Here is a 111,467-nt window from a genome sequence, read left to right as displayed (position 1 = left end):
GAGCACGATGGCGACGACGCCCCCGCCGTCGGCGCTGCGGGCGAGCGTGGCGGCGGTGACGTAGCGGGTCAGCCCCCATCTCGGACGCGCGGCGGAGGTGTCGTCGGTCATCGCGTCAGTTCTGGAGGCCGAGGTCTGCGACGAGTTTCGCTACGTCCTGGCGCTCTTCGGTGCTGAGACCGAGGATCGGGCGAGGCAGGCTGCTCCTGGTGACGAGCCCGAGATGCTCGGCGATCGCGGCCGTGACGCGCAGGCTGCCGTGCTTCGCGAAGGCATCCCAGAGTGGCTGGTGGCGGTTGGATGCTGCGCGCGCGGCGTCGACGTCGCCGGCCAAGGCGGGCCGCGCGATGGCTGTCGCGAGCTGCGGGAGGGTGCCGCCGATCACCGAGTACCAGACGTCGCAACCCGCGCTGAGGCCGGTCTGCGCAGCGCTATCCCCTGAGATGCCGATGGTGACCTGCGCTGGGACGCGGGCTCGGATCGCGTCGACGCGTGCGGCAGCGCTGGCAGGGTCGGCCGGGATCGCGGGAATCTTGATCGATGCCACGTTCGGGAGTTCCGCGATGCGCCCGTACAGCTCGTCCGAGAACGAGAAATGGGTGGTGCCCGGGTTGTCGTAGACGACCAGCGGAACGGAAAGGTCAGCCGTGACGTCCTCGTACAGGCCGAAGACGTCATCCTCGGTGTGCTTCTGGTAGGTCAGCGGGGCGAGCAGCACGCCAGCGGCACCCGCATCCTGCGCGTCCTCGGCGAGGGCCCGCACCTGAGACGTGCGCAGCGCCCCGATGCCGACGATGACCGGCACCGGTCCCGCTGCGGCAATCGCCGCCTCGGCGACCTGCCGACGCTCACTCCGATCCAGGTAGGCGTAGGAGCCCGTCGACCCGAGCGCCGTGACCGAGTCGGCGTTCGCCTCGACGAGTCTGGCGACGAGTCCCTCGAACGCGGCGAGATCGATGACGTCGTCGCGAAGCGGTGTCAGGGGAAATGCGCTGAGCCCGGTGAACATGGTCACGTCCTGTCGTTGGTGGTGTGCGGGGCGCCTCCCGTGTTCGAGCCGACGCCCGGTTCGAACACGGTGAGGGTGAATCTGGCGGGCGTCCGGCCCGAGTTGGCGTAGCTGTGGGGAGCATCGCCGACGAACGTGATCGCGTCACCCGGTCCGAGGGTTGCCCGCTCGGAGCCCGTCGTGAAGGTGACCTCCCCGGCATGGACCTGCGCCAGCTCGCGGGTGCCGATGGCGTGCGCTTCGCTCTCGTGGCGCTCGCCGACCTCCATGGTCCACTCCCAGAGCTCGACCACGTTCGGCGCCTTCGTCGTGGAGAGCAGGACCCCGCTGCCGCCCCGCTGGCCTCTCCAGAGCGCCGCGCCTTCCCCGGCGGGTGTGACCTTCAACGCGACCGCCGCATCTGGTTGCTCGACGAGCGCGGCGAGCTCGACTCCGAGTGTGTCGCTGAGGCGCAGCAGCGTGCCGATGCTCGGATTCGCCGACCCCTGCTCGATGTTGACCAGGGTCCTCCGGCTCACGCTGGCCAGCTCGGCAAGCTGTTCGAGCGTCCATCCCCTGACCTGGCGTTCCTGGCGCACGCGCACGCCGATGGCGCTCGCGAGGGGCGCGGTGCTCTCATCCATGAGTGCAGGATACTGCACGAAAAGTGCATCGTTATGGTCGGCGGTGGAGTCGAGGGAAGGCTGCGCGCCGGTCGTAGCCGACGAATATGAGGCGGCGAAGCGCTGCGCGGCCGCACGATCGGTCGGATGCTCCGTCGACGAGCTGCGAGAAGTGGGCTGTGACACCAGACGATCTACGTTTGCTACGCGCGCGACGCCGTCTCTCTGTCGACGCGCCCGAGCGCCCGCGATACCGATGACGAGCCCACGCTGAGCACGCGCGCGATCTCGGCGATGCTGTGACCTTCCCTGCGCATGCGTACCGCCTCAGTCGTGCGCTCAGGCGTCATCACAGACGGGCGGCCGCCGACGCGGCCCTGGGCTCGCGCATGCGCGAGCCCGCGCTGTGTGTTCTCCCGAATCGTGTCCACACGAAGCTGCGCGAACACGGCGACGATGCCGAACAATGCGCGCCCCATCGGCGTGGTCGTGTCAATGTCGGGCTCAGTGAGGCTCTTGATGTTGATGCCGCGATCGTGCAGCTCACTGATGGCTTGAACGGCCATCGTCTCGCTGCCCGCGATGCGGTCGAGGCGGCGCACCATGAGGGTGTCACCCTCCCGCAAGTAGTCGAGGCAGGCGAGCCACTGCGGCCGCTCCGCGACGCGGCTCGATTCGCCGTGATCCACGAACACTCTCGCAGCTCCCGCTGCTCGCAACTCGGCCTCCTGGGCGGCCGGGTCCTGATCGTGCCTAGACACTCGCGCGTAGCCAACGATGTTGCTCATGCTGCCTCTTCCTCTCAGCCTCGGTCGACGTCGTAGCTCTGCCCGGGCCGCTCAACGGCCATCGCTCGGAACACCGGCACAAGCGACGCGGGCTGCGGCTCGTAGCTGCCGCGATCGGGACCAGAGAGCATCGACGCCTGGTTCCACAGCTCGGGGCGCACGCCCGACACGGCGGGGCTGTAGTCGATGCGGTACGGGCTCAGTTCGGACACGTGCTGCATGAACAACTTGCCCGACCGGCCGTTGCCCTCGCGGAACGGGTGCGCCTGGTTGACGTAGGCGTAGACCTCGGCAGCCGCCGCGGCGAACTGGTCGCGATCCATCGTCGCCCAGTCGGCCCCGCGAATGATCCGGTTGACATCACTGAGGTACTGCGGGACGTCGGCCGGGTGCGCGAACTCGCTGAGGTTCCTCCGGATGCCGACCGTGCGGTACTCTCCCGCCCACTCGTAGACGTTCCCGAAGAGCTGCTTGTGGATCGCGCGCAGGTGCTCGGCGTCGTATGTCTTCGGGATCGAGACCGCGCCGCGCGCGATGTCGAACTGCTGCGCGCTCGTCTCGCTGTACTCTCTCTGCGCCAAAACGGCCCCGTCGCGCTCTCCGTAGAGGTTGCGCAGCACGGGGCCGCCCGGCTCCCAGAAGTACGAGTCCCAGGAGGAGAACTGCGACGCCATCAGCTCGCGATAGCGTGCGCGCGGTGGCGCTCAGCGGCTCCCGCTGCGCGCCGGTCGTACTCGCTCTTGTCGATCGCGCCGCGCGCGTAGTCGGTCAAGTTCTCGACGTCCTCGCGGTTCGGCACCCAGCCCTCGTGCCAGCTCGACGCGAACGTGTTCACGACGTGCGTCCGGGTGGCGTCGTCGAGCGGCGCGAACAGCTCCGGCCAGCGGGCCTCGATGTTGAACTCAGCGGCCATGAAGGCCCCCTCTCGTCGATGTCATTCAAGTCTACCGGCTCACCCGAAAACGGTCTAGTACAGTTTCGGGCAGTCCGAGTTTCGGTGCAGAGTTCCGGGCAATCCAAACGCGGCGTGTCGACGTCGAGTGTGAGTCGCAACGCTAAACGGCGTGTTTTTCGCAGCGTTAGTGTCGCCTTGCAACCCGATAGGGGATCTCCTTACAGGACACGAACGGCGATAGCCCACGAGCCTCACGCTGCTCCTGACCCGGCTGAGGAGAGCGGGCGCCGTCCCCGAGCTTCGGGCCAGTCACTCGGCGGCGCTTGCGATCCTCGAAGGAAGCGGCAGTCAGGCCGTGATGTGGGCGTCCGTGACGGCTACGCCGCGGGTGATCCGAAGGAAGTCGAGCTTGCCGGTGTCAGGACTGCCGGTAGGAGCGGAATAGACGACGAGCTTGAGATCCGAGCCGGGGACGGTCAGCACGTCGCAGTCGAGGGTTATCGTTCCGACGTCGGGGTGGGTGATCGCCTTCTGATCGGTCGTGTGGTGGCCGACGGCGGCTCGGCTCCAATGTTCGTCGAACACGGGGCTCGTTCTCCTCAGCTCTCGGATGAGGCTCCGCAGGCCTGGATCGTCGGGGTAGATGCTGGACGCAGTACGAAGATCGGCCACGATCGCCGCTTCGAACTGGTCGGGGCCGTTCGCAGAAACAGACGGTCGCAGGTATTGACGGCTCTCGACGTTCCCGAAGATCATCCGCGCGAGGTTCCGTTGCGCCGTCGGCATGACGAAGGGGTCGCCCTGAAGGGCCGACCAGAGGGGATTCCAGGACAGCAGGTTCCAGTCGGCCGTGAATGCGGCCAAGGGGTTGTCGCCGAGGCGCGCGATGAGGCGCTGCACACCAGGGGGAATGTGGGTGCTGATATGACTCTTCGCCGGCGGGAGCAGCCCTGCGGCACGGTAGAGGTGATCCCGTTCCGCGTCGTTGAGATGCAGCGCCCGGGCGAGGGCGCCGATGACTTGGGCGGAGGGGTGATGGGCGCGACCCTGTTCGAGCCGGACGACGTAGTCCACCGACAGTCCCGCGAGATCGGCGAGCTCTTCCCGTCGGAGCCCTGATGCGCGCCGGGTTCGGCTGGCGGTGATGCCGGCGTCCGCCGGCGACAGACGATCACGCCACGCGCGCAGGAGGCTGCCGAGGGTGTCGCTGCTGGTGTCCACGCTCCCATCCTCGCCCCTCGGCCCGGCTTCCTGGCTGGTACTGCCGGTCCCACTGTCGTTCAGGGCACTGGTTGGCATCCTCCCGCCCTGGAAATGTCTCTCGAGTACCGACCGGTGCGACGCCTTCCACGGAAAGGGCCTGACATGGCCGCCACCCACACACTCGTCATGACCGGCGCAAGTCGCGGCATCGGACGCATCGCCGCCGAGGCGATCTTTCAGAGCGACCCCAGGGTCCACCTCGTCGTCGTCGCCCGGGGCGACAGTGGTCGCACCGTCGCCTCGGAGCTCAGCAAGGGCGGGCGGTCGGTGTCGTCGGTGTCGGCGGACCTCGGGTCCCTGGACAGCGTCCGGTCCGCGGCGGCCGAGATCGCCACCCAGCTGGAGCGCGGGGAACTGCCGCCCCTGCACGGCTTCGTCGGCAACGCCGGCATCCAGTACACCAACGCCCTCACCGAGGGAGCCGATGGATACGAGGCCACCTTCACGGTCAACGTCCTCGCGAACCACGTCCTCATCCGCGCACTGGAGAAGCACTTCGTTCCGAACTCGCGGATCACGATCACCGTCAGCGACACCCATTTCGGTGACTTCAAGCACAACATGGGCATGGTTCCCGGACCGGTCTGGCAGGCACCGGAGAAGCTCGCGAAAACGTCGGCGTTCGCCAAGCCCACCACAACGGCCGCGGGCCGCACGGCGTACTCGACCAGCAAGCTGGCGGCCATCTACCTCGTGCACGAGTACGCCCGCCGCCTCCCGAAGGGCATCGACGTCGTGTCGTACAACCCCGGCTTCGTCCCCGGAACGGGCCTGGCCCGCAACGCAGACGCCGTGTCCCGATTCATGATGGGCCGCGTCATGCCCCTCATGGCCCTCATGGCCCTCACCTCAATGGCCACCAGCCAGAAAGACGCAGGTCGCTACCTCGCCGACGTCGTCCTGGGCAAGACCACAGCGTCGACCGGTTCCTACGTCGACCGCGCGAAAGTCGACCGGTCATCGGACGAATCGTACGATCGCACCCGCGAGCGCGACCTCTGGAACACCGTCGAGAAGCTCACCGCAGCCTAGATCGTGCACATCACACATGGCGTCGAAGCTCATCTCGCAGCGCCAGGGCCAGACATCTGGACTGTGGTGAGTGACTTCGGTGACCAGTCCTGGGACCAAGTGCCCACCCGCACCCCGACGGATTGATGGCTGCCGCGAGCTGCGCACTAATCCGGCGACGGACTCCTCAGGCCGGGGGCGATGTGCCTGTGTCGCGGACGACCGTTCATGAGGCAATCGGCGATCATCGCGCCGAGTTCGGCGAGTCGTGTCTCATGACTCGTGTCGGCAATCTATGTAAAGCAGGCGGCGTTCGCGTTACGCTGAGGCATGGCCACGATCGGTTACGCCCGCGTCTCGACCCGAGACCAGAATCCGGACGGCCAGACCGATGCGCTCGACGCTGCAGGTTGCGACAAGATCTTCGTCGAACGCGCATCCGGCACGTTGGCGAAGAGACCGGCGCTGACAGAAGCCCTCGGGTATCTGCGCGAGGGCGACTCGCTCGTGGTGACGAAACTGGACCGGCTCGGCCGGTCGGTCCGAAACCTCAAACAGGTCGCGGATGAGCTGCAGCAGCGTGGGGTCGGGTTAAAGGCCTTGTCGCAGGGCATCGACACCACCACGCCGGGTGGCCGGTTGTTCTTCCACATGCTCGCTGCGATCGCGGAGTTCGAGCATGACCTCATCGTGGAGCGCACGCACGACGGCCTCGCGGCCGCCCGCGCACGCGGGCGGAAGGGTGGCCCGAAGTTCAAGATGACGCCGACGAAGATTCGTCAGGCCCGGGCGATGTATGACGAGGGCGGCCACACCGTGCAGGAGATTGCCGACACGTTCGAGGTGTCCCGGCCCACGATCTATCGGCACTTGGCCGAGCACGTCGAGCGGGCCTGACGAGGGATCATGGCGCACCTCAGCGACCGGCAGAAGGCCGAGCTTGTGCGCCAACACCAGGACGGTGTGCCGTGGACGCGTCTTGCGGAGCACGCCGGCGTTGCGGTGCGGACTCTGCAACGCTGGGCAACTCGGATGGAGACGGGTCAGCTCGCGAGAGCACCTCGCGCGATAAGGGATCGACGCGCACTGCCGCCGAACTGGTTACAGCAATCGAGGCGCTTGCTGTGCGCCGGCCAGCACCGACGATCGCGTATATCCACCGTCGCATCGGTGACATTGCTCGGGATCGCGGATTGCCGGCCCCGGGATACACCACGGTCCGCGAGATCGTCCGCGCGCTCGACCCGGGTCTGACGGCCCTTGCGGACGGCGGGGACGCGGCGTACCGGGACAGGTTCGAGCTGGTCTACCGCCGCTCGACGTCCGCCCCGAATGAGCAGTGGCAGATGGACCACACCCTGCTCGATGTGATGATCCTCAACGACCGGCAACAACCCGTCCGGCCGTGGCTCACGATCGTGCTCGACGACTACTCGCGAGTGATCGCCGGCTACACGGTGGGCGTTTCAGCACCAACGTCTGAAAACTCCGCACTGGCGTTTCATCAGGCCGTCGCTCGGAAACGAAACCCGAAGTGGGTGGTGTCGGGCCTCCCGGACATCCTCTATAGCGATCATGGGTCCGATTTCACCTCGACCAGGATCGAACACGTCTGCCTCGACCTACACGTGCGCCTGATCCACTCCCGGGTCGGCGTTCCGCAGGGGCGCGGCAAGATCGAACGGTCCTACCGAACCATCACGACCGAGCTGCTGCCGCACCTGCCCGGCTTCATCCCGCACGGCACCGGCGGGGCACCCGTCAGCGAACCCAGCCTGACCTTGCACCAACTCGATGACGTGCTCGAGCGATTCATCGTCAACGAGTACAACGAACGAGCGCATTCAGCGACTGGCGGGGCCCCGCACGCACGATGGCGGAGCGACAGCTTCATCCCTCGAATGCCCGCACACCCGGAAGACCTCGATTCTCTCCTGCTGACTGCCGCGGCAACGCGACGTGTGCAACGCGACGGGATCCGCTTCGCATCGACCCGATACATCTCACCTATCCTCGCCGCATACGTCGGCGAAGACGTCACGGTGCGGTACGACCCCCGCGACCTCGGCGAGGTGCGAGTGTTCCACGACAACACGTTCTTGTGTCGTGCGATCGCGCCCGAACGCTCCTCCGAAACCGTGTCCTTCACCGACCTGCAGGCGGCGAGGAACAAGCAACGCCGCGCCCTGAAACAGCAACTGCGCGAGCTCACCACTCACGCTGGCTCACTACCTGAAGACACCCGCCACCGCCCCGACGTTGCCCCTGTGCCGGAGAGTGCACCCGACCGCGCAACGCCACCCCCGGCCCGACACGGACTGAGAACCTATGCCAACGACTGAGCCAGACGACAGCAAACCCATCTCCGTCCTCTTCGAACCAGGCGACGACGGGCGCCGATTCCTCAGCGGCCACTTCGCCGAATTCAAAGAAGCACCACCACCCCACGCAGACACGCGGCCCGCGTTCGTGACCACGCGGGAGCACCGCCGGTTCACGGAGTTCGCAGACACCGTCCGCTCACACCGCTACATCGGCCTCTGCTACGGACCACCCGGGATCGGCAAGACGCTATCCGCCCGACACTACGCCGGCACCGACGAATGGGAGCAGTGGCACCCGCTCTCGCGCAGCGCGGGCGCCCTGCCGCCCGTGCCCGAAGCAGTCCAAGAGAGCCGAACCGCGTTCTTCACCCCAACCGTCGCGGCGACCATCAAGCAGATCGATCAAGGCCTACCCCGGGCCTGCCAGCACATCTCCTGGGCAATCGACTACGCCCAGCACGGCCACGTCGACCCCTATGTTCACGCCGAATCCCAATACAGCGGGAACACCGAATTGCTCATCATCGACGAAGCCGACCGGCTCAAGACCGCCGGACTCGAACAGGTCCGCGACTTCTACGACCGCCACCGAATGGGCGTCATCCTCATCGGCATGCCCGGTATTGAGAAGCGACTCGCCCGCTACCCTCAGCTCTACAGCCGCATCGGCTTCGCCCACGAATACCGGACCCTCCGAAGCGACGAACTCACCGCCGTCGTCGCACAGCGCCTACCGGACCCCGACCCGGACGACTCCGGTCTCGCCCACACGGCAGCTCTCGCCGCGATCGTCCGCGCAACCAACGGAAACTTCCGCCTCGCCGACCGGCTCGTCACCCAGGTCAACCGCATCCTCGACATCAACAGGCGCACGCGCCTGACCCCGGAGGCCGTCGACGCAGCCCAGGAAGCACTTCTGATCGGACGATAAGCGACGCGGGAACGATGACATTTATCGTCGCAAGTCACAGTCGAGGGCGACCAGTTCGACCTCTCGCCCACAAACGATCGTTTTCGGCGGGCGTGCCCGATGGATCTCGAAATGATTGCCGCAAACGTGCCCCGCAAGCCTGTTTCGGCGCGCCCAGGGCATCATCTCGGGGGTGGCTCGACGTGGCCTCGGTTGCCTGGGAGCAGCGCCCTAAACGATGGGACCAGGCAGCAGGCGAATTGAGGCGGCGTCTCCTGTCCAACAGCGCCTGACTTACGCCAGAGATCAGAAGGAACTCCAGAGAGGTTCACCCCACGGCGGCCCCTCGTGTTCGGGAAGGCATAGCGATGGCATGGCGCGCAGGGAGCAGCTTTGCATCTGAATCGTGACCATAACTGTACCTTTCATCTGGTATAGTTATGACTCCCGAAGATTGAGACGAAATGACGATTTTGACGAAGCGGCAGCGCTGGTCCTTGCTGGTGACGGTCACAGCCGGCCTGCTGCTGATCACCCTGGACAATTCGATTCTCTACACGGCGTTGCCGACGCTGACAGCGGAGTTGGGAGCATCGAGCATCCAGGGGCTCTGGATCATCAACGCCTACCCATTGGTGATGGCGGGACTGCTCCTGGGCAGCGGGACGCTCGGTGACCGTGTCGGGCACACGCGAATGTTCATCATCGGGTTGGTGGTCTTCGGTGGGGCGTCGCTTCTGGCGGCCTTCTCACCCACCCCGGAGATCCTGATCGCTTCTCGCGCCGTGCTCGCAGTGGGAGCAGCGGCGATGATGCCGGCGACTTTGGCGCTCATCCGCACCAACTTCACGATCGAACGTGAACGCAACATCGCCATCGCCGTGTGGGGCAGCATCGCAGTCATCGGAAGCGCACTCGGCCCGATCGTGGGCGGGACGCTGCTGGAGTTCTTCTGGTGGGGTTCCGTGTTCCTCGTGAACGTGCCGGTGGTCATCCTCGCGTTGATCGCGACCCTGATCCTGCGACCGGCGAACCATCCGGATCCGTCTAAGAAATGGGACGCGATCTCCTCCCTCCAAGTCATGGTCGGCCTGGTCGGAACTGTCTTCGCCATCAAGGAACTTGGACATATCCCGCCGTCCGTGCCGACCCTGGTCGCTGCAGTTCTCGTCGCGGCGATCGGCTTCTTCCTCTTCGCCCGTCGGCAGCGGCGCATGACGCAGCCGCTGATCGAGTTCTCGATATTCCGTAATGCCGCATTCACGTCGGGGGTGCTCGCGGCAGCGTTCGCCATGTTCGCAAGCGCTGGCATTCAGCTGGTCACCACTCAGCGCTTCCAGTTGGTTGCCGGGTTCAGCCCGCTCGAGGCGGGTTTGCTCGTCGCTGCCGTGGCCGTCGGGTCATTGCCGACCGCGATGCTCGGTGGGGCATTCTTGCACCGGGTGGGGCTCCTTGCCCTCGTCGCCGGCGGGCTCGGGTTCGGCACTGTCGGCACAGTCGTGACCATCATCGGTTTCCAGACCTCGTTCGGACTCCTCATCGTCGGGCTGCTTCTGACCGGTGCGGGGCTCGGTGCGGCGATGTCTGTGGCGTCGACGGCGATCATCGGGAATGTGCCGGTGAATCGGGCGGGGATGGCCGCTTCCGTTGAGGAAGTGTCGTACGAATTCGGCAGTCTCACCGCGGTGGCTCTACTCGGAAGCGCCCTGAGCCTGATCTTCAGCGCCACTGTCGTATTGCCCGCCGGCGCCCCGGACGCCGCCCGCGAGGGCATCACCGATGCTCTCCAGGTTGCGAACGGTGACACCGCGATCATCGCCGCCGCGTCGGCGGCGTTGGACTCCGCATATCTGGTGGTCATGATCATCGTCGCGGTGGTGCTGGCTATCGGCGCGGCTGTCACCGGGGTGCTGCTGCGGACGTATCTGCCGGGCACCCAGTCGCAACTGCATTCCGAGCACTGATCAAGGGAAAGAACCGTGCGAACCAGTAAACGTGAGGTCATCCTCGACGCCGCTTTGTCTGTTGTGAAGAGCCACGGGGTGACGGCTGTCACCTTCGACTCTGTCGCCACCGCCTCCGGGATGACCAAAGGCGGGCTGCTGTACCACTTCCCCTCGAAGGATGCGATGGTGCTCGCACTGCACGAACATCAGGCCCAGCAGTGGGAGCAGCAACTCATCAATGCCCTGGGTCGTCGCCCGGAAGATGCCACGCAGGACGAGCGGCTCGCGGCATATGCGCGGGTCAGCGTGCAGAGCGTCACTGGACCGGAGCTGCTGCTCATGCTCGAAGCATCTAGCGACGAGACGCTGAACCGTCCTTGGCAAGAGGTCATCGGACGGTGGTCCCCGGATCCCACGAGCATCGATCCCGCGGATCCGGCCGCCCTGCAGAAGATGATCATCTACCTCGCCGCGGACGGGCTCTGGCTCAACAACTCCATCGGCGCCACACCGATGCCACGCAAGCTGCGGGAGGCTCTCGCAGAACATCTCGCACGTTCCGTGGACGCACTCGTCACCGGAGCAACGGACGCGGATCTTCCGTGAACGCTTCTGCGAGTCACAGGGCGCCGTTGCCGGTGATGGCGAAAGTGTTCGTCGTTGCGGCTTGTCTCGAGGCGCTCACGTGGGCGGGTCTTCTCGTGGGGATGTTCCTCAAGTACGTCACGGAGACGACCGACGTCGGGGTGAGAATCTTCGGTGCTCTGCACGGGGGTATGTTCCTCGTCTATATCGTGATCGCCATCACGGCCGCGGTCATTCTCCGATGGCGGTGGTGGGTCGCTATCCTCGCGCTTCTTGCAGCGATCCCGCCTCTGGTGACCGTGCCATTGGAGATGTGGATGCGGCGACGCGGACATCTGGCCGCGTCTCGGGTTTCTGCATGATGTCGGCCTCCTTGGTGTGGAGCCTCACTGGGCTCGCCCTCCTGGATTCGATCAACGTTTCCACCATCTGGGTCGTCGTGATCATCCTCCTCGCCGCGAAGCGTCCTGCGTCTACCGGGTGGGCCTATGCGTTGGGCGCATTCGCTTCGTTCTTCGCGATTACCCTGTTGCTGTATTTCGGAGCAACGTTCGCCGAATCGATGCTCGCCGATCTCACGCTTTGGTTGCGCCGGATTCTCTTCACCGCGCTAGCGATCTTCCTGCTGGCGATCGGCATCCGCAAGTTGAAAGCTCGCCCCCGGAAGGCGTTCGGGCTCCCCTCCTGGGTCAACGCGTGGACAGCCCTCCCACTGGGGCTACTGGCGACACTCGGAGACATCCCCAATGCGTTCCCCCTGTTCCTGGCTGTCGAACGCATCATCGACGCCGGCATCCAACCCCCCATAGCGGTGCCGCTTCTCGCCGCGTACACCGCGGTGTACGCCTTCCCGACGCTCGTAATTCTGATTCTTGGACTCGTCCTGAAAGATCGCGTACGCGGTCTCCTCCAACGCGCATACGACCGCTATGCGACCGGCGAAACGAAACCCAGCTGGAAACTTGCATCGCTCTGTTTCCTTGGCTCCGCAGCCTCCGTCACGACCCTGATCTTCATCATCGGCTAGCGCCACACGCCGCAGCCGGTGTCGTCACGTTCTCGACCAACCCCTCACTCAATTGATTGGAATAGAACCATGAGCAATGGCACCATCCTTGTCACCGGCGGCACCGGCAAGACCGGTCGTCGCGTCGCAGAACTGCTCCGCGAACGCGGACAGGATGTGCGAGCTGTTTCTCGGAACTCGGAAATCCGCTTCGATTGGGATGACGACTCCACCTGGCCCGATGCGGTGAAAGACGTCGCCGCGGTCTACATCGTGACCACGTCCCTTCACGACCCGTCGGTCGCTGACCAGTTCCGTGCCTTCGGTGAGCTGGTCGTCGCGAGTGGCGCGACCCGCGCCGTTCTCGTCTCCGTTCCGGATGATGGTCACGCAGCGTTTCGGCTCGCTCAAGCCGCAGAAGCGGAACTCACCAAGGCGGGACTCGGATTGGCCGTCCTGCGTCTGCGTTGGTTCAACCAGAACTTCAGCGAAGACTTCCTCGCTCCCTTCGTGGACGCCGGTGACCTGCGTCTGCCCGCCGGCCACGGTGCCGAGGCTTTCGTGGACGCCGACGATATCGCTGAAGTCGCAGCCCTCGCTCTCACCGACGACTCTCACGCAGGTCGCACATATGAGCTCACAGGGCCACGCCTGTTGACGTTCGCCGACGTCGCGCAGGAGCTCAGCGCGGCGACAGGGCGCACCATCACCTACACGCCCCTCGAGGTCGATGCCTACGTGGCAGAACAGATCGGATACGGCGTACCTGAGGAGTGGGCGCGCTTGTCCGCCACGCTCTACGCCAACATTGCCGCCGGAGCGCTGCAGACCGTCTCGTCCGACATCGCGGACGTGCTCGGCCGTCCTGCGAGAGACTTCCGGGATTTCGCAGCTTCCGCCGTGAGGGACGGCGCGTGGCTGACGCCCTCATCCTGATCTCGGACATCGCGGCTTTAGCCGTCATCTGCACGATCGTCGTCGTGGCCGCGCACCGGGCGCGGCGGCGACGGTAGGTCCGACTCTCGCTGCATCAGGGGGCGAGCATCTGAACGGCCGCGAGGATCGCAGGCATGCTGACCGTGGCGAGAATCGTCTGTATGCCCGTGATCGACGCCATCAAGCGTGTGTCTCCTCCCATTCGCGAAGCGAGCACATATGCAGACGGCGCTGTGGGAACCGCGGAGATCAGAACAATGCTGGTGAGGGTCGGCCCGTCGACGCCTAGGGAGAGTGCAATCCCTGCGGCCCCCAATGGCAGCGCGACCAGCTTCAGGATCGCGGTCACGCCTACGTCGAGAACATCGCGTCGTCGGAAGGACAGGTGCATCGCGGCGCCAGAGATGAGCGTGCCACATACGAGTGCGGGCGCAGCCAGAAGGCTTAGCGTCGAAGAGAGGAATGTGGGCAGCACGGTCTCAGTGAGATTGAGCACCAGGCCGACCGCGACCCCTTGGATGAGAGGGTTCTCAAGCAGTGCCCGCCAGATCGGGACTCGACGCAGTGTCGCAGGCCGCTCTCCATGTCGCGCGAGAACACTTACGCAGATCACATTCACGAGCGGTACGACGATCGCGCTGGCCAGTGCGAAAGTTGCCGCACCGTTCACCCCATGGAGTGCGGTCGCGAAGATCAGCCCGATGTAGGTGTTGATGCGGATCGTGCCCTGAACCATCGAAGTCAGTTGAGGGCCGTTGGCCCGCAACGGTCTTCGTAGAGAGACGACGAGACCGGCTGCGGCGACGATCGGGACCGCGAGGCTGAGGGCGAGTGGACCGATCGGAACGACGCTGAGGTCGGCGGCCGCGATCGATGAGATGAAAAGCGCTGGAGTGAACACCCGATAGCTCATCCACTCCAGACCACGCCAGAAAGCGGGTTCGGTGACGAACCAGCGCCGAATCACCGCGCCGGCGGCCAGAAGAAGAATGATCGGAACGATCGCTGTTGCTAAGAGGCTCATGATCGTAACTGTGATGCAATGTGTCAATGCAGTTCAACCATGACAACATGACCGGCCCGATGCTCGCCGCCGATCTCGTCAACCTCGCACGTACCGGCTGGTCGAACGCCGCCGCAGCCGCAATTCTGCACAACCATGAGATCCGGCGGTCCACGCTGACCGACACCGCCTCTCACGCCCTGCGGGATTGGGTGGGCACGCTGCGGAAGGTCTTCTCCGCCAGTAACCTCGAAGAACTGTGCGCGACCACCAACGAGATGCTGGAACAAGGGACATCTCGGGCTTACCTCACCATCCATGACCAGCTTCGCCCGCACCTGCACTTCAAGGCCGACCACGAAGACGTAGTCACCAGGGTCCGCGCCGTCACAAGCGGAGGTCTCGCCTTCTTCATCGTCGAATCCGAAGGAACAAGACTGGGCGTCTGCGGCCGAGACTCCTGCGGGCTCGTCTTTGTAGACACCAGTCGCAACGGCCGCAGAGCGTACTGCTCATCCCGCTGTGGCAACTATGTCGCCGTCACCAGGCACCGGAGCCAGACGCCATAGCGCGGGCACCGGCACCCGGAGCACCCGCCGAAAACGATCGTTTCTGGTGCCGGAGTCAGGTGCCGGAGTCCACGAGGGTGGACCACGAATAAGCACTGAGGATTCAGTTCCTCCTGGGCTAAACGTGGCTTCACGTGCGTTGCCACCAGGGTCCCGGTAGTGCATGCTCGCCACCGCCCTGTTCTGTTGCCTGGCATGTGGGCCGTGCTTCTGCTTCTTTTTGTGCGGCGCGGCGCCGGTGAGCCAGGTTGTTTCCGGTGCGCCGTGGAGGTCATTTCCCTTGTCTTGATCGCGCCAGCCTTCGCGTGCGCAATCGTCCTCGCTCGACCCGCGTGGTTGGGTGGCTGGTGGCCCGGTGCGAGTGCTCGACGCGTTCTTGGAGCGGCAGCGACGGAAGCGGTCGCTTCTCCGAAGGAAACCTGTGGCAGCGAATGGTTCCGCCGCAATCGTTCATCTCGGCGTCTGAACGACGTGCGCGCGGCCATCTTCGACCTGCGGCAGGAGGCGGACCGGGCATGCCTGAGGAGGCTGGAGTCTGACCAACGCGGCCCCTGCATCCACAGGTTCGTGGATGCAGGGGCCGCGCTCGGTTCTGCTCTGGACTACTCGCTGGTCATGCGTTCGCGGCGCTTCTTGATGAGGAACGCCGTCCCTGTGCCCGCGAGGACGACCCCGAGGAGCGCGAGGAAGCCGGCGAGGCTGCCGTCGACGCCCGTCGTGGCGAGGTCGCCGTCCTGGCCGTCAGCGTCAGAGCCGCCATCTCCTGACCCGCTGCCATCACCTGGTGCCGGCGTCGGTGCTGTGGTGCCGTTGCCCGTCCCGCCCGTTGAGGTCGGCTGCGGCGTGGGCTCGCCCGTCGGCTCGGGGCTCACGGTCGGCTCGGGCGCGGCGAGCGCGACCGTGTCGCGGTAGGGGGTCAGCGTGATGGGACCCATGAGTCCGGTGCGCTGGTTCTCTGCGGTCTGGTAGTTCGAGTCGCCGGTCGCCTTGACGGCGTTGAACATGGTGGTGGCGACGCGCACGACGACCGAGTTGTCACCGGGCTCGAGGTGCTGACCGAGGTCGATGCGCGATCTGTCGGCCTGGTTCACCGTGACCTGCTGCCCATTCACCCAGACCTGGGCGGTGTCGAGCACGTCACCGAGTCCGAGGTAGGCGCCGTCCGTTTCCTTCCAGGTGTCGGGCAGGGTGACCGTGGTGCTGTAGGTGCCGGGTCCGGACGCGCTGCTCAGGTCGACATCACCGGAGATCTCGAGCCAGGACGGCAGCTTTCCGTCAACGTCTGCGGTGATCTCGATGGCCTGCTGGTCGGTCTTGAGCGTCTTGGACGCCGTCATGCCGGTGGAGTCCGGCCCCGGGCCCCACGTCTGAGCGGCCAGCGACCAGGCGGTCAGCCCCTGAGCCGGTGCCAGTCCGCTGACCTCGGTCGTCGTGGACGTGCCGTCGCTGAACTCCGTGCGGAACGTGCCGTCACCGGTCGAGCGCACGGAGACGCTGCCGTCCGCCGCAGGTGCGAGCACCTGCGCGTCGCTCGCGACCGCATGCGTGCCCGGCTGCGTCTCGTCGACGAGCGCGAAGATGGCGGTGTCGTGAGCGGCGACGTCGATGGAGACCGTGACGCTGTCACCGTCCTGCGTGAACTCGCCGACCGGCCTCACCTCGCCGGACCACGGGTCCAGCTGGTAGGGGCGGCCGGTGCCTGCGAGGGTCAGCGTCTGCTGGACTGCCTCGCCGGATCGGTTGTACACGAAGTCGTACGTGACGCCGTCGGCTGCGCGCCGCACGAGGCCGAGCGCCGAGCCCTGACCGCTCGGGGTCGCGGCGGGCGTGATCGAGTCGCCGCCGAGAGCCGAGGGCAGCTCCGCCTCGGTTGCGAGCTGCGTGACGCTGGGCTGCGCGAGGAGCTCCGCGACGACGGTCGCCAGCTCCTCGGCGCCAGGCTCAGCCCCGGTCAGCTCGCTCGGCGCCTGCCCGACGACGTAGACCCGCAGGCCCTGCTTCGCGAGATCCCGCAGCGAGCGTGCCCCATCGAGGGAGATCGTGCGCTGGTCGTTGAGGACGACCGCCTTGTACCCGGAGCGGTCGCCGAACAGGCCGCCGTCCGCATCCGGTGCCAGGCCCTCTTCTGCGAGGAACTGGGGTGCGAAGTAGTCGTAGGTGTACCCGGCCGACGAGGTCGCGGAGTCGGTGCCGAGCATGTGCTGCTCAGCCTGCTGGCCGCTCACCGACGAGCCCTTGAGGCCGAGATCCTCGTAGTAGACGCCCAGGTCGAGCTTCGCCTGGCCTTCGCGCAGCACGTACTGGGTGCGGGCGAGGGCATCGTTGACACCCGTCATGTCCTCCCAGTTGGCCTGGCGGGGTCCGAAGACGTCGTTCACGTTGAGCGCGCCGAAGATGTCCCACGGCTGGTAGCCGGGCCAGGTGCCGCCATCGCGACCCGCTATCCCGACCCCGGTGGGGGCATCCGGGTACGCGAAACCGTGCCACACGAGCTGGTTCACGCCACCCGCGTAGCTCTTGTAGACGCTGTCGAGCAGGCCCTGCGAGTACTTGCCGCCGAGGACCGAGCCCTCGCCGCTGTCCGAGAACTGCCCGCCGATGTTGGGTCCGGCCATGCCGGAGCGGTAGCCGCCGAAGAAGACGGCGCAGCATTCGACCGAGACGACGTCCTTGCCTGCGAGGTGAGCGCCCCCGCTGACGACGCGGTAGTTCTGCTCGGCGCCGAGCGGGTTGGGGCTGCCGAAGTTCAGCGACTCGCCCTCTGGGATGCCGGCTGCCGAGGAGGCGTGCGACGTGGAGGTGGGGAGCCCGTACGCCTGCACGCGGAAGTCGAGGCCGTGCGTCTGCGCCCACGACTGCATGGGGGTCACGTACTCGTCGATGAACAGGTCGCTGACCGTCTCGCGGTAGTCCTCGCGGGCTTTGTCGCCGATGTCGCCGATCTCGAACGCCGCCTCGTGCGCCCCCTGGATGCCGATGCCGGCCAGGGCGGGGAGGACTTCGGTTGCGTCGTAGCCGCGGCGCTCCTCGAACTGCTCGAGGAAGCTCCAGGTCCATTTCTGGGATTCGCCGAGCTCGAGGGAGTCCTCGAAGATGGCGCCGCCGCCGACCTTGTCGAGGTTCGCCTTGACTGCGTCGGTGAGGATGTTCTCGTCCCAGAAGTCGGCCTGGATGTCGACGCCGCCTCTGCCGAGGTGATCGACGACGTAGTTGGGCTGCGTCGCCGTGTAGCCGCCGCGCTGCCCGACGAGGCCGGATGCGGTCTGCTGGAAGTCGATGACGGCCCAGCGGGTGCCGTCGGTCGGGAACGTGTAGTCGAGCTGCCCGTCGACGACCTTGTCGGTCACGTCGAGGATGGTGCCGGGCACAAGCGCGGCGGGGCCCTCGCTGCCGGGTGCGCAGTCGGCTTCGCACTGCGCGATCACCGTGCGGAGGCGAGTGGTCTCTGCGACGTTCACGAGGGGCGCGTCGGCCGCGTGATCGGCCGAGATCGGGGTCACGGTCAGTGTTCCGGTCGTGCCGAGGCGGTCGCCGACGGCCGTGACGCTGACCTTCTCAGATGATCCATCCGCCCCGAGCGTCACGACGTCGCCGATCGCGAAGCCGCCGAGACTCGAGACGGTCAGGCTCGTCTGACCCGCGGTCGCCGCCTCGGCGAGCTTCGTCGCGACCGAGGGCGGCGTCGTCAGGGGCGCCGGCAGGGCGCCGGCGATCGTCTCACCGGGCGCGTGAGCTGACCAGCCGAAGATGAGCTGCTGTTCTGCTTCCGGTTGGTTGAAGCTGTTCAGAGTGGGAACGGTCGGCGGGTAGTGCGGCCCGAGGTTCTGGTCGACGATGAGGCCCAGCTCGGCGGCCTTCTCGGTGATGACCTCCATCTTGTGGGCCCATGCGGGTGTGCCCCAGCCGTACTCGGCCAGGAACGCGTTGCTCTGATTGCCCTCGCCGGCGACGATGAACGGCGCGACCTCGACGCCGCCGGCTCCGGAGGCGGCGATCTGGTCGAGCTGCTCGCGCAGCACGCTGTCCTCGGTGTACGCGAGCGGCATCCACCACCGGAACATCGGTCGGACGGATGCGGGCGGATCGGCGAACGCGGCGGCGTCGATGACGGGTGTCGTCGCCGGGGGAGTGATCGGCTCGGCAGTCGCCGGGGCGGCGAGCAGTGGAGTGAGGAGGACCGAGAAGGTCGCTGCCGTCGCGAGCGCGACGGTGCGGCGCTGGCGGCCTCGAGTTGGTTGGGGCACGGGTGTTCCTTTCCCTGCGCGAGGCAGGATGTGTGGGTTCGATTCGCCTGTGAAACGATTCATGTGAAGGGAGGAAAACCCCGCTCCCTCGACTGCTCGGGGGGGGGGGGGGGGCGGGGGTGGCGAGCTCAGGCCTGGATGACAGCCCCGCCGTCGGCGTTGAAGTTCTGGCCGGTGATCCAACGGCTGTCGTCGCTGGCGAGGAAGATCAGGACACTCGGCGTGGACATCAGATCGTCTCCCCGGCGTCGGCGAGCAGCGTGCTGCCGGTCATGATCATCGACAGGTCGCTCGCGGCGAACAGCACGACGCGCGCGATGTCATCCGGAGTGCCGTTGCGGCCGATCAGGCTCTGGTTCATGACGTCGAGGTCTGGCAGTTCCACACCGGCGGCCTTCGCGGCTTCCATCCCGGCTGCGGCTGCGGCGATGTTCCCCTCGGTCGGCACGTAGCTCGGGGCGACCCCGAGCACGCGGATCCCCATCGGCGCGAGGTCGAGTGCGAGTGACTTCGTGAGGCCGTTGGCGGCGTGCTTGGAGCTCGCGTAGGCGGCCATGCCGGGGAAGCCGACCTTGAACCCTGCCGTGGAGATGATGTTCACGATCACGCCGCCCGAGCCGCCCTGGCTCATGTGCCTCGCGGCTTCACGCGAGCCGAGGAAGGCGCCGCGGGTATTCACCGCGAACACCTGGTCCCACATCTCGTCTGGCATGTCGAGCACGGGCGCGTTCGGGAAGATGCCCGCGTTGTTGACCCAGATGTCGATGCCACCGAGCTGCTCTGCGGCGAGGTCTGCGGCGGCGGCGATGGACTCGGTTCGGCTCACGTCGGCCGCAGTGGCGATGGCTCGTGTCTTGTGCTGCGTCGCGATCTGCTCGGCTGCCGCCTCGGCGCCTGTGAGGTCGAGGTCGATGATGAGGAGGTCGGCGCCGGCTTCGGCGAGCCGTTCGCAGATGGTGCGGCCGAGACCCTGTGCTCCACCGGTGACGACTGCGCGGCGCCCTCTCAGCGAGATGAGGTCGGTGATGGGCGCTGTCGAGACGTCCGGGAACGGGTACGGCATGAGACCTCCACGTTGAGTTCTGAGCGAGTATTGGCAGAGTATGTCAATACTCCGACGTCGGCAAGGAGGAACAATGTGGCTATGAGTGAGACACGACGGCCCGGTCGTCCCGCGTCCGCGGATCACGGCCAGCTCCGCAGTCAGATGCTGCAGATCATCCTCCGCGACGGATACGGGCACGTCACGATGGCGCAGCTCGCCGCGGAGGCTGGCATCAGTGTGCGCACGTTGCACCGCCACTTCCCGTCCAAGGCCGACATCGTCTGGCAGGGCGCGGAAGGTGGGCACGAGGCGTTGAGGCGCGAACTCGCCACGGTGGATCCCGAGCTGCCGGTGCTGCAGGCGCTCGCGGTCGCGGTCGGCAGGGTGTTCGACCTCGAGGCGGAAGATGAGCCGACCGCGCGTCTCCGGCTCCGCGCCATCGCGGCCATGCCGCCCGAGCTGTCGTCCCGCCCCGATGCGTACTCGGGGTGGCGAGCGGAGACGGCAGCGTTCCTGGCGCGCAGGCTGGGCCTCGGTCCGGACGACCTGGTCGTGCGGGCGGCGAGCGCGGCCGTCCAGGCGACGATGGCGGAGGCTCTCTCGTGGTGGGCGACGAACGCCGGTTCGCGCGAGAGTGCCCACTCGGCGATCGAGCGGGCATTCTTGGGGTTGGAGGGCGCGCTGGTCCCGAGCCCCGGTGGCGCGTGACGCTCCCGTGTAACAAGTCCGCATCCCCCGCTTGACGTTTTCTGCGAGCGTCGCGTAGTGTCACATCCAGTCGCTTGAAACGATTCACAAAGTCGGTGAACGCCAAGCGGATCACAACGCTCAATCCAGAGCACCTCCCTCAACACCCCGCAATACTCAACGAAGAGAACGGAGCCACCGTGACGAGTTCGCAAGTCGTACTCGAGCTGCGCGATGTGCAGAAGTCATTCGGATCCGTCGTCGCACTCCGATCCGGCACGATCGCCGTCGAGTCCGGTTCCATCCACGCACTCGTGGGTGAGAACGGCGCCGGCAAGTCCACGCTCGTCAAGATCGTCGCTGGCCTCTACCAGCGCGACGCCGGCACCTTCCAGCTCGGCGGCGAAGACGTCAACTTCACATCCACGGCCCAGTCGAAGGCCGCAGGCGTCGCGGTCATCTACCAGGAGCCGACGCTCTTCCCCGACCTCTCGGTCACCGAGAACATCTTCATGGGCCGCCAGCCCACGAACCGCTTCGGCCGCATCAACCGCGCAGCGATGCGCGACGAGGCCAAGGCGCTCTTCGCCAGACTCGGCGTCAACATCGACCCCGACCGCCCGGCCGAGGGCCTCTCGATCGCCGACCAGCAGGTCATCGAGATCGCCAAGGCCGTCTCGCTCAACGCACGAGTCCTCATCATGGACGAGCCGACAGCAGCCCTCTCCGGCGTCGAGGTCGACCGCCTCTTCGCCATCGCCCGCAGCCTGCGCGACGAGGGCCGCGGCCTCATGTTCATCTCCCACCGCTTCGACGAGGTCTTCGCGCTCTGCGACAAGGTCACCGTCATGCGCGACGGCAGCTACATCGCGACGAACCTCATCAGCGAGACGACAGTGGATGCGCTCGTGCAGCAGATGGTCGGCCGCGAGGTCACCGAGCTGTTCCCGAAGCAGGAGGCCGTGATCGGCGAGCCGGTGCTCGTCGTCGAGGACCTCGAGAGCCCAGGCATCTTCCACGACATCAGCTTCACCGTCCGCTCCGGAGAGATCGTCGGCCTCGCCGGCCTCGTCGGCGCCGGCCGCAGCGAGGTCGCCCGCGCCGTCTTCGGCGTCGACAAGTACAAGTCGGGCCGCGTCACGGTCGACGGCAAGACCGTCAAGCCCGGATCGCCCGTCGCCGCCATGCAGGCTGGCCTCGCGCTCATCCCAGAAGACCGCCGCAAGCAGGGCCTCGTCGTCGACTCCGGAGTCGGCGAGAACATCACGAGCGTCATCCTGAACCAGCTCACGAAGCTCGGCGTCATCAACGGCCGCAAGCAGCACGACGAAGCCCGCGAATGGGCGACGAAGCTCGAGGTGAAGGCGCAGGCGCTCGACACGATCGCCGGCACCCTCTCCGGAGGCAACCAGCAGAAGGTCGTCATCGCCAAATGGCTCGCGACGAACCCCAAGCTCCTCATCATCGATGAGCCGACGCGAGGCATCGACGTCGGCACCAAGTCAGAAGTGCACCGCCTGCTCTCCCAGCTCGCGGGCACCGGGATGGGAATCCTCATGATCTCCTCGGAGCTCCCAGAAGTCCTCGGCATGGCCGACCGCGTGCTCGTCATGCACGAAGGCCGCATCTCCCAGGAGATCGACCGCAGCCAGGCCACCAGCGAGAGCGTCATGCGCGCCGCGACCGGCGCAGTGACGGTGGTGCTCTGATGACCACGACCACCACGCAGGGGCCGCACCCCACCGCCGGCGCGCCAATGCCGCCCAAGAAGGCCATCCGCTTCGGCAACTTCGGCAAGGCGCGCGAGCTCGGCATCCTCCTCGCACTCGCGATCGTCCTCATCGTCGCGACCGTCGCCAACCCGAACTTCCTGTTCAGCCCGGACGGCTGGCGCGACCTCTTCCTGACGCCGTCCATCCTGCTGCTCGTCGCAGTCGGCCAGGCCATCGTGCTCATCACCCGAAACGTCGACCTGTCCGTCGGCTCCGTGATCGGCCTCACCGCCTTCCTCACGGGCCGCCTCTTTATCGACTTCCCCGGCATCCCGATCCCCGTCGTCGTCATCGCGGCCGTGCTGTTCGGCGCGATCCTCGGCTTCGTGAACGGCGCGCTCGTCGCCTACGTGCGAGTGCCAGCCATGGTGATCACGCTCGGCACGCTCTACGCCTACCGCGGCATCAACGTCATGTGGGCTGGATCGAGCCGCATCAATGCAAGCGACATGCCCCGCGACTTCCTCGGGCTCGGCACCGGTCAGATCCTCACCATCCCGATCCTCACGATCGTCGCCGTCATCGTGCTCGCCATCGCCGCCTGGGTCATGAAGAACACCCGCCCCGGCCGCGAGTTCTACGCCATCGGCTCGGACCCGGACGCCGCGAAGCTCTACGGCCTCCCCGACGTGCGCCGCGTGCTCACCGCGTTCGTGCTCTCCGGCGCGCTCGCCGGGCTCGCCGGAGTCTTCTACGTCGCCCGCTACGGCACCGTCAGCTCCCAAGCCGGAGCCGGTTGGGAACTGGATGCGGTCGGAGCGGCCGTCATCGGCGGCGTCGCCATCACCGGTGGCGTCGGAACCCTCTGGGGCGCGGCCATCGGCGCGATGCTCCTCATGACCATCAACCGCGTGCTCCCGCTCGTCGGCATCCCGGACTTCTGGCAGCGCGCCGTCGTCGGTGTGCTCATCCTCGCCGCGATCGTCCTCGACCGCGTCCTCGCCATCCGCCAATCCCGCAAGCTCGTCGAAGCGAGGGAGGAATCATGACCGCTCTCACGACCCCAACGTCGTCCGCTGCCACGCAGCGCACCATCGAGAACTACTCGCAGCCAGCCTGGCGGCGGATGCTGTTCACCCGAGAGATGGCGATCGTCGCCCTCCTCGTCGTGGTGTGCGTCGTCTCCATGGCCGCGGTGAAGGGCTTCTCGCAGCCCATCACCATCACCTACCTGCTCATGGACGTCGCCGCGGTGCTCATCATCGCCCTCCCGATGACGCTCATCATGATCACCGGTGAGATCGACCTGTCGGTCGGCTCCATGGTCGGACTCTCCAGCGTCACCACCGGCGCCCTCTACCAGGCGGGCCTCCCGTTCGAGGTCGCCGCCCTCGCCGCGATCGTCGTCGGCGTCCTCGGCGGAGCGTTCAACGGCTTCCTCGTCACCAAGGTCGGCCTGCCATCGCTCGCCGTCACCATCGGTACGCTCGCCCTGTTCCGCGGCATCGCGGTCGGCGTCCTCGGCACCGCAGCGGTCACGTCGTTCCCCGAATTCTGGACAGACATCGCGAAGGCCAAGATCGTGGGCACGCCCTTGCCGGCCATCATGATCCCGTTCCTCATCCTCCTCGCGATCTTCATCATCGTGCTCCACTACACGCCCTTCGGGCGCGGGGTCTACGCGATCGGCCTCTCCAAGGAAGCCGCCCACTTCTCGGGCGTCCCCGTCGGCCGCACGAAGTTCATCCTGTTCGTGCTCTCCGGCGCCCTCGCGGCCCTCGCCGGCATCTACTTCACGCTGCGCTACGGCTCAGCGCGAGGCGACAACGCGACCGGCCTCGAGCTCCAGGTCATCGCGGCCGTCGTGCTGGGCGGCGTCTCCGTCTTCGGCGGACGCGGCAAGCTCTTCGGAGTCGTCGCAGCCGTCCTCCTCATCGGCGTCCTCGCCAGCGCCCTGCGCCTCGCGAACGTCACCTCCGACGTCATCAACATCATCACGGGAGTGCTCCTCATCGCCTCCGTCGTCGGAGCGAGCCTCCTCCCCAGGATCCGCCGAAAGCGGCCCCGGGTAGCCGAGCCCGCCAAAACGGACAGGCCGCTGGTCGGCACGACCAGCACCAAGACCACCACTTCCAACTAGACGCAACACCCCAACCGTCGCCCGGAACACCGAGCGGCTCAGTACCCGAAGGGAAACCCCATGAAGCTCGCAACGAAGCGGCTGAGCGCAGCTGGCGCACTCGCAGTCAGTGCAGCACTCGTGCTCACTGGATGCACCACCGGCGGCGACGACACCGCAGCAGGCGGCGGCGACACCGGCAACCTCACCGTCACCTTCCTCCCCAAGAACCTCGGAAACCCGTACTTCGAGGCTTCCAGCGTCGGCGGCGAGGCTGCAGCCACCGAATTCGGCGGCACGTTCGCCGAGGTCGGCCCGTCCGAGGCGACCCCAGACGCGCAGGTCAGCTACATCAACACGCTCACGCAGCAGGGCGTCGGCGGCATCGTCATCGCCGCCAACGACCCCGAGGCGATCTGCGACGCCCTCAACGAGGCCCGCGACGCCGGCACGAAGGTCGTCACCTTCGACTCCGACACCAACCCGGAATGCCGCGACCTGTTCATCAACCAGGCTGACGCCGACGGCATCGCCAAGGCGCAGATCGACCTCATCGCCGAGCAGATCGGCGGATCCGGCGAGATCGCCATCCTCTCCGCAACGGCCAACGCCACGAACCAGAACGCCTGGATCGAGAAGATGGAAGAGTACGTCGGCACCGAGTACCCCGACATCACCATCGTCGAGACCGTCTACGGCGACGACGACGACCAGACCTCGTTCGACAAGACCGCTGCTCTCCTCCAGACGCACCCCAACCTCAAGGGCATCGTCTCGCCCACGACGGTCGGCATCGCGGCTGCAGCACGCTACATCCAGACGTCCGACTTCAAGGGCAAGGTGGCAGTGACCGGGCTCGGCACGCCGAACCAGATGCGCGAGTTCGTCGAGGACGGCACCGTCACCTCGTTCGCCCTCTGGAACCCGGAAGACCTCGGCTACCTGTCGGCGTTCGCAGCTCAGGCACTCATCGCCGGTGACATCACCGGCGCTGAAGGCGACACCTTCACCGCAGGCGAGCTCGGCGAGTACACGGTCGGCGCCGACGGCACCGTCCTGCTCGGCGACCCCTTCGTCTTCGACAAGGACAACATCGGCGACTTCAGCTTCTAACAGCTGAACACCTGAAGGCGGGCGCCAGTCGCCTGGCCGAACCGAACTGCAGACGCCGCGCCGGGGCCACCTCCCGGCGCGGCGTCTGCGCATCTCGCCCCGCGCATCTCGCCCCGCGCATCCGCCCTCCCCTCGAGTGCATCCACACGGGAAGGTCATGCTCGTTTCGCAACGAGCCTGCGCTTCTCGGATGTTTGCGGTGCTGGCTGTCGCGGGACCGTCAGCTGTCGTGGGGCGAGGGTCGGCGCGCATCCACACGGGAAGGTCATGCTCGTTTCGCAACGAGCCTGCGCTTCTCGGATGTTTGCGGTGCTGGCTGTCGCGGGGCCGTCAGCTGAGGCGCACGTAGCCATCAGCGCCGCTCAGGACGTGGCACTCAATCAGATAGGAAGAGCTCATGCCGAGAATCGGATTCCAACTCAAGGTCGCACCCCAGCACATCGACGAGTACGTGCGCCGCCACGCAGAGGTGTGGCCGGAGATGCTCGCCGAGATCGCGGCGGCCGGCCGACGCAACTACTCGCTGTTCCTCGCGCCGGACGGCACGCTCTTCGGCAGCTACGACGTCGACGACGAGGCCGCCGCGAACGCGTACCTCGCCGCCTCGCCCGTCGCGGCACGCTGGGAAGCTGACATGTCCCAGTTCTTCGACGGCCTCGAAGGCCGGGCCGACCAGGCCGCATCCCCCCTCGTCGAGGTCTTCAACCTGGAAGACCAGCTCGGCGCGTAGCCAGCTTTCCGCCCGCCCGCACCTCCGCACCCTCCGCCCCCTCCGCCCCCACCCGCGCATCCACACGAGAGATGCCGGTTCGTTCGGGAACGAGCGTGCATTTCTCGTGTGGATGCGCCGGGAGCGAGGGCGGTTCGGGACGTGAGGCGAGTGTGCGGCGAGCACGGGCTGCTTGCGGGGCGGTCTGGCGGATGCTCACAGCGGGCGGGTGTCGATGTCGTGGCCATGCCACAGGTCGCCGCATTCGACCGAGACGGCGCCCCGGGCCGTCAGGTACGCGCCGGCGCCTCGGTCACCGGCGACGCTCGAGGCGAGGGGAATCCAGTGCTCGCGGCCGATGAGCACCGGATGCCCGGGCTCGCCGCCGTAGCTCGCCCGGGCAAGCGGCCCACCCGCACCGAGAACCCGCCGACAGGCCACGATCGGCAGATCGGGCGTGTCGACGGGGATCAGCAGGACGGCGTCCGCATCGGTCGTCGCGGCGGCACACAGCGCGGCGCGCACTGAGGCAGCGAGGCCCTCCGCCCAGTCCGGTACGGGCAGGACCGTCGCGTTCGCCGGGACCAGCGCGGAGGCCTCCGCCCGCCCGGCGCCGAGGGCGACGAGCACCTCTGAGCATCCGGCCCCGAGAAGTGTCTCCACGGCCCGCGCCACCCACGGCGTGCCATCGGGCAGACACGCGAGCGCCTTCGGTCCTCCGAACCTTGACCCCGCCCCCGCCGCGAGCACAACCCCGGACACGCTCATCCGCACACCTGGGCCGGGAGCATCTCCGCTGGCCCCGCCGCATCCGCAACCCCCGGGTCTCTGGGCGCCCCCTGGGTAGACCTCGGCTTCCGGCAGCCGCATCCGCCGTCGGGGATGCGCAACCCCCAGGTGTGCGCGGCGTCTTGACCCGACCGCACAGACGTGGGCTTTGCGCACCCGCATCCGCCGCTTCGGATGCGCCACCCCCGGGTCTGCGCGCAGCGCACTCGCAGTTCTCGCCGCCGCCACACGCCTCGGCTCACACGCGGCTCCTCACGCGCACACCAATGCGTGCCTGCACGCCGTCATGATGCGACGCGAGCGTCCAGCGGCCGGTGCACCGGACCGGAGAGCTCAGACAGGCGGCGGCCGGATGCGCCATGCTGGTCGGCGACGATCTCGGCGAGAATCGAGAGGGCAGTCTCCTCTGGAGAGCGACCTCCCAGGTCGAGTCCTATCGGCGAACGCAGCCGCTCAAGCTGCTCAGCCGACACCGGTTGCCTCGCCGCCCCAGACCCGGACACGGACCCAGCCCCAGCCCCCGCCGACTCCGCAGCCAGCCGCTCGAGCCGTTCTTCGTGCGCCTGTCGGCTGCCCATCACGCCGACATAGCCGGCGTCGGATGCGAGCGCCGCGCGCAGCGCGGGCACGTCGAGCTTCGGGTCGTGCGTGAGCACGCACACGGCGGTGCGCGCATCCACCTCCGCCGACTCCAGGTAGCGGTGCGGCCAGGCGACGACGACGTCTGCTCCGGGGAAGCGGGCCGCCGTCGCGAACACCTCGCGAGGGTCGACGACCGTCACCCGCATGCCCGCGGCGATCGCGATGCGGGAGAGCGCCACGGCGAACTCGACCGCGCCCACGAGGATGAGCCGGGGCGGCGAACCGAGGGTGATCGTCACGGCTCCTGACGAGGGCGGCGCGGTCTGGTCGATGACGCCTCGCCCGACGTCGGCGCCTTCGACCAGCAGCGTGTACGTCATCTGCATGGCATGCGCTTCGCGTTCGGCCAGGAGCAGGACGTCCCGGGCGGCGACGCTTCCGGGCAGGACGGGGCGCACGAGCACGTCGATGACGCCGCCGCAGCTCAGGCCAACCGAGAACGCCTCGGCAGAGCTGTACCCGAACGTCTCGACGCTCGCGGCGCCGCTCCGGATCGCCTGCAGGCACTGCTCGTAGACGGCGCCCTCCACGCACCCGCCCGACACGTTTCCGAAGACCTCCCCCTCCGCGGACACGATGAGGCTCGCACCCACCTCGCGGGGCGCGCTGCCGCTCACGGCGACGAGCGTCGCCATCGCGAACGGGCGCCCGGCCCGCGCCCACTCGGCGGCAATCGGCAGAATTCCACGCATGCCGAAACGCTATGCGCACCCCATTGCGCGCCTGTTGCGGGCAGGTGAAGGTCGTCGCATCCCACGACCCACGATCGAAACACCGACGAAACGGCTGTCTGCTTCACTCCCCAGCATCCGATCTCGCGCTCAGTCAGCTGCACGCGCACGACTCACGACCGGGAGGGCCGATGGACATCACGACGGTGCGCTCGTACCGCGTCGCACGATCCCGCGAGGACCTGCTGCTCGCGCCGGGCGAGGTGATCCTCGCGGGCGGCACGTGGCTCATGAGCGAGCCGCAGCCCGCCACGACGGGTTTCGTCGACGTGACCGGAATGGCCTGGCCGGATATCGAGGCGGATACGGGCGGGTTGCGCGTCGCGGCGACCTGCTCCATCGCCACGCTCGTCGCGTGGGCGAAGAGCGCCGCGCGGGGAGGCACGCACCCGTCGCAGGTGGACTGGCCGGCGCTGTCGCTCGTCCCTGCCGCCGCTGACGCGCTCCTCGCATCGTTCAAGATCTGGAACACGGCGACGGTCGGCGGCAACGTCTGTCGGGCGTTCGCGGCTGCCGGCATGGTCTCGCTGTGTGTGGCGCTCGATGGGACGGCCGAGATCTGGCGGGGCGCCGACGACATCCGCCTGCCCGTCGCGGAACTCGTGACGGGGGATGGGACGACCGTGCTGCGGCCGGGCGACGTGCTCCGCAGCATCCACCTTCCGGCCGCCGCGCTGCGCTCCCACGCGAGGCTCCTCAAGATCGCGCTCGCCGAGCACGGGCGCTCGGGAGCCGTCGTCACTGGCCGCGTCGACCCCGCAGGGGGCAGCGTCTTCACGGTCACCGCGGCCACCCAGACCCCGACCGTGCTCGCGTTTCCGCAGCTGCCGACCGCGGCGGAGCTCGCCGAGCGCGTCGGCGAGGCGCAGGGGTACTACAGCGACCCGCTCGGCTCGGCAGATTGGCGTCGCGGCGTGAGCATCGTGCTCGCCGAGCGCATCCGGAAGGGACTGTCGTGAAGTTCGAAGTGGACGGCACTGGCCGCTCGGCGGAGCCGCGCGCCGGCCAGTGCCTGCGGACCCTGTTGCGGGAGACCGGGTCCATGACCGTGAAGAAGGGATGCGACGCCGGCGACTGCGGCGCCTGCTCGGTCCTGCTCGACGGCACTCCCGTGCACTCGTGCCTCATCCCGGCCGTGCGGGTGGCGGGGAGGAGCGTCACGACGGCCGCCGGCCTCGCACCGGGCGACGAGCTGCACCCGGTGCAGGAGGCGCTGGCGGAGGGGTTCGGCTTCCAGTGCGGCTTCTGCAGCCCGGGCATGAGCGTGACCGCGTCGACCTTGGAGGAGGCGGACCTCGACGAGTTCGACAAGCGGATGAAGGGAAACCTGTGCCGGTGCACGGGCTACCGGCCCATCCGCGAAGCGATCTGCGGGTCCGCGCGTGCGGGGTCCTGCGCACAGACCTGCGGCCGGCCCACTTCGGTCGGTGCGTCGAAGGCCCTGCCGGAGACCGCCTCTCAGCCCAGGGCGCAGCCCGACGGAGCGCCCGACCCCCAGCCCGAGCCCCAGCCCCAGCCCCAGACGGTCGGCAGCTCCGTCGTCCCCGAGGCGGCGAGACGCATCGTCCAGGGTCTCGAGCCGTTCACGTTCGATCTGCCGCCCGGGCATCCGGCGAGCGGCGCGCTCGTGCTGCGGGTCGTGACGAGCCCGCACGCGCACGCGCGCATCCTGCGCGTCGACACGGCTGAGGCGCTTGCCGTGCCCGGCGTCGTGCGCATCTTCACGCACGAGGACGTCCCGCAGCGTCGCTACTCGTCGGCCCGCCACGAGCACCGCGCCGACGACCCAGACGACACGCTCCTGCTCGACAGCGTCGTGCGGCACATCGGGCAGCGCGTCGCCGCCGTCGTCGCGGAGACTGCCGAAGCGGCGGATGCCGCGCGCGCCCTCGTCCGCGTCGACTACGATCCGCTGCCGGCCGTCTTCGACCCGGAGGAAGCCCGTCTGCCCGGCGCACCGCTGGTGCATCCGGATCGCACCCCCGAGGAGCGCGTCGACGAGGCCGAGCGCAACGTCATCACGAGCGTCCACGCGGGCCCGGACCTCACCGAGGCGTTCGCCTCGAGCGCGGTCACCGTCTCCGGCACGTGGCAGACGGCGCGTGTCACGCACGCGCAGCTCGAGACGCACGGCTCGATCGGCTGGCTCGACGATGACGGCCGCCTCGTCATCCGCTCCTCGACGCAGGTGCCGTTCCTCGCACGCGACGAGATCGCCCACCTCTTCGACCTGGACCGAGATCGGGTGCGGGTGCTGGCCGCGCGGCTCGGCGGCGGGTTCGGCGGCAAGCAGGAGATCTTCACCGAGGACCTCGTCGCCCTCGCGGTGCTGACCATCGGAAGGCCCGTCTCGTACGAGTTCTCGCGCACGGACGAGTTCCAGCGCGCCGCCGTCAGGCACCCGATGCGGGTGTCGGTCACGCTCGGCGCCGACGAGGACGGCGTGCTGACCGCGATGCAGCTCGACGTGCTCAGCAACACGGGCGCATACGGCAACCACTCGCGCGGCGTGCTCTTCCACTCGCTCGCGGAGTCGACGACGATCTACCGTGTCCCGCTCCGGCGACTGGATGCGGAGGTCGTGTACACGAACACGGTGCCCTCCGGCGCCTTCCGCGGCTACGGGCTCGGCCAGGTCATCCTCGGCGTGGAGTCGGCGATGGACATGCTCGCCCAGGAGCTCAACCTCGACCCGTTCGAGCTCCGGCGACGCAACGCGATCCGCGAGGGCGACGATCCGGGGCACGACGACCTCGTGTGGGGAAGCTACGGGTTCGACCAGTGCCTCGACCTCGCGCAGGACGCGCTCCGCCGCCCCAACGGCGAGGAGGCTCCTCCCGGCTGGCTCGTCGGGGAGGGGGTCGCCGCGGCCATGATCGCCACGATGGCGCCGTTCGGGCACATCGCGCACACGACGGCGACGCTCCGCGCCGACGGCACGTACCTGCTGCGCACCGGCACGGCCGAGTTCGGCAACGGCACCACGACCGTGCTCAAGCAGATCGCGGTCACCGACCTGCGCACGAGCTTCGACCGACTCGAGCTGTGGAACTCCGACACGGATGCGGTCGAGCACGACACGGGCGCGTTCGCGTCCGCTGGCATCACCGTCGCCGGCAAGGCGCTGCACGCCGCCTGCCTCTCCCTGGGGGAGCGGATGCGGGAACGCGCGGCGGCCATCACCGGGGCGTCTCCCGACGACGTGGAACTCGCACTCGACGGCGTCGAGACGCCAAGCGGGCTCGTCGGCTTCGCGCGGCTGGCATCGGAGGAGAACGGCGGCGAGATCACCGCCGACGGCAGCGAGCTCGGCGAGCACCGCTCGCTCGCCTTCAACGTGCACGCCGTCAGGCTGGCCGTCGAGCCGGAGACCGGAACGGTGCGCATCCTGCAGTCCGTCCACGCCGCCGACGCCGGGTACGTCATGAACCCGGCACAGTGTCGGGGGCAGATAGAGGGCGGCGTCGCGCAGGGGCTCGGCAGCGCGCTCTACGAAGAGGTGACGCTGGACGACGGCGGCCGCGTCGCCAACCCCGTGTTCCGCCTCTACCGGGTGCCGCAGTTCGCCGACGTGCCAGACACCGAGGTGTACTTCGCCGACACCAGCGACGACCTCGGGCCATTCGGCGCGAAGTCCATGAGCGAGTCACCGTACAACCCGGTCGCCCCAGCTGTCGGGAACGCGATCGCGCGCGCCCTCGGGAGCCGCCCGTTCGAGCAGCCCTTCAGCCGTGACCGGGTCTGGCGAATTGCGAATCACGCCCGTAACACCGGCGAACCCGTCCCCGAAATATGAACTGCCTAATGTCGCGACTAGCCGATTGCCTTCAAGGAGAACCGATGCACACACTCACCAGAGCCCGCCGACGCGCAACTGCGGCGCTCGCCCTCACCGCAACTGCCGCGCTCGCCCTCACCGCCTGCTCGCCAAGCGCGTCTGAGTCGTCCCCGGGCAGCGCATCCGTCGACCACGGCGAGATCAGCGTGCAGTACTCGTGGATCAAGAACGAGGAATTCGCGGGTGAGTACTACGCCTACGACAACGGCTACTACGACGAGGCGGGCTTCTCCGAGGTGCAGGGCATCGCGGGCCCGGACACGGGCGTCGCCAAGCTCCTCTCCGGTTCCGTGCAGTTCGCGCTCAGCGACGCCGCCTCCGTCGGAGCCGCGGTCGCGGAGCAGGACGCCCCGCTGAAGATCGTCGCGACGACCTTCCAGAAGAACCCGTTCACGATCCTGTCGCTGACCGACAAGGGCAACATCGCCACGCCGGAGGACCTGGTCGGCAAGAAGATCGGCGTGCAGGACTCGAACGCGTCCGTCTTCAAGGCGCTGCTCGCCGCGAACGGCATCAGCGAGGACCAGGTGACGGTCGTTCCCGTCGACTTCGACCCAACGCCCCTCATGAACGGTGAAGTCGACGGCTTCATGGCCTACCTGACGAACGAGGCCATCACGGTCGAGATGGAGGGCTACGAGGTCACGAACCTCGCCTACGCGGACAACGGGCTCCCGTACGTCGCCGAGGCGATCACCGTCACCGAGCAGTACCTGGACGAGAACCCGGAGCTCGTCAAAGCGTTCCTCATCGCCGAGATCAAAGGCTGGACCGACACGTTCACGCAGCCGACCGACGACACCGTCGACAAGGTGACCGAGCACTACAACGCGTCGGCCGCAGCCGGTGACCTGACGTTCGGCGAACTCGACCCCGCGAAGGTCGAGGCCGGCCTCATGGCCCAGGCGGAGCTGATCTCCACCCCGGAGACCGAGGCGAACGGCCTCTTCACCATCTCGGACGAGCTCAAGACGCAGACCATCGCGTCCCTCGCCGCCGCAGGCTGGGAGCTCGAAGCCGACGACCTCTTCGATACGACGATCCTCGACGAGATCTACACCGAGAACCCCGAGCTGAAGAACTACCAGCCCTAAGCTCATGACCCTCACCGACACGACAACGGATTCCGGTGCCGAGACCGGCACCGGAATCCAGATCACCGGCGTCTCCAAGTCCTTCGACCTGCGCGGCGGAACATCGCTGCTCGCGCTGCAGGACACGGACCTGCACACCGACAAGGGATCGTTCCTCGCGCTGCTCGGCCCCTCGGGGTGCGGCAAGTCGACGATCCTGCGCATCCTCGCAGCTCTCGACCACCCCACGGCCGGGAGCGCGCTCGTCGACGGGCAGACACCCGACCAGCTGCGTGCGAACAGCGAGCTGGGGATCGCGTTCCAGGACCACGCGCTGCTTCCCTGGCGGAGCATCCGCAAGAACGTCGAACTGCCGTTCGAGGTCGCTGGGCGCCCGGTCGACAAGGCGTACGTCGATGAGCTGCTCGCCCTCGTCGGACTCAGCGACTTCGCGAACGCCAAGCCCGCGCAACTCTCCGGCGGCATGCGGCAACGGGCCTCGATCGCTCGCGCGCTCGTGCTCAAGCCCTCCGTGCTGCTGCTGGATGAGCCCTTCGGGGCGCTCGACGACATGACGCGGCAGAACCTCAACCTGGAGCTGCTGCGCATCTGGACAGAGAAGCCCGCGACGACGCTGCTCGTCACGCACGGCATCAGCGAGGCGATCTTCCTCGCCGATCGGGTCGCCGTCATGTCGGCGCGGCCGGGTCGTGTGCAGGAGATCATCGAAGTCGACCTGCCGCGGCCGCGCACCCCGGAGACGATGCGCACGCCCGAGTTCCACGCGCTGGTCGACCGCGCCTCCGAGCTGCTCTTCGGCGTGCACGGACACGCAGAAGCCGAGGCGTGACCATGGCCAGGGAGCGCATCCCCGGCTGGCTCGCCGCGCTCATCGGCGGGGTCGCCCTCATCCTGATCTGGTGGCTGGTCTCCTTCGCCGCCTTCCAACCCTCCGACGGGACGAGCTTCACCCCGGTGCCCTCGCCGCTCGCCGTGTTCGACTGGCTGTTCGTGCAGGGCAATGTCTTGGGTACCTGGGGTGTGTTCGCCCCGACGATCACCGCGGCGGGCATCGGCTACGTGTGGGGCAACGGCATCGCGCTGCTGCTCGCGACCGTCGTGCTCGTCTTCCCCCGCCTCGAGACGGTCATCACGCAGATCGCCGTCGTCACGTACTGCCTGCCGATCGTCGCTGTGGGCGGCATCTCCATCGTGGTGCTCGGCGGGGCGAAGAGCCCAGGCGACCCCTCGGAGACGGCCATCTTCCTCGCGGCGCTCGTGTGCGTGTTCACGACGGTCGTCGGCGCCATCCTCGGGTTCAAGTCGGCGGATCGGGCGTCGCTCGACGTCGTGCGCGTCTTCGGCGGCGGCTCGTGGATGCAGATGCGCAAGGTCCGTCTCGTCGCCGCGCTCCCCGCCATCCTCAACGCGCTCCAGATCGCCGTCCCCTCGGCGTTCCTGGGCGCCGTGCTCGGCGAGTACCTGGGATCCATCACCGCGGGGGTCGGGCCGACCCTGATCCGTCTGCAGGGTCAGCTCGACTCCGCCGGCGTCTGGTCGGTCTTCCTGTTGTGCGCGGTGTTCGCGCTCGCGGCCTACGGGCTCTTCGGGCTCGTCATCCGCCTCATCACACCGTGGGTTTCAGGAAAGGCAGTGCGATGACCGTGATCGTGGAGGACGCGCAGAGGAAGGCGGCGGACGATGCGGTCGCCGAGGCCCGGATCGTGCGCGAACGGCGCAGCGCCCTCCGGAAGACGGTGCTGCGCTCGCTGGGTTCGGCGGGCATCACGCTGCTCGTGCTGCTCCTGCTCTGGCAGGCGGTCGTGAGCTTCACCGGCATCTCGTCGTTCATCGCGAAGGGCCCCCTTGACGTCTGGGAGTTCCTGTTCGGGTCCGAGGACGCCGCGGAGCACCGCGCGCAGCTGTTCCCCCTCGTGGGGCAGACCCTCGCGGACTCGGCGCTCGGGTTCGTCGTCGGTATGGCGGTCGCCATCGTGCTGGCGGTGGCCTTCAGCCTCTCCCGTGCGATCGAGGCCGGGGTCATGCCGCTTGTGCTCCTGCTGCGGACGATCCCGCTCGTCTCCATCGCGCCCGTCATCATCCTCATGACCGGTCGAGGCACCACAGCCTCCGTCGCGGTGATCGGGACGATCGTGGTGGTCTTCCCGGCACTCGCGAGCGTCCTGTTCGGCCTCAGCCGCGCGAGCCAGCAGAGCCTCGACGTCGTGCACGTGTTCGGCGGTGGCCGGCTCATGAGCCTGGCGAAGGTCAACATGCCGGGCGCGCTGCCGTCGATCTTCGCGGCCGCCCGCGTCTCCGTGCCCGGAGCCGTTACGGGTGCGCTGCTCGCCGAGTGGCTCTCGACGGGAACCGGCATCGGCGGCGCGATCCTGAAGTTCAACGCGCAAGCCCAGTTCTCCGAGCTGTGGACGTCGATCGCGCTCATCACCATCATCACCCTCGTGTCCTACAACCTCGTGCAGATCGTCGAGAACATCGTCCTCGACCGCATGGGGATGGGCGTTCCGCGGCGTTGAGTCCGTTGCGCTGAGCTGTCCGCACTGTACGGGCCGAGACGTCGGGGCCGGGAGATCTCTTCCGGCCCCTTCGTCGTTCAGTGCGGGTGGCCGCGGAGGGGGATGATCGCCGCCGGCAGCTCATGGAGCCTCGCCGATGCCTCTTCGGCGAGGGGGTTGGTGGATGCGCCGCTCCGGTTCACGAGCTGGCCGCCGACGTAGACGGCCTCGAGGTTCCTCGGGTTCATCGCGAGCACGTACGAGCGCACCGGGTGCCAGAGCGGGCCGACGTCGGGGGAGCGCGGGTCGACGACGACGAAGTCGGCGAACTTGCCGACCTCGAGCGAGCCGACGCGGTCGGCGACCCCCATGATCTCGGCGCCGCCGAGCGTGTGGAGGCGCAGCATCAGCTCGGGCATCATCGACAGCGGGTCCTGCGTGCGCGAACGCTGCAGGTAGATGCCCATGCGCATGTTCTGCCACGGGTCGCTCACGTCGGTGCACGCCTGATCGTCGAGGCCGACCCCGACCTTCATCCCGAGCTGCAGCATCTCCGGCACGAGCGCTACGCCAGAGGCGAGCCGCCCGTTCGACGACGGCTGCCACGACATGCTCGCGCCGCGAGCGGCGGCCTCGGCGATGATCTCCGGGGTGGTCTGGATGAAGTGCCCGAACATGAGGCCGAGTTCGAGGGCGCCAGCATCTCGGTACAGGGCGAACTTCGACTGCTGGTGCTCGACGGCCTCTGGCGATTCGAGGAAGTGCGCCTGATTGGTGATGCCGAAGCGGCGCATGGCCTCGGCCTCGAGCTCGGCGGAATCGGCCCGCGGCGACCACTGCACCTGGCCCATGATGGAGGACCCGAGCGCGAATGCCGGATCCATGGCCCTCGTGTGCTCGACCTCGGCCTGCAGCCTCGCGAAGATCTCGTCGTCGCTGCCGACGGTGGCGTCCATACCTGACGCGTCCACGAAGCGGATGCCGGAGTCGAGGGTGCCGTCCGCCTGGCGATAGTGGTACTCGAGGGGGCGGATGCTCGCTGTGCCCGTCCGCTTCCCGTCGACCATCGACTCCCACGCCTGCAGCGGGTCGGTGAAGTTGTAGGCGGTCGTGACCCCGTTCGAGAGGAAGTCGAGCGAGCCGTGCAGGGTCGACCAGTACAACTGCTCCGGGGTCATGTGGGCGGTTGTGCCGAGCATCGAGTCGCACCAGCCGTAGAGGGTGTCGGCGACGCCGAGGCCACGCAGTCCGCTGGTGAACAGGTGCGAGTGGCTCGAGACGAATCCGGGGGCCACGAACTTGCCGGCCACGTCGAGGGTCTCGTCGGCGGTGACGGACGGCGTCCCGCTGCCGATGGCGGCGATGCGGCCGTCTTCGACGAGCATCCAGCCGTCTTCGATGTAGCCGGCATCCGTGGAGCCCGTGGGGATCGTGATGAGGCGTGCGTGGGTGACAAGGAGGGACATGCTCGCAACGCTAGCCAGCGCATGTTTCGGGCCTGTCACGGCTCCGAGGCGCCGCGTGGCGAGTGTTCGCCGGCCACCTCGGCGCATCCACGCGAGAGATGCAGGTTCGTTCGCAAACGAGCAGGCATTCCCCGTGTGCCTACCGCTCGGCGCAGCGAGCTGCGTGTCAGACGCTGAAGAGGGAGTGCACGGGGCCGCAGAACCGTTGGCCGTCGAGCTCGCTGAGCTCCATGAGGACGGCCGTGCCGGCCAGAGTGTATCCGAGCTGCTCGAGGAGCTGCTGGCCCGCGCGCAGGGTTCCGCCGGTGGCGAGGATGTCGTCGACGAGCAGGACGCGGGTGCCGGCTGGCAGGTCCTGCGCCGCTTCCAGCTTGTCCGTCCCGTATTCGAGGTCGTACGTGATCGACGCTGCCGGGCGGGGCAGCTTCCCGGCCTTGCGGATGGGGATGAGGCCGACGCCGGCCGCGTTGGCGATGGCTCCAGCCAGGAGGAACCCTCGCGCCTCGACGCCTGCGACGACGTCGAAGGATCCGGCGAACGGCGTGGTCACTGCGTCGACGACGGCGCGGAGCGCGGGGCCGTCGGCGAAGAGCGGGGTGATGTCTCGGAACTGGATGCCCGCGTCTGGGAAGTCAGGGATGGTCGCGATGAGCGACTCGGCGCGCGCGAGCTCTGTGGTCACGGGTCCAGGATACGTGCACCATCGTCGCTAGCAGTTCCGGTCCGCTCAGGGCCGCACGCCCCTCTGGCTGCGTTGATAAGTTTATCAACGTCCCGTCTTCTTGATAAACGTTCTCGATGAGCGGCCACCCTCGTCCCTGCATCAGTTGTCATCGATGAAGGCGCGCAGGATCGAACGGTGGTCGTCCGCCGGGGACGCCCACGCCAGCTCGCTGAACGCGTCGGTGCCGTCGAGCTCCAGGATCGCGATCCCTGGTGGCGGCACCAGGGCGGCGCTCGCCGGGGCCACGGTCACGCCGATGCCGGCCGCGACGAGGTGGAGCAGCGTCGTCCACGTGCTCCCTGTCTGCACGATGGTCGGCATGCGCCCGCCCGCGAGCACCGGCGCCAGATTGCGCACCGTCGCGAGCTCACCGGCCTCCGCGGGGAAGAACACGAACGGGTCACCGGCGAGTTCGCTGGCGAAGATCCTGCCACGCTCGGCGAGCGGATGCGAGAGCGGCACGGCAGCCACGAAGCGCTCCGTGCGGAACGGCGTCAGCCTCACACCATCGACGACATCAGGGTCGCGAACGATCGCGAGGTCCAGCTCACCGAGCGCGACCTTCGCGAGGAGTCTCGCCGTCCACCCCTCGAGAAGCTCGATATGCACGCCAGGGAAGTCGGCCCTGAAACGCTGCACGCGTTCCACGGGCCCGAGCGGAAGGGCGGAGCTCACGAACCCGACATCGAGCCTTCCCTGCTCACCTCGGCCGACTCGCATGACCTCATCCACGACGCGTTCGGACTGCGCCACGAGCGAGCGCGCGCGTTCGCGGAGCACTGCTCCCGCGGTCGTGAGCTTCACGCTGCGGGAGGTGCGCGCGAAGAGCTCGACGCCGAGGCCGGCCTCGAGTCGCCTGATCTGCTGTGAGAGGGCGGGCTGGGCCACATGCAGGGACGCCGCGGCCCTGCCGAAGTGGAGTTCGGCGGCGAGCGCAAGGAACGACCGAAGCACTCGAATCTCAAGATCCATGCATCCAGCTTATGGAAGCGAGTGGATCCGTATTGGACTCAGGCTCTGCGCTTCACGAGACTCAGCACATGACAATGCAGACCATCACCATCGCACCGCTTCAGGATGAGGCGGACGCGGTGGCCTTCCGCACCCTCAACGAGGAGTGGATCACCACGCACTTCGCGCTTGAGGATGCCGACCGCGCCGTCCTCGCCGACCCGCAGCACGCGATCGTCGACCAGGGCGGGACGGTGCTCATCGCCCGCGCCGGCGAGCAGCGCGTGGGGTGCGTCGCGCTTCTCCGCATCGGAGACGGGGTTGCGGAGCTGGTGAAGATGTCTGTCGCTCCCGAGGCTCGCGGGTCGGGCATCGGGCGCATGCTCATCACGGCAGCCATCGACCACGCGCGCGAGCAGGGCATCACCAAGCTCATGCTCGAGAGCAACCAGTCGCTGGCACCAGCCGTTCGCCTCTACGAATCGGTCGGGTTCCAGCATGTTCCTGCATCCGCGCACGCTCCGACCCCGTACTCGAGGGCCGACGTGTTCATGGATCTCGACCTCGTCTGAGCGTCCTCGGATGGCGCGCGCGTCCTCTCGCTCAGCCGTCGGGAGCTGAGTTGTGGACGCTCAGAAGCGTCCTTGACGACCACAACGCAGCCCTGCGTGAGGTGCCAGGAGGCGCGGGCGGGGGCGGCGGGTCGCGCTAGGCGCGGGGCGCCGTGGAGGCGCGGGGCACGAGCTCGGGCGTGAAGCGGATGTGCTCTGGGCTGGCCTTCGGGTCGCGGGCGGAGGCGACGAGGAGGTCCATGGCCTTGGACCCGATGAGGTGCGCTGGCTGGTGGATGGAGCTGAGCGACGTCGATGCGAAGGCGGCGAAGTCGATGTCGTCGTAGCCGATGAGGGCGACGTTCTCGGGCACCCTCGCGTGGCTCGTGCTCTGGAGGCTCTGCAGGAGCCCGAGCGCGAGCATGTCGTTGGCGGCGAAGATCGCGTCTGGGAGCTCAGCGGCACCCCGCTCGGCGAGGACGAGCCCCGCGCGCCGGCCCTCTGACATGGAGAGCGCATCCGTCGCCAGCACCTCGAGTGTCGCGCCGGCCACCTCGCTCACTGCGTCGCGGGCCCCCTCGGAGCGGTCGGTGACCTGCTGGATCTCCATGGGGCCGCCGACGAACGCGATGCGTCGGTGGCCGGTCTCGAGGAGATGCTCGACGGCGATGCGTCCGCCTGTGCGGTCGTCGACGGCGACGGAGGGGTAGCGCTCGTCGTCGCTCTCGCGGTCGACGAGCACGACCGGCGTTCCCCGCTTGTGCAGGAGCTCGAGCTGCGGCATGTTCGCCGCCATGGGCGTCACGAGGACCCCGAACACGCGCTGCTCCTCGAAGAGGCCGAGGTGCGTGCGCTCGCGGTCTTCCTGCTCGTCGCTGTTGGCGACGAGCACGGAGAAGCCAAGCTCCGCGGCGCGCTCTTCCGCCCCGCGTGCGACCTCGGTGAAGAAGGGGTTGCGGAGGTCGAGGACGATGAGACCGACGGTGCGGCTCTCGCCGGCGCGCAGTTGCCTGGCGGCGTCGTTGCGGACGAAGCCGAGCTCCTCGATGGCCGACTGCACCCGGTCGACGGTGGCTTCCGAGACCTTCTCCGGGTGGTTCAGCACGTTCGAGACCGTGCCGACGGAGACGCCTGCGAGTGTCGCGACGTCGCGCACGCTGACTGCCATGGGCCTCCTTCGATGTACAGCGATGCTAGGGCACGCGGGGTCTGCGGGGCAGGTGCCTCGCTCGTGGGCTGCAACTCCGGAGGTCACGGAGGCTCGCCGCTCAGGCCTCGTCGAGCAGGTGGGCGATGCGTTCGGCGTGGAGGGGCGAGTCGGAGAGGAGGATGCGCCAGCGCCACGTCGCGCTCTCGCCGGGCCTCAGCTTCCACTCCTCGTGGAAGAACGGAGCCGCACAGAGCATGGGGGTGGCGTCGTTCCGCACGAACCACGGGGTGGGGGAGACCGGATTCTCCGGGTGCGCGCCCATGACCACGATCGCGGGTCCGCTCTCGAGGCCCAGCCAGGCGGCTTCCGCACCGTGCAGCGTGGCATCCCGGTCGTCGAGCAGAAGGGGCGACAGCGGGCGTGCGCCCGAGAAGTTCGGGTGCAGTCGCAGGAACAGTCCGCCGTAGCCGGCGTCCGGTCGGCCGGCGGTCGTGGGCGAGCCGAATGCGACCTCGACGTCGCGGAGGTTCGTCCAGCGGCTGCTGATGTCGAGGACGCCGACACTGCGTCCTTCGACGTCGCGGATGCTCGCGTCGAGCATCCGCTCTTCCCGGAGGAAGACGGAGCCGTCGGCCTCGCGCCACGTGAGGTGCGTGCCGTCGACCGTCTGCGTCTCGTCGGCCCTCTGCGAGCCGTTGTTGTCGAGCTGCAAGTAGCCTCGACCATCCACCCAGGTCACGCCGCCCCACAGGTTGACGTCGTGAGCGGCGTCGCCGATGCGGATGTTCGCGACGGTCACGGAGAGCCCCCAGTGCCACATGTGGTCGGCGGGCCGGAAGTCGCTCACGACGGTGCCCGCCGGGGTGCGCAGCGGATGCACGTAGGGGCGGGGCGACTCGATCGGCTGCGCGCTCGGGTCGCGGTGCACGACCGTGCCGAGGCCGAAGGCGAGCTCGTCGCGGGAGGGGGAGCTCATGACCGGCGCTCGTCGCGCACCCGCGCGGACATCGGTCCGCGCAGCTCGCCCGACTCCCTGACCTCACGGAGGGCGACGGCGGCCGAGCGCTCGCTCGACGCGTAGAGGGCTGCCACGATCTCCATGGACCTGGCGGGCGCCGAGGCGACGTCCGGCAACGCGGTGCCTGCCGCGAGGGCGGGGTAGACGGCGTCGATATAGGCGTCGTGCCCGCTCGGCCGCTCGGTCGCGGGGAACGCCCAGCTGCTCGGCGCATCCGCTCCGGGGCGTGGAGTGATGCGCCAGTCGGCGTGTCCGTGGCCGTAGAGGTGCTCGAGCTCGATCGTCGCGAGCTCGGTGTCGATGCGGATGGAGCTGACCTGCCTGGGTGAGACGGCGCTTGTCATCGCTGTTGCGACGACGCCCGACTGGAAGCGCAGCACGGCCGTGGAGACGTCCTCCGTCTCGATGTCGCGCGCGAGACGCCAGGCCTGGCCGTGCACCTCATCCACCTCGCCGAGGAGGTGGGCGAGCAGGTCGAGCTGGTGGATGCCGTGACCAAGGGTCGTCCCGCCGCCTTCGTTCGCCCACGTGCCTCGCCATGGCGCGGCGAAGTACGTGTCGTCCCTGAACCAGAAGGTGTCGCACCGGGCGAGGAGGGGGCGCCCGAGCTGGCCGTCGTCGAGGAGGCGCTTGACGTGCGCCGTCGCGGTGCCGGTGCGCTGCTGGAAGACCACGGCGAGGTGCCTGCCTGCTGTCTCACTGGCTGCGACCATCCGGTCGACGTCGTGGAGGGTGAGCGCCGGCGGCTTCTCGACGACGACGTGGGCGCCGCGCGCGAAGGCGTCTTCGGCCTGGGCCACGTGCCCCGCGGGAGGGGTGCAGAGGTGCACGACGTCGAGGTGCCCGTCTGGCAGCGAGGTCGCGGAGCGCGGGATGCCGTACTTCGCCGCGAAGGCGGCAGCTCGGTCCGCGTCGAGGTCCACGGCGACGGCCACCTCCGCGTCGTCCCTGGCGGCTATCGCCTCGGCGTGCAGTCGAGCCACGTCGCCGGTGCCCACGATGGCTGCGCGCATTCTCGTCATGGTGTCCTCGTTCCGTCGTGATGCAGTCTCGCCGATGCCGGCACGTGTGGCGTCCTCGATGCCGGTCGAGGCCGCCCCTGCGCGGGGACGGCCTCGGTCGACGCCCCTTCGGGTCGCTTCAGTCGTGGTTCTCGATGTCCTTGCCGCGCGTCTCCGGAGTGAACAGCGTCGCGAGGGCTGAGACGGTGGCGATGGCGAGGGTGAGCCCGCCGACGACCAGCGGCACGTTTTCCGAGCCGGGAGGAGCGACGAACGTGAAGATCGAGGGCAGGAAGGCGACGATCATGAGGCCGACGTTCTGCGAGACCGCGAAGCCGGTCACTCGGGTCTGCGTCGGGAACAGTTCCTGGAAGAACGTCGCGAAGGTGGCGTTCCACATCTGGAAGAGCACGCCCATCATGAGGATCGCGAGGACGATCGTGAGCACGAGGTTGCCGGACTGGATGGCGGTGAGGTAGCCGATGGCGACGAGCCCGGAGCCGAAGGAGCCGACGATCATGAGCGTGCGGCGTCCGATCTTGTCGGAGAGCATGCCGAAGACGGGGATGACGATGACGGCCGCGACGTTGGCGATGAGCGGCACCCACAGGAAGGTGGAGGCGGGCATCGCGACGCCGTAGGCCTCCTGCGTCGCGAAGCTCGTTCCGAAGACGAGGGTCGTGACGCCAGCGACGTTGGCGAGGGTCATGAGGATGGCGCGGAAGACCGTCCAGCCGTTGTTCTTGAAGAGCTCGACGATGGGGGCCTGGCGGTTCTGGGCTTGCTGGACCGCGAGCGAGCGGGTGTAGGCCGGCGGCTCTTCGACGTGCTTGCGGATGAGGAAGCCGGCGAGCACGACGACGGCGCTCAGCATGAACGGGATGCGCCAGCCCCACTCGATGAAGGCTTCGTCCGTGAGGACCGCGGTGAGGGGGATGAACACGGCGGTCGCGATGATCGAACCAGCCTGGGTGCCCTGCAGGCCGAAGCTCGCGAAGAACCCTCGTCTGCCGGCTGGGGCGTGCTCGACGATCATGGCGCTGGCCCCGCCGAGCTCTCCGGCGACGGCGAAGCCCTGGATGAGGCGAAGGAACACGAGGATCAGGGGCGCCCAGAGGCCGATCTGGTCGTAGGTGGGGAGGAACCCGACGGCGAGCGTCGAGAGGCCCATGAGGAGCATCGCGATGACGAGCACGTTCTTGCGGCCGTGCTTGTCTCCCCAGTTGCCGAGCACGATTGCTCCGATGGGGCGGGCGACGTAGCCGACGGCGTAGGTCGCGAGCGAGGAGATGAGGGCGACGGTGGGGTCGCCGGTCGGGAAGAAGACGACGGGGAAGACCAGCGCCGCCGCCTGCGAGTAGAGCGTGAAGTCGTAGTACTCGAGGACGCTGCCGATCCATCCGCTGAGCGCGGCCTTGCGGGGTGTCTTGCCCTCATTCTCGTGTGACACCGCACCAGTGTCACTCTGTGTTCTCGTCATTGAAAATCCTCGTCATCTTTGACCGTGTTCGATGTCCCACTCGGAGTGGGTAAGCGCTTTCCACTCTGTCACTCGCTCTGAAACGTGTCAAGTGGGATCGCAACGAGAGTCTCAACTCACCTCCTGCGCCCCCGGGCGCTCCGCCCACCGCCAGGCCAGGGCGGCTGCGATCACGACCGCGACGCCGATAGCCGTCTCCAGGATCCTGGCCAAGAGCAGGGTGAGATCGGGCTGCGGGTGCGCGAAGTCGAGCATGACGAGTGCCAGCGGGGTGACGAAGACGAGCGCGAGTCCGTAGTTGCGCACGACGAACAGCTCCGCGCACATCTGCAGCACGCAGATGACCGCGATCGTCACGATCGGAGGCAGGTCGACGGACATGATCAGCCACGCAACCCCCACGCCGGCGATGGTCCCCGTGAGGCGGTGGCCAGCCCGCACCAGCTGCTCGTCGGGGCCGGAGGTCGCGAGCGCGGCGGCGGCCGCGACCATGGCCCAGTAGGGGTAGTCGAGCCCGAGTGCTGTGGGGATGAGCCCCGCGACGCCGACGACCAAGCCGACCCCCACGGCCTCGCTGACGCGCGGGCTCTCGGGTCGGGTCGGAGCCGCGGCTGCTCGTGCCCGGCGCTCGAAGTCGCGGGCGGCTGGGCGGGCCAGACCCGCGATGCCGACGATCAGGGCGAACGCGGCCGACGCGGCGGCTGTGCCGGCCGCGAGGAGCGCATCCGTCTGGCCTCCCGGGATGGAGGCCGTCGCGGAGAGCGCGAAGACGGGGAACAGCGCGCCAGTCGGCTTCCAGCCGAACCGCTGTGCGGCGCCCGTGATGACTGCCGCGTAGGCGGCGGTCGCCGGCAGGACGAGCCACTCGCGCTGCTCGGACAGGCTCACCGCGGCGCCGACGCTCACGGCACCGACCATGCCGATGGCTGCCCCGCTCTGCAGGCGAGCGCGGATCACGTGCGAGTGGCTGCGCCCGTAGAACGAGACGAAGGCGCCGAAGGTCGAGTAGAGCGCGAGCTCGACGTGCCCGATGCTCCACAGGATCAGGAGTGGGATGCCCACGGAGATGCCTGCACGGATCGCGACGCGGTGGGCGCCGTTGTGGGGACCGAGGTCGAAGAGGCGGTGAGGGTGCGGCAGCTCGGCCAACGGGTGCGTTCGTGTCATGTGCGTGCGATGGTCCCTGCTCGTGCGGTGTTCTGGAATGCGCTTTCCGAGGGTAGTGGATGCGGGTTTCGCCCGTGTTCACGCGGATCGTCCGCCCGGCTCGCCGCGACGAGTGCACGTGAACCGCCGCGCGTGCTTGACACGATTCACTCCGGCTCGTAATCTGGGACCACTGAAACGATTCAATACAGTTCGGCGCGAACAGGCATCCGCTCTCGCCCACACACCGTGAATCGAGTTCCCGAAGCCGTGGACGACGTCGTTCGGCCCGGGAGCGCATCCGCAACCGACCAATGAAGGCGACGAACCGTGAGCATCCTCTCCGCAGACCAGCTTGCAGCGCTCGAAGGACAGGGCATCGAGCTCCCGTCCTGGGCGTTCGGCAACTCAGGCACCCGATTCAAGGTGTTCCAGACGGCAGGCACGCCGCGCGACCCGTTCGAAAAGATCTCCGACGCAGCGCAGGTTAACAAGTACACGGCGCTCGCCCCCAGCGTGGCCCTCCACATCCCGTGGGACGTGGTCGACGACTTCGCCGCCCTCCGCAAGCACGCAGAAGACCTCGGCGTCGAGCTCGGCACCATCAACTCGAACACGTTCCAGGACGACGACTACAAGTTCGGCGCCCTCACCCACGAAGACGCAGCCGTGCGCCGCAAGGCGATCGACCACCACCTGCGCTGCATCGACGTCATGGACGAGACCGGCTCGCGAGACCTGAAGATCTGGCTCGCCGAAGGCTCCAACTACCCCGGCCAGGCCGACCTGCGCGGCCGCCAGGACCGCCTGCACGACTCGCTGCAGGAGATCTACGCCCGCATCGGCGACCACCAGCGCCTCGTGCTCGAGTACAAGTTCTTCGAGCCGGCCTTCTACCACACGGATGTTCCGGACTGGGGAACGAGCTACGTGCAGGTCGCGGCCCTCGGCGAGAAGGCCATGGTCTGCCTCGACACGGGCCACCACGCGCCTGGCACGAACATCGAGTTCATCGTCATGCAGCTGCTGCGCCTCGGCCGCCTCGGCTCGTTCGACTTCAACTCGCGCTTCTACGCCGACGACGACCTCATCGTCGGCTCGGCCGACCCGTTCCAGCTGTTCCGCATCCTCGCCGAGGTCATCCGCGGCGGCGGCCTCAACAACCCGGACGTGGCCTTCATGCTCGACCAGTGCCACAACGTCGAGTCGAAGATCCAGGGCCAGATGCGCTCCGTCCTCAACGTGCAGGAGATGACGGCGCGCGCGCTGCTCATCGACAAGGACGCCCTCACCGCGGCGCAGAAGTCCGGCGACGTGCTCGTCGCACACGAGGTCTACATGGACGCGTTCTCGACCGACGTGCGCCCGGCGCTCGCCGAATGGCGCGAGTCGCGCGGCCTGCCCGCGAACCCGCTCGCCGCGTTCCGCGCATCCGGCTACGAGCAGCAGGTCGCCGAGGAGCGCGTCGGCGGCGTCCAGGCCAGCTGGGGCGCGTAAGCGCTCCCCGCCGACGACCTCACGACTTCACGACCTCAGAGCTTCGAAGGAACCGACATGACGAACCCAGCAGCAGCCGATCTCATCTCGCGCAGCAACCGCCTCGGGGAAGACCCGAAGAACACGAACTACGCGGGTGGCAACACCTCCGCGAAGGGCACCGAGACCGACCCCGTGACGGGTGAACCCGTCGAGCTGCTCTGGGTGAAGGGCTCCGGGGGAGACCTCGGGACGCTCACCGAGCAGGGCCTCGCCGTGCTGCGCCTCGACCGCTTCCGCGCCCTCACGAACGTCTACCCGGGCGTCGAGCGCGAGGACGAGATGGTCGCGGCCTTCGACTTCTGCCTCCACGGCAAGGGAGGGGCCGCCCCGTCGATCGACACGGCCATGCACGGCCTGGTGGATGCGGCGCACGTCGACCACCTGCACCCCGACTCCGGCATCGCGATCGCGACGGCCGCCGACGGCGAGGAGCTGACCGCCAAGATCTTCGGCGACAAGGTCGTCTGGGTGCCCTGGCGCCGCCCCGGCTTCCAGCTTGGCCTCGACATCGCGAACATCAAGGACGAGAACCCGCAGGCCATCGGCTGCATCCTCGGCGGCCACGGCATCACGGCCTGGGGAGACACGTCGGAGGAGTCGGAGCGCAACTCGCTCTGGATCATCGACACTGCAGCGGCATACATCGATGCACACGGCAAGGCCGACCCGTTCGGCGGCGTCGTGAGCGGCTTCGAGGCGCTCCCCGCCGACGAGCGCCGGGCACGCGCGGCGGCCCTCGCACCGTCCATCCGCGCCGTCGCGTCGCACGATGCGCCCATGATCGGGCACTTCACCGACGACGAGCGAGTGCTCGACTTCCTCGCGAGCGAGAAGCTCGCCGAGCTGGCCGCCCTCGGCACGAGCTGCCCAGACCACTTCCTCCGCACCAAGGTCAAGCCGCTGGTCCTCGACCTGCCGACCACCGCATCCGTCGAAGAGCAGCTCGCCCGCCTCGAGGAGCTGCACTCGGCCTACCGCGCCGACTACAAGGCCTACTACGACAAGTTCGCGACGGCCGAGTCGCCCGCCATCCGCGGCGCAGACCCCCTCATCGTGCTCGTGCCGGGTGTCGGCATGTTCTCGTATGGCAAGAACAAGCAGACCGCCCGCGTCGCCGGTGAGTTCTACTTGAACGCGATCAACGTGATGCGCGGCGCCGAGGCGCTCTCGAGCTACTCCCCGATCTCGGACGAGGAGAAGTTCCGCATCGAGTACTGGGCGCTCGAGGAGGCGAAGTTGCAGCGGATGCCGAAGCCGAAGACGCACCAGGGGCGCATCGCGTTCGTCACGGGTGCCGCCTCCGGCATCGGCAAGGCCATCGCGACCCGCCTCGCAGCTGAGGGCGCGTGCGTCGTCGTCGCCGACCTCGACCTCGAGAAGGCGCAGGCCGCCGCGGCTGAGCTCGGGAACACCGACGTCGCGATCGGCGTCGCCGCGAACGTCGCCGACGCCGCCGGCGTGCAGGCCGCCATCGACGCCACGCTGCTCGCGTTCGGCGGCATCGACCTCGTCGTCAACAACGCCGGCCTCTCGCTCTCGAAGCCGCTGCTCGAGACGACCGAGAAGGACTGGGACCTGCAGCACGACGTCATGGCCAAGGGCTCCTTCCTCGTCTCGAAGGCCGCAGCCAAGGCGCTCATCGAGCAGAAGCTCGGCGGCGACGTCATCTACATCTCCTCGAAGAACTCCGTCTTCGCCGGCCCCAACAACATCGCCTACTCGGCGACGAAGGCCGACCAGGCACACCAGGTCCGCCTCCTCGCGGTCGAGCTCGGCGAGCACGGCATCCGCGTCAACGGCATCAACCCCGACGGCGTCGTGCGCGGCTCCGGCATCTTCGCGGCAGGCTGGGGCGCGAACCGCGCCGCGACCTACGGCGTGAAGGAAGAGGACCTGGGCCAGTACTACGCGAACCGCACCATCCTCAAGCGCGAGGTCGTGCCAGAGAACGTCGCCGACGCGGTGTACGTGCTCACCGGCCCCGAGCTCACGCGCACGACCGGCCTGCACATCCCCGTCGACTCGGGCGTCGCGGCGGCCTTCCTGCGATGACCGAGCCTGCTGCGAAGGGGTCGACCACCGTCGGGCGTGGTGCGGCGGATGCGCCTCGCACGGTCGCGGCGGTCGACCTCGGCGCCACGAGCGGTCGTGTCATCACGGGCACGATCACGGATGGCGTGCTCACGATGCGCCACGAGGCGCGCTTCCCGAACAACCCGGTACGCACCCGCGACGGTCTGCACTGGAACCTCCTCGGCCTCTACCAGCACGTCCTCGACGGGCTGGCAGCGGCGGAGCGGGATGCGCCCGGCCAGATCGCGAGCATCGGCATCGACTCGTGGGCCGTCGACTACGCGCTCCTGCGCGACGGTCGTGTGCTCGGCGTGCCTTACGCGTACCGCGACGAGCGGACCGCGCGCGGCGTCGAGGCCGTGCACGCCGTCGCCTCGCCGGAGGAGCTGTACCGCCGCAACGGACTCCAGCACCTGCCGTTCAATACCGTCTTCCAGCTGGCCACCGACGGCGAGCTGCTCGAGCTCGCCGAGCAGATGCTGCTCCTGCCCGACCTGCTGGCCTACTGGCTGACTGGCGCGCAGGTCGCCGAGCGCACCAACGCGTCCACGACCGGTCTGCTCCGCGCCGACACGCGTGAGTGGGATGCGGAACTCGCTGAGCGGGTCGGCGTGCCCGCGCGCATCCTGCCGCACCTCGTCGACCCCGGCGCCGTGCTCGGCTCACTCGAGGGTGAGGCCGCGCGGGTTGTCGGACGCGATATCGACGTGGTCGCGGTCGGGTCGCACGACACCGCCTCCGCGATCGTCGCCATCCCCAACACTGGCCGCGACTTCGCATACGTCTCGTGCGGCACGTGGGGGCTCGTCGGCCTCGAGCTGGACGAGGCCGTCGTCACCGACGCCGCCCGCGAGGCGAACTTCACCAACGAGGGCGGCGTCGACGGCCGCGTGCGCTTCCTGCACAACGTCATGGGCCTGTGGCTGCTGTCGGAATCGCAGCGCCACTGGGAGCCGGCGGCGACGGATGCGCAGCGCTCGAGCACCCTCCAGCAGCTGCTCGCCGATGCGGCGCAGGTCGTCGGCGACGTGCCGATCTTCGACGTCAACGACCCCGTGTTCATGGCGCCCGGTGACATCCCCGAACGCATCGCCGCCTGGCTCACCGAGCGTGGGCTCGAGGCTCCGACGACGCCAGCGGGCATCGTCCGCTCGATCGTGGAGAGCCTCGCGCAGGCCTTCGCCGAAGCCGTCGCGACGGCATCGGCGCTGGCCGAGCACCCCGTCAGCGTCATCCACATCGTCGGCGGCGGCTCGCAGAACACGCTCCTCTGCCAGGCGACCGCCGACCGCTCGGGCCTGCCCGTGCACGCCGGCCCCGTCGAGGCGACCGCGATGGGTAACCTGCTTGTGCAGGCACGCGCACACGGCTGGGTTCCCGACAGCCTCGCCGAGATCCGATCCATCGTCGCGAGATCGACGCAGATCATCCGCTACGACCCGAAGCACACCCGATAGAAGCGAAGGCAGCTGCCCCATGGTGAAACGTCAAGCCCCCAAGCCCCTCGAGCTGCTCGAGCTCATGCAGTTCAAGAAGCCCGACCTCAACGGCCGTCGCCGCCGACTCAACTCGGCGCTGACGATCGAGGACCTGCGACGCATCGCGAAGCGACGCACCCCGAAGGCGGCCTTCGACTACACCGACGGCGCCGCCGAGGGTGAGCTGTCGCTGCGCCGCGCGCGCACCGCGTTCCGCGACGTCGAGTTCAACCCGTCGGTGCTGCGCGACGTCGCGAACGTCGACACGTCGAGCACCGTCCTCGGCGGGCCGATGGCGATGCCGTTCGCGATCGCCCCGACCGGCTTCACGCGCCTCATGCAGACCGAGGGCGAGACCGCCGGGGCCGGCGCCGCCGCCGCCGCGGGCATCCCCTTCACGCTGTCGACGCTCGGCACGACGACCATCGAAGAGGTCGCGAAGGTCAACCCCAACGGCCGCAACTGGTTCCAGCTGTACGTCATGAAGGACCGCTCGATCTCCTACGGACTCGTGGAGCGTGCCGCGAAGGCCGGCTTCGACACGCTGCACTTCACGGTCGACACCCCAGTGGCAGGTGCCCGCCTGCGCGACAAGCGCAACGGCTTCTCCATCCCGCCGCAGCTGACGGTCGGCACCATCATCAACGCCATCCCGCGCCCCTGGTGGTGGATCGACTTCCTCACCACCCCGAAGCTCGAGTTCGCGTCCCTCGCGACGACCGGCGGCACGGTCGGCGAGCTGCTCGACTCGGCCATGGACCCGACGATCAACTTCGAGGACCTCAAGGTCATCCGCGAGATGTGGCCGGGCAAGATCGTCATCAAGGGCGTGCAGAACCTCGAGGACTCGAAGACGTTCGCCGACCTCGGCGTCGACGGCATCGTCCTCTCCAACCACGGCGGGCGGCAGCTGGACCGGGCTCCGATCCCCTTCCACCTGCTCCCCGCCGTCGCACGCGAAGTCGGCAAGGACCTCGAGATCGGCGTCGACACCGGCATCATGAACGGCGCCGACATCGTCGCGTCCGTCGCGCTCGGCGCGAACTTCACGATGATCGGCCGCGCCTACCTGTACGGCCTCATGGCCGGCGGGCGCGAGGGCGTCGACCGCACCATCGCGATCCTCTCCGACGAGATCATCCGCACCATGAAGCTCCTCGGCGCGCACTCGCTCGAAGAGCTCACCCCGTCTCACGTCACGCAGCTCAAGCGCTACGTGCCGACGTCGTTCACTGAGGCGGCACCCGACCGCGCCTAGGACGTGCGTGCGGAGCGCTCTCCGCCCGCACGCACCCGCGAGGGTTCTGGCTGATGAGGCCTCGCGCTGACCGGCGGATGCGCCCGCCGATCGGAAAGTTGTGGCACTGTGCTGCTCCCGCTCCGGGGAACAGCACAGTGCCACAACTCTGTGCGACGCGGGGCGGGCCGCGACGTGGGGTGGGACGTGGGCCGGTCACGCCTTCGCGTCGAGGAGGGCGGTCACGACGGTGAGCACACCCTGCTCCTGGTTGGAGGGGGCGAGGTACGTCGCGAGCTCCTTGACCTCTGGATGCGCGCCCGCCATCGCGTAGGAGCGGTCGGCCTCGCGGAACATCTCCACGTCGTTGAAGAAGTCGCCGAACACCGCAGTCTGCGCGGCGGTCACGCCGAGTCGCTCCTGCAGCTGCCGAACCGCGCGGCCCTTGTTGGCTTCTGGCGGCATGATGTCCATCCAGTGGTGGCCGGAGACGACGACCCGGTGGGATTCGCGGAGCTCGTCGACCTCGGTGGCGGCGCCCGTCTCGACCTCCGCGAAGTCGTACACGGCGATCTTCACGTACTCGTCGTCCGTATCGAGCACGTCGTCGACGACGGTGAGCGCCTCGTAGTAGTTGCGGGCTTCGGCGATGAACTCGTCGTCGCCGCGTTCGATGTACGCGGACTTCTTGCCGCACAGCACGAACCCGAGGTCGTGGCCACCGGCGGCGAGGCCCCGCAGCAGCGCGATGGCGCGCGTGATGAATGCGGTCTCGAGGGTCAGCGAGCTGACCTCCGCTCCATCCCGCACCACGAAGGTGCCGTTCTCGGCGATGAACGACATGCCCTCCGAGTCGCGCTCGAAGAGCTTCGCGAGCGTCGCGTACTGGCGGCCGCTCGCCGGCGTGAACTCGACTCCGGCCTCGCGCATCCGGGTGAGCAGCGCCCAGAACTCGTCGGGCACGGTGTGGTCGTCGAGGAGCAGCGTGCCGTCCATGTCGGCGACCACCAGCCGCACGTCGTTGCCGTCGAGCGACGTCTCGTAGTGGCGGTCGGCGGTCTCGAGAACGGTGTCTGCCATGCGGGCAAGCCTACGAGAGCTTGCGGAGCGCTGATCCCTTGTGCGCTGCCTTCGCCCCAGTCTTCTCCGACTCGATGAGGTATGCGGGCTCGTCGGTCGAGGCGGTGAACTTCCGCCCGTCGAAGTGGAAGTCCTTCGTCTTCTTCTCGACGATCTTGCCCTGCGTGCGCCCCTGCGACGTGTTCCAGCTCACGCGGTCGCCGTTGCTGAAGTCTGTGGTCATGGTGTCTCCTCGCGGTCGTCGTTGCTGTCGTTCGAAGCGTCGACGTGAGCGTCGGTCTGCCCGCTCGGTTTCGGCTTCCGGTAGGCGATGACGGTGAACACCATGCCGAGCGCGAACCAGACGATCCAGATGCCGCCGTCGCGCCCGAGGTCGATGAGGGCAACGACGTAGAAGGCGAGCGCCACCCACGCGTAGGTGTTCAGCATCAGCTTCTTCATGCGCGAATTCTGCCGTCCCGCGCTGGATGCGCGATGGATGCGCATCCGGCGCGGGAGGGCATGGGGTCAGTTCGCGTCGGAGATGGCCGAGCTGACGGCAGTTGGGGCGTCGTAGTCGCCGTCGGGGATGGCTTCGAGCGCCTGCAGCACGTTGTCGTCCGCGCCGGCGTCTCGCGCCGACTCGAGGATGGTCTCCTTGCTGGCCGGGTAGTCGATGCCGCCGAGATACTTCTGCACCTGGATGGGGTTGGGGGTGTCGCTCATGATGCGTTCCTTTCTTGGTGGGGCGCCGGGCGGCGCCGTTCGGGTGCGAAGACGATGTCCGTCGCCTCGACGCGTCGGTCGACGATGGTCGTGGGTGCCTCGAGGTGCACTGCACCGCTCGGGAGGAGGCCGGCGCCACCGGCGAGTTCCATGACCCGCCATTGGGCGGCGACGTCCTCGCCCGCGTGGGTTGTGGGGAGCGATGGCCAGAAGGTGAATGCGCCGGCCTCGTCGAGTGTCGCGCGGTCGAAGAGGACGCACCCGCCGACCCAGGCCACGCGGTAGGTGAGCTGCGCGTCGTCGGTGAGTCCGAGCTCGGCGGCGTGATGCAGGAGGTTGGCGGCGTTGTGCAGCGTCCAGCGTTCGAACTCGGGGGTGTCGGGACGTACCCGTTCCGGCTGCACGCCCTCGTCGCCCCAGGCCGCGAACGGGGCTCGTTCCGAGGGTCGGTGGTCGTCCAGGTAGGAGAGCCCTTGGACGGCGCATCCGATGAAGCCGCAGCGTTGCCGGATGAGGGCGTCGCTCATGCGCGCGAGCGTCCCCGGTTCGAGCCAGACGTCGTCGTCGAGGTAGAGCACCTGGGGCGATGAGGCGCGTTCGAACAGGAACTGGCGCTGCTCGGCCATGCCGCGCCTCGGCAGGTGGCGGTGCACGACCACGTCGCGTCCTTGTGCTTCCAGCACGCGCAGCATCGCGGAGACGGCAGGGGCTGCGGTGGCGGGGAGGGTCTCCGACTGGTCGCTGATGATGACGCGGAACGGCGGGTCGTCCTGCGCGGCGAGCCCCGCGAGCGTCGTGGCGAGCTCCGCGGTGCGGCCGGCGGTGGGGATGAGCACGTCCACGGTCGGGCTGATCGGGTCCGGCGCGCGCTGCGCGGCCCAGCGCGCGGAGCCGCGCCTGCTGCCGTGCGCTGACGTGGTCGTGGTCACGCGGTCCCGCCCTTCGTCGGGGACGGATGCTGCTCGCTGGCCCGGATGCGTCCGAAGAGCTGCGTGGTGGAGTGCGTCTCGATGTAGTCGAGGATCTCGATCTCGCCGCCGACGGCCGTGATGGCCGTGGTCTCGGTGAGCATCTCGGGCGTGTAGTCGCCGCCTTTGACGTACACGTCGGGGCGGAGCCGCGTGATGAGGGTGTCGGCGGTGTCGTCGTCGAAGACGAGCACGTAGTCGACGCAGGAGAGCTCGGCGAGGAGCGTGGCTCGGTCGGCGGCCGAGTTGATGGGTCGGTCTGCGCCTTTGAGGCGCCGCACGGAGTCGTCGCTGTTGACGGCGACGACGAGCACGTCACCGAGCCGTCGAGCCTGTCGCAGGTGGGTGGTGTGCCCGCGGTGCAGCACGTCGAAGCATCCGTTGGTGAAGACGATGCGCTCGCCCGCCGCGCGGTGACCCTCGAGGAGGGTTGCGAGGTCGTCGAGCGCGGTGGTCGCGTCACCGGCCTCGTTCACCGAGCTGTTGAGCTCGTCGAGGGTGCACACGCAGGTGCCGGACTTGCGGACGGCGATGTCCGCGGCCTGTTGTCCGAGCTCGGCGGCGATCTCGAGGGGGAGGCCTGCGGCGCTGGCGATCGTGACGGCTGCGACGAAGACGTCACCGGCCCCTGACGCCTGCTTCTCGGAGACGGGGTGCGCGTGGGTCCGGTGCGGTTCGGCCCCTTGCCGGAGCAGGAGGGTGCCGCTGCGGTCGAGCGTGACGATGATGCCGGATGCGCCAGTTCGTTGGAAGAGGGTCGTGGCGTTGGCGAGGACCTGGGCGACGCGGGCCTCCCCGTCGCCGAGGGTGGCGTCGACGACGGCGGCCGCTTCGGCCGCGTTCGGGGTGACGATGTCCGGGGTCAGCGCCCGCCACCGCGTGGGGTCGTGGGCGTCGACGACTCGGAGTCTCGGCCGAGGGTGGCGGGCGAGCTGCTCGAGCGTGCCGGCGGTGAAGATGGCGGAGCCGTAGTCGCAGAAGAGCTGCGCGTCGGCGAGCGCGGTCGCGTCGAGTGCCTCGTCGAGGAGGGCGTCGAGCTCGCGTTGTGGCCACGCGTCGATCTGGCCGTCGTCGAGGCGCACGAGGAGCTGGTCATCGACCGAGACGCGGACCTTCGTGGTGGTGCGGGCCGCGTCGACGGGGCGCAGGCGGGACACGTCGACGCCGGCTTCCGCGAGGCGCTCCCGCAGCAGGCTCCCAGCGTGGTCGTCGCCGACGAGTCCGACGGCGAGGACCTTCGCGCCGAGGGACGCGAGGTTGAGGGCCGTGTTCGCGGCGCCACCGGGGGTGTGCGTGCGGGTGTCGACGTCCACGACGGGCGCTGGCGCTTCGCGTGCGATGCGCTGCGTGTGCCCGCTCCACCATCCGTCGAGCAGGTAGTCGCCGATGACGGCGACCGTTGGTCTGCGGTTCGAGATGTCCCGCGCGGCCGATGCGAGCCTTACGGTCATCGACGGACCGCCGATTCGACGTGCACGACCTTCACGGTCGTCATCTCGTCGAGCAGCTCCGGCCCGTAGCCGAAGCCCGAGCCGCTGCGCCCTCGTGGTTCGGCGGAACCGCCCGGTGCTCCGCCGAAGACCGCGTTCACCTTGACGGTGCCGACGGGGAGGGCGTCGACGGCGAGTGCGGCGTGCGCCATGCTGTCAGTGAGCACGGTCGCCTGCAGGCCGTAGCTGTCGTCGGCGGCTCGCCGCAGCCCCTCCTCGAAGCTGTCGACGACCATGACCGGGGCGACCGGCCCGAAGGTCTCCTCGCTGAACAGCGGCATGGAGGGGTGGAGGTCGGTGAGCACCGTCGCCGGGTAGTGCGCGCCGGGGCTGTCGGGGAGGTCACCGCCTTCGAGGATCCGTGCGCCCTCGTTCGCGGATGCGAGCACCTGCTCGTGCACGTCCGCTCGCATCCGCTCGTCGACGAGAGGGGCGAGCGCGCCCTCCTCGTTGCGCTTGCGGGCTTCCGCGGTGAGGGCCGTGAGGAACTCGTCGGCGAGGTCCCGGTGCACGAAGATGCGCTCGACGGCCGTGCAGATCTGGCCGCTGTTGGTGAACGCGCCGATGGCGGCCTGGGATGCGGCCCAGCGGGGGTCGACGTCGGCGTCGACGACGAGGGCGTCGTTGCCGCCGTTCTCGCGGATGAGGTGCGCGCCGGTGAGCGCCGTGACCCTCGCGATGCGCTCACCGGCAGCGGTCGAGCCGACGTGCGCGACGATCTCGACTCCCGGGGCGGTGATGAGCGTCTCGCCGACCTCCGCCGCGCCCGTCAGCACCTGCAGCACATGCAGGGGGAAGCAGTCGCTCAGGATCTCCACGAGGCGCAGCCCGAGATGGGGGCAGCGCTCGCTCGGCTTGGAGATGACGACGTTCCCGGTGACGAGGGCGGCGCCGATGAGGCCCGCGGTGACCGCGACGGGGTCGTTCCAGGGGGTGATGACGGCTGCGATCCCGCGAGGCTCGGCACGTGTCAGGTCGATCGAGCCGAGGGCTCCCCGCAGGCTCCTGCCTCGGTGGAGGGGGCCGAGCTCCGCGTACTGGCGCAGCGTGTCGACTGCTGCGCGGATGCCGCCCAGGCATGCTTCGCGGTGGCGGCCGTTCTCGCGCTGTTCCAGTTCGGCGAGCTCGTCGGCGTGCTCATCGAGGGTGAGGGCCGCAGCACGGAGCGCGGCTCCGCGTTTCTCGGCGGTGGTCGCTCGCCAGCGGGGGAAGGCGGTCGCCGCGCGGGTGACGACGGCGCGCACCTGGTCGGCGCCGTCGGCGGCGAGACTCCCGACGGTGCTGCCGTCCCGTGGGTCGGTGATGGTGAGCTGCGCCTGGTTCGTGCGGAATCGACGGGGTGCTGCTGTTGAGGGGTTCACTGCGTTCTCCGTGGCTCGTGGTCTCGTGCTGGTGAGGTCGCGTCCATTCCCTTCTACGTGAGTCACCTTGGGAAAATTGCCCCCTTGACACGATCGGCCGGGGGAGCATTGAGGCATGTCTGCGATCGCCCCTCCAGCCCCCAGGTTCGATGACGTCCAGAAGATCGCCGTGCTGCGTGCCGGCGGTCTCGGGGATGTGCTGTTCGCTCTGCCAGCCATGCAGGCGCTGGCCTCTGCATATCCGGACGCGGAGGTCACGCTGCTGGGCACACGGCTCGCGAAGGAGCTCCTCGAGGATCGTCCAGGTGCCCCGCATCGTGTGCTGGTGCTCCCACCGGTTCCGGGCGTCGGCGTCGACCCGGACACGGCTGTCGACGTGGGGGAGGTGGAGCGCTTCCTGGAGGCGCAGCGCGCCGAGCGGTATGACCTGGCGGTGCAGGTGCATGGCGGCGGCCGCTACTCGAACCCCTTCCTCCTCGCCCTCGGAGCGAGGCACACGATCGGCACCCGCACGTCGGATGCCGCGCCGTTGGAGCGTGACCTCGAGTACGTCTACTACCAGCACGAGATGCTGCGGGCCCTCGAGGTGGTGGGTCTCGCCGGTGCGCCGGCTGTCGCCCTGGAGCCCGAGCTGGGGGTCTCCGAGGATGCGCTGGCGCGGGGTCGGGCGGTCTGCGGGGCCGACGCGCCGACCGTCGTCGTGCATCCCGGGGCCACGGATCCGCGCCGACGGTGGCCGACGGAGCACTTCGGTGAGGTGGCTGCTCTCCTCGCGGGCCGCGGCGTCAGGGTCGTGCTCGTCGGCGAGGGAGAGGATGCGGCGCTCGCCGCGGACATCATCCGCCTGGCGGGTCAGGATCTCGATGACGCCGCCCGTCGTCTGCTGGTGGACTGCTCCGCGCAGCTCACCCTTTCGGAGCTGGCTGGGGTCTTCGCCTCCTGCGATGTGGTGCTCGGCAACGACAGTGGGCCGCGGCATCTTGCGCTCGCGGTCGGTGCGCGGACCGTCGGCATCTTCTGGTTCGGGAACCTCATCAACGCCGGACCGCTGGGCCGGGGCAGGCACCGGGCGCTGCTGTCATGGGTGACAGCCTGCCCGGTGTGCGGGCGGGACGCGACGCAGGTCGGCTGGACGGCGCCGCGCTGCGAGCACGACGTGTCGTTCGTCGCCGACGTGGCGGTCGAGGAGGTGCTCGCCGAGGTGCTGTCGCTGCTGGGGGCCGCTCGCTCCGGACGCCGCGCCGACTAGATGCGCACGCGTACTAGTCCGTGTCATGATCTAGTCATGACTTCGTCGGACTGGCCAGGTGAATGGGTTCGTGCCGCCCTGCCCGGAGCGGTGCTCGCACTCGTGGGCGACGAGGACGCCTACGGGTACCTCATCGCGCAACGACTCGCCGCGGCCGGGTTCGGGACGATCAAGGGCAGCACGCTGTATCCGCTGCTGGCTCGCCTCGAGCAGGACGGCGTCCTCACCTCGACGTGGCAGGACGGTTCCGGGGGTCCGGGTCGCAAGTACTACTCGATCACCGAGGCTGGCCGGCACCAACTCCGGGAGCACCGACGCTCCTGGGGGGACTTCACGACGACGACAACGGCGGTTCTGGCCGAGAAGAGGGACGCGAGATGAGCAGTGGACGGCTGGACGACTACGGCGATCAACTGACCGACGAACTGGAACTTCGCGACGTCCCGATCGATGCCATCGAGCGCATCGTTCGCGAGGTGCGGAGTCACACGGCGGAATCCGGGGAGGATCCCATCGACTCGTTCGGAACGGCCCAGCAGTACGCGGACCATTTCGCGCCGCGGACCTGGACGCGCAGGGTGCTCTGGTGGATCGTCGCGCTCGCGGGGCTGCTGGGGGCGGGGGCCGGGTTCCTCATCCTCAGCGGGATCTTCGGTCTGCTCGACTCGTCAGCGCAGCTGTGGGGGCTGGCTCCAGGCGTCCGCCTCGGGGGAGGGGTGCTGTGCCTGGCGGGGTTCATGGGCCTCCTGGTCTGGATGTCGATCGGGTCGCGCCGACGCTCCGCGACGTGGCGGGTGCAGGAGTTGACCTGACGCCCCTTCGGCGAGAGACGCTGCCCTCCAGGTGCAGGCTCACATTCGATTCGGGCGGGAGTGGGAGACTGCCGCCATGACTGAGCAGACTCCCCACCTCGTGACACTCGACCTGACGGATGAGGACCGGCACGCGGTCCTCGTCAGCGCGCTCCAGGACTACGCCGACGCGGCCCTCGACAGCGTCGAGCGCGAGGAGAGCACCACTGCCGAACGCGATCACTTCCAGATCGTCGCGACCACCGCGCAGGGGCTGGTCGACGAGATCATGGCCGCCGGCGGGCATGCCGCCCCGGTCGCGGCCCCTGACCTGTCCTCGAGCTGACGCCCCGGTCGCCCTGCCGGCGTCCGATCACAGCTCAGGGGCCCCTGAGCCGTAGCCGGCCTCGCGCTCGCGGGCCTCCCGGGCGTCGTTCTCCAATTCCTGCTGGCGCCTCTCCTTCCGCCCGATGGAGTAGCTGGAGAAGCCGACAGCCGTGATGCCGACACCTGTCAGGATGTTCAGCCAGCTGGCGTTGCCCGTTGCCCGTTGCCCGTCGCCAGGAGCCCGGCGGAGACGATCGTGAAGACCAGGCCAACTAGGAACAGGACCAGCCCGAAGGTTCCGGCGTTCCGCCTGCTCTCATTGCGCATGGACTGCATGGTCGGCACTGTAGTGGTCTCTTCCTGAAGCTCGGGTCCTTCGAGGTGCCGGCGCGCGGCTACCCGATGACCGGGCGCTCCTCCGGCAGGGTGAAGAGCACGTTGCGCTGACGCACGGCGAGCGCCGTCGCGAGCGCGATCGGGCCGACTCGACCCATGAGCATGAGCGCGGAGAGCACGTACTTGCCGAAGGGGTTGAGCTCCTCGGAGAGGCCGATGGAGAGCCCGCACGTCGCGAACGCCGAGATGACCTCGAAGAGCGCACGGTCGAGCCCGACCGGGTTCGTCAGCATGATCATGGACGTGGAGACGAGCACGAGCGTGGCCCCGAGGAAGGTGACGCTGATCGCGAGACGCTGCGTGCCGACCGGGATGCGGCGGCCCGCCACGTTCACGTGCTTGGTGCCTCGGGCTTCGGCGACGATCGCGAGGAACAGGACGGCGAGAGTGGTGACCTTGATGCCGCCGGCGGTCGAGGCGGAGCCGCCGCCCACGAACATGAGCGCATCCGTGAACAGCCAGGCCGTCGGCGACGACATAGCGGGATCGACGATCGAGAAGCCCCCGGAGCGCATCATGACCGAGGCGAAGAGCCCGTGGAAGATGCTGTCCGGCACCGAGCGCTCCCCGATGGTGGCGGGGTTGTTCCACTCTGCGACGCACCAGCCGACCGCGCCGAGAGCGAGGAGGATGAGCGTCGTCGCCAAGGTGAGCTTCGTGTGCAGCGTCCACTGCTTCCGCACCCAACGCGCTCGGATCAGGTTGAGGAAGACGGGGAAGCCGAGGCTGCCGACGAACACGCCGACCATGATCGGGATGAGGATCGCGAAGTTCCCGTCGAAGGTGGCGAGCCCCTCCGCGTGCAGGGTGAAGCCCGCGTTGCCGAACGCGGACACCGCGTAGAAGAGCCCGTGCCAGAGGCCGAGGCCGAACGACCCCTCGGTTGCGGCGAACGCCGGCACGAGCACCACCATGAGGGCGGCCTCGATCGTGAACGTGGTCAGCAGCACCACGCGGAGCAGTCGCCACACATCCCCGAGTCCGGACGCGCCGATGACCTCCTGCGCGAACACCTTCCCTCCGACTCCGAGCCGCCGCGTCACGATCCGCGCCAGCAGCAGTGCCAGCGTCACCACTCCGAGACCACCGGTCTGCACGGCGAAGAGGATGACGATCTCACCGAAGAGCGACCAGTGCTCGGCCGTGTTGACGGTGGTCAGCCCGGTCACGGTGACCGCGGAGACGGCAGTGAAGAGCGCGTCGTGGAAGGCCGTCGCTGTTCCGTCGGCGGCAGCGATCGGCAGGGAAAGAAGGCCCGCGAAGACCAGCGCGGCGATGACGAACACCAGCACTGCCGCTCGGGCGGGCCAGCGGGTGACGAATCGGTTGAGCGCTCGGGAGAACCACGACCCGGTCGTCGGTGCTGCCCCAGCAACGGGGGCGGGCTCACTGCCGAACATCGTTCTCCTCCGTCGCCTGCTCGTTGCCACGAGCTGCTGATTCTGGTCGATGCATCAGGTTCACGACGGTAAAGTGTGCCGCGGTGTGTCGGGAAGCCTGGTCGAGGATGTCCTGTCGTCGAACCCGTCTGGAGCACCACCGTGTCCGAAACGCCGTCCCCGACCACCGAGCAGACCCCGGTCGCCGTTCCCGCTCGAGGAAGCTACCGCGAATCCCGCCGCATCGGCGACATCCTCCGCAAGGAGACCGTCGGGGGAGTGCTCCTCGCCGTCATGGCCCTCGTCGCGGTCGTGTGGGCCAACTCGCCCGCCGCTGACAGCTACTTCGCGCTGCGCGACTTCCGCATCGGATACGAGCCCTGGCATTTGGAGCTGAGCTTGGGGGCCTGGGCCGCCGACGGCCTGCTGGCGATCTTCTTCTTCATGGTCGGTCTCGAGCTGAAGCGCGAGTTCGTCTCCGGGGACCTGCGCAGCTTCCGGACGGCCGCAGTGCCGATCGCGGCAGCCGTCGGAGGCGTCGCGGTGCCGGCCGGCATCTACGCGCTCGTGGTCGCGCGCTCGCCTGAGCTGCTCGGCGGCTGGGCCATCCCCACCGCCACCGACATCGCCTTCGCAGTCGCCGTCCTCGCGCTCATCGGCTCGCATCTGCCGAGCCCGCTCCGGATCTTCCTGCTCACGCTGGCCGTCGTGGACGACCTGCTCGCGATCAGCATCATCGCGATCTTCTACACGGACACCATCGACCTGGTGCCGCTGCTGGTCGCCTTGGGGGTCATCGCCGTGTACGGCGTCATCGCGCAGCGCTACCGGAGCCTCTTCGACCGTCACGCGTTCGCCGCGTGGCTCGTGCTGCTGCCCATCGGCGTCGTCGCCTGGGCGTTCCTGCACGCCTCCGGCATCCACGCCACCATCGCAGGAGTCCTGCTGGCCTTCACGATCCCCGTCCTGCAGGGGAAGGGCTCCGAGACGCCGGACCGTGCTGGTCTCGCGGAGGAGTTCGAGCACCGCTTCCGTCCGATCTCGGCGGGCATCGCCGTCCCGATCTTCGCGTTCTTCTCGGCAGGGGTCGCCGTGGGAGGTGCCGACGGCTTCCTGTCCGCGCTCACGGACCCGGTCACGATCGGTGTCGTCGCGGCGCTCGTGCTCGGCAAGCCCATCGGGATCGTCAGCACGACATGGCTCGTCACCCGGTCGAAGCGATTCACGCTCGACCCGCAGCTGCGGTGGGTCGACATCACGGGGGTGGCGCTGCTGGCGGGAATCGGCTTCACCGTCTCCCTCCTGATCGCCGAGCTGAGCTTCCCGGCAGGGTCCCCGGAACAGGATCACGCGAAGGTCGCGATCCTGCTGGCCTCCGTCATCGCGGCGGCCGCGGCAGCGGTCATCCTGGGCGCGCGGAACCGCAAGTACCGGCGGCTGAGCGAAGCGGAACGCGTCGACGCGGATGGCGACGGCATCCCGGACGTGTTCCAGACGGCCACGGATCGGACTCAGAAGTAGTCGCTCATCGCGGCTGCCGCGATGCTGCGCTCCTCCACGTCCCGCCATCGCAGCGCACTGTCGGACGCTGTTCCGGCGGGGCGCTGGATGTGCGCGGCGAGCCGGCGGCTCAGCCCTTCTGGCGACTCGCAGCCGGTGACGTCGAGCAGGACCACGTCGACGGATTCGCCGAGCTCGCGCTCCAGTGACGCGTGCACGCGCATCGCCAGGCCGGCGGCCGCCGAGTCGAGCCGATGGTCCGTCGCATCCGCCGCGTACACCACGATGAAGTGCGCGAACTGCCCGTAGCGTCGCGCTTCGACGACCGCATCCTTCAGGACGGCCTTCAGCTGCCGACGCGCGGTCTGCGGTGTCGATGACGTTCGGAGGTCGATGGCCACCACGAACGCTCGCGCGCTCATGGTGAGGGATGCGGGCCGTTCGGCCCGGCAGTCGACAACCCCGGACGAGGCGGCGAACGCCTGCAGATGGGGGAGCTGGTCGCCGAAGAGAAGCGAGGGGCGGGGCATAGGTGGGGTCCGTTCTTCTGCGAAACGATCGTTCGATCGCTGCCGACCAGACTTCCCGGCGCACCAAGCCCGCAAGGGCAGGAGGCCAACACTAGTCCGAGTTGCGCGCGAACGGTGGCGCCCGGCCGGCAGTACCGAACCACTCGGGGGCGAGCCGACGCAGGGACTCGAGAACCTGATAGCCGACTGATGCTCCTCGGAACTGTCACCTCTTTGTGACGATTGGCCCGCCCTGCGCGTCTCCTCTACAGCACCACCGAAGTGCCCCGAACCGGACCTCTGATCGCGCGGAGAACGCCGTCGCCGACCGGCGAGGTGACAGACCGGTTCGCCTCGACGGACTGCCCTCTCGACGAGCCCAACGAGAAGCCACCGGGGCCCACGGTGCGCGAACGACGACACCGACACGACCCCAAGAAACGCGGCATCAGCATGAACAGCCCCCTCGAGCCCGCAGCACCGCACGTGATCGTTGTCGGCGACGAGCAGGGCCATCTGGCACTCTGGCCCGACTTCGTGGCCCCTCCTGTCGGATGGGCAGTCGAGTTCGGCCCCGCGTTCAGGGAGGAGTGCCTTGCGTACGTCGAAGGTCGGCGCTGACGCAACCTCATGCGGACAGTTCGAATCCGCGCCGGCAGCTCTGTGTTTGGACTCACACGAGTGCGACGTCCTGGCGTCAGAGGCGCGTCAGCAGATCGCTGACTCGCGCTCGAATGTCGTCGCGGACGAGGCGCATGCGTTCCATGCCTTCGATACCCCGCTCGGAGGGCTCGTCGGTGATCCAGGTCTCGAGCTCCACGCCGGCAGTCGCGGGCACGCGTGCCTCCGCGCCGAGGACGACGATGAGGTCGGCCGCGTCGATCATCTCCGGCGTGAGCTGCTTCGGATGCTCGTCGCCGACGCTCACGCCGATCTCGGCGAGCGAGTCCACGGACTGCTGATTGAGTGCGGCGCCGGGCTTGGTGCCCGCGGACGTGACGTGCACTCTCGGGCCGGCGATGGAGCGCATGAGGGCTGCCGCCATCTGCGATTTGCCGCCGTTCTTCTGGCAGACGAAGACGATGTCCCTGGGGGTGGAGGTCATCGGACGGCTCCGGCGAGTTCGTTGCTGGTGAGGAGGGCGGCGAGTGAGTCGAGCGCGCCGGGGACGAGGCTGAAGTAGGCCCACGAGCCGCGCTTCTCGCGGGAGAGGATGCCCGCATCGACCAGGATCTTCAGGTGGTGGGACACTGTGGGCTGCCCGAGCCCGAGCGGCTCGGTCAGGTCGCAGGCGCACGCCTCCGCTTTCTCCTGCGCCGCGATCATCGAGATGAGCCGGAGTCGGGCCGGGTCGGCGATGACTTTGAGGGTGCGGGCGAGCTTCTCGGCGTTCTCCGCGGAGATCGCCTCGTCGGTGAGGGGCTCGCAGCACGCGGTCACGTCGGTGAGCGGCAGGAGTTGCGTGAACGACATCTGAACGTCCTCCAAGGAAATTGACAGTCATCGATACCCTAGCCATACTCGTATCGATCCGCATCAATATCTACTGAGATCAATATCTCTCTGGAGCTTCATGACTGCTGTCACCCCACCCGTCAAGCTCGGCACCACGGACCGGTTCCTGCCGGTCTGGATCATCGCGGCCATGGCCCTCGGCCTCGCTCTCGCAGTGTTCGCCCCCGCGGTCGGGGAAGCGCTGCACTCGTTCGAGATCGGCTCGGTGAGCCTCCCGATCGCCATCGGGTTGCTGGTGATGATGTATCCGGTGCTCGCGAAGGTCCGCTACTCGGATGCCCGAGCGGTCGCGGGGGACCGGAAGCTGCTGATCTCCTCGCTCGTCATGAACTGGCTCGTGGGACCCGTCCTCATGTTCGCCCTCGCCTGGCTGCTGCTGCCGGATCTGCCCGAGTACCGCACCGGGCTCATCATCGTGGGGCTTGCTCGCTGCATCGCGATGGTGCTCATCTGGAACGACCTCGCCTGCGGCGACCGGGAAGCGGCCGCGTTCCTCGTGGCTGTGAACTCCGTGTTCCAGGTCATCATGTTCGGGGCGCTCGGCTGGTTCTACCTGCAGCTGCTCCCATCCTGGCTTGGCCTGCCCACGACCAGCGCGGACTTCTCGTTCTGGGCGATCACCCTCAGCGTGCTCGTGTTCCTCGGCATCCCGCTGCTCGCCGGCTACCTCTCCCGCCGCATCGGGGAGTCCACGAAGGGACGCGACTGGTACGAGTCCCGGTTCCTGCCCAGGGTCGGGCCGTTCGCGCTCTACGGGTTGCTGTTCACGATCGTCATGCTCTTCGCCCTCCAGGGGCAGCAGGTCATCGACCGTCCCTGGGACGTCGCCCGCATCGCCCTGCCGCTGCTCATCTACTTCGCCGTCACGTTCCTCCTCGGCTTCGGACTCGGGAAGCTCGTGGGGCTCGGCTACGAGCGCACCACGACGCTCGCGTTCACGGCGGCGGGCAACAACTTCGAGCTCGCCATCGCCGTCGCCATCGGCACGTTCGGCGCGACCAGCGGGCAGGCCCTCGCGGGCATCGTCGGGCCGCTCATCGAGGTGCCCGTGCTCGTGGCCCTCGTCTACGTCGCCCTCTGGCTACGCCCGCGACTCTTCCCGCCCGCAGCAACCACCCCGGCACCCGCTGCGTCGACGTCGGCCCTCGTCTGACCCCGTTCCACACACCTCTCCACTCACTTCTCTGAAAGGCCCCTGATGTCCACGAAACCTTCCGTGCTCTTCGTCTGCGTCCACAACGCCGGCCGCTCCCAGATGGCCGCCGGCTACCTCACCGCCCTCGCAGGCGGGCGTATCGAGGTGCTCTCCGCGGGGAGCGAGCCGAAAGACCAGATCAACCCCGTCGCCGTCGCGGCCATGGCCGAAGAGGGCATCGACATCGCCGACAACACCCCGAAGGTGCTCACCACGGAAGCGGTCCAGGCCTCCGACGTCGTCATCACCATGGGCTGCGGCGACGCCTGCCCGTTCTTCCCCGGCAAGCGGTACGAGGACTGGAAGCTCGACGACCCCGCAGGCCAGGGCATCGACGCCGTGCGCCCTATCCGCGACGACATCAAGCAGCGCGTCGAAGCGCTCATCGCTGACCTGCTGCCAGAGGTGGCGTAGCCGACCCTGACCGATCTCAGCCAGCGACCTGCCGACCGCGCGACGAGGCTACCGCCGCTTCCCGTGGGACGAGCATGCCTCCGGGCCCGAAGACAGGCGCAGGATCCGCCTGGCGAGCAGCTCGGCGAGCACAACCGCCTGCCGCACCTGCACCGGACTGAAGCCCGCAGGCGTGCTCGAGTACATGTCCACCGCCCCGACAGGCAGTGGCCCGACGAACATCGGGAACGCGAACAGCGCACCGACCTGCTCGTGCGAGACCGCATCCCTGAACGCCGACCACCGGTGCGCAGGGAGCGCTGTCACGTTCTCGGTCAGCACCGGCTTCTTCGTCGCGATCGCATCCCAGCACGGCCCCTCGCGGAGGTTGAACTGGAGCTCGTCGATCCGGGCCGCCACCCCGTTCGACGCTGACACCGTCGCGTTGCCCAGAACGTCGCCGATGGTGGAGACTGACACGCCCGTCACTCGGAACGTCTGCAGGAACAGGTCAGCGGTGCACTCCACGGAGTCCACGGGCGTCGCCAATGTCTCCAACGCCCGCTCGAAGCGTTCTCGTCGCATGGAGAGACCTCCTCGGCTCCACAACTTCGGTCGCCCTGAGCGTACGGCGGGCGGACGTCGAGACGCACCGGGTAGCCACGGCGGGCCAGGCGTGGTAGCGACGGCGTCACAGCCAGTCCCGCTCGTGGGCCGTCCTGGCGGCGTCGTGGCGCGTGGCCGTGTTCATCTTCTGCATCGCCCTGGAGAGGTAGTTGCGGACTGTGCCCGGGGCAAGATGCAGCCGCTTCGCGATGTCTCGGACGGAGTACCCGTCGCGCGTCTCACGCAGCACGTCGACCTCTCGGTGCGTGAGCGGCGAGTCATCGGCCATGGCGGCTTCGAGGATGTCGCGGGCGATCCACCGCTGTCCCGAGTGGACGCGTTCGATCGCCTCCACGAGGTCATCCGGGTCGGAGGCCTTGCTGATGAAGCCGAGCACCCCGAGGTCGAGGGCGCGGCGGAGGACGCCGGGTCGTGCATGCCGGGTGAGCATGAGCACCCGTTGGGTGGGTCGCGTGTCCAGGATCTGAGCGACGGCCTGCATGCCGTCCCTGCCGGGCATCTCGAGGTCGATGACCAGCACGTCGGGTTCGTGCTTGATCGTGACGGCGACGGCTTCGTTCCCGTCGCTCGCGAGGCCGACGATCTGGATCGTGCCGTCGAGGGGCAGGAGGGCGGAGAGTGCTGCGCGGATGAGGAGTTCGTCGTCCGCGAGCACGACACGGACAGGGTCGCCACCGCTGCTCATTGCTCGGTTCCTGCCGGAGTGCCGTCGAGCGGCGGGTCGATGCGGGCCGCGACGGTGAAGGTGGGCGGTGCGTGCTGCACCGACAGCGTTCCGCCGCTCGCTTCAAGCCGTTCGCGGAGGCGTGCGAGACCACGCAGCGGCGCATGCTCGGCCCTCACGCCGTCGTTCGTGATCTCGATGCGGTCGGGTCCAGCGGTGATGGTGACGTGCGTGGGGCTGGCGTGACGCAGCAGGTTCGTCGTCGCTTCACGCAGGACCTGCGCGAGCAGCTCGTGCGGATTCGTGCCCGACCCGTCCGCGACCTCGGTGGTGACGTCGATGCCCGCCGCCTGGCACAGCTTCTTGGCGTTCTCGAGCTCGGCCGGCAGATTGAGTCGGCGCCGAGCGTAGGCGAGCGTCCGCGTCTCCTCGATGGTGTGGCTGGTGAGCTGGCGGATGTCCGCCAGTTCGCTGACGGCCTGGTCGGGGTCCGTGCGGACGAGGCGGTGCGCGAGAGCCGCTTTGAGCTTGATGACGTGCAGCGTGTGGCCCTGGATGTCGTGCAGGTCGCCGGCGAAGCGCATCCGCTCCTTGGCGACGGCCAGCTCGGCCTCCGTCCTGGCCGCCTGTTTGAGGCGCCGAACGACGAGCCAGACGTGCTCGCTGAAGACGATGACCCCGCTGATGAACAGCGTTCCGACGGCGGGGGAGGCCAGGTAGAGGGCGGCGAGCTCCCACGTCACCCGGTGGAAGAGGAACGCGCTCGCGCCGAGTGCGGAGACTCCCGCCGCGAACACGAGGAACCACAGCGTTCGCCTCCGCGTCCGGGCGAGGAGCATGGCCCCGACGAGCGACAGCGGGACGAAGCTGATGGGGCTGGATGCGGTCAGCGAGCCGATGCCCCACCCCACCGCGGTGAAGATCAGCGCGAGCATCGCCCGCCGCGGGTAGCGGTCGAGGTTCCATTCGCGGAGCACCCCGAGGGTGAGGAGGTAGCCGATGGCGGCCGTCGCGCCTTCCCACCACGACGCGGCGGTGACCGCGACGCCGAGGAGGCTGAGCGGGGCGATGGCCGCCACCGCCGTGATCATCGCCAGCTGCCGCATCCGCTGCTCGGACGGAACCTCAGCCTGCTCCACCATGTCGACGCTCACCTCCGTGTCTCGGCGTCCCGCTGCCTGATCGTGCGTCCGACGGGCACCTTCGCGATCAGCGCAGCAACAAGCATGCCGAGCGCAACGTACTGCAGGGCCTTCAAGGTTCACCAACTCTGGTCAGATCCGAGCCGTCCCGGTAGTGACGCAGTGTCACGATGATGCGTGACACCGCGTCACTACCGCTCGCTCTCGTCGTCCGGTGGGGTGGGAGCATGACCTCAGCACCCGTTCGAACGAAGCAGCACTCACACCTTCCGCGTTGGCGGCATCCGGTTCGCCTCATCCGAGGCAACGCGCGCGCCTACATCTGGCTCAACATCGCCGCGTACGGACTCACCGCCGTCGGCTTCGTGCTCGGAATCGTCTTCCCGGGACTCCAGGCGGCGCGAGTCGACGCCCTCGAGGACGACGGCACAGCGGGGCTCGTGCAGGACCTCGTGCTCACGCCACCGCTGTTCGCGCTCGTGATCCTCGCCGTCAACATCGGCAAGGTCGGGCTGGGCTTCATCATCCTGCCGTCGCTCGTCGTGCCGTTCGCCGGCCTGGGCCTGTTCGCCTACTTCGCAGTGGAGACCGGCATCACCCTCGCCCCCACCTCGCCGATCGCCTGGGTGCAGCTCATCCCGCACTCGCTGACGCTCGTCATCGAGCTGCAGGCCTACATCCTCCTGCTGCTCGGCGCGTGGCTCCTCGGGCGATGCTGGCTCCTCCCGCGAACAGTCGGCGCCCCCAACCGGCGACGCGGCTACCTGCGCGGCCTGCGGAGCACGGGGGCGCTGGCCGTGCCAGCGCTTGCCCTGCTCATCGTCGGGGCGATATGGGAGGCCTACTCGCTCCGCTACTTCATCCACCCGCTCGCAGAGTGGCTGCTGTGACCGCATGGCCGCTGCCGGAACAGGTCAGCCGAGCGTGGTGATGATCGAGATCGCTTCGGCGATCCCGTCTTCACGTGGTGCACGGTGGCGACGAGGAGGCGAAGCCCGCGGCGACGGGTGGCTTCGACAAGCGCGCGCCCGCGCGCGACCGGGTCGCCCATCGCCATGGAACCGAACCCGGCGTACGAGGGAAAGCTCTCGTTCCAGCCACTCATAGCTCCTCGAGAGTCTGCGCTGACGAGATGCTTGCGGCCGGCTGACGCCACCTTCGAACCGCGATCGCGGAAGCCAAATCGACAAGCACTGCCCAGGCGGACGTCATCAACGCGATCCAGGCGATCTGGACCGAAGAGATCTGAGTCGACTGGACGAGCAGGCAGGTACTCGGCCGGTGCGGCAGGAGCCCTGCCCCTCACGGCCAGCTCGGCTCCTCCTCGGGGAAGATCGCGAGCTCCCGCACCTCCACGCCTTGCGGCTGCTGCAGCACGAACACGACCGACCGGGCAACGTCGGCCGGGTCGTTCAGCTGCGCATCCGGGCCCGGCTTGTACTGCTCCGTGCGTCCGTCGAAGAACTTCGTGCGCATGCCTGCCGGGATGAGGGTCGTGACCCCGAGCCTGCCCCGCGTCTCCGCGGCGAGGGCGCGCGAGAAGCCGAGCACCGCGAACTTCGACGCCGAGTAGGCCGTCGCGTCGGACAGCGGACGCAACGCGAGCGACGAGGCCACCGTGACGACGCGGCCATGCGACGCCTCCAGATACGGCAGGGCCGCGCGCACCGTCGAGACCGTGCCGAACAGGTTGACGGCGACGATCCTCTCCCACTCCTCGCCGCTCAGTTCCTCGAGCTTCGCCGGCCGGTCGATGCCCGCGGCCGTGACCACCGCATCCAGACCGCCGAGCTCTTCCGCGACCTCGATCACCGCGCGCTCGACGGCGGGCCGGTCGGTGACGTCGACGTCGCGGGCGAGCACACCGGACGCGACGCCGCCCGTGTCGAGATCGAGCACGACCGGCGTACCGCCGGCCTCGACGACCGCGTCGGCAACGGCGGCACCCAGGCCGGACGCGCCACCCGTGACGAGCACACGCCCGACGGGGCGAAGGGGAGTTGCTGGCATGGAGATTTCTCCTTTGATCGTGGACTTCATGAATGGAATGGGTCGAGCGGGAAGGGGGGGCGCCTGATCACCCGACGGCCGCGAGCGCCGCGGCGAGCGACGTCGTCGAGTGCCCGAGGTGGAAGGGAACCGTGACCGTGCGCCCACCCCACTCGGCGAGGAGCTTCGTCTCGGGGAGGGCGTCCACGCTGTAGTCGCCGCCCTTCACCCAGACATCCGGGCGCAGGCGTGCCAGGAGCGTCTCCGGGCTGTCCTCCTCGAAGACGACGACCGCGTCGACCATGCGCAGCGCGCTGAGCAGCTCGACGCGGTCGGCTTCGCCGATGATCGGTCGCTGCTCGCCCTTCAGTCGGCGCACCGAGTCGTCCGAGTTCAGGCACACGATGAGGCAGTCGCCGAGCCCGCGCGCCGTCTCGAGGGTGCGCGCGTGCCCGGCGTGGAGCAGATCGAAGCATCCACCGGTCGCTACGACCGTGCCGCCTCGGGCGCGCACCGACGCGATCAGCTCCTCGGCGTCGCCGCCCGGAAGATGGGAGGGGTGCGGATCGGGTCGGACGATGGATGCGACGCCGCCAGCACGCAGGAACGCGCCGGCCGTGTCGATGGCCGCGCGAACCGCATCCTCGAGGTCGTCGCCGGCTGCGATCCGCGTCACCGCAGTCGCCGCGAACCGGTCACCCGCACCGCACGTGTCCGCGGCCTGCACCGGTTCCGCAGGCAGGACCACCGGCTGCCTTGCATCCCCGGCGCCGTCGTCGGAACGTGCGAGGAGCGCCCCGCGCTCCCCGAGGGTGACGGCAACGGCGTCGCATCCCCACCGCTCGAGCAGCTGGGCGGCGGCGACGGCGGGGTCGGTCTGCCCGGTGAGGCCGCTCGCCTCGGCGAGGTTCGGGGTGACGAGGGTCGCCGCGGCGACGGGCCGTTCGCCGCGTGGATGCGGATCCCAGACGAGCGGGGCCCGCCCTGCGACGGAGTCCAGGGCTGCCCGGATCTCCGGGCAGCGTGTCACGCCGCGGCCGTAATCGGCGACGAGGACGGCATCGGCGGCGGCGATGGCGGCGAGCATCTCCGAGCTCGCCGCGATCGGTGGCGGGGGAGCGCAGCCGTCGTCGATTCGCGCGAGCGCATGCCCGGCGGCATGGAGGCGCGTCTTGACGGGCGTCGGCGCGTTCGAGGGGCCTGCGACGACGCGTACCCCCGCGAGCGATGCCCGCAGGGTGCGGGCCGCCGTGTCATCGGAGAGCACCGTGACGAGCTCGACCTCGTGCCCGTCGGCGGCGAGCAGCGTGGCCACGAGGCCGGCACCCCCGGCCCGGTGCGTGCGGCTGTCGAGCTGCACCACGGGAACCGGAGCGTCCGGAGCGAGCCGCGTCGCGGAACCATCGAGGTCCTCGTCGAGGAGCGTGTCACCGACCACGGTGATCCTCATCGGGTGCCCCTCCGCTCCTCCTGGCCGCGCACGACGCCATCGAAGACCTCGCACAGGGCGTGGATGGCGGCGAGCTGGCACTCCTGCACGTGGGGAGACGGCGCATCCAGGCAGATCGCGTCGTCGGCGACCTCGGTGAGGGGGTTCGGCCCGGCCCCGGTGAGCGCCCAGGAGGTGGCGCCGATGTCTCGGGCGGCCGACGCCGCACGCAGCAGGTTCTCGCTCGACCCGCTGGTCGACAGCAGCAGGAGCAGATCCCCCGAGCGGGCATGGGCCTGCACCTGTCTGGCGAACACCTGCGCGTAGCCGTAGTCGTTGCCGAGCGCCGTCAGGCTGGACGTCTCGGCGCTCAACGCGATCGCCGAGAATGCCTGCCGGTCGCCGCGGTACCTGCCGACCAGCTCCGCGGTCAGATGCTGCGCCTCCGCAGCCGAGCCGCCGTTCCCGGCCACGAGCAGGCGGTGTCCGCGCCGGAGTCGCCGCGCGAGCTCGAGCCCCCACTGCTCGAGGTGCTCGGCGTGCAGCTCGGTGGCGTGGGCGGCGTCGCGCAGGCCGCGCAGGTGCTCGCGGACCACCTCGCCGGGTCGCGCCAGCTGACGGTCGACGGTCCCCGCGACCGTCTGCGCCTCGGTTCCCGTCCCCGCGTTCGCAACCCGCGCGCCGACGGCGGTCACGAGGCGGCCCCTGCGAGCTGCTGCGACCGCTGGCTGGCCAGCGCCATCGTCTCCGCGTAGATCTGCTCGGTCGTCGCCGCGACCCGGTCCCACGTGTACCGGGTCTCGACCCTCGCCCGCCCGGCTCTGCTCATGGAGGCGCGCAGCGCAGCGTCGGTGAGGAGCTTCACGAGTCCATCGGCGAGCGCGCGCTCGTCGCGTGGCCGCACGAGGAGTCCAGTGGACCCGTCGACGACCGTATCCGCCAACCCGCCGACACGCGCCGCCACGACGGGCGCACCGCACGCCATGCTCTCGAGCGGCACGATCCCGAACGGCTCGTACCAGGGCGTGCACGCCACCACGTCCGCAGATCGCAGCAGCGAGGGCACGTCCTTCCGCGGCACCTGCCCGCGGAAGCGGACCCGGTCGGCGACGCCCAGCTGACTGGCGACCTTGCGAAGACGCTCGACCTCCGGGTCGGGAGTCACGCCCGCACCGGAGGCGCCGACGACGACGAGCTCCACGTCCGTCACCCCGCGCTTCGGGAGCAGCGTCATCGCCCGGATGACGAGCTCCACGTCCTTGCGCGGCACGAGCCTGCCGATGCTGAGGATGCGCAGCGCCGCACCGCGCCGGTCGACGGGGCCGTCCAAGGTGAACTCGTCCAGGTCCACACCGCAGGGCGCGATCCGGACGCGGTCGCGCCTCACGCCCATCGCCGCCAGTTCGTCGACCTCGTCAGCGCAGGTGGCGACGACCATGTCCACCTCGCGACCGACGCGTGGTTCCAGCCAGGCGCGCTGCGGCGGGCTCGTGTCCGCCGCCCCCTGGTGCCGTCGCTTCACCGTGCCCAGCGCGTGGAACGTCTGCAGCACCGCGGGCGGGGACGAGGATGCGCGGGCCGCGTCGGCGGCGGCGAGACCTGACATCCAGAAGTGGCCGTGCACGACGTCCGGCGGGCCGTTCGCCGCCCAGTCCGCGGCGACACCGGCCGCCAGCTCGGGCATGTACGGCAGCAGGTCGTCCTTCGGGATGCGCGCCGCGGGCCCGGCGGGCACGTGGACGACCTCGACGCCGGCGTCGAGCTGCACCCGCTCGGGAAGGGCCTCGTCGTCGCGTCGCGTGTACACCGTCACCGCGTGGCCGCGTCTCGCGAGTGCTCGCGAGAGCGCCGCGACGTGCACGTTCTGTCCGCCCGCGTCGACGCTGCCGGGGGTGGCCAGCGGGCTCGCGTGCTCGGAGATCATGGAAATCTTCATCGGTTCGCTCCTTCGCTTCTGTGGTGTGCCTGGTTGCTGTGGTTCGCGGTGCGGTTGCGTCTGGCCGCGAACGTGTCGAGCTCGTCGTGGAGCAGCGCATCCCACGCGTCGAGGAAGCGCTGCAGGCCGAAGTGCTCGAGCACGAATGCTCGGGCGTTCGAACCACGGCGCCTCGCCTCCTCCGGGTCCTCGATGAGCCGGACGGCTGCCTTGCGGAGCTCGCCGATGTCCGTCGAGATGGCGCCAGCCTCCGGAGGCACGGCCCGGTGCGCCTCCGTGGTGGCGAGGGCGAGCACGGGCATCCCCAGGTGCATCGCCTCGAGCAGGGAGAGGCCGAGGGAGGTCCAGCGGAACGGATGCAGGTAGGCGCGCCTGCGGGCGAGCTCCGCGTGCATCCGCGCCGTCGGCAGGTCGCCGACCGGTCGAATCGCGCTGCCGGGCAACGCTGCGGGCAGCAGGTCCGTGGCGATGCCGAAGGCGTCGACGGGCGCGACCTCCGCGAACGAGGGCAGCAGGTCGGTGCCCGTCACCCGCCAGCGGCGCACTGGCTCGTTGATGACGACGCCGAGCGTGGGCAGCTCACCCGTGTAGCGGTGACCGGGGTCGGGCACCCCGTGCTCGATGACCCGCGTCGCGGCCGGGCCGCAGTCCCAGACGAGGTCGTTGAAGTGCGTGACGTGCACGATCGTCACCGCGTCGTCGGCGAGGGGATGCCGCTCGGTGACAGGGAACATCTTCGGAGTGTTGTGCTCCACGAAGACCGCCGGGATGTCGTGGCCGGGGGTGCACCCGAGATGCTCGATGACCAGCCCGAACTCCTCGAGTCGCTGCAGCACGACGATGTCGACGTGTTCCTCACGCAGCAGGGCGAGGGGGACCGCGCGCGCGTGTGCGGGCAGCGGCGGCGGCTCCTGGCCGGGAGCGACCGGCACCAGGTACTCGTGCGCGCCCGACAGGAAGCCGTTCGCCCACCCGCCATGCATGTACCAGACGAGAATCCTCATCTTCGAAGTCTTGCTGCTCCTCCTTCTCCAGAAAGGTGGTTGACAGATCGGAGAACTTCCGCTGCGCTGACCCCTGTCAGGCACGGGTGGCCGGGTATCGGGCACTCCCTGGCGCGGGAGTTCCGGCACGGCGCATCCTGGTCGCCGAGCACGACGGAGGGCACCAGGTAGGGGCCCCAGCGGATGCTCGGCACCACCGGCGCGAAGAGACTCACGATGGGCGTCCCCACGGCGACCGCGAGGTGCGCCGGGCCGGTGTTGCCGACGACGACGACCTGCGCCGCCGCGAGGACGCCGGCGAGCTGAGGAAGATCGCAGCGTCCCGCCAGGTCGAGGGCACCGGGGGCGGCGGCGCGGATTCGGGAGGTCAGCCCGCGTTCCGCCGAGGACCCCGTGAGCACCACTCGCGTGCCCTGCGCGGCGAGGGCCGCGGCGGACTCCGCATACCGCTCGACCGGCCAGGTCCTGGCTGGGACCGCGGCGCCCGGATGCAGGACGACGAAGGGTTTCCGACCCAGGACGTCGGTCATGTCCGGGACGTCGTGGACGCGCATCCGAGCGTCGTCGAGCTCCGGCAGCGGGAAGCCCGCGGCGGCGGCGATGGCGAGCGCCCGCTCGGGCTCCGGGATGTCCTCGGGGAGGTCCTCACCCGGCCGGAGGCGAACGTCGAGGAGCGACCCCGGGTAGTCCACGGAGGCGCCGGCGATCCGAGCCACGCCCGCGAGGCGGAGCGCGAGGGCAAGGGGCAGCGGGGACTGGTGGAAGGACGTCAGGATCACGGCCTCGTCGACGTCCGCCGCTCGCACGAGGCTCAGCAGCTCAGCCAGATGCTCCTCGTCCATGGTCGGCGCGGGGTTGGAGATCCACGGCGCATCCCAGACCAGCACGCGCTCCACGCCCGGCAGCATCCGGGCGGCGTCGGCGCCCCTCGGGCCGCACAGCATGACGACCGGTGCCTGGTTCGCCACGGCGCGCACGGCGGGGCCGGCGAGCAGCACATCCCCCATGCTGTCGAGCCGCGCGACGAGCACCCGCCGCATCAGCCCTCACTCCGCTCATCGCTCGCGCGGGCGGGCAACGGCGCGCCGCCCGCCAGCAGCAGCTCGACGGCGTCGGCGAGGGTGTCGGAGACGGACGATGCAGCGGCGACCTCCTCCGGGCGAGTCGCCGAGGTCGGGACGAGCACCGACCGTGCTCCCGCCGCGTGCGCGGCATCCAGGTCAGCCGCGATGTCGCCGACGACGGCCACCTGACTCGCCTCGAGGCCGAGAGCAGCCGCGGCCGAGCGCACCATGCCGGGCTTCGGCTTCCGGCACTCGCAACCATCCTCAGGACCGTGCGGGCAGTACCGCCACACGTCGAATCCGCCGAACAGCTCGTCGACCCTGGCGTTGACGGCCTGCACCTGCGCCTCGGTGAGCAGTCCTCGGGCGACGCCCGACTGATTGCTGACGACCCCGACGCGCAGACCCGCCTCGCGAACCCGAGCAACAGCGTCGAGGGCCGTCGGCATCGGCTGCACGAGCGACGGATCGCCGTTGTAGGGAATGTCGACGACCAGCGTCGCGTCGCGGTCGAAGAGCACCGCTCGAAGCGGAACCGGATCTGGCACGGGGCCTCCTCTGCACGGAACGGGTTCCGGAGTAGTAGACACACGAAGCCTGAAGATTTCTCACAGCCGTCGCCCGTTCGCGTATGCAGAATCGTCGGATGCGCACATTCGCGGAGCCAGCAGCCCGGCGCGACAGCGGCCGGCCGCCCACCCTTCTGGCCCTGCGGGCGCTGAAGCTCGGTGATCTGCTCGTCGCGGTGCCGGCCCTGAAAGCTCTCAAGCGTGCACATCCAGGCCACGAGCTCGTCTACGCGGGCCCGGCCTGGCTCGCCCCCGTCCTCGAGCTGATCCCAGCGGTCGACGCGCACCTGCCGACCCCGGGGCTCGATGATCTGCTTCCTCTCTCGCCAGGCAAGGTCGATGTCGCCGCGAACCTGCACGGCAACGGGCTTGAGAGCCGCCGCATCATCTCCGCACTCCAGCCCCGCCGTCGGATCGTCCACGGCGCGCCCGCCGATCCGACCGCCGGTCTCGAGGCCGACGCGGGCCCCGGATGGCAGGACGGAGTGCTGGAGCGGCACCGGTGGGCGCGCCTCGTGAACGCGTTCGGCGCAACTGCTGACCCGGACGACGTCGGCATTCTCGTGCCAGCCGCGCCCCCGCCGGTCCTCGGGGCGGCGGTCGTGCACGTCGGGGCCTTCTACGGGTCACGCCAGTGGCCTGTGGAACGCTTCGTCGCGGTCGCGAAGGCGCTCACGGCGGACGGGCTGCGCGTCGTCGTCACGGGGGACGGCGGTCGCGATCTGCCCAGAGCTCGGGCCGTCGCCGCGGCCGCTGGCCTCGACGCCACCGCCGTGCTGGCCGGCAGCCTCGACCTCACCGGCTTCGCCGCCACGATCGCGGCGGCTGCCGTCGTCGTGACGGCCGACACGGGGGCCGCGCACCTCGCATCCGCCTACGGAACCCCGTCCGTCGTGATCTTCGGGCCGGCCCCGCCCGAGGAGTGGGGGCCGCCGCCCGGACCGCACGTCGTGCTCACCGATGCGCGTCTCCGCCGCGGCGACGCGTTCGCCAGCGAACCCGACCCCGCCCTGCTCGCGGTCGGCGCGGACCAGGCGCTCGGCGCGGCCCGAAGGGTGCTGCGTTCGTGCTAAGGCGCGCTACTCCGTCTCGTCGAGCGGATGCGCGATGGTCGGGATCGAAGCCGTGAGCGGGCGCCCCTCCCGCTGCAGCTTGCGCTTCCGCAGCTGCCAGAGCACGGTGAGGATGAGGAACCAGACGGGAGCTGCGAGGAACGGCAGGCGCGTGTCGTCGCCGTAGATGAGCGTGCCGGCGATGAAGGCGAAGAACGCGAGCACCAGCCAGGGCGCGACGCGTGCCATCGGCATCTTGAACTTCGACGCGCGGTGCTTCTCGGGGAAGCGTCGCAGGTACACGATGTAGCTCACGACGATGGAGCCCCACGTGAAGAGGATGAGCGTCGCGCACATCGACGAGACGAACGTGAAGGCCGCGATGACCTCGTCGCCCGCGAAGAGCAGCGGGATCGCGGAGAACAGGAAGACACAGGTGAAGAAGACGGCCTTCGTCGGCACGCCCTGCCCGCTGGTCGACGCGAACGCCTTCGGTGCGTGCCCATCCTTCGAGAGGCCGAAGAGCATCCGCGTACCCGAGTACAGGCCGGAGTTGGCGCTCGACGCGGCCGAGCTGAGCACGACGAGCTGGATCGCGAACGCCGCGAGGCCGAAGCCGGCGATCGCGAGCGTCGACACGAACGGGCTCTTCCCCGGCTCGATCTTGTCCCACGGCGTGACGCTCATGATGACGATGAGGGCGCCGACGTAGAAGATCAGGATGCGTGCGACGATCGAGTTGATGGCCTTCGGCAGCGTCTTGCGAGGGTTCTCCGTCTCCGCGGCGGCCGTGCCGACGAGCTCGACGCCGATGAACGAGAAGATGCCCATCTGGAAGCCGAGCACGAACCCGCTCGCGCCCATCGGGAACATCCCGCCGTGCTCCCACAGATTCGAGAGGGTCGCGGTGTCGCCGTCGGGGCTCTGGAACCGGGTCAGGATGAGCACGATCCCCACGGCGATGAGCCCCAGGATGGCGACGATCTTGATGATCGCGAACCAGAACTCGGTCTCACCGAACCACTTCACGGGCTGCAGATTCAAGACCGTGAGAACGACCACCGCGACGAGCGCAGGCAGCCAGCTCGGGATGTCGGCGTTGAACCACTGCACGTACGCGGTGATGGCGACGATGTCGGCGACGCACGCGATGACCCAGGAGAACCAGTAGTTCCAGGAGACGAAGAACCCGGCCCATGGGCCGAGCATGTCCTTCGCGATGTCGCCGAACGTCTTGTAGTGCAGGTTCGAGAGCAGCAGCTCGCCGAGGGCTCGCATGATGAAGAAGACGAAGAACCCGATCACCATGTAGACGAAGATGATCGACGGCCCCGACACGCTGATGAGCTTCCCGGAGCCGAGGAAGAGCCCCGTCCCGATGGCGCCGCCGATGGCGATGAGCTGCAGGTGCCGATTCTTGAGGCCGCGCTGCATCTCGCCCTGCGGAGGTTTCGCGGTTGTGCTCGCGGTGGTGGTCGTGGACATGACACTCCTTTGTGCTGATGCCTTGATGGTGAAGGTGACTGCTGGGGTTGACGGGGATCGAGGTCTGACGGCCGCTGCCGGCTGCAGGGTCAGGCGACCACGCGGAACGTGGTCAGGGCCGGGTCGTTGGCGCCGCGGACGTATCCGGAGGGGGCTGACCCCGTGTGCCTGAGGAAGTCGACGACCTCCTGGCTGAGCACCTCGCCCGGCAGCACGTTCGGCACCCCCGGCGGGTACGCGGCCAGGGAGTCGGCGGAGATGCGGCCGACCGCCGCCGTGTACGGCACCGTCTCGACGGCGCTGAAGAACGCGTCCGAGAGGCCCATGGCCCGCTCGCAGCTCGCGGGCAGCGAGACCGGACGAACGGGCTCGACCTCCGCCTCCGGCAGTGCCTGCAGGGCGCCCCAGAGCCGGTCGACGTCGACCCGCGCCGTCGCGCCGACGAGCACGAGCAGGGCTGAGGGGGTCGAGAGCTCGCAGTACACGCGGTGGTCGCGAAGCAGCTGGTAGTGCGCATCCGTGCCCGTGATGCCGGCGCCGCGCGTGTCGATGGCGATCTTGAAGGGGTCGTTGGCGATCGCGTCCGGGCTGGCCAGGATGTCGGGCGTCGCGTCCCGGTAGCGACGGTCGTCGTGCACGAGCCCGCGAATGCGCTGGGCGGAGGCGAGGGCCGCTTCGACTGCGTCCGGCCGTGTCACGAGGTGCCTTCTCGCTTCGTCGAGCGAGGCGAGGAGGAGGGCGCTGCAGCTCGTCGACTGGTACGAGCGCACGACCCGGTCCACGAGCGACTCGAGCCGCTGGGCGTGCGGCCCGTGCCCGAGCTGCAGCATCGCAGACTGCGTGAGCGAGCCCGCCCCCTTGTGGGTGCTCGAGATGACGAGGTCGGCGCCCAGCCGGGCCGCGTTCGTGGGCAGCGCCGGGTGCATCCCGAAGTGCGAGCCCCACGCCTCGTCGACGATGAGCGGCACCCCGTGACGGTGCGCGACGGCGGCGATCGCGGCGACGTCGGCGACAGCGCCGAAGTAGCTCGGGGTGACGATGTAGACGGCCGCAGACTCGGGATGCTCGGCGAGGGTCGCGGCGACCTGCGCCGCAGTCACGCCGTGGGCCGCCCCCAGCCCGGAGTCGACGGCCCCGTGCACGAAGTGCGGGGTGAGGTTCGCGTGCGTGATGCCGTCGATGACGCTCGAGTGCACGCTGCGCTGCACCGCGAACTCGGCACCGAGGCCACGGACGACGGTCGTCGCGACATGGTTGCCGCCCGATGCGCCGTTGGTCGTGAACCAGACGCGACTCGCACCCCACGCATCCGCGGCGAGATCCTGGGCGCGCATGAGCGGGGTGACGCGGCCCGGCGTCGTGAGGCGCCACGTCTTCTGGTCGACACCGCTGAAGAGCATGGGGAAGTCGAGGGTCAGCGCGTCGGCACCCACGAGGCTGGCCACTCCGGGCGCGTTCAGGGCCTTCGCATGGTGGGCTGGCACGTGCATCCGCTGCCAGTCGTGGGAGGCGAGGGAGCGGAGGGCGTCGGCGTACGGGATCTCGAACTGCGCTCGCGGGATGTGCCGTTCGGCTGCCGTCGTGGTGTCGTCGTCCTGAGCGGCGCTGCTCGGGACGGGTGCGTAGAGGATGGACATGGGTTCAGGTTAGGAACGAAGTCAGGACGGCGATATAGCAGGATCCTGCCGCCAGTGACATACGGTCTATGTGTGATGAACCTGCAGCAGTTCCGTGTGCTCCTCGCCGTCCAGGAGTACGGGAGCCTGACGGGAGCGGCGAAGGCGCTGCAGTACGGGGTGCCGACCGTAACGCACCACCTGCGCAGCCTCGAGTCGCACCTCGGCGCCCGGCTCGTCATCCGCGGGCGACGGGGCACGTCGCTGACTCCGCTCGGGGAGTCGTTCGCCGCAGATATCGCGCACGCGGTCGCGCGCATCGACCGGGCAGAGCAGACGGTCGCCGACCAGCGCGACGCCGGGGTCGTCACCCTGCGGGTCGGCACGTTCGCGTCGATGGGGTCGCGCCTGCTGCCCGCCGCGATCGCCGCACTGCAGAAGCGAACGTCGGTGCGCGTCGAGGTGGTCGAGGGGGAACCGACCGAGATCGTGCGGATGCTGCGCAGCGGCGAGGTGCACGCGGGGCTCATCTTCGACGTGTCCGTCGAACCCGCGTTTGTCGTCCCCGATCTGGTGCTGCAGCGGCTGCTCACGGAGCCGTACCGCGTGATGGTTGCGCGGGACAGCGAGTGGGCGGCGCGCGACAGCATCGACTTCGCCGACCTGCGGGATGTGCCCTGGGTGTTCAGCCGCAGCAACGACGAGGCCTCGGACCGCGTGCTGCGCCGAGTCGGTCAGTCGCTCGGCTACCCGGTGCGTGAGCTGATGCGCACCGACGACCTGTACATGATCCACGGCCTCGTTGCAGAGGGGCTCGGCTTCGCCCTCTCGACGGATGCCGCCATCGACCCCGACTTCGACGTCGTGCTGCGGCCCGCCGTGCAGGACCTGGGGGAGCGGCACGTGTCGTTCGTCACCCGCCGCGGTTCCGTGCCGACGGCCGCGGGCTGGCTCGCGGAGATCCTGCTCAGCGGCCGAGCGACCGCAACGGCTCCCCGGTGAGTCGGAACGTGTCCCACTCGTCCATCGGGAACGCCCCGAGGCTTCTGTAGAACCCGATCGACGGCTCGTTCCACTTCAGCACCGACCACTCGAGGCGCCGGTACCCCTTCGCTGTGCACTCCTGCGCAAGCGAGCTGAGCAGCGCCTTCCCGATGCCCCCGCCGCGCGCATCCTCCCGCACGAAGAGGTCCTCCAGCCAGATGCCGTGCTCACCCTCCCACGTCGAATAGCTCAGGAACCAGAGGGCCATGCCCTGCAGGTGCGGAGCACCCGCCCGGGCATCGGCGTCGGCCTCACCTGGCGTTTCGGCGACCGTCGCGAACACGGCAGGGTGCTCGCCGAAGAAGCTCCGATGGAGCTGCTCCTCGGTGGTCTTGACCGCGTCCGGTTCGCGCTCGTAGATCGCGAGCTCGTGGATGAGGTCCAGGATCTGCGGGACGTCGGCGGGGGAGGCGGGGCGGATGATCGGCTCGGTCACGGCACGACGCTAACAGCAGGTCGATCGGATTCGCCGGTGGTCGGAATCCTGTGGTAGCTTCCCGGCAGGACATGTAACTGGTCAGGCAGGCAGGATCCGAACGCTTCACTCACGTGACGGCGATCGGGTCCTTTTTTTGTGCCAACTTTCCAGGCAGGCGTCGACCCACTTCCCCACCCCTTGGATCCAAAGGAGGACCCATCATGACTCGACAGGATGACGCGAAGGCGATTCTCGCTGGCGTCGGCGGCGCCGAGAACATCAGCGGGCTCACCCACTGCAGCACGCGGCTCCGCTTCACGCTCGCCGACGACACCCGGGCCGACCTCGACGCCCTGAAGTCACTCCCCGGCGTCCTCGGCGCAGTGCGCAGCGGTGCGCAGACCCAGGTCGTCGTCGGCAATGACGTGGTCCCGATCTTCGATGCGATCGAGCGCGAACGCCGCGATACGGCGGGGGTGCCGGCAGCCAGCGGCGCCGCAACGCGGCGCGAGTTCTCGTGGAAGCGCGCCGGCGGGGTCCTCATGGACTTCATCGTGAGCGTGTTCTCGCCGCTGGTCCCCGCCATCGCGGGTGCGGGAATCCTGAAGTCGTTGCTGGTCGGAGCCGGTGCTCTCGGCTGGCTGTCCATCGAGTCCGAGTCGTACCTCCTCCTGTCGGCCATCCCCGACGCAGTCTTCGCCTTCCTCCCGCTCCTCGTCGCCTACACGACGGCGAAGAAGCTCAACGTCAATCGTCCGCTCGCGCTCGGTGTCGTCGCCATCCTGCTGTTCGCGAACTTCACGACCCTCATCAACCAGGACGGTGGGGTCTCCCTCTTCGGCATTCCGGTGCAGGCGGTCAACTACAACTCGCAGGTCTTCCCGTCCATCCTCGCGGTGCTCCTGCTGTGGCCGCTCGAGCGCTTCTTCAACAAGGTCTCTCCCGGGCCCATCCGCGTGTTCTTCGCGCCTTTCATGTGCTACCTCATCGTCGCCCCGCTGCTCATCCTGCTGCTCGGCCCGGTCGGATTCTGGCTCGGCTCGATCCTCACGGGGGCCATGATCGGCCTCTACAACACGCTCGGCTGGGTCGCGGTCGCCATCCTCGCCGCGCTGCTCCCGCTGGTCATCTCCGTCGGCATGCACAAGGCCTTCATCCCGCCGACGATCGCCACGATGGCGCAGACGGGCAAGGACACGTTCTACCTCGTCGCATCGCTCGGCCACAACATGGCCGAGGCCGGCGCCATGTTCGCCGTCGCGCTTCGCACCCGCAGCAACCGTCTGCGCGCTACGGCTGTCTCTGCTGGCATCTCCGCGCTCTTCGGTATCACCGAGCCTGCTATCTATGGCGTCACCCTGCAGAACCGGAAGGTGCTGGTCTCCGTGATGGCCGGCGCCTTCGCCAGTGGCGCCTACCTGGGTCTCACGGTCGTCTCGGCCTTCGCGCTCGTCGGCCCGGGCCTCGCGAGCTTCACCATGTACGTGGACGGCCTCAACCCCATGAACATCGTGCACGCTGCGATCGGTGCGGTCATCGGCATCGCGGTGGCGTTCATCATCTCGCTCATCACGTGGAAGGACTCGACCTCGCCGTCACTGCGTGACGAAAGTGCCAACGCGGATGCTTCGGATGCGTCGGACGAGTCGGGTATCGCGGCGGTCGCTCAGCCGGCAGCATCTGCAGGCGCAGCGGCGGTGGCCGCGACCGTGATCGCCCCGATGACCGGCGAGATCGTCGCGCTCTCGGACGTCGCCGACCCCGTCTTCTCCGGGGGAGTGCTCGGTGACGGAGTGGCCATCAGGCCCGAGTCCGGTGCGGTTCGCGCTCCGATCGCCGGCGTCGTCACGTCGCTCATGGACTCGCATCACGCCGTCGGCGTCACATCGGACGACGGGGTCGAGGTCCTCGTGCACGTCGGCCTCGACACGGTCAAGCTCGACGGTGCCCCCTTCACGGTCCATGTCGCCCAGGGCGACCGCGTCGAGCAGGGACAGCTGGTCATCGAGGCGGACCTGGACGCGATCCGCGCGGCGGGCTGCGACACGACGACCCCCGTCGTCGTCGTCAACTCGGCGAAGTTTCCCGTCACCGTCCTCGCCTCCGGGACCACCACCATCGGCGACCCGCTTGCGAGCATCGCAGCCACACACCACAACGTAGAGAAGGAGCTTGCCAATGGCACTGCCTGACGGATTCCTCTGGGGCGGCGCGATCGCCGCGAACCAGGTCGAAGGCGCATGGAAGGACGGCGGGCGCGGTCCCGCGGTCACCGACGTCAACACGTACAAGCCGAAAGCCGACCCGAAGCAGTACGCGGTCCACCACGTGAACACGCTCGAGAGCATCCAGGCCGCTATGGCCGACCCCGACGAGCTCACCTACTACCCGAAGCGCCGCGGCATCGACTTCTATCACCGCTACCCGGAGGACCTGGCGCTCTTCGCCGAGATGGGCTTCAAGGTGCTTCGCGTGTCGATCGCGTGGACCCGCCTGTACCCGACCGGCGAGGAGCTGGAGCCGAACGAGGAAGGAGTGCAGCACTACCTCGACTTCTTCACCGAGATGCGCCGCCTCGGCATCGAGCCGCTCGTCACGCTCGCGCACTACGACCCGCCGCTGCACCTCGCGCTCAAGAACAACGCGTGGGCCGACCGCAGCATCCTGCCGCTCTTCGAGCGCTTCGTGCGCACCTGCTTCGACCGCTTCGGCCACCTCGTCACGAAATGGCTCAGCTTCAACGAGATCGACGGCATCATCCGTCACCCCTTCACCTCGGGCGGCATCATCGAGGAGACCGTGCAGGGCAGCGTCGAGCAGGCCTGCTACACGGCACTCCACCACCAGTTCGTCGCTTCCGCGCGTGCCACTCAGCTGCTCCACGAGCAGTACCCGAACTCGCAGATGGGCTGCATGCTCACGATGCTGACCACGTACCCGAACACCTGCCACCCCGATGATGTCGCGGCGACGCAGGCGAAGGAGCGGATGCTCTTCCTGTGCACCGACGTGCAGGCCGACGGGGCGTACCCGCGCCTCGCGCTCAAGGCCCTTGAGCGTATGGGCGTCGAGATCCCCTTCGAGGACGGCGACGCCGAGCTGCTCCGCGAGCACCCGGTCGACTTCATCTCGTTCAGCTACTACATGTCGCTGACCGAGTCCGTGAACCCGGACGCGGAGCGCACGCCAGGCAACACGATCCTCGGGGTCAAGAACCCGTTCCTCACGTCGAGCGAATGGGGATGGCAGATCGACCCCACCGGGCTGCGCATCTCCCTCATCGAGCTCTACGACCGCTACAACAAGCCCCTCTTCATCGTCGAGAACGGTCTCGGGATGCGCGATGAGCTCGAAGAGGACGGCACCATTCACGACCCGTACCGCATCGACTACTTCCGCGCGCACTTCGAGGAGATGATCCGCGCGGTGGATGAGGGCGTCGAGCTCCTCGGCTACACGAGCTGGGCACCCATCGACAGCATCAGCGCATCCACCTCCCAGATCACGAAGCGCTACGGGTTCATCCACGTGGATATGGACGATCTGGGGCGTGGAACAATGGAGCGTCGCCGCAAGGATTCGTTCTACTGGTACCAGAAGGTCATCGCGACGAACGGAGCGGATCTGTCCTGAGCCTCGCGCCGCCTCATGGCGGCCGCACAGGCTGTGTCGACGGAGACACACCAATGCAGACAATCAGAAAAGTTCTCAACTCGAGTGTCGTGCTCGCCGCTGACGAGCACGGCACCGAGTTCGTTGTGCTCGGAAAAGGCATCGGATACGGGCGCAAGCCGGGCGAGGAAGTCGTGCAGGACGGGGCGAACCAGGTGTTCGTCTCTCTCCCGCAGGGTGACCAGCGGAACCTCGAGGACCTGCTGACGCAGATCCCGGGGGAGTACATCGAGCTCACCAGGGCGATCGTCGCGCGCGCCGAGGCCGGTGGTCTGGACCTCGATCCGCACATCTACCTCGCGCTCACCGACCACCTGCACTTTGCGGTCGAACGACACCGCAAGGGGCTGGCGACGGTGAACCGGCTCGCCTGGGAAGTCCGAACCATCTACCCGAAGCAGTACGAGATCGGTCTCGCGGCCGTCTCCATGCTCAACACCCGCACTGGGGTCGAGTTGCCTGAGCAGGAGGCCGCGAATATCGCGTTCCACCTGGTCAACGCCGATACCGGCAACACCGGGGTCGACTCGATGCGGATCGTCCAGCTCGTCAGCCAGGTTGCGACGGTCGTCACCCACTCCACGGGTCGGCAGCTGCACAACAACGAGCTGCACGGTGCGCGGTTCGTCGCTCACCTGCAGTACTTCGCGCGGCGCTTCTTCGACGGCAAGCTCGCGACGAGCGCTGATGACTTCCTCTTCAACAGTCTCAGCGAGCGCTACCCGGCCGCCGTCTCGGCGGCTGAGCGCGTTCGCGTGTTCGTTCGTCAGCAGTATGAGCAGGAGCTGCCGAACGAGGAGATCGCGTTCCTGGCGCTGCACATCGCGAGGGTCTCGACCGACTGATCGTCGGCGTCGACCGGCGAGCCTGGCGTCAGGCCCAGCGCACCCAGTTCGCGCCGCTGCCCGTCTCGACCTGCTGCAGCTCGGTGAGGTGGTCACCGCGGACTTCGTACAGCGCGACCTCCGTCGCTTCCTCGCCGGCAGCGACGAGGAAGCGTCCGTCGGGGCTGAGCGCGAAGCCTCGAGGCTGCTGCTGCGTGACGGTGAACGCGCGCGCGTCCTCGAGCGAGCCGTCCTCGGAGACCTTGAGGGGCGCGAGCGTGCTCGTCGTGCGCTCCGAGGTCCACAGGTACTGCTCGTCGGCACCCCAGTGGATGTCGGCTCCCCAGATCGAGCGGGGCTCAAGGGGGTTCCCGCCGAGGGCGCCCGGCTGGAGCCCCTGCAGGGCATCCGCGAAGCTCGCCGCGTCGGTGAACGACAGGGTGCCGGTTGCCTGGTCGCGCTCGAATCGCAGCACCTCGCCGCTGAACTCGGTGATGACGTAGGCGAAGCTCTCCGCGCCGTTCAGCACGATGTGCCGCGGGCCGCTGCCTGCGGGGGCTGCCGCCCCAACGGGGTCGAGCGGCTCGAGCTCGAGGTCGTCCGTTATCGCGTACTGGCCCACGAGGTCGTCGCCGAGCGAGACGAAGTACGCGAAGCGTCCGTCGGCGCTCGCCGCGACCGAGTGCAGGTGACGGTGCTCGACGATCGACGTCGGTTCGCCGACCTCGCCGTCGGTGACCGGCGCGATCAGGCCGTAGTTCGCCGAGTAGGCGGCGCCGAGCAGCGCGGACCCGTCTCTCGTGAGGGCGACGTAGTTGAGGCCGCCGCGAGGCGTATCGCGCCGCGAGACCTCCGTGAGCTCGCCGGACTCGCGGTCGAGGCGCAGCGTCACGATGCCTGCCGGGCTGCCCTTCACCGAGGCATAGACGAGGTCGCGAGCAGCGTCGACGACGAAGTTCGAGCATCCGGTGAGGCCCGGGGCCACGGAAAGCCGCGTGAGGGAGGCGCCGTCGAAGCGGAACACCGAGATCGAGCCTTCGCCTGCATTCGCGACGAGGAGAAGTGGGGTGGTCATGCAGTCTCCTTCTGTGGTGCTGTGGCCGCGCGGGCGGCCGCGACGACGAAGAGCACGTCGGCGCTGTGGTCGAGGCGGCGGTCCCGCTGGGCGGTGTCGTGCTCGCGGATGATGCGCTCGAACGCCACGAACTCCTCCACCATGCGGTGCGGGTGCTTCGTGAGGTCGACCTGCTCGGCAGTGCCGCCGCGGGTCTCGTAGCTCACCGAGGCCATGACGTTCGGTGAGCCGTCGACGACGATCCACCCGTCCTCCCCTTGGATCTTGCTGCGAATGGGGCCGTCAGAGTCCTTCGCGCAGACGCAGACGGCCGTGGTGTCGCCGTAGTCGAGGACGAGCACGCCGGACGTGTCGACGCCGCGCTGCACGTTCGCCGTGTAGGTCACGTTCTGTGGTCTGCCGAGCAGCCCGACGACGAAGTGGATGGCGTAGATGCCGAGGTCCATGAGCGCGCCGCCGCCCTGCGCGGGGTCGAAGGCCGGCAGCACGGTGCCTTCGCGGAACGCGTCGTATCGGGACGAGTACTGCGAGTAGTCCGACTGGATGAGCTTGACCTTGCCGACCAGGTCGAGGTGCTCCTTGATCCACCGGTAGTTCGCGAGGTACTGCGTCGTTATGGCCTCGATGAGGATGAGGTCGCGTTCCGTCGCGAGGGTGCGCAGCTCCCGCAGCTCCGATTCCTCGAGCACGAACGGCTTCTCGCAGATCACGTGCTTCCCCGCCTCGAGCGCTTTGCGGGAGACCTCGAAGTGCAGCGAGTTGGGCAGGGCGACCCAGACGGTGTCGATGGAGGTGTCGGCGAGGCACTCGTCGAGGTCCGTGTGCACGCGTTCGATGCCGAACTGAGCCTGGAGCTTCTCGAGGTGCTCACGTCGGGGAGGTCGTCCGTAGATAGCGGCGAGCTCGAGTCCGGGGATGTCGGCCACGTGGGGGAGGAAGTCGGCGACGATCTGCCCGGCGCCGATCACGGCGAGCCTCATCGGAGGGTCCTCGGGTGCGCGGCGAGCGTGGGGGAGGAGGGCGTGGGATGCACGCTGTCGATCCTATTCGGGGTGCAGCGGATGTCGGCTGCTCCGCCCATTCGCGAGAGGCGGGTAGCACCGTCCCCTGCGAAGGCGGGCTGGATCGCGGAGGAAACGTCCAGGGCATCGCCGCGTCGCCCGCCACTGCGGGGAGGGGAGTTCTCCCCGCCTCCCGCACGGGGGTTGCAGTGCCCGTGCATCCCAATCTGCGGGTCTACGCTCGCCGACATCCCGGACCAGCCGGGCCTGTCGAAGGAGTTCTCATGCGTCGAATCGCCTCAAGCATCACCGCAGCCCTCTTCGCCGTCGGCATCGCCGTCTCCGCCCCGGCGATCGCGAACGCTGGCACCGAGCAGATGTACTGGACCGGCGGATCTCTCGCCGACTGCCAGGCAGTGCAGCGCACGTACATCAGCTCGTGGACGAAGATCACCGAGTCCTGCCACCGCAACGGCAACGGCTACTCGTTCACCTGGGCCTCGCTGTAGGCGCCTAGCCGCGGTGGGGAGCCGGGCTCGGTGCGACGACGCTGAGCGTGACTGTCCGCGTGTCCGGGTCGGCTGACTCGACTCGGACCACGACCGGGGCGCCCAGCTCGAGCGCTGAGGCGTCGCCGACGACCCTCGCCCTCACCGCTGGGTCTCGCAGCAGCACGGTTGCCTTGGCCCGCCGCTCATCGGCCTCGCCGGTCGGTGAGGACTCGACGACGATCCCGTCGAGGTCCTCGCCGACCAGCGGTCCGAGCAGCACCGCCTCGAGCAGGTCGACGGTTCCTCGCTCGTAGGCGTTCGCACACCGCGACCCGTCAGCCATCTCACCCGGGAGCGCATCGAGCGCATCCACCACCCACGACGGCACCTCCCGGCCGGCGCAGTATGCGAGCGCGATCTCGGTGCCGTACCGGTCGACGAGGCGTCGCAGGGGCGCTGTGACGTGCGCGTACTCGGCGGCGATGGCGCTGTGGGATGCGCCGCTCGGCACATCGGGGCTCTCCGGCGTCCCGAAGGCCGCGTATCCCGCCCCGCGGAACAGGCGGGTCGCTTCGGTCGCGAACGCCGCGTACTCGGGCCGCGACGGGTCGATGGTTCGCACGAACTCGGCGTATGAGGAGGACGGGGACCAATCGAACCCGAGGGCCGTGGCCACCCGGCGCAAGCGCTCGACGTCTTCGGCGCGAGCCTCGTCGAGGGTGCGCCAGATGCCGACCCCGGCGAGGCGATGCAGCCGCGCCGCGGCGATGCCGGTGAGCAGCGACAGCTGCGCGTTGAACTCCTCGCTCGCCAGCGGCTCGCGCAGCACCAGTCGGTAGCGGGACCCGTCTTCGCTGCGCTCGATCTCCTGATCTGGCACCTCGAGCGTCGCGCCGCCGCGGTTGAACTGGGCGTCGATGCGCAGCTGCCCGATCTCGGCGAGCAGCAGCAGGAGCTCACCGGCTGATCCGTCGTCGAGCTGACGCTGCACGGACCCGTAGTCGAGCTGCGCCCGAGAACGCACCATAGATCGACGCACGTCGATGTCGTCGAGCAGCTCACCCGACGCGTCGAGCCGCATCCGCCACACCACAGCCGGCCGGTCGACGTCCGGCAGCAGGCTTGCGGCGCCCTCGCTGAGCACGGCGGGATGCAGGCCGAAGCGGCCATCGGGGCCGTACACGGTGAGGGCGCGGCGGTGCGTCTCGGCGTCGAGCGCGCCTCCGGGCTCGACGAACGAGGCGACGTCGGCGATCGCGTAGAACACCTCGAACCCGGCGGGCTCAGCGTCGGCTGCCGCGACGCGTCGGAGGAAGAAGGCCTGGTCGAGGTCGCGGGACCCGACGGGGTCGAGGGTCACGAAGGGCAGGTCACGGAGGTCCTGCCTGGCAGAGTCTGGTTCGGCGTCGAACTCGCGTGCCGCAGCTGCCTCGGCCTCGAGCAGCGCGTCGGCGGGGTAGTCGACGGGGATCTCGAGTTCGGTGCGCAGCCGCTCGAGGTAGGGGCCGAGCACATCGGCGGCCGCGCCAGCCTGCACCGCGCGCTTGCTCATCGGGTGCTCAACTCCGGAGCGTGGACTCGGCTGTTCGACTGCATAGCGTCAACGTAGCCGGTGCCGCCGACATCCGGGCCGAGCATGCATCCCGCGCCGAAGCCACCTCGCGATTTCGCCCCGTCCGCGTCGCCGTGGGCGCGGGCCGCCGATTCGAGCGAGCACGCGACGCTCTGAGCGGAACCGGATGCGCTCCATACGTTTTCCATAGACCAGTACGTCACGATGAGCGCATGGTTGACTTCAACAAGATCCTCGGCGCGGCCTCCAAGGCCCTCGGCAATTCGAGTGGCTCCGGCAACTCCGGCAACCGGGGTGGCGGCAGGAGCGGCTCCGGGGACTGGAAGGACATGGTCCGCAAGGTCGCCGACCAGGTGACCGGCGACGGGCAGCAGTCGCGCGGCCAGCAGGGCTACCCGAGCCAGCCCGGCGACCAGGGCCAGCAGGGTCACCAGGGCCAGGTGCCCCAGTACGGTCAGCAGCGCCAGTACGACCAGCGGCCGCCGAGCGCACCGAGCTACGGTTCGCGTCCCGGCGCGAGCGCTGGGGCTGGAACTGCTGCAGACAAGGCGGCCATCGCGAAGTACGACTACCTCCTCAAGACGGCGGCGCCCGACCAGCTCGAGCAGGCTCACCGTGAGGCGTTCCAGCGCCTCACGCCTGAGCAGCGAGACCAGGTGCGTGAGCGTCTGAGCGCCGAGTCCGGCCCGTACGACCGCCCCCAGTCGAGCTCGCCGGATGACCTGGCGCGGGCGGCGACGCGCGGGGAAGTGCAGCGGCCCGGTTTCATGGCGCAGGTGCTCGGCGCGGGCAAGCGCATCGCGGGCTCGCGCGGTGGCGGAAACTTCGCGCCGGGTTCCAGCCGTGGGGGCTCCTCCCGCTTCGGCCGAGGCATGGGTGTCGCGGGCGCTGGGGCCGCTGCGGCCGGTGCTGGCGCGCTCGGCGGCATCGCGCTCGGCGTCGTCGGAGGGGCCGTGGCCAGTTCGGTCGCGCTGCCGCTCCTCGGCGACGCAATGGCATCCGGCATCGACTTCGACGGCATCGCCGCGTCCGGTATCGAAGGCTTTGAGGGGCTCACGGCTGACCTCGGCGAGTTCGGTGGCCTCGGCGAGGCCGTGTCTGGGTTCGGCGAGCAGGTGGGCGGGTTCGGCGACCAGTTCGCCGGTGCCGGCGAGCAGCTCACGGGAGCGGGCGACCAGTTCCTGGGCGGCGTCGAGGAGCAGGCAGGCAACTTCGGCTTCGACATCCCCGGCCTCGGAGACCTCTTCGGCAAGTAGTCCGCGCCCGTTCGGCGGCGTGGTTCGCGCTCGGCATCCGTAACGGATGAGCGCTCGCGCGGCTCCTGTGCTCGCGATCGGCAGAAGCATCACGGAAGTAGGCCACGATGCCCGCGTCCCGGGTCGCCGACCGCGACGCCGAGACGCGGGCATCGCCCGTTAGGCTCGGGTGATGGCGAACCGCAGCTATCTCTACGTCGTCGACGAGATCCCAGGGCACGGGGCCCCGCTCACGAGAGTCACAGGTCTCTCGGAGTGGAGATGGGACGTGCCGCTTGTGCACGAGCTGCTCGTCTCCGGGTCCGGTCGCCTCGTTCCCTCGACGATCTGGGATGCGCCGGCCACCGCGATCCTCGGCGACTACGACCAGGGCGTCGCCAACCTCGAGCGCCTCTTCGCGCAGCTCCCGCACGACGAAGAGACGCAACGGCAGATCGCCGAGGCGCGCAACGCGTTGAACGACCCCGCGAACCGCGGTCGCTACCTGCTGCTCGAGGTCGCCGAGATCCACGTGCTCAGCGTCACGGACGACGACAACCCATTCCCGGAGATGCTGACCGAGGCGCAGGGCATGGTCCGCGGCGACGACGCGAGCGTGGACTCGCTCATCCGATACGCGCTCGGGCTTCCCGCCGAGAAGCGCCAGCAGCTCACCGGCTCCGGGTCGTGGGCGAACAACCTCTACTTCGAGCCATTCGGGGCGCCGCAGCAAGAGGCCGACGCCGAGCCCAAGGCCGGCCCCGCGCCTCAGGCCCAGCCCGCGCCTCAGACCCAGCCCGATGTGACGGCCTACGCGCAGCCTGTGCAGCCGCCGCCCTCGGCCCAGCCGCCGCAGTACGCGCCGCCGGCCGGCCAGCCCCAGCAGGTGCTCCTCGTCAGGCCACTGGCGAACGGGGCCGTGCAGTGGGGGCTCGGGCTGCTCGCGCTCATCCCGTTCCCCTTCGTGAGTGCCATCGTCGCGGGCATCGTGATGACGGCGGCGGGGCGTTCTCGCGCTCCGGCGACCGAGGCTGGGGAGCGGAACCGCACGAACGCCGCCAACTGGGGGATCACCTACCTGATCTCCTCGGTCATCCTCATCGCGCTGCACATCGCGTTCCTCTTCACCTTCGACGACGAGTACTCGTCGACGTTCTTCCCGATCGGCATCCCCATCACCATCTGGTTCGCCCTCTCGGTGACGCACGTCGTGCTCTCGATCGTGGGCCTCGTGAAGGCCTCGCGGGGCGTCGTGTTCAAGCCCATCGCGCTGCCGTTCTTCAGCCCCCGCGCGCGACTCTGGTGAGTCGCCGAGGCGAACACTGGCGCAAGCTCAGCCGCAAGCACCGGGCCTGACGCTCGCTCGCGCCGCCTCGTGTCGCCTCGTGATGCTCGCCGTGCACTCCGCGAGTGGGCGGATGCGCGACAATGGCGGGGAGCGCCGCCGGCTCAGGTCGGCGGTTGCAGGGGAAACTCAGGCTGGGGGCCGATTCATGCCGATCAATGACAACGAGGTGAGGCTGGCAGCGCTCGAGGCGCTGCCGAGCTGGTCGTGGAACGATTTTCCGACGGATCCACCGCAGACGGCCGAGCTCATGCGGCTCGAGCCGAACGGCTGGCTCGCACTCATCGCCTTCCTCGCGGGGCCGAGCTGGGTGTACCAGGAGCCCGCGCGGTACGAACCGGTGGTCGAGACCTACGGGGGTGGGCAGCGTGTCGGCGGGCCGGCCGACGGCACGTTTCTCAGCGAGGAGGACATCACCGAGATCCACGACGACATGGTCCAGTATCTGGCCGACGCCGGAGTGCCGGCACCGCCCAGAGCTGTGCAGTGGATGCTGTGCCTCCCCGAGGGGGTCACCGAGTGGGAGCTCGGGCGCGCCTGCAACGTCGCCGTGCAGGAGGTCGCTCCCGAGGATCGTCGCCGGAACGCGCTCGAACTACACGCCGCCCTGCGGGTGCTCCTGAACGGGCGAATGCCTCCGCTGTCCTGGTGACCGCCGCCGGCGCCGGTGCACGGCGGCGCCCCGCGGCGGATCATGCGCCGAGCGCGATGACCAGCCTTGAGGCGGCGAGCACAACGCGGGCAGGCGTCATCGTGCCGCGCTCGGCGCGGCTGCGTGAGATGCCGTGCATCTCGAGGCTCAGTCGATCTCGTGCGTGCGCGGTGGGTCCAGGTGTGGCTGCTGGGGCGCATCCGGGGCCCGCAGGTACTTGCGCAGCGCCTTGATCGACAGGATCAGGGCCCAGACCACGAGCACGAGGATGGCCAGGATGACGGCGAAGTAGAGGGCCATGAATGCCGTCTGCATGGGGTTGAATCCGATCATCACGCGACGCTACGTCGTTCGACTGGGTGTGCGGTCAGCGGCCGAGCAGTCGTAGGGGAACGCAACATCCCTGACACCGCTACATCGACGTGCGACGATGCAGCGGTGACTTCCTCCTCGGGTTCCAGACTCACGCCCGACCTCGTCCCCGAGCTCCTGGTCTCGGATGTGTGGCGGAGCCTCGACTTCTGAGTCGGACTGTGCGGGTTCGCAGTCAGGTACGACCGGCCTGAGGAGAGGTTCGCCTACATCGAGCGGGGAAGCGCCCACCTCATGCTCGAGCAGCGAGGTGTCGGACGGAACTGGGTCACCAGCCCGCTCGAAGCCCCGCTCGGGAGGGGCATCAACTTCCAGGTCTCCGTGCCGGACGCGGACGCGATCGCCGGCGCCGTCCTGGAGTCTGGCCGCGAGCTCTTCATGCCGCCGGAGACGAAGTGGTACCGGGTCGGCGAGGACGACGTCGGGGTCCGTCAATTTCTCGTGACGGACCCCGACGGTTATCTCATCCGCCTCCAGGAGAGCCGAGGGCGGAGAACAGCTGACTAGTTCTGCGTGACCGCGGGCGCCTGGCGGTCGCGGCGGGCGGCGATGAACGAGCGCACCCCGGCCGTGATGAGGGCGACGAGCAGGACGAGCATGATCGTGCTGCTGATGATCGCGCCAGGGCGCTCGGCCGTGCCAGCGATGAGGTCGCCGAGCTTCGCGACGTTCATGAGCGAGCCGAGTGCGCCGAGAAGCGCGACGGCGAGCGCACCGTGGATCGCGTGCTTGCGGAGCTTCGGGTTCCGCGCGATGAGGCCGGCGATGACGAGCAGCACGCCGACAGCTGCCGGGATGAGGGCCGTGAGGCTGCCGGTGTCGCTGACGAAGTACGCGACGGCGCCTGTCACGACGAGTGCGGCACCGATGAGGATGGTGAGGAGAGGCATGCGGGACGGGATCCAATCTCGCGGTAGGCCAGCGGCATCCCAGGCGGACCGCTTCGCGCGGGCTCAGCCCTGGCGCGCGACGGCCGGCGACAGGGGAGTCGCTGGTCGTTGGTGTCTGGTCCCACGACTGTACCAGTCGGTCGGTTTCGGCCCACGGGTCTAGACCCCGGACCGTCAGAGGCGGGCGGCGCCCTCGATCGCGTCGCGCCCCGACTCTCGTGATTCGAACGTGCCGAGGAAGGTGCCTTGGCCGTCATGGGCGCGGAACTCTCCCTGAACGAGCTCGACGAACCCCGCGAAGTCGTCGCCCGTCTGGGTCTCCCGCATGGCCACCCAGAGCCCGTTCGCGGGTGAGAGCCAGCGCAGTCGGCGAGGGTTCGCCTCTACTGCCGACTGAGGTGTCGACGGTCGGGGGATCTCGAGCAGGCTCATGGGGTTCCTCGGTTCGAAGTAGCGGGTGGGATAGTTAGGTTAGCTAGCTATTCCTGAGAGCGGGCATAGGGTTGTCTGAGGGCGGGGCTGGGAGTCAGGCGACGGCGTCGGGGGACTCGGGGAGCGTCTGTCCGCCGTCGACGACGATCGTCTGACCGGTGATGAACGCGGCTTCCCTGCTCGCGAGGAACGCCGCGGCGAAGCCGATCTCCTCCGCGCGGCCCAGTCTCCGCAGTGGCACGGCCGACGTCATCGACGCGAGGTAGTGCTCGCCCATCCCCTCGAGCCCAGCCGACTCGACGTTGCCCGGCAGCACGGCGTTGACGGTGATCGCGTGCTTCGCGAGCTCGATAGCCGCCGTGCGCATGAAGCCCAGCTGGGCTGCCTTGGACGCGCCGTAGTGCGACCACCCCGGGTAGCCGGTGATGGGGCCTGTGATGGATGAGGTCACGACGACCCGGCCGCGTCCCGATTCCTTGAGCGCGGGCAGGCACGCCTGGACATTGTAGATCGTTCCCTTCACGTTCGTGTCGAGCACCTCGTCGAGCTGTGCAGGCGTCATCGTGGCGAGCTCGGCCTGCGGGAAGATCCCCGCGTTGGCGCACAGCACATCGATACCGCCGAACATGTTCGTGACGGATGCGGCCAAGGCGTGGCAGGACTCCGGGTCGGCCACGTCAATCGTGAGGCCGACCACGCGGCCTGGGGCCTCTGACCCCGCAAGCTCTTCGAGCACCGCGACGGCCGCATCCACTCCCGGTCGGGAGCGGCCGGCGATGGCGACACGCGCGCCCGCCTGCGCGAACACACTGGCGATGCCGAAGCCAATGCCCTTGGTGCCCCCGGTGACGACGATGCGGGTGTCGGACAGGTCGAAGAGCGGTGCAGCTGGCATGGGGCGCCTTTCGTGGATGGGTGGGTGCGCCCATTCCATCGCGACGAGTGGCTGCTGCGACCGGTGCGAAACCTCCCCGCGATTGCTCGTAACCCAGTGTTTACGCCGAGCCGCGCCGTCACCACCAGAAGGGCGGCTGGGTGACGTACGGCGCCTCGAGCCGCGCCACCTCGTCGTCGGTGAGGGTCAGCTCGAGTGCGGCGACGGCGTCGTCGAGGTGCTTGGCCTTCGTCGCGCCCACGATGGGCGCGGCCACCGCGGGATTGCGCAGCACCCAGGCGAGCGCGACCCGCGCCATCGGCACCTGCCGTTCTGCGGCGACCTGCTCGACGACATCGATGATCGGACCATCGGCGTCGGCGTCGAACGCCTTCGCGACCGTGTCGACCTCGGCGCGCGACGACGATTCGCCGCGCGGGCGAGTCAGGCGCCCCTTGCCGTTCGGCGAGTAGGGCACGAGGCCGACACCCATGTCGGCGCACATGGGGATCATCTCCCGCTCCTCCTCGCGCTTCAGCAGGTTGTACTGGTCTTGCATGGCGACGAAGGGTGTCCATCCGCCGACCGCCGCAGCCTGCTGCAGCTTCGCGAACTGCCACGCGTACATCGACGATGCTCCGAGGTAGCGCACCTTGCCCGCGCGTACGAGGTCGTCGAGTGCCTGCATCGTCTCCTCGACCGGGGTCGCGTCGTCGAAGCGGTGGATGTAGAGCACGTCGACGTGGTCGGTGCCGAGCCGCTCGAGGGAGGCATGCGCCTGCTCGAGGATCGCCTTGCGCGACAGGCCGGAACCGCCCGGGCCATCATGCATCTTGCCGGAGACCTTCGTCGCGAGCACGATGTCCTCGCGGCGGCTGAAGCGGCGCATCGCGCGGCCGATGATCTCCTCGCTGGTGCCCTGCTGGTAGACGTTCGCGGTGTCCCAGAAGGTGATGCCGAGCTCCACTGCTTGGCGCAGCAGTGGAGCGGCGGCCTCGTCGTCGAGGGTCCAGCTGTGCAGGCCGCGATTCGGGTCGCCGAAGCTCATGCAGCCGAGGGCGAGGCGGCTGACGCGGAGGCCGGTTCGGCCGAGGTTCGTGTACTCCATGCCAGGAGCGTATGGCGGACCACCGACATCGGGGGAGGTCCTGCGAGTACCCGTGTCGTGATGCCCGGCCTCCCGCGCCCGCGTTGCCGTAACCCAGTGTTTACAGGGGCGAATGCTGTGGAAACATCCGTCTGTCTACTATTGGCGAACAAGGTTTCATGTCAGGTAACATCAACAACATGCGGGAGACGACCATGACGCAACTAGCCCCCAAGCTGGTCGAGGCCACCCCACCAAGCGGGGAGAGCCTCGCCGCCGGCGACCGCATCACGCTCCGCGACCTCGCGCGGGCGCACGGCGTGAACTTCATCCTCGCCACCTTCGTCGACCTCAACGGGAAGCCGTGCGCGAAGCTCGTCCCGACCTCAGCGGCCGACGAGCTCGAAGCGGGCGCCCTCGGGTTCGCGGGCTTCGCCGCCGGCCTCATCGGCCAGGAGCAGCACGACCCCGACCTCATCGCGATCCCCGACCTCGACTCGTTCACTCCGCTGCCGTTCGTCCGCGAAGGCCTCGCGCTCGTGCACTGCGACCCGCACGTCAACGGCCAGCCGTGGCCCTACGCGCCCCGCAACATCCTGAAGCGCGCCATCGCCGAGCTCGCCACGCGCGGCATGACAGCCAAGGTCGGCGCCGAGGTCGAGTACTTCCTCGTCGACCGTGCCCACGACGGCACCCTCGCCCCGGCCGACAAGCGCGACAACGGCCCGCGCCCCTGCTACGACGCCCGCGGCGTCACGCGGATGTACGACCACCTCGCAGCTGTCTCGACCGCCATCAACTCGCTCGGCTGGGGCAACTACGCCAACGACCACGAGGACGGCGCCGGCCAATTCGAGCAGAACTTCGACTACGCCGACGCCCTCACCACCGCCGACCGGGTCATCACGCTCCGCTACATCCTCAACGTGCTCGCCGAGGAGCGCGGCATGACGGCCACGTTCATGCCCAAGCCCTTCACCAACCGCACGGGCACGGGCCTCCACCTGCACCTCTCCCTCTGGAGCGAACAGGACGAGCCGCTCTTCCCCGCGACGACGGGCACCGAGAGCGAAGCGGATGCGCGCGGCCTCGGCCTCTCGCCCGTCGCATACGGCTTCGTCGCGGGCCTCCTCCAGCACGCCCCCGCACTGCAGGCATTCCTCGCACCCTCGGTGAACTCGTACAAGCGCATCGGCACGGCGACGTCGAGCTCCGGGGCGACCTGGTCGCCTCGCAAGGCGTCATACGGCGGCAACGACCGCACGCACATGGTGCGGGTGCCGGACAACAAGCGCGTTGAGCTCCGTTCCGGTGACGGCGCCGCCAACCCCTACCTCGCGGTCGCCACGTCGATCATGGCGGGCATCGACGGCATCGACAACAGCATCGACCCAGGCAACCCATCGGGGCCAGGGCAGGCACCGGAGGGCGCGGCAGTGCTCCCCGCAACGCTCCTCCACGCCGTCGAAGCGCTCCGCCACGACCCCGTGATCCTCGCCAGCCTCAGCGGCGACGAAGCCACCGGCCGCTACTTCGCCGACGCCAAGGAGACCGAGTTCCTCACCTGGCACGCCCAGGTCAGCAACTGGGAACTCGACACCTACCTCACCGCCTTCTAACCACCCGCATCCAGAAGCCAGACCAGCTCACCCCTTCGAAAGGACCACGCCCGTGTGTGGAATCGCCGCGCTGCAGTTGCGCAACCCCCAACTCAGGCCGCAGATGGGCGACCTGCTCTCGACCATGCTGTGCGAGATGGTCGACCGCGGACCCGACTCCGCCGGCCTCGCCGTCTACGACAACCCCGACCTCACCGGCAGTGCGGCGTCAACCCTCAGCCTCCTCGGCGGCACCCAGATGCTCACCGCAGAAGAGCTGACGGCCGAGCTCGAGCGCACCCTCCCAGCAGGCGCCGCCCCCAAAGTCTCCGTCATCGGCGACACAACGCTCGTCAGCGGCGAGCTATCGACGAGCATCCTCGCGGACGCGGTCAGCGCCGCCCTCCCGGCCGCCACCATCATCGGCCGCGGCGGCCACCTCGCCGTCATGAAGAGCGTCGGCAACCCCATGGACGTCGCCTCCAACCACGGCCTCGAGTCGATGTCCGGCAGCCAGGGCGTCTCCCACACCCGCATGGCCACCGAGTCGGCAGTGACCGCCGGCGGCACGCATCCGTTCGCCGTCGCCGACGACCTGTGCCTCGTACACAACGGCTCCTTCTCGAACCACGCGTCCATCCGCCGCGAACTCAAGCGCACAGGCGTGCAGTTCGACTCCGAGAACGACACCGAGGTCGGCGCCCGCTACATCGCCTCCCGCCTCGAACAGGGCGACACCCTCGAGGAAGCCCTCATCAACCTCGGCGACGTCTTCGACGGCTTCTACACGCTCGTCGTCACCACCGCCGACAGCATGGCCATCGTGCGCGACCCCATCGCCTGCAAGCCCGCCATCGTCGCCGAAACCTCCGACTACGTGGCCATGGCCTCCGAGTACCGCGCCCTCGCGCAGCTCCCCGGCATCGAATCGGCCGACATCTTCGAACCAGTCCCCGGAAAGGTCTACACGTGGTCACTCTAGACAGCACCCAGTACGCGGCAGCCCCAGCGGCTGCGCCCGCCCCCACCTCGCCCCCGGCGGCCAGCATCACCACGATCGACCTCGCCGGGCAGGACGTGCGGGTCGTGAACGCGGCAGTGCAGACGGCCGAACACGGAACCAGGTGGCGCATCCAGCACCCCGCCGGCAAGCACAACGTGGCGGTCGGCATCACCTCCGCCATCGACGTCACGATCGACGGACACGTCGGCTACTACGCCGCCGGAATGCACCAGCAGGGCTCCGTCACGATCAACGGCAACGCCGGCGTCGGGCTCGCCGAGAACATCATGAGCGGCACCGTGCACGTCACGGGCGACGCCTCCCAGTCGGCGGCCGCCACCGGCCACGGCGGACTCGTCGTCATCGACGGCAACGCGGGAGCCCGCTGCGGCATCTCCATGAAGGGCGTGGACATCGTCGTGGGCGGCAGCATCGGCCACATGTCGGCGTTCATGGCGCAGGCCGGACGCCTCATCGTGTGCGGCGACGCGGGCGAGGCCCTCGGAGACTCCATCTACGAGACGCGCATCTACGTGCAAGGCACCGTCCAATCGCTCGGCGCCGACTGCATCGAGAAGCCCATGCGCGACGAGCACCTCGCTGAACTCGCCGAACTGCTGCTCGCCGCCGGCCGCGACGACGACCCCGCAGCATTCACGCGCTACGGCTCAGCCCGCAAGCTCTACCACTTCAACGTCGACAACGCCTACTAGGCCGAGCAGAGAGAGCCAGCCATGACGCTCACCGAACAGCCCACATCCACGGCCACGCAGTCACCCGCACAGCTCGCCGAACTCGGCCTCCGCGAGTCCGCGACCTTCGACCGCGCAACCATCTCCGACATCCAGCGCGCCGCCCGCACCGGCATCTACGACATCCGCGGGTGGGGAGCGAAGCGGCAGCTGCCGCACTTCGACGACCTCCTCTTCCTCGGCGCATCCATGTCGCGCTACCCGCTCGAGGGCTACCGCGAACGCTGCGGCACCGACGTCCTGCTCGGAGACCGCTTCGCGTCGAAGCCGCTGCACCTCGACATCCCCGTCACCATCGCGGGCATGAGCTTCGGCGCTCTCTCCGCGAACGCCAAAGAAGCCCTCGGGCGAGGCGCATCCGAAGTCGGCACCTCAACGACCACCGGCGACGGCGGCATGACGCCCGAAGAGCGCGGCCAGTCGAAGCACCTCGTCTACCAGTACCTGCCCTCCCGGTACGGCATGAACCCCGACGACCTGCGCAAAGCCGACGCGATCGAGATCGTGCTCGGCCAGGGAGCGAAGCCAGGCGGCGGCGGCATGCTGCTCGGGCAGAAGATCACCGAGCGCGTCGCCGGGATGCGCACCCTGCCCATCGGCATCGACCAGCGCTCCGCGAGCCGCCACCCCGACTGGACGGGCCCGGACGACCTGACGATCAAGATCGCTGAACTCCGCGAGATCACCGGCTGGGAGAAGCCGATCTACGTGAAGATCGGCGCATCCCGTCCGTACTACGACACTGCGCTCGCGGTGAAGGCCGGTGCCGACGTGGTCGTGCTCGACGGCATGCAGGGCGGCACGGCGGCGACCCAGCAGGTGTTCATCGAGAACGTCGGCATCCCGACGCTCGCCGCCATCCCGCAAGCCGTCGCGGCGCTGCAGGAGCTCGGGATGCACCGCAAAGTGCAGCTCATCGTCTCCGGCGGCATCCGCACGGGCTCCGACGTCGCGAAGGCCATGGCGCTCGGCGCTGACGCGGTCGCCATAGGAACGGCCGCGCTCATCGCACTCGGCGACAACGACCCCCGCTACCAGCAGGAGTACGCCGACATCGGCTCAGCCGCGGGCTTCTACGACGACTTCCAGGACGGGCGCGACCCCGCCGGCATCTCGACGCAGGACCCGGAGCTCGCCTCTCGCCTCAACCCCGTCGAGGGCGGGCGACGCCTCGCGAACTACCTGCGCGTCCTCACCATGGAAGCGCAGACCATCGCCCGCGCGTGCGGCAAGTCGCACATCCGCAACCTCGAGCCAGAGGACCTCGTCGCCCTGACCGTCGAATCGGCGGCCATGGCCAATGTGCCGCTCGCCGGCACCAGCTGGATCCCCGGCAAGCAGTACTGAGGACCGAGCCCAGCTGGCCGACCCAGCTGCAGAGCGCCGCCCACGGGCCGGCCTTCGCACCCCGCGGTGCGGAGTCCGGCCCGTGGGTGCGCGCGTATCACCCCTGGTGACAGCCCCCCCCCCCCGGCACGCGCAAGGCTTCATCGCGTGGGGCCAGCTTCGGTGACTGCGGAAAGCTCTGGTCCAGTTGCCCTCCGGTCAGGCGTCTGTAGTCACCGAAGTTGTTCGGATACCTCGGAGATGCCTCGTAGAGCGGGTTCGAGCAAGACGGATCTCACGGCCGCGGCTCGCCGACGAGCGCGCTGCAGAGGTGCCGTGGTGCCGCGGCGGTGCGATCTCGGCAGGCGCCACGCCGGTTCCGCCGACGACGAAGACACCCGCGACATGTTCGGTGACAAGAGGCCGTCTGCGGAGCGTTCTGGTCGGATCTGCCCCTGCAGTCACCGAAGTTGTCAGGTGCCGCGCTCAGCGTCTTCGGATTGAGCGAGGCGCTCCGCTCAAGAACCTTGCGAACTTCCACGATGCGTCGACCGTCGAGCTCTGGCTCGCCGACGACGACGTGTACGCCAAGAACACGCTCGAGGACCCGGAGCGGGTGGGACTCGTTGCCAACGACACCGCCCACGTCGAAGACGGAGTGCTGACGGTCACCCTGCCCCCGTATCGTGGACGGCGGTAGAGCTCCGAGTCTGACAACCTGGCCGAGCCCCGCCGGGTGCATCCACTTCGCAACGTCGCAGAAAGCAGGACAGCAGTGACCTCCAACTGGGCTGGCAACATCACCTTCGAGGCGGAGCGCGTCGCCGCCCCGACGAGCACTGCGGAGGTCAGCGAAGTGGTCCGCGCCGCGGTGGCTGCCGGGAAGTCGGTGCGGGCCCTCGGCAGCGGGCACTCGTTCAACCGAATCGCCGACACGAGCGGAGTGCAGGTCTCGACGCGAGGGCTGCGCAGCCCGCTCCGCATCGACGAGGACCGGCGGTGGGTGTCGATCGGCGCCGGCACCCGCTACGGCGAGCTCGCGATCGACCTCGCCGAACACGGCCTCGCGCTCGCGAACCTCGCCTCCCTCCCGCACATCTCGATCGCCGGTGCGGTCGCGACGGGCACACACGGTTCCGGAAACACCAACCGGAGCCTCGCCGCCGCCGTCGCCGCCATCGAGTTCGTCGCGGGAGACGGGGAAGTGGTGGTGCTCGAGCGGGGCGACGAAGGGTTCGACGGGGCCGTCGTCTCGCTGGGCGCCCTCGGAATCGTGACGCGCATCCGCCTCGACGTCGTGCCCCACTTCGAGGTGCGGCAGCGGGTCTTCGAGAACCTGCCGTTCGCAGCGCTGCTCGAGAACTTCGACGAGATCACCGGCGCCGGCTACAGCGTGAGCGCCTTCACGACGTGGGCCGAGCCCGAGACCATCGACCAGGTCTGGGTGAAGCAGCTCGCCAGCGAGCTCGCGCCGGGCGACTTCTCCGGTGCCACGCCCGCCACCGAGGCGCTGCACCCCATCCGCGGCATCTCCGCAGTTGCCTGCAGCGAGCAGTTCGGCGTCGCCGGCCCCTGGTACGAGCGGCTCCCGCACTTCAAGCTCGAGTTCCAGCCCTCCAACGGAGCCGAGCTGCAGAGCGAGTACCTCATCCCGCGGCTCCGGGCGCAGGATGCGCTGCTCGCGCTCGCGGGCATCGCCGACCGCATCCGGCCCCACCTGCTTGTCAACGAGGTGCGCACGGTCGCGCGCGACTCCCTCTGGCTGAGCCCCATGCACGGCAACGACGTCGTCGGCCTGCACTTCACGTGGAAGCAGGACCCGGAGGTCGCCGAGCTGCTGCCGCTGCTCGACGAGATCTTCGAGCCGCTCGGCGGTCGTCCGCACTGGGGCAAGGTCTTCGACGAGCGGATCGACGTCGCCGAGCGGTACCCGCGCATCGGCGACTTCCGGAAGCTCGTCGGGCGCTACGACCCGAACGGCGTCTTCGCGAACGACTTCACGCGACGCGTGCTGCGGTAGCGCGGGGCTGGGCTGCGGCTGCGGCTGGGCTCGCGTGTTCGGGCTCTCGCTCGTCCGCGCGTGACCGCCCTTGCCGAGGAGGCCTGACCAACATCAGTGCAATAAGGACTCGTTTCGAGCCCTGGCGCTCGGAACGGCCCGTTTCTGCACTGATGTTGGTCACAGGGGAGCTCGCTTGGCCTTGCCGCCCCCACTGCGCCTCGATTTTCCCTGTTGCGTTCTCACGCGGCCGTGCTAATTTACATTTGTAAATTAGTTCTGACCGAGGAGAGCCGTGATCCAGGAAGACGCGAGGTTCGTCCGTTCGCGGGCGGCACTCATCGCTGCCGTCGTCGAACTGCTCGACGAAGGACGCGACGCAGCTCAGCTCAGCATCACTGACATCGTCGGCCGGGCCGGGGTGAGCCGCCCCACCTTCTACAAGCATTTCGACGACACGGCCGCGCTCATCCGCGAGGCTGCCCTGCAGCGTCTGCAGTCGACCTTCGATCGGATTCCGAGCGTCGGCGACGACCCCTCCTGGCCCACCTTCGTGCGAGGCACGCTTCGCGCGCTCCTCCGCGAGCTCGACGCGGACGCCCCCTTCTACCGGGCGGCCCTCGAGAGCAGCTTCGGCCTCCTCACGGGCGACGTGATCGCCTACCTCGCCACGAGGCTCCTCGAGTCGTCACCGCTCGGCCCCGTCATCCGCCGGCGCCCCGGACCAGACACCCCCAGGGACCGCGCCGAGTTCCTCGCGGCCGGCGCCATGTGGCACGTCACCCGATGGCTCTTCGCCGACGCCAAGACCACCGCCAAAGCCGATGCCGCAGCCGATGCCGCAGCCGCAGCCGAGGTCACGGTGGCCGTGGGCAACGCCCCCGGCTCGCCGGCCGCTGCTCGCGCATCCACCGACGAGCTCGTCGAGCGCCTCTCCTCCCTGCTTCTCGCATCCTCCGGCGCGACTGCCGCCGAGCTTGACGCCCTCCGCGCCGAGCACGTTCGCTCATAGGACTTCACACCCACATGCGTTCCTTCTCTCTTCCCGCCTTCGTGCGCTCGCACCGGCGGACGCTCATCGTCATCGTCGGCATCGCGCTGATTCCCCTGATCTACGCGGGTTCGCTGATCTGGTCGAACGAGGACCCGACGCACCGCCTCGACCACATCAACGCGGCCATCGTGAACAGCGACCAGGCGGCGACCCCCGCGACCACCACCGACGGCGAGCCCGCCGACCCCGTCGATCTCGGCGCGACGCTCACCGAGAAGCTCGTCGACAGCACCGAGTCGAACAACTTCAGCTGGCACGAGATGTCGGCCGATCAGGCGCAGAGCGAGCTCGAGTCCGGCAAGGTGCTCGCCGTGCTCGATATCCCAGCTGGCTTCTCCGCGGCAGCGGTCTCGGCGGGCGGCGACGACCCGCTGGACGCGGCCATCGCCCGCCTCTCCATCACCACGAACGACGGCGCGAACATCATCGTCGGCAACATCGCGTCGACGGTCGGCACGACGGTGGCCGACGAGCTGGCGACAGAGGTCTCCGACGAGTACCTCCGCAACGTCTACGTGGGCTTCACCGACATCCACGAGAGCGTCTCCGAGGCGGCCGACGGTGCGACAGAGCTCAACGACGGTGCCGAGCAGGCACGTACCGGCTCCGCCCAGCTCGTCGTCGGGCTCGGCCAGCTGCGCGAGGGAGGGCTGAGCCTCGCCGACGGCAGCGCCACGCTCGCCGACGGAGCGTCCCAGGTGGATGCTGGCGTGCAGCAGCTCAACGCCGGTCTCGTCACCGCCAACTCAGGTGCGCAGACGCTCAGCTCCGGTGCGGCATCAGCGAATTCGGGCGCGCAGCAACTCAACACGGGAGCTGCGACCGCGAACGCCGGTGCGCAGGAGCTGAGCACGAAGCTCGCAGAAGCAAGCTCCGGTGCGCAGCTCCTCAGCGATGGGCTCGCGGAGTTGAACTCCAAGACGAGCGGCCTGCCCGCGAACATCACGACGCTCACGACAGGGGCGACGACTCTTGACGCTGGCGCGACAGCTCTCGCAGGTGGCCTCGAGACCGCCGTGGCATCCAGCAGAGAGCTCAACGATGGAGCCGTTGCTCTCGCCGCCGGAGCTGGGGACCTCTCAGGCGGCATCGATTCCCTGCTCGCCAACTACGACTCCCTGTCCGACGCCCAACGGAAGGAACTGCTGACGCAGCTCTCCACCGCTGGCCAGACCCTCGGCTCGAAGTCTGGCGAACTCAGCACCGGTACATCCGCGCTCGTCGGTGACGCCGCCGCGGGGACCGGGCTGAGCTACCTCCAGGCGAAGTCGACCGAACTCGCGGCTGGTGCCACCAAGCTCTCCGACGGCGTCTCACCGCTCAGCGGTAACGTCGACGAGCTCGTTGCCGCGGTCTCAACTGTCTCGACCAAGTCGGCGGAACTCGCGACCGGGGTGGAGCAGCTCTCCACCGGCGCTTCCACGCTCGCGACGGGCACCCAGTCGCTCGCCGACGGAACGTCGACGCTGGCGACCGGAACCCAGTCGCTCGCCGACGGCGCGTCCTCGCTGGCGACGGGCACGCAGACACTCGCGGACGGCGCATCCACGCTCGCGCAGTCCACGCCGCAGCTCGCCTCGGGCGCATCTGACCTCTCGTCGGGCGCGACAACCCTTGCCGACGGAACCGCCGACGCCGAGTCGGGCGGTGCCGAGCTGAACGACGGCATCACGCAGCTCGCGGACGGCAGCAAGACCCTCGCGGATGGCCTCGACGACGGGGTCTCCGACATCCCGAGCTACACGGATGCGCAGGCCGATCATCTCGCCGGCGTCACGTCGACGCCAGTGGAGATCACGAAGACCCGCCTCAACGAGGTACCCGCGTACGGCTACGGTCTCGCGCCCTACTTCATGACGCTCGGCCTCTGGGTCGGTGCGCTCGCCTTCTACCTCATGTTCCCGCCGCTGCGCGAGCGTCTCGTGCTCGGCCGCCAGCCCGCGATCGTCGTGGCGCTGCGCAGCTTCGCTCCCGGCGCCATGCTCGGCGCCGCGCAGAGCCTGCTCATGCTCACGATCGTTCGCTTCGGACTCGGGCTCGAGCCTGCCGACATGCTCGGCCTCGTCGCACTTGCGCTGCTCACGAGCGTCACGTTCGTCGCCGTCAACCAGGCGTTCAACGCGCTGCTCGGCCCTCCCGGGCGCTTCCTCGCGCTCATCATGATCGTGCTGCAGCTGTCCTCGGCGGGCGGCACCTACCCGGTCGAGACGGCGCCCGCGTTCTTCCAGCTGATCCACTCGTGGCTGCCGTTGAACTACGCCGTCACCGCGTTCCGCTCCCTCGTCGCCGGTGGCCCGATCGGCATCGGTGAGGCGTATGGGATGCTCACCGTCTGGCTCGTCGCGGCCCTCGCGCTCACGACGCTGTCGATCGTCATCAAGCGCCGCCGGGAGCGCCTGAAGCCGGCGGTTGCGCCCGCTGCTGCGCGCATCCCGGAAGCCTCCGCGGTATAGGGGTTCGGCGACTGCCGAAGCGGCGCTTCGGGATGGCTTCCGCGCTTCGGGATGGCTTGCAACCCATCCCGAAGCGTGCGGGCCATCCCGAAGCTGTCGTCAGGCCGGCCGCGGCGCCGAGTTGTTCGCCGCGTTGGCGGCGACGCTCGCCGCGACTGCAGCGTTGATGGTGATGGCGTTCATGGTTCGGGCGACCGCTGAGCTGGCCGCGGTGGCTCCCCAGTCGCCGGCTTCGAGGGCCTTGGCGCGGTTGATGACGTCGGTCTCCCAGGGGAGCTCCCGGTGCAGTGTCGGCATCGACCCGCTCGCGGAGATGAGCGCCGCGAGGGCAGCGGTGCGAGCGTCGGGTTCCGCGCCGTCGATGAGCACGGCCTGCACGCGGCTCATGAGCGTGGCACGGCGTCCGGTGTCGCCCAGGCTGAGCGTCGTCTTCGGGATGAACCCGAACGTCTTGCCCTGCTCGCGGGTGAGGTCGCCGCGGAAGATGAGGCTCTCGAGCAGCTGCCCGCGGAGGTTCGGCCCGATGGCGGCGAGCATCCCTTGCACCTCGCGCCGCTTGTCCCGCGAGTACTCCCAGGCCGACCGCAGGATCTCGTCCTCGGGCGCCTCATCGCCGACCGAGAGCACAAGCGTGCCGCGAAGCCCCGCCTGCTCGATTCCGATCTGGTCGTTCAACGCCAGTTCGGTGAGCACCGCCCCGCCGAGCACGTAGAAGAGCGTGCCCTCGCCGCCGATGGTGCCGTCGTCCGGGTTGAAGAGGAGCAGCAACAGGTCTTCCGCGAGCAGCGGCTGCCGCTCGCTGGCCTGGCCGGTGCCGGTGCCGTCGGCGTCGTGGATGCGGTCGGGCTGTTCCATGGATCCCCCTGGCTGGTGCGCGAGTCGTGGTGCGCGCCAAGCTAGCATCCGAGCCTCAGACCGATTCTTGGCGCACGTCAGCCCTCCGCGCGGTCTCCGTACGCGGTGACCGACAGGAAGCGGGCGGGAAGCTCGATGAGCTCTTCCGGCCCGTGGGGGCCCTCGCCGTCGAACTGGAGGGTGTCGCCTGGGCCCATCTCGTAGCGCGCATCCCCGTGCCCGTAGGCCATGCGGCCTTCGAGCATGTAGAGCAGCTCGGTGCCTGGATGCTGGAACAGGGGGAAGACCTCGCTCGCCTCGGTGAGGGTCACGAGCACAGCTTCCATGCGCTTGTGCTGGCCGCGCAGGGCGCCGAGCAGCTCGTAGAGGTGGCCGGATCGTGAGCCTCGGCGCACGATCTGCGCGCCGTGGCCTGCTGGCACGTAGACGGCTTCGCGGTCGGAGTCGACGCCGCGGAAGAGCGCCGTGACGGGCACGTCGAGGCCGTGGGCGAGGCGGCCGAGGGTGGTGAGGCTGCAGGAGGTGAGCGCGTTCTCGATCTTCGAGAGCATGGCCTTCGAGATGCCGACCTTGTCGGCCATCTCGGCGACGGACAGGCCGGTCGCGAGCCGGTACGCGCGCACCTGCGCGGCGATGGCACGCTCGAGGTCGCCCGGTTGCGGTCCGACCGTGGCTGGGTCGATCTCGCGGTCCACCGAACCCACTCCGATCTCGTCGTGGTCGTGTGCGTCGCTCATGCAGCCTCCGGGGTTTCGCTCAAGCCTAGCTTTCGAGCGTTCGGGAGTCGGACGCCTGGCATCGTTTGGCTTTGGGTGCGTCTTGCCCCTAGCGTTGCGGCATGATGAGCGCGAGCGCGAGCGCAGGGGCAGAGCGTGGCTGGGTTCTGCGCGCGGCGGTCAGGGCCGGGCTGCTGACGGTCATCGCCGGGTTCCTGGCCTACATGCTGCTGATCTTCCCGGGGGCGGCGGCCGCTTCCGACGTCGATCGCGACTCGGCCGAGGGCGCCCGCCTCGCCGGCACCCTCATCCCGATCGCCGTGGCGAGCATCGCTGCCGCGCTGGTGCTTGGGGTCTGGCTGACGCTCGACGTTGCTCGGGCGATCAGCCTCAGCTTCCAGCGCGCGGTGTCGAGGGGTGAGCGGATGCGGCTGCGAGCGTCGCTGCCGTGGGTCGCCGCGCTCGCGGTGCTGGTCGCGGTGGGCTGTGCGACGCTCAGCGTCGCCGTCATCGTGGACAGCATCGTCGCCGGTATCGGCGTGGATGCGGATCAGACCAAGTACTGGGGGAGCACCGGCGCGATCATCGGGGACGCGTTCGGCGCGGCCTGCATCCCGTTCGTGCTGGCGACGGGTGTAGCGCTGGTCACGTGGACGATCCGCGCGGCAACGAAACTTGACCGCCACGCGAAACCCGCCGGGAGTAGCGTTGCGACGTGACTTCTTCTTCGTTCAATGACCTTCTGACCGCCCAGATCGGCAACGAGTTCTCGGCATCGCAGCAGTACATCGCGATCGCCGTCTGGTTCGACGACCACGATCTCCCGCAGCTCGCGGCGCACTTCTACCAGCAGTCGGTCGAGGAGCGCAATCACGCGATGATGCTCGTGCAGTACCGCCTCGACCGCGACCTCGGCGTCACGATCCCCGGGGTCGCCGCCCCCAGGACCGAGTTCGCGAACGTCGTCGAGCCCATCGAGCTCGCGCTCGAGCAGGAGCGGGAGGTGACGTCGCAGATCGAGGCGCTGTTCCGCGCGGCTCGGGCGGATGGCGACGCGATCGGCGAGCAGGCGATGCTCTGGTTCCTGAAGGAGCAGGTCGAGGAGGTCGCCTCCATGTCGACGCTCGTCACGATCGCGAAGCGCGCCGGCGACAACCTCTTCGATATCGAGAACTTCATCGCCCGCGAGACCGTCGGCGACAGCGGGCAGGATGCGGACGCTCCCGCCGCGGCTGGCGGGGCGCTCTAGGGCTCGCGCTCGCCGGCGTTCGTCGAGGCTCGTCGACATCCGCCGCCCCGTGGCTCGCCCGTTTCGGGATGGCTTCCGCGCACGCAGGTGGCTTACAAGCCATCCTGAAGCGCGAAAGCCATCCGGAAAGAAAGGGGTGGGGCCAGAGGGGCGGGTCCGGAGG

The 111,467-nt window shown here is 68.8% G+C and carries 111 protein-coding genes (1 of these 111 running past the window's edge); 56 read left to right on the top strand and 55 right to left on the bottom strand.

All coding sequences use genetic code 11. From position 1 onward, the window contains the following. From C5C17_RS19050 to C5C17_RS17830, 7 genes are all read right to left on the bottom strand, one after another. Window positions 1-111, bottom strand: partial view of an MFS transporter gene (locus C5C17_RS19050; RefSeq protein WP_258066286.1) — the 5' portion only. The gene continues 1,110 nt to the left of window position 1, outside the view; 111 of the gene's 1,221 nt are visible here — the first part of the coding sequence; the start codon lies at window positions 109-111; its stop codon lies beyond the left edge, outside the window. 4 nt (window positions 112-115) lie between these two features. Then, window positions 116-1,009, bottom strand: a complete 894-nt coding sequence (locus C5C17_RS17855) for a dihydrodipicolinate synthase family protein (RefSeq protein WP_104254743.1) — start codon at window positions 1,007-1,009, stop codon at window positions 116-118. 2 nt (window positions 1,010-1,011) lie between these two features. After that, window positions 1,012-1,632, bottom strand: a complete 621-nt coding sequence (locus tag C5C17_RS17850; protein ID WP_104254742.1) for a helix-turn-helix domain-containing protein — start codon at window positions 1,630-1,632, stop codon at window positions 1,012-1,014. 182 nt (window positions 1,633-1,814) lie between these two features. Then, the gene (locus C5C17_RS17845; RefSeq protein WP_104254741.1) at window positions 1,815-2,399 is read right to left on the bottom strand and encodes a recombinase family protein; all 585 of its coding nucleotides are present in this window, start codon (window positions 2,397-2,399) and stop codon (window positions 1,815-1,817) included. A gap of 14 nt (window positions 2,400-2,413) precedes the next feature. Continuing rightward, the gene (locus tag C5C17_RS17840; protein ID WP_104254740.1) at window positions 2,414-3,073 is read right to left on the bottom strand and encodes a Fic family protein; all 660 of its coding nucleotides are present in this window, start codon (window positions 3,071-3,073) and stop codon (window positions 2,414-2,416) included. Next, entirely contained in the window at window positions 3,073-3,312 is a 240-nt protein-coding gene (locus C5C17_RS17835; protein WP_104254739.1) for an antitoxin VbhA family protein, read from the bottom strand. Before C5C17_RS17835 ends, C5C17_RS17840 begins: the two co-directional genes overlap by 1 nt. Before the next feature lie 330 nt (window positions 3,313-3,642). After that, complete coding sequence (locus C5C17_RS17830) at window positions 3,643-4,515, bottom strand: helix-turn-helix transcriptional regulator (RefSeq protein ID WP_258066285.1); 873 nt, start codon at window positions 4,513-4,515, stop codon at window positions 3,643-3,645. A gap of 168 nt (window positions 4,516-4,683) precedes the next feature. Between C5C17_RS17830 and C5C17_RS17825 the strand changes: the two genes are divergently transcribed. From C5C17_RS17825 to C5C17_RS17785, 10 genes are all read left to right on the top strand, one after another. After that, window positions 4,684-5,589 carry an SDR family NAD(P)-dependent oxidoreductase gene (locus C5C17_RS17825; RefSeq protein ID WP_181028665.1) on the top strand — a complete coding sequence of 302 codons (906 nt, stop codon included), beginning with the start codon at window positions 4,684-4,686 and terminating at the stop codon, window positions 5,587-5,589. 309 nt (window positions 5,590-5,898) lie between these two features. Next, entirely contained in the window at window positions 5,899-6,465 is a 567-nt protein-coding gene (locus tag C5C17_RS17820; RefSeq protein ID WP_104254736.1) for a recombinase family protein, read from the top strand. A gap of 9 nt (window positions 6,466-6,474) precedes the next feature. Next, window positions 6,475-6,822: a helix-turn-helix domain-containing protein gene (locus tag C5C17_RS19045; protein ID WP_258066284.1), complete on the top strand. Its 348-nt coding sequence runs from the start codon at window positions 6,475-6,477 to the stop codon at window positions 6,820-6,822. A 92-nt stretch (window positions 6,823-6,914) separates the two neighbouring features. Further along, a complete protein-coding gene (locus C5C17_RS17815) occupies window positions 6,915-7,910 on the top strand; it encodes a Mu transposase C-terminal domain-containing protein (protein ID WP_308471320.1) in 996 nt (331 codons plus the stop codon). Beyond that, window positions 7,897-8,823: an AAA family ATPase gene (locus C5C17_RS17810; protein ID WP_104254735.1), complete on the top strand. Its 927-nt coding sequence runs from the start codon at window positions 7,897-7,899 to the stop codon at window positions 8,821-8,823. Before C5C17_RS17815 ends, C5C17_RS17810 begins: the two co-directional genes overlap by 14 nt. Before the next feature lie 443 nt (window positions 8,824-9,266). Next, a complete protein-coding gene (locus C5C17_RS17805; protein WP_104254734.1) occupies window positions 9,267-10,766 on the top strand; it encodes an MFS transporter in 1,500 nt (499 codons plus the stop codon). Between the two features lie 15 nt (window positions 10,767-10,781). After that, window positions 10,782-11,354: a TetR/AcrR family transcriptional regulator gene (locus C5C17_RS17800; protein WP_104254733.1), complete on the top strand. Its 573-nt coding sequence runs from the start codon at window positions 10,782-10,784 to the stop codon at window positions 11,352-11,354. Further along, window positions 11,351-11,695 (top strand): DUF3817 domain-containing protein, encoded by a 345-nt coding sequence (locus tag C5C17_RS17795; protein WP_258066283.1) that lies wholly within the window; start codon window positions 11,351-11,353, stop codon window positions 11,693-11,695. Before C5C17_RS17800 ends, C5C17_RS17795 begins: the two co-directional genes overlap by 4 nt. Continuing rightward, window positions 11,692-12,360 carry a GAP family protein gene (locus C5C17_RS17790; protein WP_104254732.1) on the top strand — a complete coding sequence of 223 codons (669 nt, stop codon included), beginning with the start codon at window positions 11,692-11,694 and terminating at the stop codon, window positions 12,358-12,360. Before C5C17_RS17795 ends, C5C17_RS17790 begins: the two co-directional genes overlap by 4 nt. 69 nt (window positions 12,361-12,429) lie before the next feature. After that, window positions 12,430-13,275, top strand: coding sequence for an NmrA family NAD(P)-binding protein (locus C5C17_RS17785; protein ID WP_104254731.1), 846 nt, complete (start codon window positions 12,430-12,432; stop codon window positions 13,273-13,275). A 94-nt stretch (window positions 13,276-13,369) separates the two neighbouring features. On the opposite strand, the gene C5C17_RS17780 is transcribed toward C5C17_RS17785, so the two are convergent. After that, the gene (locus tag C5C17_RS17780; protein ID WP_104254730.1) at window positions 13,370-14,299 is read right to left on the bottom strand and encodes an AEC family transporter; all 930 of its coding nucleotides are present in this window, start codon (window positions 14,297-14,299) and stop codon (window positions 13,370-13,372) included. Window positions 14,300-14,325: 26 nt separating this feature from the next. Here C5C17_RS17780 and C5C17_RS17775 point away from each other — a divergent pair, with 26 nt between their 5' ends. Beyond that, window positions 14,326-14,847 carry a CGNR zinc finger domain-containing protein gene (locus tag C5C17_RS17775; protein WP_104254729.1) on the top strand — a complete coding sequence of 174 codons (522 nt, stop codon included), beginning with the start codon at window positions 14,326-14,328 and terminating at the stop codon, window positions 14,845-14,847. A gap of 602 nt (window positions 14,848-15,449) precedes the next feature. Here the strand turns inward: C5C17_RS17775 and C5C17_RS17770 are convergent. After that, window positions 15,450-19,091 (bottom strand): glycosyl hydrolase, encoded by a 3,642-nt coding sequence (locus C5C17_RS17770; RefSeq protein ID WP_181028664.1) that lies wholly within the window; start codon window positions 19,089-19,091, stop codon window positions 15,450-15,452. Window positions 19,092-19,320: 229 nt separating this feature from the next. After that, window positions 19,321-20,154 carry an SDR family NAD(P)-dependent oxidoreductase gene (locus C5C17_RS17765; RefSeq protein ID WP_104254727.1) on the bottom strand — a complete coding sequence of 278 codons (834 nt, stop codon included), beginning with the start codon at window positions 20,152-20,154 and terminating at the stop codon, window positions 19,321-19,323. Window positions 20,155-20,235: 81 nt separating this feature from the next. Here C5C17_RS17765 and C5C17_RS17760 point away from each other — a divergent pair, with 81 nt between their 5' ends. From C5C17_RS17760 to C5C17_RS17735, 6 genes are all read left to right on the top strand, one after another. Further along, on the top strand, window positions 20,236-20,844 hold the full coding sequence (locus C5C17_RS17760) for a TetR/AcrR family transcriptional regulator (RefSeq protein ID WP_104254726.1): 609 nt from the start codon (window positions 20,236-20,238) through the stop codon (window positions 20,842-20,844). A gap of 179 nt (window positions 20,845-21,023) precedes the next feature. After that, window positions 21,024-22,532 (top strand): sugar ABC transporter ATP-binding protein, encoded by a 1,509-nt coding sequence (locus tag C5C17_RS17755; protein WP_104254725.1) that lies wholly within the window; start codon window positions 21,024-21,026, stop codon window positions 22,530-22,532. Continuing rightward, window positions 22,532-23,584, top strand: coding sequence for an ABC transporter permease (locus C5C17_RS17750; protein ID WP_104254724.1), 1,053 nt, complete (start codon window positions 22,532-22,534; stop codon window positions 23,582-23,584). The genes C5C17_RS17755 and C5C17_RS17750 overlap by 1 nt, the downstream gene beginning before the upstream one ends. Further along, entirely contained in the window at window positions 23,581-24,675 is a 1,095-nt protein-coding gene (locus C5C17_RS17745) for an ABC transporter permease (RefSeq protein WP_104254723.1), read from the top strand. Before C5C17_RS17750 ends, C5C17_RS17745 begins: the two co-directional genes overlap by 4 nt. 60 nt (window positions 24,676-24,735) lie before the next feature. Beyond that, complete coding sequence (gene rhaS / locus C5C17_RS17740; RefSeq protein WP_104254722.1) at window positions 24,736-25,767, top strand: rhamnose ABC transporter substrate-binding protein; 1,032 nt, start codon at window positions 24,736-24,738, stop codon at window positions 25,765-25,767. Window positions 25,768-26,164: 397 nt separating this feature from the next. After that, window positions 26,165-26,497, top strand: coding sequence for an L-rhamnose mutarotase (locus tag C5C17_RS17735; RefSeq protein WP_104244631.1), 333 nt, complete (start codon window positions 26,165-26,167; stop codon window positions 26,495-26,497). Window positions 26,498-26,692: 195 nt separating this feature from the next. Here C5C17_RS17735 and C5C17_RS17730 read toward each other — a convergent pair whose 3' ends face one another. Further along, window positions 26,693-27,244: an NTP transferase domain-containing protein gene (locus tag C5C17_RS17730; RefSeq protein WP_104254721.1), complete on the bottom strand. Its 552-nt coding sequence runs from the start codon at window positions 27,242-27,244 to the stop codon at window positions 26,693-26,695. 305 nt (window positions 27,245-27,549) lie between these two features. Further along, window positions 27,550-28,599, bottom strand: a complete 1,050-nt coding sequence (locus C5C17_RS17725) for an XdhC family protein (protein ID WP_104254720.1) — start codon at window positions 28,597-28,599, stop codon at window positions 27,550-27,552. 170 nt (window positions 28,600-28,769) lie between these two features. Here C5C17_RS17725 and C5C17_RS17720 point away from each other — a divergent pair, with 170 nt between their 5' ends. Genes C5C17_RS17720 through C5C17_RS17695 form a run of 6 tightly spaced genes read left to right on the top strand, consistent with a single transcriptional unit; the run spans window position 28,770 to window position 36,086 of the window. After that, window positions 28,770-29,597, top strand: a complete 828-nt coding sequence (locus C5C17_RS17720) for an FAD binding domain-containing protein (RefSeq protein ID WP_104254719.1) — start codon at window positions 28,770-28,772, stop codon at window positions 29,595-29,597. Beyond that, window positions 29,594-32,434, top strand: a complete 2,841-nt coding sequence (locus C5C17_RS17715) for a molybdopterin-dependent oxidoreductase (protein WP_104254718.1) — start codon at window positions 29,594-29,596, stop codon at window positions 32,432-32,434. Before C5C17_RS17720 ends, C5C17_RS17715 begins: the two co-directional genes overlap by 4 nt. A 44-nt stretch (window positions 32,435-32,478) precedes the next feature. Beyond that, on the top strand, window positions 32,479-33,570 hold the full coding sequence (locus C5C17_RS17710; RefSeq protein WP_104254717.1) for an ABC transporter substrate-binding protein: 1,092 nt from the start codon (window positions 32,479-32,481) through the stop codon (window positions 33,568-33,570). 4 nt (window positions 33,571-33,574) lie between these two features. Then, entirely contained in the window at window positions 33,575-34,399 is an 825-nt protein-coding gene (locus C5C17_RS17705) for an ABC transporter ATP-binding protein (protein ID WP_104254716.1), read from the top strand. Window positions 34,400-34,401: 2 nt separating this feature from the next. Further along, window positions 34,402-35,211: an ABC transporter permease gene (locus C5C17_RS17700; RefSeq protein ID WP_104254715.1), complete on the top strand. Its 810-nt coding sequence runs from the start codon at window positions 34,402-34,404 to the stop codon at window positions 35,209-35,211. After that, complete coding sequence (locus tag C5C17_RS17695) at window positions 35,208-36,086, top strand: ABC transporter permease (protein WP_104254714.1); 879 nt, start codon at window positions 35,208-35,210, stop codon at window positions 36,084-36,086. The genes C5C17_RS17700 and C5C17_RS17695 overlap by 4 nt, the downstream gene beginning before the upstream one ends. Window positions 36,087-36,163: 77 nt before the next feature. Here the strand turns inward: C5C17_RS17695 and C5C17_RS17690 are convergent, their stop codons facing one another. The 3 genes from C5C17_RS17690 to C5C17_RS17680 all read right to left on the bottom strand — a co-directional run bounded on the left by C5C17_RS17690 (window position 36,164) and on the right by C5C17_RS17680 (window position 39,227). After that, on the bottom strand, window positions 36,164-37,531 hold the full coding sequence (locus C5C17_RS17690; RefSeq protein WP_104254713.1) for an amidohydrolase family protein: 1,368 nt from the start codon (window positions 37,529-37,531) through the stop codon (window positions 36,164-36,166). A 166-nt stretch (window positions 37,532-37,697) separates the two neighbouring features. Beyond that, on the bottom strand, window positions 37,698-38,213 hold the full coding sequence (locus C5C17_RS17685; protein WP_104254712.1) for an adenine phosphoribosyltransferase: 516 nt from the start codon (window positions 38,211-38,213) through the stop codon (window positions 37,698-37,700). Window positions 38,214-38,354: 141 nt separating this feature from the next. Beyond that, a complete protein-coding gene (locus C5C17_RS17680; RefSeq protein WP_104254711.1) occupies window positions 38,355-39,227 on the bottom strand; it encodes a LysR substrate-binding domain-containing protein in 873 nt (290 codons plus the stop codon). A gap of 68 nt (window positions 39,228-39,295) precedes the next feature. Here C5C17_RS17680 and C5C17_RS17675 point away from each other — a divergent pair, with 68 nt between their 5' ends. Further along, window positions 39,296-39,778 (top strand): GNAT family N-acetyltransferase, encoded by a 483-nt coding sequence (locus C5C17_RS17675; RefSeq protein ID WP_104254710.1) that lies wholly within the window; start codon window positions 39,296-39,298, stop codon window positions 39,776-39,778. Between the two features lie 136 nt (window positions 39,779-39,914). On the opposite strand, the gene C5C17_RS17670 is transcribed toward C5C17_RS17675, so the two are convergent. The 5 genes from C5C17_RS17670 to C5C17_RS17650 all read right to left on the bottom strand — a co-directional run bounded on the left by C5C17_RS17670 (window position 39,915) and on the right by C5C17_RS17650 (window position 45,573). Continuing rightward, window positions 39,915-40,925: a LacI family DNA-binding transcriptional regulator gene (locus C5C17_RS17670; RefSeq protein WP_104254709.1), complete on the bottom strand. Its 1,011-nt coding sequence runs from the start codon at window positions 40,923-40,925 to the stop codon at window positions 39,915-39,917. Window positions 40,926-41,025: 100 nt separating this feature from the next. Next, the gene (locus C5C17_RS17665; RefSeq protein ID WP_104254708.1) at window positions 41,026-41,883 is read right to left on the bottom strand and encodes a DUF6807 family protein; all 858 of its coding nucleotides are present in this window, start codon (window positions 41,881-41,883) and stop codon (window positions 41,026-41,028) included. Continuing rightward, window positions 41,880-42,947, bottom strand: a complete 1,068-nt coding sequence (locus tag C5C17_RS17660; protein WP_104254707.1) for a Gfo/Idh/MocA family protein — start codon at window positions 42,945-42,947, stop codon at window positions 41,880-41,882. The genes C5C17_RS17665 and C5C17_RS17660 overlap by 4 nt, the downstream gene beginning before the upstream one ends. Window positions 42,948-43,065: 118 nt before the next feature. Further along, a complete protein-coding gene (locus tag C5C17_RS17655; protein WP_308471319.1) occupies window positions 43,066-44,376 on the bottom strand; it encodes an MFS transporter in 1,311 nt (436 codons plus the stop codon). Window positions 44,377-44,517: 141 nt separating this feature from the next. Then, window positions 44,518-45,573, bottom strand: a complete 1,056-nt coding sequence (locus C5C17_RS17650; protein ID WP_146079222.1) for an FUSC family protein — start codon at window positions 45,571-45,573, stop codon at window positions 44,518-44,520. A 309-nt stretch (window positions 45,574-45,882) separates the two neighbouring features. Between C5C17_RS17650 and rhaI the strand changes: the two genes are divergently transcribed. From rhaI to C5C17_RS17630, 4 genes are read left to right on the top strand one after another with little or no spacing between them, the layout of a single operon-like run. Then, entirely contained in the window at window positions 45,883-47,049 is a 1,167-nt protein-coding gene (rhaI, locus tag C5C17_RS17645; protein ID WP_104254704.1) for an L-rhamnose isomerase, read from the top strand. 57 nt (window positions 47,050-47,106) lie between these two features. Beyond that, window positions 47,107-49,143 carry a bifunctional aldolase/short-chain dehydrogenase gene (locus C5C17_RS17640; protein WP_104254703.1) on the top strand — a complete coding sequence of 679 codons (2,037 nt, stop codon included), beginning with the start codon at window positions 47,107-47,109 and terminating at the stop codon, window positions 49,141-49,143. Further along, window positions 49,140-50,621, top strand: coding sequence for a rhamnulokinase family protein (locus C5C17_RS17635; RefSeq protein ID WP_104254702.1), 1,482 nt, complete (start codon window positions 49,140-49,142; stop codon window positions 50,619-50,621). The genes C5C17_RS17640 and C5C17_RS17635 overlap by 4 nt, the downstream gene beginning before the upstream one ends. A gap of 19 nt (window positions 50,622-50,640) precedes the next feature. Beyond that, window positions 50,641-51,900, top strand: coding sequence for an alpha-hydroxy acid oxidase (locus tag C5C17_RS17630; protein ID WP_104254701.1), 1,260 nt, complete (start codon window positions 50,641-50,643; stop codon window positions 51,898-51,900). 195 nt (window positions 51,901-52,095) lie between these two features. Here the strand turns inward: C5C17_RS17630 and C5C17_RS17625 are convergent, their stop codons facing one another. From C5C17_RS17625 to C5C17_RS17595, 7 genes are all read right to left on the bottom strand, one after another. After that, window positions 52,096-52,959: a Cof-type HAD-IIB family hydrolase gene (locus C5C17_RS17625; protein ID WP_104254700.1), complete on the bottom strand. Its 864-nt coding sequence runs from the start codon at window positions 52,957-52,959 to the stop codon at window positions 52,096-52,098. Between the two features lie 10 nt (window positions 52,960-52,969). Continuing rightward, the gene (locus C5C17_RS17620; protein ID WP_104254699.1) at window positions 52,970-53,182 is read right to left on the bottom strand and encodes a DUF2945 domain-containing protein; all 213 of its coding nucleotides are present in this window, start codon (window positions 53,180-53,182) and stop codon (window positions 52,970-52,972) included. Beyond that, entirely contained in the window at window positions 53,179-53,400 is a 222-nt protein-coding gene (locus C5C17_RS17615) for a hypothetical protein (protein WP_104254698.1), read from the bottom strand. Before C5C17_RS17615 ends, C5C17_RS17620 begins: the two co-directional genes overlap by 4 nt. 66 nt (window positions 53,401-53,466) lie before the next feature. After that, on the bottom strand, window positions 53,467-53,664 hold the full coding sequence (locus C5C17_RS17610) for a DUF2795 domain-containing protein (protein ID WP_104254697.1): 198 nt from the start codon (window positions 53,662-53,664) through the stop codon (window positions 53,467-53,469). Continuing rightward, window positions 53,661-54,593: a glycosyltransferase family 2 protein gene (locus C5C17_RS17605; RefSeq protein ID WP_181028663.1), complete on the bottom strand. Its 933-nt coding sequence runs from the start codon at window positions 54,591-54,593 to the stop codon at window positions 53,661-53,663. The genes C5C17_RS17610 and C5C17_RS17605 overlap by 4 nt, the downstream gene beginning before the upstream one ends. Next, window positions 54,590-56,083 (bottom strand): D-glycero-beta-D-manno-heptose 1-phosphate adenylyltransferase, encoded by a 1,494-nt coding sequence (rfaE2, locus tag C5C17_RS17600; RefSeq protein ID WP_104254696.1) that lies wholly within the window; start codon window positions 56,081-56,083, stop codon window positions 54,590-54,592. Before rfaE2 (C5C17_RS17600) ends, C5C17_RS17605 begins: the two co-directional genes overlap by 4 nt. Next, on the bottom strand, window positions 56,080-57,483 hold the full coding sequence (locus C5C17_RS17595; RefSeq protein WP_258066282.1) for an aldehyde dehydrogenase: 1,404 nt from the start codon (window positions 57,481-57,483) through the stop codon (window positions 56,080-56,082). The genes rfaE2 (C5C17_RS17600) and C5C17_RS17595 overlap by 4 nt, the downstream gene beginning before the upstream one ends. Window positions 57,484-57,598: 115 nt before the next feature. On the opposite strand from C5C17_RS17595, the gene C5C17_RS17590 reads away from it, so the two are divergent. The 4 genes from C5C17_RS17590 (at window position 57,599) to C5C17_RS17575 (ending at window position 59,869) form a co-directional block, all read left to right on the top strand. Then, complete coding sequence (locus C5C17_RS17590; protein WP_104254694.1) at window positions 57,599-58,732, top strand: glycosyltransferase family 9 protein; 1,134 nt, start codon at window positions 57,599-57,601, stop codon at window positions 58,730-58,732. Between the two features lie 36 nt (window positions 58,733-58,768). Then, entirely contained in the window at window positions 58,769-59,113 is a 345-nt protein-coding gene (locus C5C17_RS17585; protein ID WP_104254693.1) for a PadR family transcriptional regulator, read from the top strand. Beyond that, window positions 59,110-59,544 (top strand): hypothetical protein, encoded by a 435-nt coding sequence (locus tag C5C17_RS17580; RefSeq protein ID WP_104254692.1) that lies wholly within the window; start codon window positions 59,110-59,112, stop codon window positions 59,542-59,544. The genes C5C17_RS17585 and C5C17_RS17580 overlap by 4 nt, the downstream gene beginning before the upstream one ends. A gap of 76 nt (window positions 59,545-59,620) precedes the next feature. Beyond that, window positions 59,621-59,869: a hypothetical protein gene (locus C5C17_RS17575; protein WP_104254691.1), complete on the top strand. Its 249-nt coding sequence runs from the start codon at window positions 59,621-59,623 to the stop codon at window positions 59,867-59,869. 176 nt (window positions 59,870-60,045) lie between these two features. Here C5C17_RS17575 and C5C17_RS18715 read toward each other — a convergent pair whose 3' ends face one another. Then, window positions 60,046-60,186 carry a hypothetical protein gene (locus C5C17_RS18715; RefSeq protein WP_181028662.1) on the bottom strand — a complete coding sequence of 47 codons (141 nt, stop codon included), beginning with the start codon at window positions 60,184-60,186 and terminating at the stop codon, window positions 60,046-60,048. Window positions 60,187-60,245: 59 nt separating this feature from the next. After that, the gene (locus C5C17_RS17570) at window positions 60,246-61,646 is read right to left on the bottom strand and encodes a TrkH family potassium uptake protein (RefSeq protein WP_104254690.1); all 1,401 of its coding nucleotides are present in this window, start codon (window positions 61,644-61,646) and stop codon (window positions 60,246-60,248) included. 141 nt (window positions 61,647-61,787) lie between these two features. On the opposite strand from C5C17_RS17570, the gene nhaA reads away from it, so the two are divergent. Further along, a complete protein-coding gene (nhaA, locus tag C5C17_RS17565) occupies window positions 61,788-63,146 on the top strand; it encodes a Na+/H+ antiporter NhaA (protein ID WP_104254689.1) in 1,359 nt (452 codons plus the stop codon). Here nhaA and C5C17_RS17560 read toward each other — a convergent pair. Further along, window positions 63,137-63,655, bottom strand: coding sequence for a hypothetical protein (locus C5C17_RS17560; protein WP_104254688.1), 519 nt, complete (start codon window positions 63,653-63,655; stop codon window positions 63,137-63,139). The two genes, nhaA and C5C17_RS17560, sit on opposite strands and share 10 nt — an antisense overlap. Before the next feature lie 432 nt (window positions 63,656-64,087). Here C5C17_RS17560 and C5C17_RS17555 point away from each other — a divergent pair, with 432 nt between their 5' ends. Continuing rightward, the gene (locus C5C17_RS17555; RefSeq protein WP_104254808.1) at window positions 64,088-64,255 is read left to right on the top strand and encodes an MbtH family NRPS accessory protein; all 168 of its coding nucleotides are present in this window, start codon (window positions 64,088-64,090) and stop codon (window positions 64,253-64,255) included. A 76-nt stretch (window positions 64,256-64,331) separates the two neighbouring features. Here C5C17_RS17555 and C5C17_RS17550 read toward each other — a convergent pair whose 3' ends face one another. Then, a complete protein-coding gene (locus C5C17_RS17550; protein WP_104254687.1) occupies window positions 64,332-64,739 on the bottom strand; it encodes a low molecular weight phosphatase family protein in 408 nt (135 codons plus the stop codon). Then, a complete protein-coding gene (locus C5C17_RS17545) occupies window positions 64,736-65,107 on the bottom strand; it encodes a metalloregulator ArsR/SmtB family transcription factor (protein ID WP_104254686.1) in 372 nt (123 codons plus the stop codon). The genes C5C17_RS17550 and C5C17_RS17545 overlap by 4 nt, the downstream gene beginning before the upstream one ends. A gap of 100 nt (window positions 65,108-65,207) precedes the next feature. Between C5C17_RS17545 and arsB the strand changes: the two genes are divergently transcribed. Together arsB and C5C17_RS17535 are read left to right on the top strand one after the other, a co-directional pair. Continuing rightward, on the top strand, window positions 65,208-66,302 hold the full coding sequence (arsB, locus tag C5C17_RS17540; protein ID WP_104254685.1) for an ACR3 family arsenite efflux transporter: 1,095 nt from the start codon (window positions 65,208-65,210) through the stop codon (window positions 66,300-66,302). Between the two features lie 45 nt (window positions 66,303-66,347). Next, window positions 66,348-66,758 (top strand): arsenate reductase ArsC, encoded by a 411-nt coding sequence (locus C5C17_RS17535; protein WP_104254684.1) that lies wholly within the window; start codon window positions 66,348-66,350, stop codon window positions 66,756-66,758. 48 nt (window positions 66,759-66,806) lie between these two features. On the opposite strand, the gene C5C17_RS17530 is transcribed toward C5C17_RS17535, so the two are convergent. From C5C17_RS17530 to C5C17_RS17520, 3 genes are all read right to left on the bottom strand, one after another. After that, a complete protein-coding gene (locus C5C17_RS17530) occupies window positions 66,807-67,322 on the bottom strand; it encodes a GAF domain-containing protein (protein ID WP_104254683.1) in 516 nt (171 codons plus the stop codon). Window positions 67,323-67,428: 106 nt separating this feature from the next. Continuing rightward, window positions 67,429-68,049 carry a response regulator transcription factor gene (locus tag C5C17_RS17525; RefSeq protein WP_104254682.1) on the bottom strand — a complete coding sequence of 207 codons (621 nt, stop codon included), beginning with the start codon at window positions 68,047-68,049 and terminating at the stop codon, window positions 67,429-67,431. Further along, window positions 68,046-69,170, bottom strand: a complete 1,125-nt coding sequence (locus C5C17_RS17520; protein ID WP_146079221.1) for a sensor histidine kinase — start codon at window positions 69,168-69,170, stop codon at window positions 68,046-68,048. Before C5C17_RS17520 ends, C5C17_RS17525 begins: the two co-directional genes overlap by 4 nt. A 227-nt stretch (window positions 69,171-69,397) precedes the next feature. On the opposite strand from C5C17_RS17520, the gene C5C17_RS17515 reads away from it, so the two are divergent. Next, window positions 69,398-70,060 (top strand): hypothetical protein, encoded by a 663-nt coding sequence (locus C5C17_RS17515; RefSeq protein WP_104254807.1) that lies wholly within the window; start codon window positions 69,398-69,400, stop codon window positions 70,058-70,060. 412 nt (window positions 70,061-70,472) lie between these two features. Here C5C17_RS17515 and C5C17_RS17510 read toward each other — a convergent pair whose 3' ends face one another. From C5C17_RS17510 to C5C17_RS17480, 7 genes are all read right to left on the bottom strand, one after another. Further along, window positions 70,473-71,180: an SDR family oxidoreductase gene (locus C5C17_RS17510; RefSeq protein ID WP_104254680.1), complete on the bottom strand. Its 708-nt coding sequence runs from the start codon at window positions 71,178-71,180 to the stop codon at window positions 70,473-70,475. A 67-nt stretch (window positions 71,181-71,247) separates the two neighbouring features. Further along, entirely contained in the window at window positions 71,248-72,609 is a 1,362-nt protein-coding gene (rfaE2, locus tag C5C17_RS17505) for a D-glycero-beta-D-manno-heptose 1-phosphate adenylyltransferase (protein WP_104254679.1), read from the bottom strand. Continuing rightward, window positions 72,606-73,283: an SIS domain-containing protein gene (locus C5C17_RS17500; protein ID WP_258066281.1), complete on the bottom strand. Its 678-nt coding sequence runs from the start codon at window positions 73,281-73,283 to the stop codon at window positions 72,606-72,608. The genes rfaE2 (C5C17_RS17505) and C5C17_RS17500 overlap by 4 nt, the downstream gene beginning before the upstream one ends. After that, complete coding sequence (locus C5C17_RS17495) at window positions 73,280-74,524, bottom strand: glycosyltransferase (RefSeq protein WP_104254678.1); 1,245 nt, start codon at window positions 74,522-74,524, stop codon at window positions 73,280-73,282. The genes C5C17_RS17500 and C5C17_RS17495 overlap by 4 nt, the downstream gene beginning before the upstream one ends. After that, a complete protein-coding gene (locus C5C17_RS17490) occupies window positions 74,521-75,528 on the bottom strand; it encodes a glycosyltransferase (RefSeq protein WP_104254677.1) in 1,008 nt (335 codons plus the stop codon). Before C5C17_RS17490 ends, C5C17_RS17495 begins: the two co-directional genes overlap by 4 nt. Next, window positions 75,525-76,568: a glycosyltransferase family 9 protein gene (locus C5C17_RS17485; RefSeq protein ID WP_104254676.1), complete on the bottom strand. Its 1,044-nt coding sequence runs from the start codon at window positions 76,566-76,568 to the stop codon at window positions 75,525-75,527. Before C5C17_RS17485 ends, C5C17_RS17490 begins: the two co-directional genes overlap by 4 nt. Further along, a complete protein-coding gene (locus C5C17_RS17480; protein WP_258066280.1) occupies window positions 76,568-77,140 on the bottom strand; it encodes an HAD family hydrolase in 573 nt (190 codons plus the stop codon). Before C5C17_RS17480 ends, C5C17_RS17485 begins: the two co-directional genes overlap by 1 nt. A 98-nt stretch (window positions 77,141-77,238) precedes the next feature. On the opposite strand from C5C17_RS17480, the gene C5C17_RS17475 reads away from it, so the two are divergent. After that, complete coding sequence (locus tag C5C17_RS17475) at window positions 77,239-78,234, top strand: glycosyltransferase family 9 protein (RefSeq protein ID WP_104254675.1); 996 nt, start codon at window positions 77,239-77,241, stop codon at window positions 78,232-78,234. 6 nt (window positions 78,235-78,240) lie between these two features. Here C5C17_RS17475 and C5C17_RS17470 read toward each other — a convergent pair whose 3' ends face one another. Together C5C17_RS17470 and C5C17_RS19100 are read right to left on the bottom strand one after the other, a co-directional pair. Next, entirely contained in the window at window positions 78,241-79,698 is a 1,458-nt protein-coding gene (locus C5C17_RS17470) for an amino acid permease (RefSeq protein ID WP_104254674.1), read from the bottom strand. Window positions 79,699-79,787: 89 nt separating this feature from the next. Beyond that, window positions 79,788-81,335: an aminotransferase class I/II-fold pyridoxal phosphate-dependent enzyme gene (locus tag C5C17_RS19100; protein ID WP_104254673.1), complete on the bottom strand. Its 1,548-nt coding sequence runs from the start codon at window positions 81,333-81,335 to the stop codon at window positions 79,788-79,790. Between the two features lie 75 nt (window positions 81,336-81,410). Between C5C17_RS19100 and C5C17_RS17460 the strand changes: the two genes are divergently transcribed. Beyond that, a complete protein-coding gene (locus C5C17_RS17460) occupies window positions 81,411-82,316 on the top strand; it encodes a LysR family transcriptional regulator (RefSeq protein ID WP_104254672.1) in 906 nt (301 codons plus the stop codon). Here the strand turns inward: C5C17_RS17460 and C5C17_RS17455 are convergent. After that, entirely contained in the window at window positions 82,282-82,794 is a 513-nt protein-coding gene (locus C5C17_RS17455; protein WP_104254671.1) for a GNAT family N-acetyltransferase, read from the bottom strand. The two genes, C5C17_RS17460 and C5C17_RS17455, sit on opposite strands and share 35 nt — an antisense overlap. Window positions 82,795-82,997: 203 nt before the next feature. Here C5C17_RS17455 and C5C17_RS17450 point away from each other — a divergent pair, with 203 nt between their 5' ends. The 3 genes from C5C17_RS17450 to C5C17_RS17440 are packed head-to-tail and all read left to right on the top strand — an operon-like array spanning window position 82,998 to window position 87,293. Beyond that, complete coding sequence (locus tag C5C17_RS17450; RefSeq protein WP_104254670.1) at window positions 82,998-84,968, top strand: beta-glucoside-specific PTS transporter subunit IIABC; 1,971 nt, start codon at window positions 82,998-83,000, stop codon at window positions 84,966-84,968. Next, window positions 84,955-86,409 carry a glycoside hydrolase family 1 protein gene (locus C5C17_RS17445; RefSeq protein ID WP_104254669.1) on the top strand — a complete coding sequence of 485 codons (1,455 nt, stop codon included), beginning with the start codon at window positions 84,955-84,957 and terminating at the stop codon, window positions 86,407-86,409. The genes C5C17_RS17450 and C5C17_RS17445 overlap by 14 nt, the downstream gene beginning before the upstream one ends. 53 nt (window positions 86,410-86,462) lie before the next feature. Then, complete coding sequence (locus C5C17_RS17440; protein ID WP_104254668.1) at window positions 86,463-87,293, top strand: PRD domain-containing protein; 831 nt, start codon at window positions 86,463-86,465, stop codon at window positions 87,291-87,293. 28 nt (window positions 87,294-87,321) lie between these two features. On the opposite strand, the gene C5C17_RS17435 is transcribed toward C5C17_RS17440, so the two are convergent. Both C5C17_RS17435 and C5C17_RS17430 read right to left on the bottom strand, forming a co-directional pair. Continuing rightward, window positions 87,322-88,347, bottom strand: a complete 1,026-nt coding sequence (locus C5C17_RS17435; protein ID WP_104254667.1) for a beta-propeller fold lactonase family protein — start codon at window positions 88,345-88,347, stop codon at window positions 87,322-87,324. Further along, window positions 88,344-89,327 (bottom strand): Gfo/Idh/MocA family protein, encoded by a 984-nt coding sequence (locus C5C17_RS17430; RefSeq protein WP_104254666.1) that lies wholly within the window; start codon window positions 89,325-89,327, stop codon window positions 88,344-88,346. The genes C5C17_RS17435 and C5C17_RS17430 overlap by 4 nt, the downstream gene beginning before the upstream one ends. A gap of 305 nt (window positions 89,328-89,632) precedes the next feature. On the opposite strand from C5C17_RS17430, the gene C5C17_RS17425 reads away from it, so the two are divergent. Beyond that, window positions 89,633-89,857 (top strand): hypothetical protein, encoded by a 225-nt coding sequence (locus C5C17_RS17425; protein ID WP_104254665.1) that lies wholly within the window; start codon window positions 89,633-89,635, stop codon window positions 89,855-89,857. A gap of 4 nt (window positions 89,858-89,861) precedes the next feature. On the opposite strand, the gene C5C17_RS17420 is transcribed toward C5C17_RS17425, so the two are convergent. Next, window positions 89,862-91,391 (bottom strand): RNB domain-containing ribonuclease, encoded by a 1,530-nt coding sequence (locus tag C5C17_RS17420; RefSeq protein ID WP_104254664.1) that lies wholly within the window; start codon window positions 91,389-91,391, stop codon window positions 89,862-89,864. Window positions 91,392-91,624: 233 nt separating this feature from the next. Between C5C17_RS17420 and C5C17_RS17415 the strand changes: the two genes are divergently transcribed. The 3 genes from C5C17_RS17415 (at window position 91,625) to C5C17_RS17405 (ending at window position 94,644) form a co-directional block, all read left to right on the top strand. Beyond that, complete coding sequence (locus C5C17_RS17415) at window positions 91,625-92,668, top strand: hypothetical protein (protein ID WP_181028661.1); 1,044 nt, start codon at window positions 91,625-91,627, stop codon at window positions 92,666-92,668. A gap of 172 nt (window positions 92,669-92,840) precedes the next feature. Continuing rightward, window positions 92,841-93,953, top strand: a complete 1,113-nt coding sequence (locus C5C17_RS17410; RefSeq protein ID WP_104254663.1) for a DUF4870 domain-containing protein — start codon at window positions 92,841-92,843, stop codon at window positions 93,951-93,953. A gap of 187 nt (window positions 93,954-94,140) precedes the next feature. Next, entirely contained in the window at window positions 94,141-94,644 is a 504-nt protein-coding gene (locus C5C17_RS17405) for a DUF5956 family protein (protein WP_104254662.1), read from the top strand. Window positions 94,645-94,791: 147 nt separating this feature from the next. Here C5C17_RS17405 and C5C17_RS17400 read toward each other — a convergent pair whose 3' ends face one another. Beyond that, window positions 94,792-94,977, bottom strand: a complete 186-nt coding sequence (locus C5C17_RS17400; RefSeq protein WP_104254661.1) for a hypothetical protein — start codon at window positions 94,975-94,977, stop codon at window positions 94,792-94,794. Between the two features lie 273 nt (window positions 94,978-95,250). On the opposite strand from C5C17_RS17400, the gene C5C17_RS18795 reads away from it, so the two are divergent. Beyond that, window positions 95,251-95,523: a hypothetical protein gene (locus tag C5C17_RS18795; protein ID WP_219820534.1), complete on the top strand. Its 273-nt coding sequence runs from the start codon at window positions 95,251-95,253 to the stop codon at window positions 95,521-95,523. On the opposite strand, the gene C5C17_RS17390 is transcribed toward C5C17_RS18795, so the two are convergent. The 4 genes from C5C17_RS17390 to C5C17_RS17375 all read right to left on the bottom strand — a co-directional run bounded on the left by C5C17_RS17390 (window position 95,520) and on the right by C5C17_RS17375 (window position 98,320). Continuing rightward, entirely contained in the window at window positions 95,520-95,906 is a 387-nt protein-coding gene (locus C5C17_RS17390; protein WP_104254660.1) for a hypothetical protein, read from the bottom strand. The genes C5C17_RS18795 and C5C17_RS17390 overlap by 4 nt on opposite strands. Window positions 95,907-96,080: 174 nt before the next feature. Continuing rightward, complete coding sequence (locus C5C17_RS17385; RefSeq protein WP_104254659.1) at window positions 96,081-96,338, bottom strand: hypothetical protein; 258 nt, start codon at window positions 96,336-96,338, stop codon at window positions 96,081-96,083. 94 nt (window positions 96,339-96,432) lie between these two features. Continuing rightward, window positions 96,433-97,233: a 3-oxoacyl-ACP reductase FabG gene (fabG, locus tag C5C17_RS17380; RefSeq protein ID WP_104254658.1), complete on the bottom strand. Its 801-nt coding sequence runs from the start codon at window positions 97,231-97,233 to the stop codon at window positions 96,433-96,435. Window positions 97,234-97,351: 118 nt separating this feature from the next. After that, window positions 97,352-98,320, bottom strand: coding sequence for an aldo/keto reductase (locus tag C5C17_RS17375; protein ID WP_104254657.1), 969 nt, complete (start codon window positions 98,318-98,320; stop codon window positions 97,352-97,354). Window positions 98,321-98,478: 158 nt separating this feature from the next. Here C5C17_RS17375 and glnT point away from each other — a divergent pair, with 158 nt between their 5' ends. The 7 genes from glnT (at window position 98,479) to C5C17_RS17340 (ending at window position 108,484) form a co-directional block, all read left to right on the top strand. Continuing rightward, on the top strand, window positions 98,479-99,918 hold the full coding sequence (glnT, locus tag C5C17_RS17370) for a type III glutamate--ammonia ligase (RefSeq protein WP_258066279.1): 1,440 nt from the start codon (window positions 98,479-98,481) through the stop codon (window positions 99,916-99,918). Between the two features lie 52 nt (window positions 99,919-99,970). After that, window positions 99,971-100,879, top strand: a complete 909-nt coding sequence (locus C5C17_RS17365; RefSeq protein WP_104254656.1) for a glutamine amidotransferase — start codon at window positions 99,971-99,973, stop codon at window positions 100,877-100,879. Next, on the top strand, window positions 100,867-101,613 hold the full coding sequence (locus C5C17_RS17360) for a protein glxC (RefSeq protein ID WP_181028660.1): 747 nt from the start codon (window positions 100,867-100,869) through the stop codon (window positions 101,611-101,613). Before C5C17_RS17365 ends, C5C17_RS17360 begins: the two co-directional genes overlap by 13 nt. 21 nt (window positions 101,614-101,634) lie before the next feature. After that, window positions 101,635-102,999, top strand: a complete 1,365-nt coding sequence (locus C5C17_RS17355; protein WP_104254655.1) for an FMN-binding glutamate synthase family protein — start codon at window positions 101,635-101,637, stop codon at window positions 102,997-102,999. Window positions 103,000-103,753: 754 nt separating this feature from the next. Further along, window positions 103,754-104,998, top strand: coding sequence for an FAD-binding protein (locus C5C17_RS17350; protein ID WP_104254654.1), 1,245 nt, complete (start codon window positions 103,754-103,756; stop codon window positions 104,996-104,998). Window positions 104,999-105,272: 274 nt separating this feature from the next. Then, entirely contained in the window at window positions 105,273-105,989 is a 717-nt protein-coding gene (locus tag C5C17_RS17345) for a TetR/AcrR family transcriptional regulator (RefSeq protein ID WP_104254653.1), read from the top strand. 14 nt (window positions 105,990-106,003) lie between these two features. Beyond that, window positions 106,004-108,484: a YhgE/Pip domain-containing protein gene (locus tag C5C17_RS17340; RefSeq protein WP_104254652.1), complete on the top strand. Its 2,481-nt coding sequence runs from the start codon at window positions 106,004-106,006 to the stop codon at window positions 108,482-108,484. Between the two features lie 99 nt (window positions 108,485-108,583). Here the strand turns inward: C5C17_RS17340 and C5C17_RS17335 are convergent, their stop codons facing one another. After that, window positions 108,584-109,339 carry a GPP34 family phosphoprotein gene (locus C5C17_RS17335; RefSeq protein ID WP_104254651.1) on the bottom strand — a complete coding sequence of 252 codons (756 nt, stop codon included), beginning with the start codon at window positions 109,337-109,339 and terminating at the stop codon, window positions 108,584-108,586. Window positions 109,340-109,416: 77 nt separating this feature from the next. Further along, window positions 109,417-110,076 (bottom strand): XRE family transcriptional regulator, encoded by a 660-nt coding sequence (locus tag C5C17_RS17330; RefSeq protein ID WP_104254650.1) that lies wholly within the window; start codon window positions 110,074-110,076, stop codon window positions 109,417-109,419. Between the two features lie 101 nt (window positions 110,077-110,177). Here C5C17_RS17330 and C5C17_RS17325 point away from each other — a divergent pair, with 101 nt between their 5' ends. Further along, the gene (locus C5C17_RS17325; RefSeq protein ID WP_104254649.1) at window positions 110,178-110,774 is read left to right on the top strand and encodes a hypothetical protein; all 597 of its coding nucleotides are present in this window, start codon (window positions 110,178-110,180) and stop codon (window positions 110,772-110,774) included. Next, window positions 110,771-111,304, top strand: a complete 534-nt coding sequence (locus C5C17_RS17320) for a ferritin (RefSeq protein ID WP_104254648.1) — start codon at window positions 110,771-110,773, stop codon at window positions 111,302-111,304. The genes C5C17_RS17325 and C5C17_RS17320 overlap by 4 nt, the downstream gene beginning before the upstream one ends. Window positions 111,305-111,467 lie beyond the last annotated feature (163 nt).

Source organism: Pseudoclavibacter sp. RFBA6 (genome assembly GCF_002931575.1).
Classification (GTDB): domain Bacteria; phylum Actinomycetota; class Actinomycetes; order Actinomycetales; family Microbacteriaceae; genus Pseudoclavibacter; species Pseudoclavibacter terrae.
The sequence above is the reverse complement of the archived record's forward strand: the minus strand, read 5'-3'. Positions and strand labels throughout refer to the sequence as shown.

Bases quoted from the DNA above. Each gene is read 5' to 3' on its own strand.
- C5C17_RS17855 (WP_104254743.1), bottom strand. From the start codon at position 1,009: ATGTTCACCGGGCTCAGCGCATTTCCCCTGACACCGCTTCGCGACGAC.
- C5C17_RS17850 (WP_104254742.1), bottom strand. From the start codon at position 1,632: ATGGATGAGAGCACCGCGCCCCTCGCGAGCGCCATCGGCGTGCGCGTG.
- C5C17_RS17845 (WP_104254741.1), bottom strand. From the start codon at position 2,399: ATGAGCAACATCGTTGGCTACGCGCGAGTGTCTAGGCACGATCAGGAC.
- C5C17_RS17840 (WP_104254740.1), bottom strand. From the start codon at position 3,073: ATGGCGTCGCAGTTCTCCTCCTGGGACTCGTACTTCTGGGAGCCGGGC.
- C5C17_RS17835 (WP_104254739.1), bottom strand. From the start codon at position 3,312: ATGGCCGCTGAGTTCAACATCGAGGCCCGCTGGCCGGAGCTGTTCGCG.
- C5C17_RS17825 (WP_181028665.1), top strand. From the start codon at position 4,684: ATGACCGGCGCAAGTCGCGGCATCGGACGCATCGCCGCCGAGGCGATC.
- C5C17_RS17820 (WP_104254736.1), top strand. From the start codon at position 5,899: ATGGCCACGATCGGTTACGCCCGCGTCTCGACCCGAGACCAGAATCCG.
- C5C17_RS19045 (WP_258066284.1), top strand. From the start codon at position 6,475: ATGGCGCACCTCAGCGACCGGCAGAAGGCCGAGCTTGTGCGCCAACAC.
- C5C17_RS17815 (WP_308471320.1), top strand. From the start codon at position 6,915: ATGGACCACACCCTGCTCGATGTGATGATCCTCAACGACCGGCAACAA.
- C5C17_RS17810 (WP_104254735.1), top strand. From the start codon at position 7,897: ATGCCAACGACTGAGCCAGACGACAGCAAACCCATCTCCGTCCTCTTC.
- C5C17_RS17805 (WP_104254734.1), top strand. From the start codon at position 9,267: ATGACGATTTTGACGAAGCGGCAGCGCTGGTCCTTGCTGGTGACGGTC.
- C5C17_RS17790 (WP_104254732.1), top strand. From the start codon at position 11,692: ATGATGTCGGCCTCCTTGGTGTGGAGCCTCACTGGGCTCGCCCTCCTG.
- C5C17_RS17785 (WP_104254731.1), top strand. From the start codon at position 12,430: ATGAGCAATGGCACCATCCTTGTCACCGGCGGCACCGGCAAGACCGGT.
- C5C17_RS17780 (WP_104254730.1), bottom strand. From the start codon at position 14,299: ATGAGCCTCTTAGCAACAGCGATCGTTCCGATCATTCTTCTTCTGGCC.
- C5C17_RS17775 (WP_104254729.1), top strand. From the start codon at position 14,326: ATGCAGTTCAACCATGACAACATGACCGGCCCGATGCTCGCCGCCGAT.
- C5C17_RS17765 (WP_104254727.1), bottom strand. From the start codon at position 20,154: ATGCCGTACCCGTTCCCGGACGTCTCGACAGCGCCCATCACCGACCTC.
- C5C17_RS17760 (WP_104254726.1), top strand. From the start codon at position 20,236: ATGAGTGAGACACGACGGCCCGGTCGTCCCGCGTCCGCGGATCACGGC.
- C5C17_RS17750 (WP_104254724.1), top strand. From the start codon at position 22,532: ATGACCACGACCACCACGCAGGGGCCGCACCCCACCGCCGGCGCGCCA.
- C5C17_RS17745 (WP_104254723.1), top strand. From the start codon at position 23,581: ATGACCGCTCTCACGACCCCAACGTCGTCCGCTGCCACGCAGCGCACC.
- rhaS (WP_104254722.1), top strand. From the start codon at position 24,736: ATGAAGCTCGCAACGAAGCGGCTGAGCGCAGCTGGCGCACTCGCAGTC.
- C5C17_RS17735 (WP_104244631.1), top strand. From the start codon at position 26,165: ATGCCGAGAATCGGATTCCAACTCAAGGTCGCACCCCAGCACATCGAC.
- C5C17_RS17730 (WP_104254721.1), bottom strand. From the start codon at position 27,244: ATGAGCGTGTCCGGGGTTGTGCTCGCGGCGGGGGCGGGGTCAAGGTTC.
- C5C17_RS17725 (WP_104254720.1), bottom strand. From the start codon at position 28,599: ATGCGTGGAATTCTGCCGATTGCCGCCGAGTGGGCGCGGGCCGGGCGC.
- C5C17_RS17720 (WP_104254719.1), top strand. From the start codon at position 28,770: ATGGACATCACGACGGTGCGCTCGTACCGCGTCGCACGATCCCGCGAG.
- C5C17_RS17710 (WP_104254717.1), top strand. From the start codon at position 32,479: ATGCACACACTCACCAGAGCCCGCCGACGCGCAACTGCGGCGCTCGCC.
- C5C17_RS17705 (WP_104254716.1), top strand. From the start codon at position 33,575: ATGACCCTCACCGACACGACAACGGATTCCGGTGCCGAGACCGGCACC.
- C5C17_RS17700 (WP_104254715.1), top strand. From the start codon at position 34,402: ATGGCCAGGGAGCGCATCCCCGGCTGGCTCGCCGCGCTCATCGGCGGG.
- C5C17_RS17695 (WP_104254714.1), top strand. From the start codon at position 35,208: ATGACCGTGATCGTGGAGGACGCGCAGAGGAAGGCGGCGGACGATGCG.
- C5C17_RS17690 (WP_104254713.1), bottom strand. From the start codon at position 37,531: ATGTCCCTCCTTGTCACCCACGCACGCCTCATCACGATCCCCACGGGC.
- C5C17_RS17680 (WP_104254711.1), bottom strand. From the start codon at position 39,227: ATGGATCTTGAGATTCGAGTGCTTCGGTCGTTCCTTGCGCTCGCCGCC.
- C5C17_RS17675 (WP_104254710.1), top strand. From the start codon at position 39,296: ATGACAATGCAGACCATCACCATCGCACCGCTTCAGGATGAGGCGGAC.
- C5C17_RS17670 (WP_104254709.1), bottom strand. From the start codon at position 40,925: ATGGCAGTCAGCGTGCGCGACGTCGCGACACTCGCAGGCGTCTCCGTC.
- C5C17_RS17665 (WP_104254708.1), bottom strand. From the start codon at position 41,883: ATGAGCTCCCCCTCCCGCGACGAGCTCGCCTTCGGCCTCGGCACGGTC.
- C5C17_RS17660 (WP_104254707.1), bottom strand. From the start codon at position 42,947: ATGACGAGAATGCGCGCAGCCATCGTGGGCACCGGCGACGTGGCTCGA.
- C5C17_RS17650 (WP_146079222.1), bottom strand. From the start codon at position 45,573: ATGACACGAACGCACCCGTTGGCCGAGCTGCCGCACCCTCACCGCCTC.
- C5C17_RS17640 (WP_104254703.1), top strand. From the start codon at position 47,107: ATGACGAACCCAGCAGCAGCCGATCTCATCTCGCGCAGCAACCGCCTC.
- C5C17_RS17635 (WP_104254702.1), top strand. From the start codon at position 49,140: ATGACCGAGCCTGCTGCGAAGGGGTCGACCACCGTCGGGCGTGGTGCG.
- C5C17_RS17630 (WP_104254701.1), top strand. From the start codon at position 50,641: ATGGTGAAACGTCAAGCCCCCAAGCCCCTCGAGCTGCTCGAGCTCATG.
- C5C17_RS17625 (WP_104254700.1), bottom strand. From the start codon at position 52,959: ATGGCAGACACCGTTCTCGAGACCGCCGACCGCCACTACGAGACGTCG.
- C5C17_RS17620 (WP_104254699.1), bottom strand. From the start codon at position 53,182: ATGACCACAGACTTCAGCAACGGCGACCGCGTGAGCTGGAACACGTCG.
- C5C17_RS17615 (WP_104254698.1), bottom strand. From the start codon at position 53,400: ATGAAGAAGCTGATGCTGAACACCTACGCGTGGGTGGCGCTCGCCTTC.
- C5C17_RS17610 (WP_104254697.1), bottom strand. From the start codon at position 53,664: ATGAGCGACACCCCCAACCCCATCCAGGTGCAGAAGTATCTCGGCGGC.
- rfaE2 (WP_104254696.1), bottom strand. From the start codon at position 56,083: ATGACCGTAAGGCTCGCATCGGCCGCGCGGGACATCTCGAACCGCAGA.
- C5C17_RS17590 (WP_104254694.1), top strand. From the start codon at position 57,599: ATGTCTGCGATCGCCCCTCCAGCCCCCAGGTTCGATGACGTCCAGAAG.
- C5C17_RS17585 (WP_104254693.1), top strand. From the start codon at position 58,769: ATGACTTCGTCGGACTGGCCAGGTGAATGGGTTCGTGCCGCCCTGCCC.
- C5C17_RS17580 (WP_104254692.1), top strand. From the start codon at position 59,110: ATGAGCAGTGGACGGCTGGACGACTACGGCGATCAACTGACCGACGAA.
- C5C17_RS17575 (WP_104254691.1), top strand. From the start codon at position 59,621: ATGACTGAGCAGACTCCCCACCTCGTGACACTCGACCTGACGGATGAG.
- C5C17_RS18715 (WP_181028662.1), bottom strand. From the start codon at position 60,186: ATGCAGTCCATGCGCAATGAGAGCAGGCGGAACGCCGGAACCTTCGGG.
- C5C17_RS17570 (WP_104254690.1), bottom strand. From the start codon at position 61,646: ATGTTCGGCAGTGAGCCCGCCCCCGTTGCTGGGGCAGCACCGACGACC.
- C5C17_RS17560 (WP_104254688.1), bottom strand. From the start codon at position 63,655: ATGCCCCGCCCCTCGCTTCTCTTCGGCGACCAGCTCCCCCATCTGCAG.
- C5C17_RS17555 (WP_104254808.1), top strand. From the start codon at position 64,088: ATGAACAGCCCCCTCGAGCCCGCAGCACCGCACGTGATCGTTGTCGGC.
- C5C17_RS17550 (WP_104254687.1), bottom strand. From the start codon at position 64,739: ATGACCTCCACCCCCAGGGACATCGTCTTCGTCTGCCAGAAGAACGGC.
- C5C17_RS17545 (WP_104254686.1), bottom strand. From the start codon at position 65,107: ATGTCGTTCACGCAACTCCTGCCGCTCACCGACGTGACCGCGTGCTGC.
- arsB (WP_104254685.1), top strand. From the start codon at position 65,208: ATGACTGCTGTCACCCCACCCGTCAAGCTCGGCACCACGGACCGGTTC.
- C5C17_RS17535 (WP_104254684.1), top strand. From the start codon at position 66,348: ATGTCCACGAAACCTTCCGTGCTCTTCGTCTGCGTCCACAACGCCGGC.
- C5C17_RS17530 (WP_104254683.1), bottom strand. From the start codon at position 67,322: ATGCGACGAGAACGCTTCGAGCGGGCGTTGGAGACATTGGCGACGCCC.
- C5C17_RS17525 (WP_104254682.1), bottom strand. From the start codon at position 68,049: ATGAGCAGCGGTGGCGACCCTGTCCGTGTCGTGCTCGCGGACGACGAA.
- C5C17_RS17520 (WP_146079221.1), bottom strand. From the start codon at position 69,170: ATGGTGGAGCAGGCTGAGGTTCCGTCCGAGCAGCGGATGCGGCAGCTG.
- C5C17_RS17515 (WP_104254807.1), top strand. From the start codon at position 69,398: ATGACCTCAGCACCCGTTCGAACGAAGCAGCACTCACACCTTCCGCGT.
- C5C17_RS17510 (WP_104254680.1), bottom strand. From the start codon at position 71,180: ATGCCAGCAACTCCCCTTCGCCCCGTCGGGCGTGTGCTCGTCACGGGT.
- rfaE2 (WP_104254679.1), bottom strand. From the start codon at position 72,609: ATGAGGATCACCGTGGTCGGTGACACGCTCCTCGACGAGGACCTCGAT.
- C5C17_RS17495 (WP_104254678.1), bottom strand. From the start codon at position 74,524: ATGAAGATTTCCATGATCTCCGAGCACGCGAGCCCGCTGGCCACCCCC.
- C5C17_RS17490 (WP_104254677.1), bottom strand. From the start codon at position 75,528: ATGAGGATTCTCGTCTGGTACATGCATGGCGGGTGGGCGAACGGCTTC.
- C5C17_RS17485 (WP_104254676.1), bottom strand. From the start codon at position 76,568: ATGCGGCGGGTGCTCGTCGCGCGGCTCGACAGCATGGGGGATGTGCTG.
- C5C17_RS17475 (WP_104254675.1), top strand. From the start codon at position 77,239: ATGCGCACATTCGCGGAGCCAGCAGCCCGGCGCGACAGCGGCCGGCCG.
- C5C17_RS17470 (WP_104254674.1), bottom strand. From the start codon at position 79,698: ATGTCCACGACCACCACCGCGAGCACAACCGCGAAACCTCCGCAGGGC.
- C5C17_RS19100 (WP_104254673.1), bottom strand. From the start codon at position 81,335: ATGTCCATCCTCTACGCACCCGTCCCGAGCAGCGCCGCTCAGGACGAC.
- C5C17_RS17460 (WP_104254672.1), top strand. From the start codon at position 81,411: ATGAACCTGCAGCAGTTCCGTGTGCTCCTCGCCGTCCAGGAGTACGGG.
- C5C17_RS17450 (WP_104254670.1), top strand. From the start codon at position 82,998: ATGACTCGACAGGATGACGCGAAGGCGATTCTCGCTGGCGTCGGCGGC.
- C5C17_RS17445 (WP_104254669.1), top strand. From the start codon at position 84,955: ATGGCACTGCCTGACGGATTCCTCTGGGGCGGCGCGATCGCCGCGAAC.
- C5C17_RS17440 (WP_104254668.1), top strand. From the start codon at position 86,463: ATGCAGACAATCAGAAAAGTTCTCAACTCGAGTGTCGTGCTCGCCGCT.
- C5C17_RS17435 (WP_104254667.1), bottom strand. From the start codon at position 88,347: ATGACCACCCCACTTCTCCTCGTCGCGAATGCAGGCGAAGGCTCGATC.
- C5C17_RS17430 (WP_104254666.1), bottom strand. From the start codon at position 89,327: ATGAGGCTCGCCGTGATCGGCGCCGGGCAGATCGTCGCCGACTTCCTC.
- C5C17_RS17425 (WP_104254665.1), top strand. From the start codon at position 89,633: ATGCGTCGAATCGCCTCAAGCATCACCGCAGCCCTCTTCGCCGTCGGC.
- C5C17_RS17420 (WP_104254664.1), bottom strand. From the start codon at position 91,391: ATGAGCAAGCGCGCGGTGCAGGCTGGCGCGGCCGCCGATGTGCTCGGC.
- C5C17_RS17415 (WP_181028661.1), top strand. From the start codon at position 91,625: ATGGTTGACTTCAACAAGATCCTCGGCGCGGCCTCCAAGGCCCTCGGC.
- C5C17_RS17410 (WP_104254663.1), top strand. From the start codon at position 92,841: ATGGCGAACCGCAGCTATCTCTACGTCGTCGACGAGATCCCAGGGCAC.
- C5C17_RS17405 (WP_104254662.1), top strand. From the start codon at position 94,141: ATGCCGATCAATGACAACGAGGTGAGGCTGGCAGCGCTCGAGGCGCTG.
- C5C17_RS17400 (WP_104254661.1), bottom strand. From the start codon at position 94,977: ATGATCGGATTCAACCCCATGCAGACGGCATTCATGGCCCTCTACTTC.
- C5C17_RS18795 (WP_219820534.1), top strand. From the start codon at position 95,251: ATGCTCGAGCAGCGAGGTGTCGGACGGAACTGGGTCACCAGCCCGCTC.
- C5C17_RS17390 (WP_104254660.1), bottom strand. From the start codon at position 95,906: ATGCCTCTCCTCACCATCCTCATCGGTGCCGCACTCGTCGTGACAGGC.
- C5C17_RS17385 (WP_104254659.1), bottom strand. From the start codon at position 96,338: ATGAGCCTGCTCGAGATCCCCCGACCGTCGACACCTCAGTCGGCAGTA.
- fabG (WP_104254658.1), bottom strand. From the start codon at position 97,233: ATGCCAGCTGCACCGCTCTTCGACCTGTCCGACACCCGCATCGTCGTC.
- C5C17_RS17375 (WP_104254657.1), bottom strand. From the start codon at position 98,320: ATGGAGTACACGAACCTCGGCCGAACCGGCCTCCGCGTCAGCCGCCTC.
- glnT (WP_258066279.1), top strand. From the start codon at position 98,479: ATGTCAGGTAACATCAACAACATGCGGGAGACGACCATGACGCAACTA.
- C5C17_RS17355 (WP_104254655.1), top strand. From the start codon at position 101,635: ATGACGCTCACCGAACAGCCCACATCCACGGCCACGCAGTCACCCGCA.
- C5C17_RS17340 (WP_104254652.1), top strand. From the start codon at position 106,004: ATGCGTTCCTTCTCTCTTCCCGCCTTCGTGCGCTCGCACCGGCGGACG.
- C5C17_RS17335 (WP_104254651.1), bottom strand. From the start codon at position 109,339: ATGGAACAGCCCGACCGCATCCACGACGCCGACGGCACCGGCACCGGC.
- C5C17_RS17330 (WP_104254650.1), bottom strand. From the start codon at position 110,076: ATGAGCGACGCACACGACCACGACGAGATCGGAGTGGGTTCGGTGGAC.
- C5C17_RS17325 (WP_104254649.1), top strand. From the start codon at position 110,178: ATGATGAGCGCGAGCGCGAGCGCAGGGGCAGAGCGTGGCTGGGTTCTG.